This window comes from Microbaculum mangrovi, from assembly GCF_051390635.1.
Lineage (GTDB): Bacteria > Pseudomonadota > Alphaproteobacteria > Rhizobiales > Tepidamorphaceae > Microbaculum.
This window is the reverse complement of sequence record NZ_JBPODT010000003.1, coordinates 462,147-572,523: the sequence shown is the minus strand read 5'-3', so window position 1 is coordinate 572,523 and position 110,377 is coordinate 462,147. Positions and strand designations below refer to the sequence as shown.

Below are 110,377 nucleotides of genomic sequence, written 5' to 3'. Positions count from 1 at the left end.
GGCCGCGGTTCTCCTCGCCGACCAGCCAGCCGACCGCCCCGTCGTTGTCGCCGAAGGCCATGACGCAGGTGGGGCTGGCGTGGATGCCGAGCTTGTGCTCGACGCTCTGGCACCGGACGTCGTTGCGCGCGCCGAGCGAGCCGTCGTCGTTGACCAGGAACTTCGGCACCAGGAACAACGAGATGCCGCGCGTGCCGGTCGGGGCGTCGGGCAGGCGGGCGAGGACCAGATGGACGATATTGTCGGTCAGGTCGTGCTCGCCGTAGGTGATGAAGATCTTGGTGCCCTTGATCGAATAGGTGCCGTCGCCGCGCGGTTCGGCGCGGGCGCGCAGGAGGGCGAGATCCGAGCCGGCCTGCGGCTCGGTCAGGTTCATGGTGCCCATCCATTCGCCAGAGACGAGCTTGGGCAGATAGGTTTGCTTCAGCTCATCCGACGCGTGGGTATGGAGCGCCTCGATAGCGCCGAAGGTCAGCGTCGGCCCGATGCCATAGGCCATCGAGCCGGAGTTCCACATCTCCTGGGTGGCGATCGACAGGGCCATCGGCAGCGCCTGGCCGCCGAACGCCTCCGGGCCCGTCAGACTCGCCCAGCCGCCCTCGATCCACTTGGCATAGGCCTCTTTCCAGCCGGGCGGCATGGTGACCGCGCCATCCTGCAGCGGCGTGCCGAACTTGTCGCCGGGCGCATTCAGCGGGGCGATTTCCTCGCTTGCGAACCGGCCGGCCTCCTCGAGCACGGCGTCGACCAGGTCGGCGCTGAGATCGCCGAAGGTGCCGCGCTCCAGTTCGCGGTCGAGACCGGCGATATGGCGCAAGGTGAAGGCGATATCGGACACCGGGGCGCGATAGCTCAAGCGAACCTCCCTGACATTCTACAATCGAATTCCACGGTTCCGCGCGCTTGACGGCGCGCTCCCGGCCGGGCCTATAGCGAGCCCAGCGATCGAAGCGCACTTTAGGCTTGGTGGACGCATCGTCAACGGCACGACATGGAACTCTGGCACGTCAACGAGACTTCTCCTGCAGAATACGACGAGCGGACGAGCGCCGCCGCGCGTCATCTCGCCGCCGGCCAGCTCGTCGTGGTGCCGACCGAGACGGTCTACGGGCTGGCGGCGGACGCCACCAACGGCGAGGCGGTCGCGCGGCTCTACGCCGCCAAGGGCCGGCCGCGCTTCAACCCGCTGATTTCGCACGTTTGCGGCCGCGACATGGCCGAAATCCACGGCGTTTTCGACGAAACCGCATCGAAACTGGCCGACCGGTTCTGGCCGGGGCCGCTGACCCTGGTGGTGCCGAAACGCCCGGATTCCGGCATTTCCGATCTCGCCACCGCCGGGCTCGACACGGTCGCGCTCCGATGGCCGGACAGCCCGGTGACCCGCGCGATCATCGAGAAACTCGGCCGGCCGGTCGCCGCGCCGAGCGCCAACCGGTCGGGCCGGGTGAGCCCGACGACGGCGGAGGCGGCGATCGCGGAAGTCGGCGACTCCGTAGCCCTGATCGTCGACGCGGGGTCGTGTCGCGTCGGCCTTGAGTCGACCATCGTCGCCTGTACGGGCGACAAACCGACCCTGCTGCGACCGGGTGGCATCCCGACCGGAGACATCGAGGCCGTCCTCGGCGCCCCCCTCACCCGCCATGCCAGCGATACAGGGTCCGATCCGGAGGCGCCGGCCGCGCCGGGGATGCTCGCGTCCCACTACGCCCCGCACGCCAGGGTCCGTCTCGCCGCCGACCGCGTCGGCGCGGACGAGGCGCTGCTGGCCTTCGGCCCTGCCCTGCCCCAAGGCGCGGACGCGGCCAGGGCGGTGCTCAACCTGTCGGAGCGCGGCGACCTCGTCGACGCGGCGGCGAACCTGTTCACCTATCTGCGCGAACTGGACGCCTCCGGCGCCGGAACCATCGCGGTCATGCCGATCCCCGAAACGGGCCTGGGCGAAGCAATCAACGACCGGCTGCGGCGCGCCGCGGCGCCGCGGTGACCCCCGAGCGATAGCCATCACTCCGGCAGACCGGCGGCACGCATCAGATCGTGCATGCGGCGGCGATCGTCCGGCGAGCGGATGAGTTCGAAGAAATTCCAGTGTTCAAGCCGGAAGGCGGGAAACCGCTCGGCCAGCCGCGCCGCCACGCGCGCGGCCTCCTCGCGCCGGCCGAGCGCCCAGTACGCCGTCGCCGCCCAGCACAGCACGGGCGGGCCGACCGGGCCATGACGCGCGATGTTCTGCTCGAAGGACGCGACGGCGCCTTCGTAGTCCTGCCCGATCGCCTTGATCACGCAGCGCAGGTTCAGATACGGCCCGTTGACGAACTGCGGATTGAGCCGAAGCGCCTGATCGATCGGCTCCACGCCGAGCTCGGGATGGCCGGACAGGGCCAGGAAGAAGGCCCGGTAGGCGTGGGTGTCGGCATCGTTCGGCTGCAGGGCGTGGGCCTTGTCGATCGCCACCATCGCGTCGTCGTGGCGCCCCCGCAGCAACAGCGCCTGGGCAAGCGCCACATAGGACCAGCCGAAGCTGTCGTCGCAGTCGACCGCCTTGCGGGCCAGCGCCTCGGCGCGGGCCGCGGTTTCGGTCATGTCGACATGGCCGAAAATGGCGGAGAATCCGAGCATCCAGGAGACCCCGGCGTATCCTCCGGCATAGTCCGGGGCCATCTCCATGACCTGCTCGAACATTTCCCGGGCGGCGCTGATGCGCTCGGGAATCGGGGGAAACGGCGTCGCCTTGGCCCGGACATAGAGCTCGTAGGCTTCCAGATTGTGGGTGTGGACGCGTTGCAGGCGTTCGGTCTCGTCGCCCCGCAGCCGCACCGACAGGGCCGAGACCACCTTGGCGCCGACGTCGTCCTGCAGCTCGAAGACGTTGTCGACGCTGCCGTCGTACCGCTCGGCCCAGAGATGGCCGCCGCTGAGCGCGTCGATCAGCTGCACGTTGATGCGGACATGCGCGCCGGCCTTGCGCACGCTGCCTTCCACCACGTAGCGCACCCCCAGCCGCTGCGCCGCCTCGCGGATATCCACCGACCTGCCCTTGAACACGAACGAGGAATTGCGGGCCACCACGAACAGTCCCGAGACCTTGGACAGGTCGGTGATCAGGTCCTCGGTCATGCCGTCGGCGAAATACTCCTGTTCCGGATCGCCCGACATGTTGTCGAAGGGCAGCACCGCGACCGACGGTTTCGACGGCAGTTCGAGCGGCTCGGCGCCATTCGACGCAGGGGCCAATACGGGGGTCGGCGCGGGGACTGGCGGGGCGCTCTGTCCAAGGGCCGCAGGTTGTCCGCGATCGTTCCGCCAGCGCCAGATCCGGATCGGCCTGGCGATGTTCTTGGCCTCGTGCTCGCCGCCGTCTTCCCACGCGACCTCGAGACGGTCGCGGACCTGCCGGTAGGCATCGTCCGACAGGCTGATGCCGCCGGGCTCAGACAGGGGCTCGATGCGCGCGGCGATGTTGACGCCGTTGCCGAAGATATCATCGCCCTCGATGATGATGTCGCCGACATGGACGCCGACCCGAAGGCGGATGGCCCGGTCGTCGGCGACGCCCTGGTTGCGCGCGGCGAGCCCCTGCTGGACGGCGATGGCGCACTCCACGGCGGCGACGACCGAGGGAAACTCCAAGAGCAAACCGTCGCCCGTCGTCTTGACGATGCGGCCGCCGTGCCTGCCGATCAGGGGATCGACGAGTTCGGACCGACAGGCGCGCAGCGCGGCGAGCGTGCCGATCTCGTCCGCCCCCATCAGACGCGAATAGCCGACCACATCGGCCGCTACGATCGCTGCCAGCCTGCGTTGCGTTTCCTCCGTCATGGCGGAAGTTTACCGGCGCAATATCCAGGAATCCACGCGTAAGGTGACGGCGCGAGCGCTGCCGCAGACACGGCGCCCCTCGCGCCGCCGACAGGTCGGACCGGGGCGCGGCGCCCTAGTCCGTCAGACCCGCCTTTCGCAGGCCGTCGAGCAGAAGGTCCATATCCGCCTCGCGCCGGTACGCGGCGATGGCGCGCGCCTGCGACAGCGAAAAATCCGGACTGATCCGGCGGACCTCGGCCAGCGCCTCGCGTGCGCGCCCGGTCTCGCCGAGCTGGCCGCAGGCGGCGGCGAGAAAGAACTGAGAGGGCAGCGACTCCGGATTGTGCGCCACGGCCCGCGCGATCATCTCCACGGCTTCGCCGAAGCGGCGCATGGTGAACAGGGCCTGGCCGACATAGAGCGTGTAGTAGAAGGGATAATAGGGGTTGAGCCGCTTGGCCTTCTCGATCAGCCCGGCGACCCGTTCGGGCTGGCCGCCGAAGTGCAACACGCCGGCAAGCCCGGCGTAAGCTTCGGCATTGCCCGGCTCGACCTCGACCCAGCGCACGGCATCGGCGATCGCCGCGTCGTGCCGCCTCTTGAAGAGATGGACGGAACTGAGCGCCTCGTAGACCAGCGGCAGCGTCGGATCGAGGTCCCTGGCTTTCCGCGCCAGCTCCTCGGCCCGGTCGAGCGCGCCGGGAACGCCCATGAACCACTCGTGCAGATAGGTCTCGGCCAGGGCCGCGTGCGCCGCGGCATAGCCCGGGTCGAGCGCGATCGCCCTGTCGTAGAGCGCGCGGGCGGCGAGATTTCCGTCCCTCGAGAAGCGCCGATACTGCTCGCGCCCGCGAAGCAGGCAGTCATATGCCTCGGCGATGGCCGTTTCGACGCGGGACGGCATCGCGCCGGCGAGCTTGACCTCGAGGCTGCGCACGATCCTGTCCGTGACATCGTCCTGGACGGCGAAGATGTCGTCGAGGCCGCGATCGTAGCGTTCGGCCCACAGATGCCCGCCCGACGCGCCGTCGATGAGCTGCGCGGTGATCCGGACGCGGTCGCCGGCCTTGCGGACGCTGCCCTCCAGCACGTAGCGGACACCGAGATCGCGGCACACGTCCTGGATCTTCACCGCCTTGCCCTTGTAGGTGAAGGTCGAGTTGCGCGCGATGACCGTCAGCCCGGCGACCTTCGATATCTCGGTGATGATGTCCTCGGTGATACCGTCGGCGAAATACGCCTGCTCGCTGTCACCGCTCATGTTGTCGAACGGCAGGACCGCGATCGACGGCCTGGTGTCGGCCGGCGGCGCCGATATCTCGGCGGCAACGGCGGCGGCGATGCCGGCGGCATCACCGGCCGGGCCGACGCGGCCGGGATGCCACTGCCAGACCCGCAGGGGACGATCGATGTTCTTCAGGTCGCGGGGGCCCAGGTCCTCGAAGGCCAGGTCCGTGCGGTCGCGCACCTGGTCGTGGACGGCATCGGAAATGCACAGCCCGCCCGGCGGCGCGAGGCTTTCCAGACGCGCGGCGACGTTGACCCCGTCGCCATGGATGTCGTCGCCGTCGACCACCACGTCGCCGAGATTGACCCCGCAACGCAGCTCTATACGCCGGTCGGCCGGCAGCGCGGCGTTGTTCTCGGCCAGGCGGGCCTGAATCGCAGCGGCGGCGCGCACGGCGCCGACGGCGCTGGCGAACTCGGCCAGGATGCCGTCGCCCATCAGCTTGACGACGCGGCCGCCGAATTCACCGAAGGCGGGATCGACGACCTCCGTCCGCAAGGCCTTGAACGCGGCGAGGACGGCCTCCTCGTCGGCCCGGACCAGCCGCGCGTAGCCGACGACATCGGCGGCGAAGATGGCGGCGAGACGGCGTTGCATCGGCTCCCTCCCCGGCGTAGCGCGAAGCGTAGAGCCGAAGGGCGACAAAAGCCATCGATTGCAGAGGCCGGAACCCGCCCGCGATTTGACCTGAAACAAACCGCACCGCCCGTTTTTCTGGTTTTGTCGTTACGCGGGCGGCTTTACAGATGGCCGGATCATGCCGAGTGGTCCGGCGGTCGCATTCGAGACAGGTCGACGACAGTGAAAGCCATATCCCGCGTATTCTGGGGCGCCCTGGCGCTCCTCATCGTCCTTTGGACGGCGTTCAACCTCCAGATATTCCAGGCACGGGGCTTCTTCGCCCTGCGCGGCGACATGGTGCAGCTCACCGGCGTTCTCGCCGTTGCCGCCATGAGCTTCGCCATGGTGCTGGCGCTGAGGCCGCGCTGGCCGGAAGCCTGGTTCGGCGGCCTCGACAAGATGTACCGCCTGCACAAGTGGTTCGGCATCGCCGCGCTCGTCCTCGCGGTCATCCACTGGCTCTGGGCCAAGGGGCCGAAATGGGCGGTGGGATACGGCCTGCTGTCGCGGCCGGAACGCGGGCCGCGCCCGGAAATCACCAATCCGCTGGAACAGCTCTTGTCGAGCCAGCGCGGCACGGCGGAGGGCCTCGGCGAATGGGCCTTCTACGCGGCGGTGCTGCTGATCGTCCTGGCGCTCGTTCCGCGATTCCCCTACCGCCAGTTCCACAAGACCCACAAGCTCATCGCGATCGCCTACCTGGTGCTGGTATTCCACTCGGTCGTGCTGGTGCAGTTTTCCCACTGGACCACGCCGATCGGGATCGTGGTGGCGCTGCTTCTGATCCCGGGAACCTATGCGGCGCTGGTCGCGCTGACGGGCCGGATCGGCGCCGGCCGCCAGGTGCACGGCACGATCTGCCTGTTGCGCCGCTATCCCGGCGTGCGCGCGCTGGAATCGGAAATCGCCATGGAACCGGGATGGCCGGGCCACAAGACCGGCCAGTTCGCCTTCGCCACGTCGGACGCGCGCGAAGGCGCGCATCCCTACACCATCGCATCGGCCTGGGATCCGGCCGACCCGCGCATCACTTTCGTCACCAAGGCGCTCGGGGACCACACCAGCCTGCTCGCGGACACGCTCAGCATCGGCCAGCGGGTGAAGGTCGAAGGGCCCTACGGCTGCTTCACCTTCGACGACGACCGGCCGAGGCAGATCTGGGTCGGCGGCGGCATCGGCATCACGCCGTTCATCTCCCGGATGAAGTATCTCGCGCGGGCGGAAACGGACCGCCGTGGCCAGATCGTCGACCTGTTCCACACCACGGCGGACGTGGACGAGGACGCCCTGGCGCGGCTGGCGGAAGACGCCAAGGCCGCCGACGTTCGGCTGCACATCCTGGTGGACGCGCGGCACGGCCGGCTCAGCGGCGCGCGCATTCGCGAGGCCGTGCCGGACTGGCGCGAGGCGAGCATCTGGTTCTGCGGGCCGACGGGCTTCGGCAAGGCGCTGCGCACGGACCTGGCCGCCCACGGCTTCGACGTCGAGGCCCGGTTCCATCAGGAGCTGTTCTCGATGCGCTGACCGGGGACGCGGGTCGGACTGGACTTCGGCGCGGGATTGTCTCTAATCACGGGGTTCCCGAAGAAGAAGCGCCATGGCCGACCTTTCCCAAGACCTGCTCGCCCGTTTCGCGGCACTTGTCGGCGACCGATACGCCGTCACCGACACGCACGAGATCGAGCCCTATCAGCGCGAGCGGCGCGACCTGTATCGCGGGCGCGCGCCGCTGGTGCTGCGGCCCGGCTCGGTCGCGGAGGTCTCGGCGATCCTGACGCTCGCCAGCGAGACCGGCACGGCGATCGTGCCGCAGGGCGGCAATACCGGGCTGGTCGGCGGACAGATCGCGCATGACGGCGAGATCGTGCTGTCGCTGTCGCGGCTGAACGCCATCCGCTCGGTCGATCCGGACAACGACACGATGACGGTCGAGGCCGGCGTCGTGCTCGACGACATCCACAAGGCGGCCGACGCGGCCGACCGGCTGTTCCCCTTAAGCCTCGGCTCGGAGGGCTCCTGCCAGATCGGCGGCAACCTGTCGACGAATGCCGGCGGCACCGCCGTACTGGCCTATGGCAACACCCGCGACCTGGTGCTCGGGCTCGAGGTGGTGCTCGCAGACGGGCGCGTGTGGAACGGGCTCAGGAGCCTTCGCAAGGACAATACCGGCTACGACCTGAAGGACCTGTTCGTCGGCGCCGAAGGCACGCTCGGCGTCGTCACCGCGGCGGTGCTCAAGCTGTTCCCCAAGCCGCGCGAGGTGGCGACCGCGTTCGCCGCCGTCGCCAGCCCCGCCGCCGCGCTGGCGCTGTTCGCCACGGCGCGGGCCAAGGCCGGCACGCAACTGACCGCCTGCGAGATCCTGCCGCGCGTCGGGCTCGACTTCGTGCTGCGCCACGCCGAGGGCTCCCGCGACCCGATGGCCGAGCCCCATCCCTGGTACGTGCTCGTGGAACTGTCCTCGCCGCTGAAGGGCGCGGATGTCGACGCGACGATGCAGGCGATCCTCGAGGACGCCTTCGAGGCCGGCACGGTGCGCGACGCGGCGGTGGCAGCCTCCGTCGCGCAGGCCGAGGCCTTCTGGCAGATCCGGCTGATGCTGTCGGAGGTGCAGCGCAAGGAAGGCGGCTCGATCAAGAACGACGTCTCGGTGCCGGTCGGCAAGGTGCCGGAGATGCTGGAGCGCGGCATCTCCGCCGTGCGCGCGATGATCCCCGGGGTGCGGCCCGTGCCCTTCGGCCATATCGGCGACGGCAACCTGCACTTCAATTTCTCGCAGCCCGAGGACATGGCGCGCGAGGACTTCATGGCGCAATGGGGCGCGGTCACCGACGCGATCGACGACATCGTGCTGGCGCTGAACGGCTCGATCTCGGCGGAACACGGCATAGGCTTCATGAAGCGGGGCCTGATGGAGCACATCAAGGACCCGGTCGAACTGGATCTGATGCGCGCCATCAAGGCGACGCTCGATCCCAAGGGCATTCTCAATCCGGGCAAGGTCGTGTAGAAGCGCCGGCTTCCTTTCCGTCGGGAGGCGACCATGCCCAAGCTCTCCGTCACCGAAATCACCGACGCCGATGTCGACGCCGTGGCCGACCTGTGGGCGCGCTGCGGCCTGACGCGGCCGTGGAACGATCCGCGCGCGGACATCGCCTTCGCCCGCGCGGCGCCGAGTTCGACCATCCTCGTCGGCCGCGCCGACGGGGCCATCGCCGCCAGCGCCATGGTCGGCCACGACGGCCACCGCGGCACCGTCTACTACGTCTGCGTCGATCCGCGGCGCCAGGGCGAAGGGCTCGGCCGCGAGATCATGGCCGCGGCCGAGGACTGGCTGCGCGGCCAGGGCGTGTGGAAGCTCAACCTGATGGTGCGCACCGACAACGCCAGGGTGATCGAATTCTACAAATCGGTCGGCTACGACGTCGAGGAACGGGTCAACATGGCGAAGTGGCTCGATCCCTCGAAGAAACCGGCGTGATATCCGGCCGCCGCGTCAGGAGACCGTCATTTCAGGGCTAGTCCCGGGCATGGCGGCCTGGAAACCGGGCAAGGCGGCGGCGCCTCACAGCAGGTTCATCTGGCCGTCGTCCTTGTCGGCCTTCTTCGTCGGCTTCTTCGGCGCCTGGCGCGTTTCCGCCGGCGGTGTCGTCGCCTCTGCAAGCGGCGTCTGGATGGCCGGATCGTCGTTGGCCACCGAATTGACCCGCGTCGAGATCGGGAAGGCCTCGAAGTAATCCTCCGGCGCCGGCTCGAGGATATCGGCGACATCCTTCGGCGCATTGGCCTCGGCGTCGAGCCAGCGGTCGAAATCGCGCGGCTGCACCACCACCGGCATGCGGTCGTGCAGCGGCATCAGCGTCTTGTTGGCGTCGGTGGTGACGATCGTGGCGGTGTCGAGCTCGCTGCCGTCGGCGCCGAGCCAGGTTTCCCACAGCCCCGCGAAGGCGAAGGGGCCACGGTCGGGCCGGCGGATCAGGTGCGGCACCTTGCGGCCGAGATCGGTCTTCTGCCACTCGTAGAACCCGTCGGCGGGGATCAGGCAGCGGTGATGGCGCATGGCGCCGCGAAAGGCCGGCTTGGTCGCCACCGTGTCGCCGCGCGCGTTGATCAGGGTCGGGAACCCCTTGGGATCCTTCAGCCACGAGGGCAACAGCCCCCAGCGCATCAGCGCGAAGGACCGCTGGCCGTGGACGAGACGGACCACGGCGATCGGCTGGGTCGGCGCGATGTTGTAGCGCGGCGGATAGTTGGGCTGTTCGGGAAAACCGAAAAAGGCCCGTATCTCCTGCGGCGGCAGGGACAGGCTGTAGCGGCCGCACATGCGCTTGCCTCCATGTCGATGCCGCTTTGAAGCACAGTCGACGGGATGGCATCAACGCCCGTGTCGCCGTGCTAATCTTGCAGACGATGACGCATTCGACCGATTCCGACCCCCGCGCCTATCCGAAGACGCCGCTCGTCGCCGTATCGGCCTCGGTGTTTCGCGAGGACAAGGTGCTGCTTGCCCGCCGCAGCCGGGCGCCGCTCGACGGCATCTGGAGCCTGCCCGGCGGGCTGGTCGAGCCGGGCGAGGCCCTCAGCGCGGCCGCCGCGCGCGAGGTTTTCGAGGAAACGGGGGTAAGGGCAGAGATCCTCGGCGTCGCCGATGTGGTCGAGGTGATCCAGCATGACGCGGCCGGCGCGGTGGCGCGGCACTACGTCATCGTGTCGTTTGCCGCGCGCTGGCTCTCCGGCAACGGCGAAACCAGCCCGGAAGCCGCGGAAATCGCCTGGCGGCATCCCGACGACCTGTCCGGGCTGACCCTGACCGACGGCACGCCGGCGGTGGTCGCCAAGGCGGCGGACCTGCTGGCGCGTGGATAGCCGCACGGGGAGAGCCGATTGAGATCGGCGGCGCGGCGGACTAGATATGGTCCATGGAGAAACGGAAGCCCGCCTTCGGCAATGCCGCGCGCGCCGGTGTGATCGCCCTGGCGGCGGCACTGGTGCTGGCGTTCGCGCCCGTATCGGGCCCGGCGACCGCCCAGACTCTGCCGACGGCACCGCCCTACGAAAAGGAAATGCACCGGCTCGCCGAGATCCTCGGCGCCGTGCACTACCTGCGCCAGCTCTGCGACGCCGACGAGGGCCAGACCTGGCGCACGATGATGCAGCAGCTGATCGACGCGGAAAATCCGTCCACGGAGCGGCGCGCCAAGCTGGTCGACAGCTTCAACCGCGGCTATCGCGGCTTCGAGCAGACCTATCACACCTGCACCGAGACCGCCGTCTGGGTGATCAACAACTACATGGCCGAGGGCGCGGAAATCGCCCAGCGCATCGCCACCCGCTACGGGCAGTAGTGGGCTACGGAATGATGTGAGTCAGCAGGACGTCGAGGATCAGCGCGCAGCCGAAGGCGGCGAGCAGGATGCCGGAGACGATGTTGATGCGCCGGAGCGTCTTTTCAGAGATCAGGTGGCGAATGCGGGTGACGAAGGCGGCGAGCCCGGCCCACCACAGCAGCGCGCCGCCGCTGACAGCCAGAACCATCAGTCCCGCCGCCGTATAGTCGCCCTCCGGCAGCAGATCGTTGCCGATCATCCCACCGAAGATGCCGACGAAGCCGAGCAGCGCGCCCGGGTTCGTCACGGTGATCAGGAAGGTCGCCGGCACGATGCGCACGGCGGAATCGCCCATATGCGCGGCGGCGCGCGGCGAGCCGTGTGGCGGCGTCGCGATGATGAACCCGCCGAACACGATCAGGATGAAGCCGCCGACAAGCTTGATGAACTCGCTGTGACTGGTGACCGCATCGGCCGCGGCGCTGATGCCGAAAGCCGCGATCAGCGCCAGAAGCCCGTCGCCCAGCGCCGCGCCGACGCCGGCCAGCACCGCCGGCCAGAAGCCGAAATGCAAGGCGCGGCCGATGCAGATGACGTTGACGGGTCCGACCGGCGCCGAGACGACGATGCCAATCAGGAGTCCGACCGGGATGACCAACAGACTGTTCATATCCCTCGAGACTACCGGCGCGGCCCTAAAAAATCTCTGGTCCTTCGTTCTTAGGGCGTCGGCACCGCCGTCACAACAGGCTCTTTGCCGGCAGGCGCTTTACCGCGATCGGGTGAACGAGATGACTTGCGAACAAGGCGACTTGACCGGGCCGCCCGCTGGGCGATCATGGCGGCATGCATCCCGATCAGACGACAAACCTGGCCACCATGCTGTTCGCTGCCGCGATTGCGGCCGCGCCGGCGGCCGCCACGACAGCGTTCGCGCAGAACAAGGTGAAGACGGAAACGATCCAGGTCGCGCCCGTCGAGGACGGCGCGGCCGAAGACGGCCCCGTGGACGGGGCTAGCGCGCCGGCCGGGGACCCGGGTGACGGAGGCGCGCTGCCCCAGGTCCTCTACGACTGGTCGCTGCTGCCGCCGCCGGTCAGGCGCATGCGCGAGCAGATCATCGAGGCGGCCCAGAGCGGCGACCTCGAGCGCATGCGCGTCGTGCTCGAATCCAACGAACTGCCGCCGATCGTCTCCTTCGGCGGCGAGACCGATCCGATCGAATACTGGAAAGGGGCGGGCGGCGACCCGGAGGGACGCGAGATCCTGGCGATCATGATCGAGATCCTGGAAGCGGGCTTCGTCCGTCTCGACGAGGGCACGCCGCACGAAATGTACGTGTGGCCCTATTTCCAGGCCCTGCCTCTCGACTCGCTGTCGCCGTCGCAGGAAGTGGAGCTCTACAAGCTGATCACTCCGCAGGACCGCCAGGGCATGGAGGAATTCGGCGCCTACATGTTCTACCGGCTCGGCATAGGCCCGGACGGCACCTGGCACTTCTTCGTCGCCGGCGACTGAGCCCGCGCTCCTGCCCGGACGCTGTCCTCGCGGCTCCTGAGATCGGCATGCGATTGCCGGGTCGCGCCCGGCAATGACGTGGACGAACGCGAGGCAACGCACCAGCCGTCGGGCTCTAGACGCATCCCCGTCTCTGCGAATTTCGGTTTCGGACGGGATGTTGAGGCTCGGCTGCAGGCCGCCCCCCAGCGGCGGCGGACAGCGCTTCCCAGACAAGGCGAAAGCGGCACGACGGCGCCAAGCGGCATCGGAAGGCTCCTGTCAGATCCGGTTTATTTTGATGCGGAGCGGATGAATCGGTCGAGCAGGGTAAGGACCGATTGTTTGATCTCCTGCCACTCCGACAGGAATTTGGGAGGGAACAGCGTTTGAATTTGTGCATTGTGTTCTACAAGGAATATTTTGCATGTCCTGTATTCTCCACTCTCGCGGTGTCGGCGGCATGCGATGTAATCGGTGACTTCATCTCCGCTTTTCCGATAGAGCGCGACGTGCTCCGTGGACACCCAGTCTGGCTCGGATGTGTACCGACGCCTCTCGAGTCCGTAGATCGACCCGTCGTCCACCCCCGGATCGTCTTTCGCGTGGAAGAACAACATGAACCCGGACACGTGCCCCGTCTGCCGGCTCGCGCTGACCAGTATCTGCAGGGTGCGATCGTTCAGGCTGCCGCTGAACAGGTCGAGTGTCTCAGGGGTCGCGCCCTCCAGACCTGGATAGGTTGCCCGGATGAGGAAATCCTCCGCATCGGCGTCGCAGCCAACCGGGGGAAAGACGAAATAATTTTCCGGAATCGCATAGCGGACCCCGGCGATGCGGAGGAGAACCAAATCGGTTGAGAGCGCCCCCCTTGGCGGTCGTGGCAGGTACTTTTGCGCCGGAGTGATCTCATCGAGCTTCGAGCAATCGCGTTCGGCCGCGCTGCCGGAAGTTGCCAGTGGCGGGGCAAAGAAAACACCAACCGAGAGACAGATCAGCCACGCTGCGAGAGCAGATAACCGAATACTTCTTGACTGTTTTAGGTGAACTCTCAATTCCGATCGTTCCTCTTCAGTCGTGGTACGAAATATATACTGTGCGCTAATTCGTTCCGCCCGCCCGTAAGATTATCAATGGGACTGCCGCTCTGGCCCATCGTGCTTCCCCCAAATCCGAGCCGTGACAATCAAACGCCCTAACGGAAGCCTGCACTACGCGCGACGCGTGTGCAACCGATAGTTGAGGCGTGCGTGACCCGGTCGCGACGCCTTTACCACCAGGCGGCGAACCGCTTGCCAACCCGGAACGATTGGGCCACGCTTTAAAAAATAGGCGGCTTTATTTCCAAAAGCCCAGCGATATCAACGATTATATGCTTGTGCCTTGCCGCATGGAGATCACGGTATCGGCGCGCGGGGAAGACTTGGTGCCGGCAGGAGGAGCCTGATGAAGATGATCCATCGCCGTTCGCGATTTGCGGCCGCCGCTGCCTGTCTTGGCCTGATAGCCGCCTTTCCCGCATTCGCGCCGCGCGCCGACGCGCAGCGTCTGGAAAGCAGCATGCCGTGGATCATGCCGTTCGATGTCGGACAGCCGCTGCCGACCAGCCCCGCGAAGGCGATCACCAGCCAGCGGCAGGTCTACGATTTCATGTGGGAGAGCTTCGTCGCCATCAACTGGCCGCAGCTGAACGGCGGCAATCGCGCCCAGCCCGACCGGAACGCCACGCTGGCGCACTGGGGCGCCGGCCTGGAATCCGAAGGCCCGGTCGTATGGCAGAGCTATCGAAGGCCGAACGAGGTTTTCGTGAAGCCCAAGCAGTGGCCGATCAAGTGGAACGACATGCCGAGCCTACAGTCGCTCTGCGCGACGCCGGGCATCGGCCAGCCGATGACGGTCAACTCTTTCTCGACGAACTACTCCGACTTCTCCGACGGACTGAACCAGCCGTTCATCCAGGCCAACTACCCGACCGGCCCGGTCACCGACCAGAACGGCAACTACCTGCGCTACGAAGTCGGCATGAACCAGGCCTACTTCACGTATGTCGGCCGCTACCGCTACTACAACGCCAACAAGCAGGTGAAGGCGGTCGCGCGCTACATCAAGTTCGTGGAGAAGCGCGGGAAGGCCCCGGCGCCGTCAAACAAGCGCAAGGCCAAACGCTTCCAGCCGCTGCCGAACGGCACGGAGGCGTATCTGAGGAACCTGCCCGACTATGCCCGCCAGGGGATCGTCGAATGGAAGGCTGCCTGGAAGATCCTGGGCGCGGACGACGTTCCGGAGCGCTTCTACCGCCGCGCGGCGTACTTCCTGAATCCCGACGGCAGCTGCGCGGGGCCCTATGTCGCCGGCCTCGTCGGCCTGCACATCCACCGCGTCACCAAGAACGGCGGGCATATCGGCGCCACCTTCGAACAGGTCGACAACACCAGCCTGCAGCCCGAGTACAGTTCTCACAAGGTGCCCGGCGCGGCCGGGCTTCCCCCGCACGCCTCGCTCAACCCGGGCGGCGAGACCCCGCCGGCCTATCCGAACGGCTACGCTATCTGCGGCCCGCTGGGAATCGGATGCCAGTCGGGCATCGGCGGCAACCTGCCGGCGCCGATCAAGGACGGACAGGCCCTGCCGGGCGCCCCGCAGCTCACCAACGTTGTCCGGGCGGTGCCGATCCCGGCCGAGGTGCAGGACGTGAACGCGAAGTGGCGGTCGCAGCTCAAGGGAAGCGTCTGGTTCTACTACCAGATGATCGGCGCCCAGAACCGCAACATCGACGTGCCCAATCCCGATCTCGGGCCGGGCGTGCGCGGGGCGCAGGTCTCCAACACGACCAACCTAATCAACACCACGCTGGAGTCCTACACCCAGCGGGGCTGGAGCTGCGCGCAGTGCCACCAGAACGCGTTTCCGCTGGGGGTGAGCCAGCCGCTGCCGCCGTTCGGGCAGGCCTGGGACCCGCTCCACACGATCAGCTTCCTCTTGCAGAACGCCCAGACCAACAAGTGAGCGTCGGGAATTGACCGCCGCTCACTCGGGCCCGTCGGCCGGGGCGGACGAGGATCGATGCCATGAACGGCCCTAGCGTCCCTAGCTTCGGGGCAGGGTCTCGAGGAAGCGCACCGGCGCGCCCGTGGCGGGGGCGAGCAGGTCGCCCTCCCACATGACGACGCGGCCGCGCACGATCGTGCCGACCGGCCAGGCCGACACGGTGTGGCCGGCATAGGGGGTCCAGCCGCAGCGCGAGGCGATCCAGTCGTCGGTGATCTCCTGACGGCGACGCATGTCGACGATGGTGAAGTCGGCGTCGTAGCCCGCCGCGATGCGGCCCTTGCAGGCGATCTGGAACAGCCGCGCGGGACCCGCGCTGGTCATGTCAACGAAGCGCTCGATCGACAGGCGGCCGGCATTGACCTGATCGAGCATGATCGGCACCAGCGTCTGCACGCCGGCCATGCCGGAGGGCGAGTCGGGATAGGGTTTGGCCTTCTCTTCCAGCGTGTGCGGGGCGTGGTCGGAGCCGAGAATGTCGGCGGTGCCGTTGGCGAGACCCGCCCACAGCCCGATGCGATGGCGTGAATCGCGGACCGGCGGGTTCATCTGCAGCTTGGTGCCCAGGCTGGCGTAGCTGTCGGCGGTCAGGGTCAGATGGTGCGGCGTGACCTCGACGCTGGCGACGTCCTTGTGGTGGGCGAGGAAGGCCATCTCCTCGGCCGTCGAGATGTGCAGGATATGGATGCGCCGGCCGGCGGCGCGGGCAAGCCGCACCAGCCGCTGCGTGGCCAGCATCGCCGCGGTCTCGTCGCGCCAGACCGGGTGGCTCTCAGGCCTGCCGGGCTCGCGCAGGCCGGCGCGCTCGCGCAGGCGCGGCTCGTCCTCGGCATGGAAGGCGGCGCGTCGGCGGATATGGCGCAGGACGATGTCGATGTCCTCGTCGTCCTCGAGCAGCAGCGTGCCGGTGGAGGAGCCGACGAACACCTTCACGCCGGCGCAGCCGGGCAGCATCTCAAGTTCGCCGAGTTCGCGGGCGTTCTCGCGGGTGCCGCCCATGAAGAAGGCGTGGTCGCAATGCATTCGCCCGCGGGCGCGCTCCAGCTTGTCCTCGAGCGCGGCGGCGCTGACAGTCTGCGGATCGGTGTTGGGCATCTCGAACACGGCGGTGACGCCGCCGAGGACGGCGGCGCGGGAGCCCGATTCCAGGTCTTCCTTGTGCTCGGCGCCCGGCTCGCGGAAATGCACCTGGGTGTCGATGACGCCGGGCAGGATGGTGAGGCCGAAACAGTCGATGGTCTCGTCGGCCGAGGCCGATCCGAGATCGCCGATTTCCATGATGCGGCCGTCGCTGACGCCGATATCGCGCACGCCGACGCCATCATGGTTGACCACGATCCCGCCCTTGAGGATCACATCGAATGTCGCGCCCATGCCTTCCGCCCGGCCCTCCGCCTGCCTGCTTGCCTCGACCACCGTCGAGAAATACCTAATGTCCATGCCGGCCGATTGAAACCGGCGTACACGGTATCAACGCGAAACGGAAAACCAGCGCAAGGGGCAACGTTCACATGTCGGACCATCAGGCGACCGTTCTCGGCGGCCGCAGCGTGATCGCGGTTTCCGGTCCGGAAGCCCGCGATTTCCTGCAGGGCCTCGTCACCAGCGACGTGGAAACCCTGGCCGAGGGGACGGCGCGCAACGCCGCGCTTCTGACGCCGCAGGGCAAGATCCTGTTTGAATTCATGATCTTCCGCGCCGGCGCGGACCAGTTCCTGCTCGACTGCCCCGCCGACAGCGTGGCGGAGCTTGCCAAGCGCCTGACCTTCTACAAGCTGCGGGCGAAGGTCGAGATCGCCGCGCAGCCGGACATGGCGGTGGTGGCGCTGTGGGATAGCGACGCGCAGCCGCACCCCTCCGCCTTCGCCGATCCGCGGCTTGCCGCGCTCGGCTGGCGGGCCCTGCTTCCCGCGTCCGAGGCGCAGACCGTCGCCGGGCAAGGCGGGAGCGCGAGCGAAGCCGACTATCACGCGCGGCGCATCGCGCTCGGTGTCGCCGAACTGGGAGCGGACTACGCGAGCAGCGCCGCGTTCCCGCACGAGGCCAATCTGGATCAGCTCGGCGGCGTCGACTTCAAGAAGGGCTGTTATGTCGGCCAGGAGGTGGTGTCGCGCATGCAGCATCGCGGGACCGCCCGCAGCCGCTTCGTGCCGGTGGCGATTAGCGGCGCCGCGCCGGATGCGGGGCCGACGGTGGAAGCGGGGACGACGGTGGAAGCGGGCGGCAAGGCGGTCGGCACCATGGGCTCTTCGGCCGGCGACACGGGACTGGCGCTGCTGCGGCTCGACCGGATCGGCGATGCGGTCGCGGCCGGCAACGCGATCACGGCCGGCGACGCCACGCTGACGCCGCGCAAGCCCGACTGGGCCGGGTTCGACTGGCCGGCGGGGGACCAAGAGGCCGGTGAGCATCAGGCGGGCGCGCGTCCCGGCGCGACCTCATGACCGACGCAGCGCGCGCGTGGCAGCGCATGTTGTCGGGCCGGCGGCTCGACCTGCTCGACCCCTCCCCCCTCGACGTCGAGATCGCCGACATCGCGCTGGGCCTGGCCCGCGTCGCGCGCTGGAACGGCCAGACGGTCGGCAAGCATGCGTTCTCGGTCGCCGAGCACAGCCTGCTGGTCGAGGACCTGTTCGGGCGGCTCAATGCGACGACCGAGCGGCGCTGGCGGCTGGCGGCGCTGCTGCACGACGCGCCGGAATACGTGATCGGCGACATGATCAGCCCGTTCAAGGCGGTGCTCGGCGACGACTACAAGGCGGTGGAGCACCGCATCCAGGAAGCCGTGCATCTGCGCTTCGGCCTGCCGGCGGTGCTGCCGGCTCCGGTCAAGAAAGCGATCAAGCGCGCCGACATCGCCGCCGCCTTCCTTGAGGCGACACAGCTCGCCGGCTTCTCCCACGCCGAAGCGACGAAGTTCTTCGGCCGGCCGGGCCGGATCGGCGGGGAAAAGCTGGAGACCCTGTTCTCGCTGGAAGCGCGCCCGGTCGCCAAGGCCGAGGCACGGTTCCTGGAGCGGTTCAAGCAGCTTTCGGGCTAGCGTCCCCGGAAGACGGCGGGAATCCGCCACCGGGACCACGCATCGACCTCATACGCTGGATTCTCGGGTCGTCCGGGCCCATATAGGGGGCAAATCGCAACCAGAGTACCGTACCATGCCGGCCATCCACGTCTGTTCCCTCGCCAAGATCGCCAGCGTCGTCGACAAGACGGGCGCGAGCCATCTGGTGACGCTGATCACCGAGGGCACCGAGGTACCGCGGCCGGCCGTGATCGCGCCGGAGCGGCACCTGTTCCTGGCCATGCACGACATCACCGAGGCGATGGAGGGCATGGTGCTGCCGTCGCAGAGGCACGTCGAGGACTATCTGGACTTCGTCGAGGCCTGGGAGCGCGACAGTCCGATGGTGGTGCACTGCTTCGCCGGCATCTCGCGCTCGACGGCGGCCGCCTTCATCGGCGCCTGCGCGCTCAATCCGAAGATGGACGAGGAAGACCTGGCCCTGCAGATCCGCGAGGCCTCTCCGACCGCGACGCCGAACGCCAGGCTGGTGGAGATCGGCGACGCCCTGCTCGGCCGCCAGGGGCGCATGAGCCGGGCCGTGAAACGGATCGGGCGCGGCGACTTCGCCTACGAGGGCGTGCCCTTCGCGCTGCATATCGGCCCGCGCGAGGACTGACCCGCGCGCCCCGTCAGCGCCCGCCGTCAGCGACCCGCCGCCGGCACCTCATCCTCTTCCGGTTCGCGAATTCCCGAGACCGTCGTCAGCAGCGCGTGCAACTGGGCGATATCGCCGCCCAGCTCCTGAGCCACGCGTTTCTGCGCCGCGCGCCAGTGCGGCACGGCGCGCGCGACCGTCTCCTGGCCCTTGTCGGTCAGCGCCACCTGCTTCACCCGCTTGTCCTCTCCTGCCGACACGGAAACATCGCCGCGTTCGACGAGCGGCCTGATCGTGCGCGTGAGCGTGGAAGCGTCCATGCCCAGCGCCTCGGCCATGCCCGACATCGGCAGCGGGCCGGTCGTGGCGATCATCGCGAGCACCGAGAACTGGGTCGCGGTCAGGCCGGCCTTTCCGAGGGCGTCGTCATAGAGCGCGGTGATGCGCCGCGTCGCCTTGCGCAGCCGGAAGAAGGTGCAGTTGAGGTCTGTCATGTGAGGTATGCCATGGCCAGTGCCACTCGATCATAGCCTTGTCGACGAGGATTTTATTGTATATGCATCTATCATCGATGTCCACACTTGGAATTCAGTCCCGAAGGAGCGCGCCAACATGTCGGAAGTCTACAGCCGGATCGCAGCGGTCCCCCGGTTCGACGTGCTGCCGATCGCCGAGGTCAAGGACATGGACGGGCTCACGATGCTGCGCGCGATGCTGGACGGCGACCTGCCGCCACCGCCGATCGGCAAGACGCTCGGCTTCATCCTGACCGAGGTCGACGAAGGGCGCGCGGTGTTCAAGGGCATGCCGTCGTTCGACTACATGAACCCGCTCGGCACGGTGCACGGCGGCTGGGCCGGCACCCTGCTCGATTCCGCCCTCGGCTGCGCGGTGCACACGACGATGAAGCCGGGCGAGGCCTACACGACGGTGGAATTCAAGGTGAACCTGGTCCGGCCGATCATGCCGAATACGGGCGAGGTAACCTGCGAGGGCGTCATCGTCCATCGCGGCGGGCGCATCGCCACGTCCGAGGCGACGCTGAAGGACGCCGGCGGCAAGCTGCTCGCGCACGGCTCGGAGACCTGCATCATCTTCCCGATGAAGACGGGTAAGACGCGTTTAGCCGGAAGCGTCGAGCGTTCCGCCTCAGATTCCCGCTTTCGCGGGAATGAGCGGATCTAGTAAAGCCCCGTCTCTCCCCTTCTCACGTCATTGCCGGGCTTGGCCCGGCATTCTCAGGGCATCGGCCTCGGGAAGACGGCCTCAGGAAGCCGGCACGAGATGCCCGGGTCACGCCCGGGCATGACGGGCGGTTGGCTGGTTTCGCTGCTGGCCGGCTTAGCCGGCGACCGGCTGGGCTGGAGCCGGCTAGCCGGCGGCCGGCTGCGTCGGTGGCTGGCGTCCTCAGCCGATCTTCACCACCACGCGGCCTCGGATCTTGCCGGCGAGGATGTCGGCGGCGGCGGCCTGCACGCCGTCGAGACCGATCGTCGTGGTCATGGCGGCGATCTTGGCGTGGTCGAGGTCGCGGACGAGGCGGTCGTAGGCCTCGACCCGGCGGGCCTTCGGCGCCATCACCGAGTCGACGCCGATCAGGCTGACGCCGCGCAGGATGAAGGGGGCGACGGAGGTCGGCAGGTCCATGCCGCCGGCAAGGCCGCAGGCGGCGACCGAGCCGCCGTACCTGGTCATCGACAGCACGTTGGCGAGCGTCTTGGAGCCGACTGCGTCGACGCCGCCGGCGAAGCGCTCCTTGCTCAGCGGGCGCGGATCGCCGGAGAGCTCGTCGCGCGGAATGATCTCGGAGGCGCCGAGACCCTTCAGATACTCGGCTTCCTGGGGGCGGCCGGTCGAGGCGACGACCTCGTAGCCGAGCTTCGACAGGATCGAAACCGCCACCGAGCCGACGCCGCCGGCCGCGCCTGTCACCACGATCGGGCCCTTGTCGGGCGTCACGCCCTGGCGTTCCAACGCCAGGACGCAGAGCATGGCGGTGTAGCCGGCCGTGCCGATCGCCATCGCCTCGGCGCCGCTCATGCCGTCGGGCCGATGGATCAGCCAGTCGCCCTTCACCCGGGCCTTGCCGGCAAAGCCGCCATAATGGGTCTCGCCGACGCCCCAGCCGTTGAGAACGACCTTGTCGCCGGGCTTGAAGTCGGGATTTTCCGAGGAGTCCACCGTGCCGGCGAAGTCGATGCCGGGGATCATCGGCCAGCGGCGCACCACCGGCGCCTTGCCGGTGACGGCGAGGCCGTCCTTGTAGTTGACGGTCGAGTGATCGACCGCGACGACGACGTCGCCGTCCATCAGGTCGTCGAGCCCGAGCTCGACCTGATCAACCTTCTGCCCCTTCTCGCCTTCCTTGGAAACGAGGATCGCCGGAAACCGGTCTGACATATCGGAAATTCCCTACTGACCTGCCGTTGATGCAGCCCTAGTAGCGCGTCGGGGCGCGGCGGGGCAAGGGCGAGCCGTCATTCGGCCGGCTGTAGGCGGGCCACCGGGACCTCGCGAATCGGGTAGTGCACCAGCGCGGCGGCGAGTCCGGCGACAATGGCGAGCCACCAGAAGACGTCGTAGCTGCCGTAGACCTCGTAGAAGACGCCGCCGAGCCAGATCCCCAGGAACGAGCCGACCTGATGGGACAGGAAGACGATGCCGAACAGCGTGCCCATGTATTTGGGCCCGAACATCGTGGCGACGAGGCCCGAGGTGGGCGGCACGGTGGAGAGCCACAGCACGCCGATGACGGCGGAGAAGACCAGCACGCTCGCCGGGCTGACGGGTATCAGGATGAAGGCGGCGATGGCCAGCGCGCGCAGCACGTAGATCCAGCACAGGATCGAGCGCTTGTTGATGCGGCCGCCCATGACGCCGGCCGAATAGGCGCCGATGACGTTGAAGAGGCCGACCACCGCAAGCGACCAGCCGCCCCAGCTCGGGTCGAGCCCCATGTCGTTCAGGTAGGCGGGCAGATGCACGGTGATGAAGGCCACCTGGAAGCCGCAGACCAGGAAGCCGATGGTCAGCAGGACGTAGCTGCGGTGGCCGAAGGCTTCCGACAGCGCGGCCTTGAAGGTCTGCTCGGACACCTCCGCCTTGTGGCCGCCGGCAGGCGCGCGCAGGCCGATCGCCAGGAACGGCACGACCAGCATGATGACGGAGAAGGCGTAGAGCGCCTGCTGCCAGCCGTAGAAGGCGATGAAGGCCTGGCCGAGCGGCGCGAAGACGAACTGGCCGGCCGACCCCGCCGCCATGCCGATGCCGAAGGCCCAGGACCGGCTTTCGGCCGGAACCAGCTTGCCGAAGGCGGAGATGACCAGCGCGAAGGCCGAGCCGGAAATGCCCAGGCCGATCAGGACACCGGCGGCCAGATTGAGCATCAGCGGCGTCTCGGCATGCGCGGTCAAGGCCAGACCGGCCGCATAGAGCAGCGCCCCGGCCACCATGACGCGCGCCTCGCCCCAACGGTCGGCAATGGCGCCGAACAGCGGCTGACCGAGGCCCCAGACCATGTTCTGCACGGCAAGCGCCAGGGCGAAGACCTCGCGGCTCCAGCCGCGCGTCTCGGACAAGGGCGCCAGGAACAGGCCCATCGCGGAGCGCGGCCCGAAGGCGAGCATCGAGATCAGGCCGCCACAGACGATGACGACCGCGAGACCGACCCAGCCGGACTTCGCTTCGGATTGCGCGGAAAATCGACTCACGATGCAGCCTCGCCCCTACCGCGGCCGCATGGCGGTCACGGACTTGTCCCCGGATTTCGGTTTTTCGAAAATAGCCAGCTTCCAATGACGCGCCCAATGCATTTTTATCATGGCACCCATCGAATCCGCTGATGACTAGTTGTATCTGCAATATAGTCGGCGGACTGCATACGAAAGGACTGGCCGATGACAGCGGAAAGCGAAACCGCGCTGGGTCTGGCGCTGGCGGACGCGCGCCTGGAGGGGCAGCCGATCGATCCGGGCGCCGTGGCGGCGGCCGGCAACTGGCCGCCGGCGGACGCCGAGACCGCAGAGCGCATCGGCGAGATCGCGACGCAGGCGATGGGCGAGCCGGTCGCCGGCTGGAAGATCGGCGCGACCAGCCCGGAGGCGCAGACGATCATGGGCTGCGACGGGCCGTTCCTCGGGCCGCTGTTCGCCCCGCGCATCCACGCCGACGGCGCGACGATCCCCTACGCGCCCGGCACGCTCGGCGTCGAATGCGAGTTCGCCTTCCGGATCGGCACGAAACAGCCCGCGGGCAAGGCCGACTACGACGCGACCTCCGTTGCCGCCCTCGTCATGTCGTGCCATCCCGCGCTGGAGATCGTCGGCCGGCGCACGCGCGGCGACGCGTTTCCGGGGGTTACCGAGGCGATCGCCGATTTCGCCCTCAATGTCGCCTTCGTGCACGGACCGGCGATCATGGACTGGCAGGACGCCGATCTCGCCGCGGCCGAGGTCCGCGGGCACGTCGACGGCCAGCAGACCAACGCCGGGCACGGGCGCAACGTCCTCGGCCATCCGCTGAAAGCGCTCGCCTGGTTGGCCAACGCGCTGGCGCTGCGCGGGAATGGCTTGAGGCCCGGCGACTGGGTGTCCACGGGCACCTGCCTGGGCGTCGTGCCGGCGGCGGCCGGGACCACGGTTTCGGGCGACTACGGACCGCTCGGGCGGGTCGCGGTCACGTTCGAGCCGTAAGCGCGGGGCGAACGCCGGCGCGCCATCGTATGGTCTGTGCGCCGCCGGCGGGCGACGACAACCGGGGCATGGATATCGCCTTTTTTCGCCCTTGGGTCGTGCCGCGAAACACGTTTATAGTCAAACCCATGCAAGAAAATCTCTCGAAATCAATGCCTTCACAATCCATGCCGTCCCTCGCCTACACGCCTGAGATCGCCCGCGAGACCGCCGCGCTCTACGAGCGTGTCGCCACCGTGATCCCGCCGATCGAGTGGCCCTTCCACGCGCCCTATATCAAGGCGATCAACGACCTGAAGCGCGAGCGCGGGGCGGTGATCCTGGCGCACAACTACATGACGCCGGAAATCTTCCATTGCGTCGCCGATGTCGCCGGCGACTCGCTGCAGCTCGCCATCGAGGCGACGAAGGCCGACGCCGACATCATCGTCCAGTGCGGCGTGCACTTCATGGCCGAGACGTCGAAGCTGCTCAATCCCGAGAAGACGGTGCTGATCCCCGACCTGCGCGCCGGCTGCTCGCTCGCCTCCTCGATCACCGGCGCGGACGTGCGCGCTCTGCGCGAGACCTATCCGGGCGTACCGGTCGTCGCCTATGTCAACACGTCGGCGGACGTGAAGGCGGAGATCGACATCTGCTGCACCTCCTCGAACGCGGTCGCGGTGGTGGAGTCGCTGGGCGCGGACCGCGTGATCTTCCTGCCCGACGAATATCTGGCGGCCTATGTGCGCTCGCAGACGGACGTCGAGATCATCACCTGGAAGGGCCATTGCGAGGTGCACGAGCGCTTCACCGGCGCGGAGCTGAAGGCCTATCGCGACGCCGATCCGGCGATCCGCATCATCGCCCATCCCGAATGCCCGCCGGACGTGCTGGCGGAGGCCGATTTCACCGGCTCGACGGCGAAGCTCATCGACTGGGTGAAGTCCGAGCGCCCGGACAAGGTGATGATGGTCACCGAATGCTCGATGGCCGACAACGTCGCCGCGGAGACGCCGGGCGTCACCTTCGTGCGGCCCTGCAACCTCTGTCCACACATGAAGCGGATCACGTTGCCGAAGATTCTCGACTCGCTCGTCAACATGCGCGAGGAAGTGACGATCGATCCGGAGATCGCGACGCGCGCGCGGGCGTCGGTGCAGCGGATGATCGATCTGAAGACATGACGGCCGGACGTTGAAGGACGGCCTGACGTTGAAGACGGCGGATGGTCGTTCCTCCGGAATAGAAGGTCGCGCGGTGTGGGGCGGATCACGATGCCAGCCGACATGAGCGACAGCGGCATTGCCGTCACTGACGATGTCGTCATCGTCGGCGGGGGGCTCGCCGGGCTGTTCTGCGCGCTGAAGATGGCGCCACGGCCGGTGACGCTGATCACCGGCGCGCGGCTCGGCGAAGGCGCGGCGTCGGCCTGGGCGCAGGGCGGTATCGCCGCCGCCGTCGGCCCCGGAGACACGCCCGACAAACACGCCGAAGACACCATCGCCGCCGGCGACGGCATCGTCGACGCCCGCATCGCCCGGCTGATGACCGGTGCCGGGCCGGAGCGGATCCACGACCTCATCGACTACGGCGTGCCCTTCGACCGCGGCAACGCGGGCAATCCGATCCTGTCGCGGGAGGCCGCCCACGGCGAGCGGCGCATCGTGCGCGTGCGCGGCGACCTCGCCGGCCAGGAAATGATGGCCGCCCTCATCCGGGCCGTGCGCGAGACGCCGTCGATCCGGGTGATCGAGAACTATTCGGTGGAAGACCTGACCAGGGACGGTGGCCGCGTTGCCGGCCTGATCGCGATCGCCACGGACGCGGACGCGGGACCGCCGGAAATACGCCTCGCCGCCCGCGCCGTGGTGCTGGCGACCGGCGGCGTCGGGGCGCTTTACGCGGTGACGACCAACCCGCTGCAGGCGCGCGGCCAGGGCGTTGCGATCGCCGCGCGCGCGGGCGCGCTGATCGCCGATACCGAGTTCGTGCAGTTCCATCCAACCGCGATGGATGTCGGCCAGGATCCGGCACCGCTGGCGACCGAGGCGCTGCGCGGAGAAGGCGCGAGCTTGATCAACGCGGCCGGCGCGCGGTTCCTGGCCGACCTCCACCCCGATGCCGAACTCGCCCCGCGCGACATCGTCGCCCGCGCCGTGTTCGCGGAGATACAGGCGGGGCGCGGCGCCTTCCTCGATTGCCGCCGCGCAATCGGCGAGCGGTTCGAAGACGCGTTCCCGAACGTCTACAAGGCCTGCGCGGCGGCGGGCATCGATCCGGCGAGCGCGCCGATCCCGATCGCCCCGGCGGCGCACTACCACATGGGCGGGGTCCTGACCGACGCCAACGGGCGCACCAGCATCGACGGGCTGTGGGCCTGCGGCGAGGCCGCCTCGACCGGGGCACACGGAGCCAACCGGCTCGCCTCCAACTCGCTGCTGGAGGCCGTCGTCTTCGCGGCACGGGTGGCCGAGGACATCCGCGCCATCTATCCCGCGCCGCAGCCGATGCCGCCGCCCGAGGTCGTCTCCGACGCGGAGGGACCGGGGCTGTTCCTGGAGAGCGCCGCGATCGCGCGGCTGCGCCGGAGGATGAGCGACGATGTCGGCGTCGTGCGCGATCACGATGGCCTGGTGGCGGCGCTCGGCGACATCGCCGACCTGGAGCGGCAGGGCGGCCCGTCCTACGGCTTCCGCAACATGATCACCACGGCGCGGCTGATCGCCGGGGCCGCCTTGTTGCGCACCGAAAGCCGCGGCGCGCATTTCCGCTCCGATTTCCCCGAGGCCGATCCGGCCCAGGCGAAACGCAGCATCTTCACCCTGCGTTCCGTCGAGACGGTCGCGCGCACCGCGGTTCCAGCCAGCGAGAGCACCTATGCCTGAAGACATTTCCCCGCGAAGCGAGGCTGGCCCCGACGCGCCGCCGCGCGGCCTCGTCGTCGAGGCGGTTTCCCGCGCGCTCGCCGAGGATTTCGGCCTTGCCGGCGACATCACCTCAGCGGCGACGATTGCCGCCGACGCCACTGCCCGGGGCACGATCGGCGCGCGCAAGCCGGGCACCATCGCCGGCCTCGACATCGCCCGCGAAGCCTTCGCCCAGGCGAACCCGCTGATCGCCTTCACCGCGCTCGTCGCCGACGGCGACCGGGTGGAGGCCGGGACGCCGGTCGCGGCGATAGACGGGCCGGCGCGCGCCGTCCTGTCGGGCGAGCGGGTGGCACTCAACTTCCTGTGCCACCTCAGCGGCATCGCGACCCTGACCCGCCGCTTCGTCGATGCGGTCGACGGCACCAACGCGCAGATCGTCTGCACCCGCAAGACCATGCCGGGCCTGCGCGCGCTGCAGAAATACGCGGTCAGATGCGGCGGCGGACGCAATCACCGGTTCGGCCTGTTCGACGCGGTGCTGATCAAGGACAACCATGTCGTCGCCGCCGGCGGCATTGGCAAGGCGGTGGCGGCGGCGCGCGCCCATGCCGGCCACATGGTGCGCATCGAGGTGGAGGTGACGAGCCTGGCCGAACTGGACGAAGCCCTGTCGGCCGGCGCCGACATCATCATGCTCGACAACATGGACGCCGCGACCATGCGCGAGGCCGTCGCCCGTTCGGCGGGCAAGGCGATCACCGAGGCGTCCGGCCGGGTCGACCTCGACAGCGTGCGCGCCATCGCCGAGACCGGCGTCGACCTCATATCCGTCGGCGCCCTGACCCACTCCGCTCCCGTCCTCGACCTGGGCCTCGATTTCGAATAGACTAGATTATAGACCAGTTAGAAATTCCGATCATGCGAGGCTGCCATGGCGGAAGTCAGCGCGTTCGATGCCAAGACGCATTTCTCCCAGCTTCTCGCGCGGGCGCGCGGCGGGGAGGAAATCACCATTACCCATCGGGGGAAACCGGTCGCGCGGCTGGTTCCGATCCGTGACGAGGCCGCCGTCGCGATGGCGCACGTCGCGGCCGATAGACTTCGAGAAATCGCCGCGCGTATCCCCGGACCGCGGATCACACCCGAGGAAATCAAGTCCTGGATCGACGAGGGCCGCCGGTGAGTGCCGGCCCGTTCGTCCTCGATGCCTCGGTGACGCTTGCCTGGGTTCTGGACGAAAACCTCGATCCGGCCTCCGCCCGTGCCCTGACCGACGTCGCGACCCGTGGCGCGGTGGTGCCGGTGCTGTGGCGCCACGAAGTCGCCAACGGGCTGCTGATGGTGGAGCGCCGGAACCGCATCGATTCCGCTACCCGCGCAGCCGCGCTTACGGCTCTCGCCGACTTGCCGATCGAGATTGATGGAGAAAGCGCGTATTGCGCCTGGCGCAATACCATTGCGCTTGCCGCCGAGTGCGGCCTCACCGTCTATGACGCTGCCTATCTCGACCTGGCGCTGCGTCGGAAGTGTGCCCTAGCGAGCCTCGACAAGGCCCTCCGCCAGGCCGCCGGTAAGGCTGGGGTAAATCTGATCTGACCCCTGAGACGCGAAGAAGGACGCTCCCATGACCGCTCCCACGACCCTGCTCGCCCTCGCCGGCGCCAATCTCACCCCCGCCCCGCTGTCGCAGGCGGCCCTCGTCATCGTCGACGCCCAGAACGAGTATCTCGACGGCACGCTGGCCCTGCCCGGCATCCAGCCGGCGCTCGACGAGATCGGCACGCTCCTGGAACGGACGCGCGCGGCGGGTCGGCCGGTCATCCACGTGCGCCATCTCGGACGGCCCGGCGGCCTGTTCGACGCGGAGGGCCGCGCCGGCCAGATCGTCGACCTGCTGACGCCGCTTTCGGGCGAGACAATCATCGGCAAGAGCCTGCCGAATTCCTTCGCCGGGACGGACCTCAAGGAGACGATCGACGCGCTTGGCGTCAAGCAGCTCGTGGTGGCCGGGTTCATGACGCATATGTGCGTCAGCGCCACGGTGCGCGCGGCGGTCGATCACGGCCTGTTCTCGACGGTGGTCGCCTCGGCCTGCGCCACCCGCGACCTGCCCTCGGCGACGGGCGCGGCGCCGGTGTCGGCGAAGACGGTGCATGATGCGACGCTGGCCGCGCTTGCCGACCGGTTCGCTGTGGTGGCGGCGAAGGCGAGCGACGTTCCCGACTAGGGGCGGCGATGCCGCCTGCCCCGACGGTCTGGTGCGATACCACGTGCCCGGTCTGCTACGGCGGCATAGAACTGTAGAACGATCTGCCCGCCCGGCTCGCAGGATACCGGCCCTGGCCGTCCTTCGAGACGCGCCCCTGGCGCTCCTCAGGATAAGGCTTCCAATCCCGGCTGGCTCTCCCGATCCCCGGTCCTCATGGTGAGGTGGGCGCGACAGCGCCCGTCCCGAACCGTGGCCGCAGTACGGGCCTCAGCGCTGGCCGGGGCGGAGCTGATAGAAGATGTGGGTGCCGACCCGCTCGACCTTCTTGAGATAGCGGCTCCAGCGCGGGCGCACATAGGTGGCGTGATAGTGCGTCGCCTCGCCGATGCCCTCGTCGAAATAGTCGCCGACGAGCGCATCCTCGGCGACCTTGACGGCTTTCGACCAGGAGCCCTTGTCGTCTATGCGCTCGGGCCGGCCGTCGCAGGCGAAGGAGAACTGGCAGCGATTGCGCCAGGACTGGTTCTGGAACACCACGCCGCAGACGGTGCTGGGATAGCGGCTGTCGAGCACGCGGTTGAGAACCACCTGGGCGACGGCGCGCTGGCCGTCCTCGGATTCACCGCGGGCCTCGAAATAGACGGCGGTCGCCAGGCAATGGCGGTCGCGCTCGAAATCGTCGATCTCGATGCGGCCGCGCCAGACCTCCTCGAGCGGAGAGGCGAGCAGCGGCTGGAAGGCGATGACGTGGTTCAGGCCGATCTGCGGATCGAGCGAGGCGACCATGACCGGCTTGCCGTTCTTCGGCGGATCGACCTTCAGGAACGACTGGATCATCGGCTTGTCGGCCGGTTCCGGCGGTTCGATGACGTAGCGGGGGATGCGGACCATGCCGCCGGCATCGGGATCGACCTTGAAACGCTCGCCGAAGCCGGCGCGGCTCATCATCAGGTCGCCCTTGGTCTCGCGCACCACTTCCGGATAGCTCGGGGTTTCCTGCCCGGAATCGCCGATGGAACCGGTTACGACCGGATCGCCATCCTTGGACTGACGCGCCACGACGATCGTCTCGGAGGGAACGCCGAGGCTCGACAGGCTGATACCGATGGGCTTGTCGAAATCCGCGTCCTGGTCGCGCAAAGGCAGGGCGACCTTGGCGGCATGGACGGAACCGTAGGGCTGCGCGACGAGCGTCGCCATCCAGCGCGGCGACGAGGCGGCCTCGATATCGACGACGGCGGCCGCGTCCTGATAGGCCGCCTGCACCGTCGACGCCAGAAATCCACCCAATGCCAGGAGGTAAGGAGCGAAGCTCCGAACGCGGTGTCCCCCCGAAAGCGCTGCGATACGCCGCACTACGCCTGCTCCGTCGTTAGTCGAACGCGTCCCGTATCCGAGAACGCGGGATAGCCGCGATCTTCAGATCCTGCTGACCAATACGGAGACCCCTCCGTCCCCGACGAAGGAGGAATTTGAACCGAAAGTCTTTATGTTCGCTTAACCTTGAAATCGAGCGGGACCGGGGCTTTCGCCCCTCCCGCGCGACAGCCGGTCTGGGCGTGGACTACTTGTCCCGCTCGATCTCCGCGCCGAGCGCGGCCTGCGCGGCGGCGAGGCGGGCGATCGGCACCCGATAGGGAGAACACGACACGTAGTCGAGCCCGACCTGCTCGCAGAAGCCGATCGAGGCGGGATCGCCGCCATGCTCGCCGCAGATGCCGAGCTTGATGCCGGCCCGGGTGGAGCGGCCACGCTCGGCGGCGATCTGGACCAATTCGCCGACACCGTCCTGATCGAGCGTCACGAAGGGATCGGCGGGCAGCAAGCCCTTCTCCACGTATTCGGCCAGGAAACGGGCCGAATCGTCGCGGCTGATGCCGAACGTCGTCTGGGTCAGGTCGTTGGTGCCGAACGAGAAGAATTCCGCGGTCTCGGCGATCTCGGCGGCACGCAGCGCGGCGCGCGGCAGCTCGATCATGGTGCCGATCTGATATTCGACCGCCACGCCCTTCTCGCGATTCACCGCCTCGGCGACGGCGACGATCCGATCCTTCAGCATGTCGAGTTCGGCGCTGGTGGCGATCAGCGGGATCATCACCTCGGGCGTCACCGGGCTGCCGGTCTTCGTGGCCGCTTCGGCGGCGGCCTCGAAAATGGCGCGTGCCTGCATCTCGTAGATCTCGGGATAGGTGATGCCGAGCCGGCAGCCGCGATGACCGAGCATCGGGTTGAACTCGTGCAGCTCCTGCACCCGGCGGCGCAGCTTCTCGATATCGGCGCCGATGGTCCCAGCGACCTCGGCGAGCTCGTCGTCCTCGTGCGGCAGGAACTCGTGCAGCGGCGGATCGAGCAGACGGATCGTGACCGGCAGGCCGGCCATGATCTCGAACAGGTCGGCGAAGTCCTGCCGCTGCATCGGCAGGATCTTGGCGAGCGCGGCCCGGCGGCCGGCTTCATCGTCGGCGAGGATCATCTCGCGCACCGCGATGATGCGGCCTTCCTCGAAGAACATGTGCTCGGTGCGGCACAACCCGATGCCCTCGGCACCGAACTCGCGCGCGGTGCGGGCGTCGGCCGGCGTCTCGGCATTGGTGCGCACCTTCATGCGCCGTGCCGCGTCCGCCCAGGTCATCAGGCTCGCGAACTCGCCGGACAGCTCGGGCTGCAGCATCGCCACCTTGCCGAGCAGAACCTCGCCCTTGGTGCCGTCAATGGTGATGACGTCGCCGCGCTTCAGCGTCGTGCCGCCGGCCGTCATGGTGCCGGCGGCGTAATCGACGCGCAGCGTGCCGGCGCCGGAGACGCAGGGCTTGCCCATGCCGCGGGCGACCACTGCCGCGTGGCTGGTCATGCCGCCGCGCGTCGTCAGGATGCCCTCGGCGGCGTGCATGCCGTGAATGTCCTCGGGGCTGGTCTCGACGCGCACCAGGATGACGGCCCGGCCCTCGTTCTTGAGCGTCTCGGCCTCGTCGGCATCGAACACGATCTCACCCTGTGCGGCGCCCGGCGAGGCCGGCAGGCCGCGGGCGATCGCCTGGCGCTCGGCCTTCGGATCGATGGTGGGATGCAGGAGCTGGTCGAGAGAGACGGGATCGACGCGCTGGACCGCCTCTTCCTTCGTCAGCAGGCCTTCCTCGGCCAATTCAACGGCGATGCGCAATGCGGCCTTGGCGGTCCGCTTGCCGGAGCGCGTCTGCAGCATCCACAGCTTGTCCTGCTCGACCGTGAACTCGACGTCCTGCATGTCGCGGTAGTGCTTCTCCAGGACGTCGCAGATGCGCACGAACTCGGAGAAGGCCCTGGGCATCACGCTTTCGAGCGAGGGCTTGTCGGAGCCGGAGGCGAGCCGCGCCTTCTCGGTCAGATCCTGCGGCGTGCGGATGCCGGCGACCACGTCCTCGCCCTGGGCGTTGACCAGGAACTCGCCGTAGAGCTCGTTCTCGCCGGTCGAGGGATTGCGGGTGAAGGCGACGCCGGTGGCGGAGCTCTCGCCCATGTTGCCGAACACCATCGCCTGGATGTTGACGGCGGTGCCCCAGCTCTCCGGGATCGAATGCAGGCGACGGTAGGTGATGGCGCGCTGGTTCATCCAGGAGGAAAACACCGCGCCGATAGCGCCCCAAAGCTGCATTTCCGGGCTCTGCGGGAACGGAATTCCGGTGTGTTCCTCGACCAGGGCCTTGAAGCGCGCGACGATCTCCTGCCAGTCCTCGGCGGACAGGTCGGTGTCGAGGTCGTGGCCGTTGCTTTCCTTGAAGACCTCGAGGATATCCTCGAAATTGTGGTGATCGATGCCGAGCACGACGTTGGAATACATCTGGATGAAACGGCGGTACGAATCGTAGGCGAAGCGCCGGTCGCCGGCGCGCGTCGCAACCGCCTCGACGGTGTCGTCGTTGAGGCCGAGATTGAGGACGGTGTCCATCATGCCGGGCATCGAGGCGCGCGCACCGGAGCGCACCGAAACCAGCAGCGGATCTCCGGCATCGCCGAACTGGCGTCCGACGATGCAACCGATATGCTGCAGCGCGGCGGCGACCTGATCGGCCAGATCATCGGGAAAGGCCTGCCCGTTGGCGTAGTACCAGGTGCAGACTTCGGTGGTGATCGTGAAGCCAGGTGGGACGGGCAGTCCGAGACTCGACATCTCGGCCAGGTTCGCGCCCTTGCCGCCGAGCAGCTCCCGCATTTCCGCCGCCCCTTCGGCCTTGCCGTCGCCGAAGGTGTAGACCCATTTCGTCATTCTACAGCATCCCCGCATTCCGACCGGTCGCTTCCGGCGCCCTTCCCATCGCGCAATTCCGCTCATGTTTCAATGTTGCGACGGAAGTTTGATTGTCGCGCGTGCGAAATTCCCAGGGATTCCGGTGCGATTTCGCGTAAACCGCTTGTTAACCATAGGAGCGCAGAGTGTCATTTGGCGCACAGAATGCGCTTCCAGAATCGGCCCGTTGCGATCGGCAAGCCGGGAATCCCGACCGGACGGGCGGGAGATGACCCATGAAAACGCTCTTGGCGACGCTGGCGCTCTCCGCAGGGCTTGCGGCCGGCGCGCAGGCATCTGACGTCTTCGACGCTTCGCCGGCCCTGCGCTTCTGCGCGGCGGGGATGATCGGCGGGTTCGGCAACGGGCTCGACGAGCGCGCCTGCGCGAAATATTTCGACCTGCCGTCCAACTACCACTTCGCCTGCGCCCGCGGCGTCGTGCGCGGGTTCAAGACGGCGGTCGACCGGGCGGCCTGCGTGTCGTTCTTCGAAGGCCAGGTCGCCGCCGCCAGGACAGCCTACGTCAAGCCGGCAGGCCGATAGACCGCCGGCACTCCGGCCCCTCGCCTCAGGACACGAGCCCGAGGATGCCGATCGCGATCAGGTAGATCGCCACGACGTAGTTCAGGAGGCGCGGCATGACGAGAACCAGGACGCCCGCGATCAGGGCGATGAGCGGTTCCGGATTGGCGATACTGATTTCCATGGGACTGGTCTCCGGCGGGTAGGCGACGAATCACGTCTGACACCGCGATCGTATACGCCGCCCGGCGACGCCCGGTCATCCGTGGCGGGCGGGCCTGTGGATAGAAAACGGCCTCCCCACAGCCCGGCAGACCGGCGTTCCATCCCCCGGAGAATCGGCTGTAATGCGCCGCCCGCCAGACACCGTAGAAGGCGGAGACAATCAAAACAAAATTCGCGAGGGGGGAAATCTCATGTCCATCACACCGGCCTGGTTCTTCCGGGCATCCGTGATCTATGCGCTGATCGCTATGGCGCTCGGCATCCACATGGCCGCGTCGGGCAACCACGAACAGTTGCCGACGCACGCGCACATCAATCTCGTCGGCTGGGTGACGATCTTCCTTTACGGCGCGTTCCTGAAGATGCATCCCGCCAGCAACGGGCGACTGTCTACGCTCCTGTGGCTCCTCGCCAACGCCGGCGTCATCCTCATGGCGATCGGCATCTACATCGTCTACGCCGGCAATCCGGAAAGCGGCGAGCCCTTCGCCATCGCCGGCTCGATCCTCACCATCCTGGCGATGGCGGTCTTCGCGGTGATCGTCTACCGGGCGCGGGACTGAGCGCGTCGATAAACGAGGGTCTCCCGATCTCCCGCTCGCTCCGGTTATCGAGGGGACGGGCGGAGAGAGGGGTGTCTCAGCCGGCGATCCTGGAGAAGTCCGCCACGCGGTCCATCGCGGCGCGGATCTGCGACAGCAGGCGCAGACGGTTTGCGCGCAGGGCCGGATCGTCGGCGTTGACCGTCACCTCGTCGAAGAAGACGTCGACGGGGCCGCGCAGCTTCGCCAAGGCACGCATCGCGCCGGCGAAATCCTCGCGACGCAGCGCCTTCTCCGCCTCGCTGGCGACCTCGTCTATGCGCTGGAACAGCGTCCGCTCCTCGTCCTGGGTAAAGGCCTTGGCATCGGCGTAGCCGGCGTGCGAGCGGCCGTCCTTCTTTTCCTCGATGCGCAGGATGTTGGAGGCGCGACGATAGGCCGTGAGCAGGCTCGCGCCGTCCTCGGTGTCGAGGAAGGAGCCGAGCGCCTCGACGCGGCGCACGATCATCAGCAGGTCGTCCTGGACGAGATGGCCGCCCGCCGCATCGGAGCCTGTCTCCGACGAGCCCCCTGAAGCGCCCCTGGCCTGCTCTCCCAACGCGAAAACGGCATCGACCAGATCGTGCCGGGCGCCGTCCTCGCGCAACTGCACCTTCAGGCGGTCGGCGAAGAAGGCGAGGAGATCGTCGGCGATGCCGGGCAGCTTTTCCAGATCCGGCTGATGGACGCGATAGATTTCCGCGGCGATCCCGTCGTGCACGTCCGGGCTCAGATTGAGCCCGCGCGTCGCGATCACCTCGTCAATGGCCTGGGCCAGCGCGTTGTCGGACGAGCGCTCGGATTCGATGCGGAAGGCCAGCATCGCGGCGATGGAGCGCAGATGCAGGCGCAGCTCGTTGGTCAGGACGATACGGATCACGCCGAGCGCGGCGCGGCGCAGCGCATAGGGGTCCTTGGAGCCGGTCGGCTTCTCGTCGATCGCCCAGAAGCCGGTCAGGATGTCGAGCCGGTCGGCCAGCGCCACCGCGACCGAGACGGGCGCGGTCGGCACCGCGTCGCCGGCGCCGGCGGGCTTGTAGTGGTCGCGGATCGCGTCGGCGACGGCCTCGTCCTCGCGCTGGTCGAGGGCGTAGTAGCGGCCCATGACGCCCTGCAGTTCGGGGAACTCCCCGACCATTTCGGTGACCAGATCGGCCTTGGCGAGGCGGGCGGCCCGCTCAGCCTCGTCCTGGTTGGCGCCGATCAGCGGCGCGAGCTCCCTGGCCAGCCGGGCGATCCGGTCGACGCGCTCGGCCTGGGTGCCGAGCTTCTCGTGGAAGACGATGTCGCGCAGCTTCTCGGCGTGGACGTCGAGCTTGGTTTTGCGGTCGGTGTCGAAGAAGAAACGGGCGTCGGACAGGCGCGCGGCGATGACGCGGCCGTTGCCGGCGACGATCTTCTCGCCGCCATCCTCGGCCGCCAGGTTGGAGACCAGCAGGTAGTTCGGAGCCAGCGCCCCGGTCTTCGGGTCGCGCACGACGAAGCACTTCTGATTGGCGCGGATCGTCAGGCGCACCACTTCCGGCGGGATCTTCAGGAAGTCCGGATCGAAGGCGCCCATCAGCACGACCGGCCACTCGACGAGGCCGGCGACCTCCTCGACCAGCCCTTCGTCCTCGACCACCTCCAGCCCCTGCGCGAAGGCAAGGGTGCGGGCGTCGGTGCGGATGATCTCGCGGCGGCGCTCGGGGTCGAGGACGACGAAGGCCTTCTCCAGCTTCTCGACATAATCGTCGAAGCGGCGCACCTCGAAGGTATCCGGCGCCATGAAGCGATGCCCGCGCGTCACGCGGCCGGAACGCAGACCGTCGACCTCGAAATCGACGACCTCGGTATCCTCGGTCTCCGGCCCGAACACGCAGAGGATCGACTGCAACGGCCGCACCCAACGCAACGAGCCCGATCCCCAGCGCATCGACTTCGGCCAGGGAAAACGCCGGATGACGTCGGGCACGATATCGGCGATCACCGCGGTCGCCTCGCGGCCGGGCTTCTCGATCACGGCGACGTAGAACTCGCCCTTCTTCGGATCGCTTTCGACCTTTGCCTCGTCGATGGAGGCGAGGCCGGCGGCCTTCAGGAAGCCTTCGAGGGCCTTGTCGGGCGCGCCGACGCGGGGCCCCTTTCGCTCTTCCCGCGTGTCGGGGCTGCGCGCGGGAACACCGGTGACGTTCAGGGTGAGCCGGCGCGGCGTCGCGAAGGCGGACGCCGATTCATAGGTCAGCCCGGCATCGACCAGCGCGTCGGTCACGAGCTTGCGCAGATCCTCGGCGGCGCGGCCCTGCATGCGCGCGGGGATTTCCTCGGAGAACAGTTCCAGCAAAAGGTCGGGCATGATCGTCGCCTATCCCTGCCCGCCGCCGGCGGTCGCCAGCCAGGCCTCGCCGCAGCCCTTGGCGAGCTCGCGTACGCGCAGGATGTAGCTCTGGCGCTCGGTCACCGAAATGACGCCGCGCGCGTCCAGCAGATTGAACACGTGGCTCGCCTTGATGCACTGATCGTAGGCGGGAAGCGCCATACCATGATGCTTGCGGTCGTCTCCGTCCCACCCCTCGTCCAGGTAGGTCTGGCAGGCCATCTCGGCGTCGCGGAAATGGCGGAACAGCATCTCGGTGTCGGCGTGCTCGAAGTTGTGCTTCGAGTATTCCTTCTCGGCCTGCAGGAAGACGTCGCCATAGGTCACCTTGTCGGCGCCCTCGCGGCCGTTGAAATTCAGGTCGTAGACGTTATCGACGCCCTGCACGTACATGGCCAGGCGCTCCAGCCCGTAGGTCAGCTCGCCGGAGACCGGCGCGCAGTCGTATCCGGCGACCTGCTGGAAATAGGTGAACTGCGAGACCTCCATGCCGTCGCACCACACCTCCCAGCCCAGGCCCCAGGCGCCCAGCGTCGGGCTTTCCCAGTCGTCCTCGACGAAGCGGATATCGTGGTTCTTCGGATCGATACCGATCTCGTAGAGCGAGCCCAGATAGAGCTCCTGCAGGTCCGGCGGCGACGGCTTGAGGATCACCTGGAACTGGTAATAGTGCTGCAGCCGGTTCGGGTTCTCGCCGTAGCGGCCGTCCTTGGGCCGGCGCGAGGGCTGGACGTAGGCGGCGTTCCAGTGGCCGGGCCCAAGCGAGCGCAGCGTGGTGGCTGGATGGAACGTGCCGGCGCCGACCTCCATGTCGTAGGGCTGCAGGATCACGCTGCCATAGGCGGCCCAATAGCGCTGCAGCGCCAGCAGGAGGCCCTGGAAGGAATGGGTCGGATCGAGATAGTCGGCTTTGTCTGTCATAACGGCACTGGGGGTTGGGCGCGCGGACCGTATCGGCGCGCCCGGTAACGGTCAATACGACCGTGCCGCCATGTCAGCGCTTCTTTTGCGGTCTGTAGACGCCGGTTGCGGGATCACGTTCGAGATGGACTATCTCGCCGGGTTCCCGTTCGGCCGGTTCGCGCAGGAGCTTGGCGAACATGGACCGTCCCCGGCCGTGCTCCCGCATCAGCCGCCAGGCGGCAACGGCGCCGCCCATGACCAGGCCACCGATGAGCAGGGGGTTTGCCATTCGCGCCGATCCTCTAGAGGCCGAAACGGGACCACAGGGCGCGCGCCTCTATCGCCGACACGATATCGTCGGCGAAGGGCACCGCCCCGGCTTCGGGCGATGCAGACAGCCGCAGCCGGCCGAGCAGGCCGCCGCGTTGCGTCGAGATCGGCACGAGGCGCACCTTGTCGCCGTAACGCTCCTTCATAACGCCCTTCAGGTCACCCAGGCGGTCGGCGAGACCGAGCTCGACGGCCTTCGTGCCGGACCAGAACTCGCCGGAGAACAGCAGCTTGTCGGAGCCCTTCAACGCCGCACCGCGCCGCGACTTCACCAGGTCGATGAACATCGCGTGGACGTCCTTCTGCAGCGTCTTCAGCCGCTTGACGTCCTCGGGCTTCTCCGGCTGGAACGGGTCGAGCGCCACCTTGCGATCGCCGGCGGTGTAGACACGCCGCTCCACGCCGATCTTCTCGATCGCCTTGTCGAAGCCGAAGGTGGCGGCGACGACGCCGATCGAGCCGACGATGGAACTGGGATCGACGACGATCTCGTCGCCGGCGGCCGCGATCATGTACCCGCCCGACGCGCCGACGTCCTCGATGAAGACGAAGACCGGCTTGCCGTGCTCCTCGGCGAGCGCACGGATGCGCTGGAAGATCAGGTGGCTCTGCACCGGCGAGCCGCCCGGCGAGTTGACGACCACGGCAACGGCGACGGCGCGCGAGATCTTGAAGGCGGCCTCGAGCGGGCCTGCGAGCGCCGACAGCGACAGGCCCGGCCGCAACGGCGTCGCCATGCCGATCGGCCCGGTCAGGCGCAGCACCGGCACCAGCGGATGGCTTTCGTGCCATTTTGCCGGCAACAGCCCGCGAAGTCGTTCAAAAAGCATCATACGGCGTTCTCCGAGACCCAACACATGTATCGCGCAGGCGTCGGGCGCAAGATCAAGACGACAATTCGAACGCCGCGCCCTGGCGCAACACCGCCTCGACATCGGCGCGGAAGCCGTGGCCCCGCGCCCCGTGCAGGACGAGACCCGGCAGGATCGCAAGCGGCGCGCGGCTGCCCTTGCGGCCCTGCACGACGATGCGGGTGGCCGCTTCGCCGGGCCGCGGATGAACGGGCAGCACGACGGCCCCGCCGAAGCGCTTGCCGAAAACATCGAGTACCGTCGCCAGCGCCGCGGCGCGATGAACCAGCGTCAGGCTGCCGCCCGGCTTCACCGCGGCGGCGGCAAACCGCAGCCAGGCGTCGAGGTCGGCGTCGGGCGCGGCGTGGGCGGTGGCCTTGGCCGGCGACGTGCGGCTCGACGCCGGATCGTAGAAGGGCGGGTTGGCCACGGCATGGTCGGCCGCCGCCGTCAGCCCGGCGCGGCGGACGGCACCGCGCACGGTAACGTCGGCGACGACGACGCCGGCGCGGCCGCCGAAACCGTTGCGTTTCAAATTGTCGCGGGCGAGACCGGCGGTCGCCGGGTCGGCCTCCACCAGCACTGCGCGCGTTTCGGGCACGCGGCACAGCGCACACAATCCGGCGACCCCGACCCCGGACCCGATGTCGATCAGCGTCTCGCCCGGCTTCAGCGGCGCCATGGCCGCGATCAGCACCGCCTCGATGCCCGAGCGATGCCCCTTGCGCGGCTGGACGACCGAAAGCCGACCGCCAAGGAAATCGTCGGCGGTAAATCCGGTAGATTCGGCTGTTTCGCCGGTCATTTCAGGTCTTTTTCGAGTCCGGCGTCGATCAGCAGCCGGCGCGCCTCGTCGACCGCCTCGCTGTCGACGAGCAAGCGTCGCGGCAACACGCCGAGGGAGCCTTCGACCACGCTCATGTTCTGGTCGAAGACGGCGCAGACGATGCCGGCATCCTTCAGCAGCGCCTCGACGAAGGACAAAAGCACCATATCGTTGGTTCTGAGCAACTCTGTCATGGCGAATTAGTCGCATGGCCGGCCCGGACTAGCAATTCGTCGCGTCCTGTGGCTATTGCCCCGCGGGATGGGGGAACCTAATGTCCTTCAGGATCGTTGCGGGAACGAGGTAACGCGTGGGGAACGTCGTATCACTCCAGAAACCGCCGGAATCCGAAGCCGGCATTGAACGACTCGTTGGACTTGTGTCCGGCGATATGGCCCGGGTCAACGAAATGATCCTGTCCCGGACGGGATCGGACGTGCAGCTGATCCCGGAGGTCGCCGCGCATCTGATCGAGTCCGGGGGCAAGCGGCTTCGGCCGATGCTGACGCTGGCCGGCGCCCAGATGTTCGGCTACGACGGCGAAGGGCACATCAAGCTGGCGGCCAGTGTCGAGTTCATGCACACCGCCACGCTGCTGCACGACGACGTCGTGGACGAAAGCGACATGCGGCGCGGCAAGGCCGCGGCCCGCATGGTGTGGGGCAACGAGGCGAGCGTCCTCGTCGGCGACTTCCTGCTCGGCCAGGCCTTCAAGATGATGGTCGAGGTCGGATCTCTTCCCGCGCTGGACGTTCTGTCGGACGCGGCGGCGGTGATCGCCGAGGGCGAGGTGATGCAGCTCGTCACCGCCCAGAACACGACGACCAACGAGGACGAATATCTCGCCGTCATCCGGGCGAAGACCGCCGCCCTGTTCGCGGCGGCCTGCGAGGTCGGTGCGATCGTGGCCGGCCGCGGCTCCGGCGAGCGCGGGGCCCTGCGCTCCTACGGCACCAATCTCGGCCTCGCCTTCCAGCTCGTCGACGACGCGCTCGACTATTCGGGCGCGCAGGCGAACCTGGGCAAACGGGTCGGCGACGACTTCCGCGACGGCAAGATCACCCTGCCCGTGCTGCTCGCCTACCGGCGCGGCGACGACGACGAGCGGTCGTTCTGGAAGCGCTGCCTCAACGACCGGCAGGCCAGCGAGTCCGATCTCGAACGGGCCATCGCGCTGATGGCGACCCACCGGGCGCTCGACGACACCATTTCCCGGGCCCGGCACTACGGCGCCATGGCGCGCGATGCGTTGGAGATCTTCCCGAAGAGCGACTATCGGCAGGCGCTGACCGACGTCGTCGATTTCTGCGTCAGCCGGACGTACTAGCCGGCCCGGCAGGCCCGCCAGCGCCCGTTATCGCCGTGACGGCCCACCAGTCCGGCCGGGCGGCGCGAATTGCCGCCGCGGCGGCACGCGCGGCGGCGTCGTCGCGATAAATGCCGAAACAGGTGGCACCCGAGCCCGACATCCGCGCGAGCAAGCAGCTCTGGCTGGCACGCAGCGCGTTCAGCACCGCATCGATGACCGGAGCGATCCGGATAGCCGGGCCTTCGAGATCGTTGGCCGTATCCCCGAGCCACGTGAGCGCGGAGTCCAGATCGGATACGCAGGACGGATCGGGCAGATCGCCCGAAAATCGATCGTTACAGCCGGCGAACACCTCGGCCGTCGAGACGGCGAAACCCGGGTTGACCAGAACGAGATGGAGCGCCGGGAAGCCGCGCAACGGCGCGATATCCTCGCCGATGCCGGTTGCCCGAAGCGGCCGGCTCGTCAGACACATGGGGATGTCGGCGCCAAGCCGGACGCCGAGACCGGCGAGGTCCTCCCTGGCCCAGTCGAGGCGCCACAGGCGGTTCAGCCCGCGCAGCGCGGCCGCGGCGTCGGCCGATCCCCCACCAATACCGGAGGCGACCGGCAGATGCTTTTCGAGGCGCAATCGCGCGCCCGGCACCGGCGTCGTTTCGGACGCGGCGTCGCGCAGCATCGTCGCCGCGCGCACAACGAGATTGTCCGCAGGGTCAGACAGATCGCCGGCAAAAGGGCCGGACACGTCGAGTGACACCTCGGCCGCGGGCTCGAGCGACAGCCGGTCGCCGATATCGGCGAACACCGCAAGCGTGTCAATGACGTGATAGCCGTCGCGCCTTCGGCCGGTCACCGCGAGCGCGAGGTTGACCTTGGCGGGAGCGTGCTCGGTAATCGCGTTCGCCACCGGAACGGAACGCTCGGCCTCAGCCGTCGTTGCGGCGAAGCTCGATCGCTGCCCGGTCCGGTTTATCGACAAGGCCGCTTTCCAGCTTCTCGAGGATCTTGGCCAGATCGTCCGGCTCGGGATCGAGATCCCTGGCATGACTCCACTGGAACGTCGCCTCGCGCTTGCGGCCGACCTTCCAGTAGGCGTCACCGAGATGATCGTTGATGATCGGGTCCTCGGGCTTCAGCTCGACGGCCCGCTCCAGCTCGCGCACGGCGTCCTCGTACTGGCCGAGCCGGTAGTAGGCCCAGCCGAGGCTGTCGACGATGTAGCCGTCGTTGGGACGCAGCTCGACGGCGCGTGAAATCATGTCGAGCGCGTCGTCGAGATACAGGCCCTGGTCGACCCAGGAATAGCCGAGATAGTTCAGGACATGCGGCTGCTCGGGATTGAGCTCCAGCGCCTTCTGCAGGTCCAGCTCGGCCAGCGGCCAGCGCTTGGCGCGCTCGTAGCACATGCCGCGGAAGTAGAAGAGCGCCCAGTCGCGCGGTTCGGCCGCGCCGATGCGGTCGATGGCCCGCGTGTAGACATCGGCGGCCTCGGAAAACCGCTCGCGCCCGCGCAGGATATTGCCGAGCGCGATGATCGCCTCGACGTCCTCGGGATACGCGACGATGACCTCGTCGAGGACGGCGATCGCCTCGTCGGTGCGATCCAGGTCGTCGAGATTGAGGGCACGATGGATGTTGGCGTTGGCGCGCAGCGGCGACCCCTCGGGGATCGACGCATAGACGTCGATCGCCTTCGGCGAATCGCCGACCTTCTCGTAGTAGTCGGCCAGCGACAGGGTCGCCAGCGGCTTCAGCGGCGCCAGATAGAGGCCGAGCCGCAGATAGACGGCGGCGTATTCCTCGCCATTCTCGCTGCCAAGCGCCGAGCCGATACCGTACAGCACCTCGGCGGCGCCTTCCTGCGCGGTCTTGACGATGGGCGCCGGCACACGGCCCGCCTCGATGTCCGCGCGGGCGGCCTCGATCAGCGGATGATTGGGAACCACGCTCTCGAACTTCGCCAGAACCTCGAGCGCCTCCTCTGTCCGGCCTACCTTGGCAAGATGGCGGGACCAGGCCTGGGTGATGCGGATCGCATCGGTATCGGCGGAATAGGCCTCCTCGAAATAGGCGCCGGAGGCATTCTCGTCACCGCCGACCGAGGCCACCAGACCGGAGTGGTAGGGCTTGAAAACCTCGTACCATTCGGGCCCCGACAGCGAGGCGATGGTGTCGAGCGCCTGCTCGATATCGCCCAGTCCCGCCTCGCTCCAGGCGCGCAGGAGCGCCACGGTCAGTTCGGCGAGCGGACCGTTGCCGGCCTGATCGAGATGGCGCTGGGCCACCGCGTACTGGCGGCCGCGCAGCGCCTCGACGGCCAGCGCCAGCTGCGCCACCCGGTGGGTCGGGTCGAGCTTGACGATATGGGCCGCGGTCGCCATCGCGTGCTCGAAGTCGCCGTCCACAAGCGACAGAGCGAAACTGCGGTCGAGCAGCGCCAGGTTGTCGGGATCGGCCTCCAGGGCGAGGCTGAAGAAACGGGCGGCGGAGGCGGAATCGCGCATGCCGCCGGCTATCCGGCCGGCCAGATAGCTGCCGGCCAGCGAATGCACCTCGATGTCGTCGACCTTCGACTCGGCGCGTGAAGGCGTCGACGCGAGTGCCGGCACGAGGAAGGCGAGCGCGGCGAAAACCGCGCCAACCCGCGAACGCCGGACATTCCTCGTCCGGCGCGGTACGTGGAAGCCGTTGACAATCAAATCGGTCAGCCCCTTAGGCGTTAGCGGCCGTGCGCTTGTCGGTCGCCTTTTCGTCTTTCATAAAATGATGGACGAATTGGGGCGTCCCGGCAACCATACTTAACGACGAGAATACTTAACAACGAGGTCGCGCCGCCTGATTGCCGGGCAGACCCGCTACATGTTCGGATAGTTCGGCCCGCCGCCGCCCTCGGGCACGGTCCAGTTGATATTGGCGTTCGGGTCCTTGATATCGCAGGTCTTGCAGTGGACGCAGTTCTGCGCGTTGATCTGGAAGCGCGGCGCGTCCTCGCCCTCCTCCACCCATTCGTACACACCCGCAGGGCAGTAGCGATAGGAGGGCCCGGCATAGACGTCGTGCTCGCTCGACTTCTGCAGCGCCATGTCGCCCACCCTGAGGTGGATCGGCTGGTCCTCTTCGTGATTGGTGTTCGACAGGAACACCGAGGACAGGCGGTCGAACGAGATTTTTCCGTCCGGCTTGGGATAGTCGATCTTCGGGCACTCGGCGGCGGGCTTGAGCGTCGCCGAATCCGGCTTGCCGTGGCCCAGCGTGCCGAACAGCGAGAAGCCGAAGGTGTTGGTCCACATGTCGAGGCCGCCGAGCGCGATGCCGCCGTAGAGGCCGAGTTTCGACCACAACGGCTTGACGTTGCGCACCTTTTTCAGGTCCGCGCCGATCTCGGACGCGCGCAGCGCCGCGTCGAATTTCGTCAGCTCGTCGTTGGCCCGGCCGGCGGCAAGTGCCGTCTGGACGTGCTCGGCCGCCATCATGCCCGACAGGATGGCGTTGTGAGAGCCCTTGATGCGCGGCACGTTGACGAGACCGGCCGCGCATCCCAACAGCAGACCGCCCGGGAAGGCGAGCTTGGGAAGCGACTGGAAACCGCCCTCGGTGATGGCACGGGCACCGTACGAGAGCCGCTTGCCGCCCTCGAAGGTGTCGACCACGGCGGGATGCCGCTTGAAGCGCTGGAACTCCTCGAACGGCGACAGCCAGGGATTCTCGTAGTTGAGGTGGACGACGAAGCCGACCGCGACCTGATTGTCCTCGAGGTGATAGAGGAACGAGCCGCCCCCGGTTTTCGAATCCAGCGGCCAGCCGAAGGAATGCTGGACGAGGCCCGGCTTGTGCTTTTCAGGCGCAACTTCCCAGAGTTCCTTGAGGCCGATGCCGAATTTCGGCGGCTGGGCGTCGCGGTCGAGGTCGAACTTGGAAATCAGCATCTTGGCGAGCGAGCCCCGCGCGCCCTCGCCGATCAGCACGTACTTGCCCATAAGCGCCATGCCGCGCATGAAGCCGTCCTTGGGCTTGCCGTCGCGGCCCACGCCCATGTCGCCGGTGGCGACGCCGATGACCCTGCCATCGTCGTCGTAGAGCACCTCGGCAGCGGCGAAGCCCGGATAGATCTCGACGCCGAGCTCCTCGGCCTTGGTCGACAGCCAGCGGCAGACGTTGCCAAGCGAGACGATGTAGTTGCCGTGATTGTTCATCAGCGGCGGCATCATGAAGTTGGGCAGGCGAATCGAACCGGAATGGCCGAGGAACAGGAAGCGGTCCTCGGTGACCTTGGTCTTGATCGGGGTATCCTCGTCGCGCCAGCCGGGAAGCAGCCGGTCGATACCCACGGGATCGATCACCGCGCCGGAGAGGATATGAGCGCCGACCTCCGAGCCCTTCTCGAGCACGACCACGGAAATGTCGCCGCCGGCCTCGGCGGCGAGCTGTTTCAGCCGGATCGCCGCGGCCAGGCCAGCAGGGCCGGCGCCGACGATAACGACATCGAATTCCATGGACTCCCGTTCGGGTAGGGTCTCGTTCTCTTCAGCCATATTTCTCCTCCGCAAACGCGGGACTATGTGCAAACCGGCGGCACTATGGCCTAAAATGCCCCTGCGCACTACCGGAGTGGAAAAACACCGTGAGCGAACGGGAAAAACTGAACGACGAGGCTTCGCGGGCGGCCGCGCGGTCCCTGCTTGCCTGGCAGGCGGAGGCCGGCGCAGACGAGGCGATCGGCAACCATCCGGTCAACCGGATGGCGGCGAAGGAGCCGGGCCCCGGGGAGTCTGTGGCGAAGCAGTCGGGAGCGGGCGAACCCGGTCCCGACGCGGGTGCGCGCGGCCAGTCCCCCCGTGCCGGCGCGACGGCGGCCCGGACCGAGGTCGCCGCCCCCGATCCGGTGATGGCGGCGCGGACGAAGGCGCGCGAGGCGCGCACGCTGGTTGACCTGCTTCACATCCTCGAGGGCTTCGAGGGCTGCCCGCTGCGCTTCACCGCCAAGAACCTGTGCTTCGCCGACGGCAATCCGGAGGCGCGCGTCATGTTCATCGGCGAGGCTCCGGGCGCCGACGAGGACATCCAGGGCAAGCCCTTCGTCGGCCGGGCCGGAAAGCTGCTCGACAAGATGCTGACCGCGATCGGGCTCGACCGCTCGTCGGCCTACATCACCAATGTGGTCTACTGGCGCCCGCCGGGAAACCGCACGCCAACGCCCCAGGAAACGCAGATCTGCCGGCCGTTCATCGACCGGCAGATCGAACTCGCCGATCCGGACATCGTCGTGTTCCTGGGCGGCGCGGCGGCAAAGGAGATGCTGAACCGGTCGGAAGGCATCCTGAAGCTGCGCGGCAAGTGGTTCGACTTCGATACGGGCAAGCGCACGATCAAGGCGATCGCGACGCTTCATCCGGCCTATCTGCTACGCCAGCCGGCGCAGAAGCGGCTCGCCTGGCGCGACTTCCTGGCGATCAGGAAGGCCCTCGACACGTAGGCCCTCGACACGCAGGCCGGCGCCCTTTCCTCCAGGCGGAGCCGGCCTATCTTCCCTTGCCGGAAGGGACGCGTCGGGAGATGACCATGAACCGAAGAACCTTTCTGGCCACGATGACCGGTCTGGCCGCCGTGACGGGCGCCGGTCCGGCGCTCTATCCAGCTTCGGCCCTGGCCCACCACGGCTGGGGCTGGGCGACCGGCGAGGAATTCGAGCTGACCGGCACGATCACGTCGGTGAAGCTCGGCAATCCGCACGGCGAGATGACGGTCGACGCCAAAGGCGCGTTCGAGGGCGAGGAATGGGTCGTCGAGATCGGCCAGCCATGGCGCAACGATCGCGCGGGCCTGACCGAGGCGATGCTTGCGCCCGGCACCGAGGTCACCGCCCACGGGCACCGGTCCGCCGATCCCGACGCCAGGCTGATGAAGGCGGAATGGCTGACGATCGCCGGGGTCAGGCACGACCTGTATCCGGATCGGGATTCGTAGCGCCGGACAGGCGGCAATTGGCATGTTCGAGGCGCTGGCGGGACTGGAACGACTGCCGCTGGCAGTAACGCTGAAGAATTCGGTCTGGCTCTATCCGCTGGTCAATACCGCGCATATCGCCGGCATCGCCCTCCTGTTCGGGGCGATCGTCCCCTACGACCTCAGACTGCTGGGACTTTGGCACCGCATCGATCGGAAGACGCTGGCCGGCGTGTTGCTGCCGATGGCGGCCGTCGGGCTGATCTTCGCGGTCACGGCGGGGGCGCTGCTGTTCATCACCCGCGCGGGCGACTATCTCGCGTCCCCCTTCTTCGGCGCCAAGATGGCGGTTCTGGCGCTGGCCCTGGCCGTGGCGGGGATCGCTCTGGGTCTCGACCGCGGGGCGCCCGACGGCACCATACCCGGCGCCGTCAGGCTGTGCGCCGCCGCGTCCATTCCGCTGTGGCTGAGCGTCATCACGCTGGGGCGGCTGATCGGCTATTTCTGAGGGCCCCAGACGGCTATAGTCCCGACCATGATCGACACGCCCGCCCGCCAGTTCATCCCGCTGTCCATCGCTGTCCTGACGGTTTCAGACACGCGGACGCTCGACGACGACAAGTCCGGCCAGACGCTTGCCGACCGGCTGACGAAGGCCGGCCACAGGCTCGCCGACCGGGCGATCGTCACCGACGACATCGAGACAATCCGCGCCAAGGTGAGATGCTGGATCGACGACGACACCATCGACGTGGTGCTGACGACCGGCGGCACCGGGTTCACCGGGCGCGACGTGACGCCTGAGGCGGTGGAGCCATTGTTCGAGAAGCGCATGGACGGCTTCGGCCAGGTCTTCCAGATGATCTCGTTCCAGAAGATCGGCACCTCGACGATCCAGAGCCGCGCGACCGGCGGCGTCGCCAACGCCACCTATGTCTTCTGCCTGCCGGGCTCTCCCGGCGCCTGCAAGGACGCCTGGGACGGCATCCTGGAGCAACAGCTCGACTACCGGCACATGCCGTGCAACTTCGTCGAGATCCTGCCGCGCCTAGACGAGCACCTGCGGCGTACGAAGGGCTGACGCCGCCTACTCGCTCTCGTCGCCGATGGTGGCGAGCGAGCTGCGGGTCCAGGGCTGCTTGCGCCTGAGGAAATCGTGCAGCGTCTTGCCGGGCTCGTTGCCGAAGCGATCGGCGCTGACGGAAAAGTCCTCGATACGATCGAGCCGGAAGGTGCGGAAATCGGTGCGCAGCTCGCACCAGGCCGCCAGCAGCCAGATCGGTCCGAAATAGGCGAGCGACAAAGGCCGAACGGTGCGTTCCGACGCCTTGCCGACCACATCCGTATAGCGGAAATGCACCTTCAGGCGATGACGCACGGCGTGCCGCATCTCGGCGAGGTCGAAAGTGACCGGCTCCATGAAATGCTGGGACGGTGCGAGCAGCGCCGTGTTGGCCATGTGGTCGCGCAGCCGGTCCGGGATCACCGCCTCGACCTTGGCGATGACGTCGGTGGCGGCCTTGGCGAGCTCGCGGTCGCCCCATGATTCGACGATGCGGGCGCCCAGAACCAGCGCCTCGATCTCCTGCTCCTTGAACATGAGCGGCGGCAGGTCGAACCCGGCGCGCAGGACGTAGCCGACACCGGCCTCGCCCTCGATCGGCACGCCGCTGGCCATCAGATCGCGGATATCGCGATAGATCGTGCGCTCCGACACCTCCAGCGCCTCGCTCAGATCGCGGGCACGCGTCGTGCCCGACGCGTTGCGGCGCATGAACTGGATGATTTCGAACAGGCGATCGGCCCGGCGCATCAGCGCCCTCCCCTTCCGCGACACCCCACCAGACAGGGACACCCCACCAGACAGGGACACCCCACCCGAAGGGGACACCCCATCAGGCAGGCGCGGCGGACCCTACGCTAGCACTCCTGACAGCACGGTGTCAGGAGCCTGTCAGTGCTCCTGACAGAATGCTGTCAGGGGGCCTCACGCATTGTGCTTTCCAACGCGAACACGCGCTGCCCGGCAGACCGGATTTCCGATCGGACCACCGGGTCGCCGCTCACGGAAAACATAAGGAGAGCCACTATGTTGAACTATCCCGTCATCCCCCTGTCGCAGCGTCAGGCCGCCATGCCCGTCTCGACCAGTATCGTATCGGCCTTCGCACGGGGCCTGCGGATGCTGGCACGCGGATACTGGCGGTGGCGGACCAGCCGCGAGCTGCACGCCCTGGACGACCGGACCCTGAAGGACATCGGTCTCAGCCGCAGCGAAATCGGGTATGTCGCGACCACGCATGCCGGCGAACGGATGCGGCTCCTGAACGGCGATCGATTCCATTTCGAGCGGTAGGATGCCGCACCGCCAAAAACGAGAGGGGCCCGTTTCGCAACGGGCCCCTTCTCCGCGTTACTGCTGCTTTCTGCCGTCAGCCGGCAGCGCGCCTACGAAAGGGCGAGACGTTGTTGTGCACCAGCTTCACCGGCGGCGTCTCGGCCTCGCGCTCGCCGGCCAGATCAGCAAGTGTCGCCCGATTGCGCCCGTTGTTCTTGGATTGATAGAGCGCCCTGTCGGCGGAAAGCAGCAGGGACTCAAGGTCCGCCGCGTGGTGGGGATAAACGGAGATGCCCGCCGAGATCGTGACCGGCTCGAGCTGAAGCCCGCGGTAGGTGATTCCGCGCGTTTCCACCTCGTGCAGGATCGACTGTACGCGGGTGACCGCGACCTCGGTCGGCATCCCCGGGTAGACGAGCGCGAATTCCTCGCCACCGAGCCGACAGGCGATGTCCTCGCCGCGGGTGCGGTTCTTGAGTATCTCGGCGACGGTCTTGAGCACCGCGTCGCCGGCATCGTGGCCGTGCGTGTCGTTGTATTTCTTGAAGTGGTCGATATCGATCGCCACGTAGGTCAGCGGCTCCTCGGAGCGGATCACCCGCTTGAGTTCGCGGCTCAGGGTTTCCTGCAGGTAGCGCCGGTTGAAAAGGCCGGTCAGCGGATCGCGGATCGCCTGGTGCTGCAGTGATTCGCGGAGCCGGATATTGGCCAACGCCATCGCCAGCGTTTCCGAGAAGTTCATGTAGAACAGCATCCTGGCGTGCGAGGACAGGTTCTTGTTGATCCTCGCCATATCGCCGCCCGGCTGGGCCCGGAAGTAGAGGATGCCGAGGGCTTCGCCCTGGGCCATCAGCGGCAGGCACAGATGCCACGCGCCGTCCTCGACGTGGGTGTGGGAGCAGGCGACCAGATTGTCCTTGTGATCGACCAGGTGGGGACGGCCGCACCGCAGCGCCCAGCAATCGTCGGGGGCGAACATCTGATCGCTCGACTCCATCGCGCCCCACGTCATGACGTTTTCCAGGTAATCGCCCGCGGCGTTGGCCAAGTAGAGGCCGCCTGAGAGGTTCGGCGAGATCGCCTGCAACCGGCTGCGGGCAACCCTGCAAACCTCATCGAGAGACTTGCAGGCCTGAAAAAGCTTCGTCACCTCGCCCAGTACAACGTCGTCGCTGCGGCTCTTTCCGAGCTGCGACAGCCACGACTGCGGCAGAGCCGATCGGGACCTGCGGGACCCGTTCGCGCCAAAGGCGCCCAGCAGCTTCGTGTACGAACCCTTCATGGCAGTATGACCCGTAACGCCCTTGCCAAAGTAACCTGCGCTCGAGGTCGGCGAAGACGCCACCAATCCCTGCGCGGTTCCCAAATTGACCCACGATTCGTCTAGGAAACACCAATGGAGACACATAAAATTTACTCCATTTTTCGCGGCATTTATCCCGGATTTAGGAGAAATCCGGCGCTTGTGCCGGGGTTTCCTTGCATAGCCTCGATTCTGAACCGCACGGGGCTCGCCCAACCGCGCCACGGGACGATCGTTTGCCGCCTATAAATTTCACGATGCCGTGAAATCACCGCCTATCGGGAAGAAGCCGGCGCCTCGCGCGTTATGTAGACCGAGGGCCTCGTGACGCGGGGCGCCAGCAGGGGAGGACTTCTTTTCATGACACGTCGTTTCAGCATGACCCGACGCAACGCCTTGCTCGCCACGGCGGGCGCGGCGATCGCACCCGCATTCGCCGGCGGCCTCGCGGCCCCGGCACGCGCGGACGCGCCGATGATGGGATCGTCGTTGCCCGAGGTGTACCGCTTCAAGCTCGGGGATTTCGAGATCACCACCATCGCCGACGGCGCGATCCAGCTGGACGGGCCGCACCCGATGTTCGGCAACGACCAGGCGCCGGAGGCCGTGCAGGCCATTGCCGAGGACAATTTCCTGCCGCCGAACCGGATGGAAATGTCGTTCACGCCGGTCGTCGTCAACACCGGCAACGATCTGGTGATGTTCGATTCCGGCAACGGCGCGCGCCGGCGGCCGAACGCGGGCAAGCTCGCCTCGATGCTGTCGGCGGCCGGCTATTCGCCCGACCAGATCGACATCGTGGTCCTGACCCATTTCCATCCCGACCACATCGGCGGGCTGATGGAAGACGGAAAGCCGCTGTTCGCCAACGCGCGCTACGTGATACCGGAGACCGAATACGCCTTCTGGACATCGCCGGACCGGATGGGAACGCCAGTCGAGGGCGTGGCGAAGCTGACGGCGGCGAACGTGGTGCCGCACGCGGAGAAGGCCACCTTCGTCAAGGACGGCGCGGACGTCATCACCGGCATCCGCGCGGTTGGCGCGCCAGGCCATACGCCGGGCCACACCGCCTACATGATCGAGAGCGCCGGCAAGCCGTTCCTGTTGTGGGGCGACGTCACCAACCATTACATCGTGTCGCTGCAGCGGCCGGACTGGCACGTCTCCTTCGACATCGACAAGGACCAGGCGGTGAAGACGCGCAAGGCGGTCCTCGACATGGCGGCGACCGACAGGATTCCGGTTACCGGCTATCACATGCCGTTTCCCGCCGTCGGCTATGTCGAAAAGGTCGGCGACGGCTACCGCTGGGTGCCGGTGAGCTACCAGCTGCGCCTGTAGGCGCGACTATCGCGACTATACAGAGCGGGGCGGCCTAGAGCGGGTCGCCCCGTCGCCATTTCCGCCAGTCCCCGACATCGTCGACATCCGACAGCGTCGCGGCGAAGCCGACCGACAGGCCGCCACAGTTTCGAAGCGTGTCCTTCAGCGCGTGCCTCGTCGACCAGCGCACGGCGTCGAAAAGGCGCGGCACGCGCGGCCGGCGCCTCATGCCCGCGAGCCAGTAGCCCCCGTCCGTCGCCGGCCCGAACACCACGTCGTGTCGCCCCAAACTGTGGAATGCATCGGCGACATGCGCCGGTTCGATGCCGGGAATGTCGCTGCCGACGATGATCGCCGGTCCCGGCGGCAGGCGGTCCATGACGCCCTGCATGCGGACTCCGAGGTCTCCTCCGCCCTGGCCGATTACCGGCACGCCGCGCGGCCAGACGGGATCGCCTGCCGCGCTGTCGGGGGAAACGGCGAGCACGGTCGTCCAGCGCCGGTCGCGACCGAGCCGGCGGATCAGGCGTTGCAGCGTGACGCGATAGAATCGGGTCGCCTCGACCGCGCCGACATCGCGCGCCAGGCGCGACTTCACGCGGCCGGCGCGCGGCTGTTTCGCCATCACCACGAGCCAGCGGTTCACGGGGATCAGCCGTAGACGCGCGCGATGAGGCGCGGCGGCACGCGCAGGAAGAACAAGGTGAGGCAGCCGGCATTGCGGGCCATGCGGCGCAGATAACCCTCGCGGCGGTAGCGCGCGGCGCTGGTGACGGCGCGGGCGCGCAGATAGACGAGGCCCCGCCTGCCGATGCGGCGCACCAGATCGACGTCCTCCATCAGCGGAATCGACTTGAAGCCGCCGAGCCGTTCGTAGTGGCGGCGCGAGATCAGCAGGCCCTGGTCGCCATAGGGCAACGCGAACAGGGCGCAGCGGACCCGCACGATCGCCTCCAGCAGGCGCGCCGAAAAGCCGTAATCGTCCAGCACGAACCCGAACACGGCGGCGCGACGGTCGGCCTCGTTCCTGGATTCGAGCCGCTCGATGAAGCTCGCCGCCTCCCGGTGCCAACCCTCGTCGAGCCTGGTGTCGGAATGCAGGAACAGAATCCAGGGCTGGCGGGCGGCCCTCGCCCCCTCGGCGAGCTGGCTGCCGCGGCCGCGCGGCGCGGAGACGATGTCGCAGCCCAGCTCGTCGGCGATCGCGAGCGTATCGTCGCGCGATCCGCCGTCCGAAACCACCACCTGCGAGACGACGCCGGCCACGGCCGCGGGAATCAGCGTCGCCAGCGTGCCGACGAGGGTGCGCTCGGACTCCAGGGTGGGGATCACGACCGTGAGCATTACGGCGGTTTATATCGCGGCGCGCGGCCGCGCCATCCGGGATCACGGAAATTTGGGCTAAAGCCGCCCTATGTTCTTGTTATGTTCCTGCTCCTGATCTATTGTTCGGGTCATGGCAGAGCGATTCCCCATTGCTGAACGGGTCGAGGCCGGACCGGCGGAACCCGGTCTGGCAGGAACCGGGCCGGCCGACCACAGGCCTGGCGGTCTCGGCGACGGCATCGCCGAGACGCGGCGGCGGGGGCGCGGCGCCGGCTCGAACCTGTCCGGCCGCTACGAGTCGCTGGCGCGGTCGATCTTCGACGACGGCTGGGGCTCGCTCGACGAGTTGCCGCCCTTCGCGACGACGGTGACGATCGAGAAGCCAAAGCGCATCATCACCCGCAACGACTCGCCGGATGTGAATTTCGACCGCTCGATCAATCCCTATCGCGGCTGCGAACACGGCTGCGCCTACTGCTACGCGCGGCCGACGCACGCCTATATGGGGCTGTCGCCGGGGCTCGACTTCGAATCGAAGCTGTTCGCCAAGCCGAACGCGGCCGAGCTGCTGGAAAAGGAGCTCGCCAACCCGAACTATGCGCCGGCCATGATCGCGCTGGGGACGAACACCGACCCGTATCAGCCGATCGAGCGGCAGCAGCGCATCACCCGGCGGGTCCTCGAAGTGCTCGACCGCTACAATCATCCGGTCGGCATCGTCACCAAGTCCGCGCTGGTAACCCGCGACATCGACATCCTGTCGCGCTTGGCCGAGCGCGGCCTCGTCAAGGTGGCGCTGTCGGTGACAAGCCTCGACCGCAAGCTGTCGCGGGCGCTGGAGCCGCGCGCTTCGACGCCGTCGCGCCGGCTGGAGGCGCTGATGCGGCTTGCCGAGGCGGGCATCCCGACCGCCGTCCTGGTCGCCCCGGTCATTCCCGCCCTCAACGATTCGGAGATCGAGTCGATCCTGGCGGCCGCGGCGGCGGCCGGCGTCACGGAAGCGGGCTACATCCTGCTGCGGCTGCCGCTGGAAGTGCGCGACCTGTTCGTCGAATGGCTTCAAAACAACGCGCCGGACCGGGCCGCCCGCGTCATGTCGCTCGTTTCCCAGACGCGCGACGGCAAGCACAACCAGTCGGAGTTCGGCAAGCGGATGACCGGCTCGGGCCCGCTCGCCTGGACCATCGGGCGACGCTTCGAACTTGCCGCGGACCGCAACAAGCTCAACCGCGCCAAATTCAAGCTGCGCACCGATCTGTTCGAGCGCCCGCTCGCGGCGGGCGACCAGATGAGCCTGTTCTAGAAAACCAGACATTGAGGAGAAGCCCCTTGGACCAGCGCATCAGCGTGATCACTCTCGGCGTCGCGGACGTACAGGCGGCCGCGGAATTCTATGAACGGCTCGGCTGGACGCGGTCCTCGCAGAGCCTGGACGCGGTCGCCTTTTTCGATGCCGGCGGCATGGTGTTCGCCCTCTACGGCACCGCGGCGCTTGCCGAGGATGCCGGGCTGTCGGCGGAAGGACACGGGTTTCGCCGCGTCACCCTGGCGCAGAACCTCGCCTCCACGGACGCCGTCGATGCCCTGCTGAAAGAGGCGGAAGCCGCCGGGGCGCGGCTGATCAAGCCGGCCGCCGAGACCTTCTGGGGCGGCTATTCCGGCTATTTCGCCGATCCCGACGGCCATCTCTGGGAGATCTCCTACAACCCGTTCTGGCCGCTCGACCAGGACGGACGGGTACAGCTTCCGGGCTGAGACCCGCCTTTACCGGTTTCCTTGCAGGTCGTGGCCGCCCTTTCACTCAAGCGACCTGTGTCCGCCGGCCGGCGAAGCCCCCTCGCCGGCCGGCCCCCCTCGCCCCTCTCTGCTGTCCCCCTCTGGCGCCCCCACTGGCAGCATTGCTTTTTTCGCGCGAGTCGCGGAACGATCGCGGCCATGGGAACAGCAGCGGATTTCAGCCGTGAGCAACGGGCGCTCGAAACGGGCGCGGGCTTTGTGGCGGGCATCGACGAGGCCGGCCGCGGACCGCTGGCGGGGCCCGTTGTCGCCGCCGCCGTGATCCTCGATCCGAAGCGCATCCCCGACGGCCTTGCCGATTCAAAGGCGCTGAGCGCGGCGCGGCGCGAGGCCCTGTTCGACGAAATCCTGAAGACGGCGACCGTCTGCGCCGCCGGAACCTCGGCGTCGGTCATCGACAAGATCAACATCCGCCAGGCGACGCTTCTGGCCATGCGCCGGGCAATCGCCGGGCTTGCCAGACCGGCCGACTACATCCTCGTCGACGGGCGCGACCTGCCCGGTTCCCCCTGCCCCGGCGAAGCGGTGGTCGACGGCGACGCGCTTTGCCTGTCGATCGCGGCGGCCTCGATCGTGGCGAAAGTTACCCGCGACCGCATGATGGACCGGCTCGCCAGCGCCCATCCCGACTACGGATTCGAGAGAAACCGGGGCTACGGAACGGCCCAGCACCTCGACGCGCTGAGGCGGATCGGCCCCTGCCCGATCCACCGGATGACCTTCCGGCCGCTGTCGCAATCAGATTTATTTACCAGTTAAGTCAACCTTTACCCTGTTGGGACATCCTCCCTTCATCAGTTGCGTAAGGGTTGAGTGAGTAATGCCTTCATGCGTACGGAGCCGGGCGTCCCAGACGCCCGGCCCGGCTTCCGCCGGATATATCGACGAGATCCTGATCGGTGATTGCATCGCAACGCTGGAAGCGTTGCCGGCCAAGTCGGTCGATGCGATCTTCGCGGATCCGCCCTATAACCTGCAGCTCGAGGGCGCGCTGCATCGGCCCGACAATTCCAGGGTCGACGCCGTCGACGACGACTGGGACAAATTCGACAGTTTCCAGGCCTACGACGCCTTTACCCGTGCCTGGCTGCTCGCCTGCCGGCGGGTGCTGAAGAAGGACGGGACGATCTGGGTGATCGGCTCGTACCACAACATCTTCCGCGTCGGCACGATCCTGCAGGATCTGGGCTACTGGATGCTGAACGACGTCGTCTGGCGGAAGACCAACCCGATGCCGAATTTCCGCGGCCGCCGCTTCACCAACGCCCACGAGACGATGATCTGGGCGGCGCGCGACGCCAACTCGAAGGGCTATACCTTCAACTACGAAGCCATGAAGGCGTTCAACGACGACGTTCAGATGCGCTCCGACTGGCTCCTGCCGATCTGCACCGGCGGGGAACGGCTGAAGGACGTGACCGGGCGCAAGATGCATCCGACCCAGAAACCGGAAAGCCTGCTCGCGCGCGTCATCCTGTCCTCGACCAAGCCCGGCGACCTCATCCTCGACCCGTTCTTCGGATCCGGCACCACCGGCGCGGTCGCCAAGCGGCTCGGCCGCCATTTCGTCGGCATCGAGCGCGACAGGACCTATGCCAGGGCGGCCCGCGACCGCATCGACGCGGTCGAGCCGCTCGGTGACGAGGCGCTCGTCGTCACCAAGGCGAAGCGCGACGAGCCGCGCATTCCGTTCGGCACCTTGCTGGAACGCGGCCTGATCCAGCCGGGCGACACGCTGACGGATTCGCGCCGCCGCCATGCCGCGACGGTGCGCGTCGATGGAACGCTTTCCGCGGGCGAAAAGGCCGGGTCGATCCACAAGGTCGGCGCGCTCGTCCAGGGGCTGGAGGCCTGCAACGGCTGGACCTTCTGGCATTTCGAGCGGGACGGCGGCCTGGAGCCGATCGACGCGCTGCGCCAGATCGTCAGGTCCGAGATCAGTTCGGGGCTCTCGACCGCCGCCTGAGCGCCACCAGCTTTTCCGCCTTCGGCCCGTGCAGGGCGCGCAGCGCGTGCGCCGCGGCCTTGCGCATCACCGTCGGCAGGCCGACATCGGGCAAATCCGGCTTGGTGACCCAGCGGGTATCCGGCAACGCGAAACTGGTGACGTCGGTCGCGGCGAAGACGGTCAGTTGCAGCCGGAAATGCGTAAAAACGTGCTCGACCTCGCCGGCGATGCGGTTCCATCGCGCCTTGAACGGGGCGTGCTCGCGCGCATCCGAAGGGTCGATATCCTGCTTCAGCGGCGTCAGCCAGACGCCATCCATGCCGCCGAGCAGGCCCTTCGGCGGCCGTTTCACGATCAGCACCGATCCATTGCCCCGCTCGGCCCAGAACGCCGCGCCGCGTCTTAAGGGGCGATCCTTCTTCGGCGCCTTGACCGGCAGGGACTCCGCGATGCCGCCGGCATGGGCGAGGCACGCATCGTTCCACGGGCAAAGCGCGCAGACCGGACGTTTCGGCGTGCAGATCGTCGCGCCAAGGTCCATCACGGCCTGGGCGAAGTCGCCCGGACGGTCGGCCGGGACGAGATCGGCGGTACGGGCGCGGATCTCTGTCTTGGCCGCCGGCATCGGCGTGTCGATGGCGAAAAGCCGGGCGACGACCCGCTCGACATTGCCGTCGACGGCGGCGGCAGGCCGGTCGAAGGCTATGGCGGCGATAGCGCCGGCGGTATAGGCGCCGATCCCCGGCAACGCCCGCAGCCCCTCCTCGGTGTCTGGAAAGCAGCCGCCAAGGTCGTCGGCAACCGTCCTGGCGCAGGCGTGCAGGTTGCGGGCACGGGCATAGTAGCCCAGCCCCGCCCAATCGCGCAGAACGTCGTCCTGAGGCGCCGCCGCCAGAGCCTCGACCGTCGGCCACTGCTCGACGAAGCGCAGAAAATACGGCCCGACGGCCGCGACGGTCGTCTGCTGCAGCATGATCTCGCTGAGCCAGACCTGATAGGGATCGGGCCTTTGCCCAGGCCCGGCGCGCCAGGGCAGCCGCCGGCGATGTCGGTCATACCAGGCCAGCAATGCGCCGGCGTCGGGAGAGCGGACTTTCGAACGGGTTGCGGACATGATCGGATACGTAGAAGATTCGCGCGTCATGATCGCGCTTGACGCGATCCGCACACAAGCACCGGCCCGCACACAAGCACCGGCGCACCATGACGCCACAGGCTGTTTATAGGATGTCGACGGGCAAAAAAATCAAGGCCAAAGGACCGGTCCGCATCGACCGCATCGCCGAAACGCTGCTCGATCCGGTGGTTTCCAGGGCTGGCTTCTCCTCGACCCAGATCCTGGCTGCCTGGTCGGAAATCGCCGGGCCCGACCTCGCCGCGCGATCGCGCCCGGAAAAGCTGCGCTGGCCGCCGCGGAGAGACGGAGAGGTCGGAACGGGCGCTTCCGCCAGCGGCGCGACGCTGGTGGTGCGCGCCGAGGGTGGCGATGCGATGGAACTGCAATACGCCTCCGCCGCCATCGTCGCGCGCGTCAACGCCATTTTCGGCTGGCGGGCCGTCGAACGGCTGTCGATCCGGCAGGCGCCGGTGGACCCCGGTTCGCGCGCGCTGCAATCCGACCCGGCCGCGTCGGCCGAGCCCGGGGCAGACCCCGAGGACGCGGGCCTGGCGAAAATCGAAGACCCGGACCTGCGCGCCGCCCTCAGCCGGCTGGGAACGCGGATCGCCCTAGATCGAGACACAAAGCCGTGACCGTTTTCGGCGCAGTCTTGCCATATTTGCCGGAAAAAGCATGATCCGCAGGCCATCACCCCGATAGCACCGGCTTTGCCATCACCGTTCAGCAGGGGTTCATACGCGGTTTCCCAGGATCGGGGCCGTGACAGAAGGAAACGACCATGATCGTGAACCGCAGACATGTTCTTTTCACAGGCGTCGCCGCCGCAGCCACGCTCGGCGCGGGCGCTGCGACCGCTCGCCTCCTGGGGCGCCCGTCTGTCCCTGTGGATATGGGGGACAGGCCGGCGCCGACGCTCGTCTCGGTCGATATGGCCGAACTGATGCAGGCCGGCCCGCTCGGCGAGAAGGCGCTGGGCGATCCCAACGCGCCGGTCACCATCGTCGAGTACGCCTCGATGACCTGCAGCCATTGCGCCAGCTTCCATGAGGACACCTATCCGGCGCTCAAGGAAAAATACTTCGATACCGGAAAGGTTTACTTCGTTTTCCGGGAGTTCCCGCTCGACCCCGTCGCCACCGCCGCCTTCATGCTGGCGCGCTGCGTTCCGGAGAGCCAGTACTTCACCTTCGTCGAGGCGCTGTTCAAGAATCAGAACCTGTGGGCTTTCACCAACGACCGGATCGGCGGCCTGACCAAGATGGCCAAGCAGGCCGGACTCTCGCAGGAAAAATTCGAGCAGTGCTTGACGAATCAGGAGCTGCTTGACGGGGTGAACTGGGTTAAAACGCGCGGCGTAGAGAGTTTCGACGTGAATTCGACGCCGACGTTTTTCATCAATGGCGAGATCGTACGTGGGGCGCTTCCGCTCGACCAGTTCGAGGAAAAGATCGACCAGCTCCTGCCGAGCTGACCACCCGGCGGGCGCCGTCATGCGTCCTGACGACCGAATCACAAGAGCCGACCGCTCGCCGCCGCGGAGTGCGGGCGCATGAAACTCACGCGCCTGCGCATCGTCGGGTTCAAGTCGTTCGTCGATCCCTCCGAAATCCACATCGAGCCGGGGCTGACGGGCATCGTCGGCCCTAACGGCTGCGGCAAGTCCAACCTGGTCGAGGCCGTGCGCTGGGTGATGGGCGAAAGCTCGCACAAGAGCCTGCGGGCGTCCGGCATGGACGACGTCATCTTTTCGGGCAGCGGTAGCCGGCCGAGCCGGAATTCGGCGGAAGTCGCGCTCGTCATCGACAATTCCGCCCGGCGCGCGCCGGCACAGTTCAACGACGCCGACGTTCTGGAGGTCTCGCGCCGCATCGAGCGCGAGGCCGGCTCGGTCTACAAGATCAACGGCAAGGATACGCGCGCCCGCGACGTGCAGCTCCTGTTCGCCGACGCGTCCACCGGCGCCCATTCACCGGCGATGGTGCGGCAGGGCCAGATCGGCGAGCTGATCTCGGCGAAGCCGCGCGACCGTCGCAAGATCCTCGAGGAAGCCGCCGGCATCGCCGGATTGCACAGTCGCCGCCACGAGGCCGAACTCCGGCTGCGCGCCGCCGAGCAGAACATGGCGCGCCTCGACGACGTCATCGCCCAGCTCGGCCAGCAGCTCGACGGCCTGAAGCGGCAGGCCCGGCAGGCTTCCCGCTACAAGGCCCTGTCGGCGGAGATCCGCAAGACCGAGGCGATCCTCTGGCACCTGCGCCGTCAGGCGGCGCTGCAGGCGATCACCGATCGGGAAGCAGCCGTCGGCGAGGCCGCCGCGATCGTCGCGGGGCTGACCCAGGCCGCCGCCGCGGCCGCCACCGCGCGGACAGAGGCGACCTCCATCCTGCCCGCCCTGCGCGAGAAGGAAGCCGAGGTCGCCGCGCGGCTGCGCCATCTGACCGTGACCCGCGACGGCATCGACCGGGAGAAACGGCAGGTCCTGGAGCGCCGCGAAGAGCTCGGCGGGCGGCTCTCCCAGATCAGCGCCGACCTCGATCGCGAGCGCGCGACCATCGCCTCGACCAACGAGACGATCCAGCGACTGGACGAGGAAGAGGCCGAGATCAAGGCCGAGGCCGAGCGCGCCGAGGCGAATGGCGAGGAGTTGAGGCGCCGGCTGTCGGCGACCGAGACGACCTTGCAGGAGGCCGAGGCACGACTGGCCGAAGCCACGGCCAACGCGGCCGAGCTGACGGCGCGCCGGCGCCAGTTCGAGCGCATCGTTCGCGACGAGACCGACCGCTTCGCCAAGCTCGAGAGACAGCTCGCCGATATCGAGCGGGAAGCCGCCGCGCTCGCCTCCTCCGACACCACCCGCGAGATAGAGGCGCTGGGTACCGCAGTCGACGCGGCCCAGGCGGAGGCGGAGTCCCGCGAGGCGGCGACGGTCGAAGCGGACCAGGCGCTGACCGCGGCGCGTGACGCCGTGGAGGCGGCACGTGCGCCGGCGGCGGACGCGGAACGCGATCTCAAGGGCCTCGAAACCGAGCACCGGACGCTGGAGCGCGTGCTCGCGGTCGACGAAGGCGCGCTATGGCCGCCGCTGATCGACGCGGTGACGGTGCGGCGGGGCTTCGAAGCCGCGCTCGGCGCGGCCTTCGGCGAGGATCTCGATCATCCGGCCGAGGACGGCGCCGCCATCCACTGGCGCATGGTCGCTCCCGACGCCGCCGATCCGGCGCTGCCGGCGGGCGCCCGCCCGATGTCCGAGGTGGTCAAGGCGCCGGACGTGCTGGCGCGGGCCCTGTCCCAGGTCGGTCTGGTCGAGCACGACGACGGCGTGCGCCTGCAGCCCCACCTCAAGCCCGGCCAGCGGCTCGTGACCAAATCCGGCGACCTGTGGCGCTGGGACGGCTTTACCGCCGCCGCGGACGCGCCGACGGCCGCCGCCAAGCGCCTCGAACAACGCAACCGCGTCGCCGAGCTCGCCCGCGAGATCGACGCCGCGCAGGGCCGGCTCGAGACGGCGCGGACGGCCCTCTCCGACAGCGAGGCGGCCGCCCGGACGGCCGCCGAGCAGGCGACCTCGGCACGCGAAGCCTCGCGGGCTGCCCAGGCACGGCTGAAGGACGTCTCGGAACGACGGACCGCCGCCGAACGCAAAGCAACTCAGGACACCGCCCGCACCAGCGCGCTCGAAGAAGCCAAGGTGCGGATCACCCAATCGATCGACGAATCGCACGCCGCCCAGCGCGAGGCGACCGCCGGCCTCGAAGCGCTCGCCGGCGAGGGCGACCCGGACGCGCAGATCGAGCTTTTGAAGGCCGAGACGGCGACGGCGCGCGGCCAATATGCCGAAGCCCGCTCGGCCGTCGATTCGCTGGCCAAGGAGGCGGACCTGCGCCGGACCCGCGCCGAGCGCAACAAGGCCGAGCGGCGACGCTGGTCGGAGCGGATCGCCGACGGTGACAAGCATCTCAACACCCTGTCGACCCGCGAAGACCAGATCCGCAGAGAATGGGCCTCCCTGGAAGAGGTTCCGACCCGGCTCGACGCCAGGCGTGCCGCGCTCGCCAACGAGATCGATGCGGCGGAGGCCGCGCGCAAGGCCGCCGCGGACGCGCTGGCGACCGGCGAAACCCGGCTGGCCGAGGCCGACAAGGTCGCCAAGGAAGCCGACGAGACCCTCGCCGGCGCCCGCGAGGCCAAGGCGCGCGAGGAGGCGACCCTCGAAGGCCTGCGCCAAAGGCTGGTCGATCTGGAGGAAACGATCGAGGAGGCGCTGGAACGCCCCGCCGATCAGGCCCTTTCCGTTGCTGGTCTCGACGCCGAATCGGAGCTGCCGCCGGTCGACCGGCTCGAAGCCGACCACGAGCGTTACAAGCGCGACCGCGACCGGCTCGGCAGCGTCAACCTGCGCGCCGAGGAGGAAATGCGCGAGGTCGAGGCCCGGCATGACGCGCTGGCGAACGAACGCAGCGACCTGGAAGGGGCGATCCATCGCCTGCGCGGCGCCATCGGCGGCCTCAACAGGGAAGGCCGGGAACGCCTGCTCGCTGCCTTCGACACGGTCAACGGGCACTTCCAGAGCCTCTTCACCCGCCTGTTCGGCGGCGGCGCGGCCGAACTGAAGCTGACCGAATCGGACGATCCGCTGGAAGCCGGCCTCGAGATCATCGCCCGCCCGCCCGGCAAGCGCCCCTCCTCGCTCACGCTCCTGTCGGGCGGCGAGCAGGCACTGACGGCGACGGCGCTGATCTTCGCGGTTTTCCTGACCAATCCGGCGCCGATCTGCGTACTCGACGAGGTGGACGCCCCGCTGGACGACGCCAATGTCGAGCGCTTCTGCGATCTCGTCGAGGAAATCGCGCGATCGACCGAAACGCGCTTCCTGGTGATCACCCACAATCCGATCTCCATGGCGCGGATGGACCGGCTGTTCGGGGTGACGATGGCCGAGCGTGGCGTGAGCCAACTCGTCTCCGTCGACTTCGGCGGCGCGATGGACCTGCGCGAAGCCGGTTGATCACCGGGCGGACACCTGCCCCGGACCCGATGATGCGCCGCAACAATACAGATTTTTCCTCTTTTATATCAACAGCTTAATGAAATCTTACCCGTCCTTGACAGCCTACTGCGGCCAAACTATGGTGCGCCCGGCTTTGGGGGGCGGGCCGCCCCGGCCGTCCTTTGGAGCCGAGACGCGCCAATCCTGGTCAGGACACGGCGATGAACGAAGCACCGGAGAGCGGACCGGGTACCGTTAAACCAGCAGCCAGTCCGGCTGATCTAGACGGCCGCCGCAAGGCACTTGGAGCTTCGCTCGAAGGTGCACGGCGACGTCATGAACCGCCGCCCGAGACGTCCGCGCGCGGATCCGCGCTCGGCACGGCCTTCAAGATCGCGACGGAATTCGTCGCGGGCCTTCTGGTCGGCGGCGGAATCGGCTGGTATCTGGACTACTGGTTGGGAACGCGGCCGTTCCTCTTCCTGCTGTTTCTGGCGCTGGGCGCCGCGGCAGGATTTATGAATGTGTTCCGGCAGGCATACCGGATGAACCGGGATATGCAGGCGGGAGCCGACGGGAAAGACTGAGGCCGGCGACGCCGGCCAGGTTTGGCGGAACGGAATTACTGGGAGCGCACGCGTGGCGGCAGAAAATGGACATGGCGGCGGGGCCGGGCTCGACCCGATGCACCAGTTCGAGATCCAGCGCATCCTGCCGCTGAACATCGGCGGCCTCGACGTATCCTTCACGAATTCGGCGCTGTTCATGGTCATCGTCGTGGCCCTGGTGAGCCTGTTCACCATCGCCTCGATGGGCGGCCGCGCGCTGGTGCCCGGACGCATGCAGTCGCTGGCCGAACTCTCCTACGAGTTCGTCGCCAACATGGTGCGCGAGAACACCGGCACCGAGGGGATGCGCTACTTCCCCTTCATCTTCACCCTGTTCATGTTCATCCTGTTCGCGAACATGCTGGGTATGGTCCCCTACACGTTCACCGTCACCAGCCACATCATCGTCACCTTCGCGCTGGCGGCCGTGGTGTTCATCGGCGTGACGATCATCGGCTTCATCAAGCACGGCGCCGGCTACCTCAAGCTGTTCGTGCCGTCGGGCGTGCCGGCGGCGCTGCTGCCGCTGCTGGTGGTGATCGAGGTGATCTCCTACCTGACGCGACCGATCAGCCTTTCCGTGCGACTGTTCGCCAACATGATGGCCGGCCACACGATGCTGAAGGTGTTCGCCAGCTTCGTCGTCGGCCTCGGCGTCATCGGTGGCTGGGCCCCGCTCGCCTTCATGGTCGCCTTCACGGGCCTCGAGATCCTCGTCGCCTTCCTGCAGGCGTACGTGTTCGCCATCCTTTCCTGCATCTACCTCAACGATGCCCTTCATATGCATCACTGAGGCAGGTCACGGTTTTCCCTAACTCAATCGAACTCATCCAACTCAAAGGAGCACTCTCATGGAACCAGAAGCCGCAAAGCTGATTGGCGCCGGTCTCGCCGCCATCGCGCTCGCCGGTGCCGGTGTCGGCATTGGCCACATCTTCGGCAACTACCTCGCCGGCGCGCTGCGCAACCCGTCCGCTGCCCCGGCGCAGTTCCCGAACCTGCTGCTCGGCTTCGCCCTCGCCGAAGCGACGGGCCTGTTCGGTCTCGTCATTTCGCTGATCCTGCTGTTCGTCGTCTGACGTACCGGATCATTCACCCTGCACTCAAACGGGGCTCGCCTCCATGCGCACCTCGATAGACGGTATCGTACTGGCACAGGCCACGCAGGACGCGACTCACGGCGCGGCGGAGGGGATGACCGAGGAGGTCATCGCCGACACCGGGCTTGAGCCGAGCGGGACGCCAGGCATGCCGCAGCTCGACTTTACGGGGTACGCGCCCCAGATCGTCTGGCTGGTGATTACCTTCGTGGCGCTTTACATGCTCATGTCCAAGGTGGCGCTGCCGCGCATCGCCACCGTGATCGAGCATCGCCGCGACCGGATCGCCAGCGACCTCGATGCCGCCGCGCGGCTCAAGGAAGAGACCGACGAGGTGATCGCGGCTTACGAGGCCGAACTCGCCGAAGCGCGTGGCCGGGCCCACCAGATCGCCGCGGAGACCCGCGACAAGCTCAATAGCGAGCTTGCCGGGGAACGCGCGGAGGTCGAGGCCGGCCTTGCCAAGAAGACGGCAGAAGCCGAGATGCGGATCGCCGACACCAAGGCGAAGGCGATGGCGGAAGTCGATACGGCGGCAGCCGACGCGGCGACCGAGATCGTCACCGCGCTGACCGGCCTGAAGCCCACGAAGGCGGAGATCGACAAAGCCGTCGTTTCCGCCCGGCCGGCCTGAGGGGGCGAGAGATGGAACTTCTAACCGCGCCTGAAACCTGGGTCGCCGTTTCCTTCATCGGCTTTGTCGCCCTGCTCGTCTACTATAAGGTGCCGGGCATGGTGACGAAGGCCCTCGACGGCCGCGCCGATCGCATCCGCGCCGAGCTCGAGGAAGCGCAGAAACTGCGTGAGGAGGCCCAGGGCCTGCTCGCCGAGTATCAGCGCAAGCGGCGCGAAGCCGAGAAGGAAGCCGAGGAAATCGTGGCTCTGGCCAAGGAAGAGGCAGGTCGCCTCAAGGTCGAGGCCCGTCAGCAGATGGACGAGCTGGTCGAGCGGCGCTCCAGGCTCGCCGAGCTGAAGATCGCCCAAGCCGAGGAACAGGCGGTCGCCGACGTGCGCGCCGCCGCCGCAGAGGCCGCCATCGCGGCGGCCGAGACGGTCATCGGCGCCAAGGTGAAGGGCGACACGGCCAAGGATCTGGTCAGCGCCAGCATCGCGCAGGTGAAGGCCCGGCTGCAGTAAGCCAGTCCCGTACCGACAAGACAAAAGCCCCGGGTAGTGCCCGGGGCTTTTTCGTTATGGCGGCCGTCGTGTCAGAAGCGGTCGGCGAATTCGTCCGTCGCGGTGATCAGTTCATGCAGGATGCCCGGCTCGGAAAAGGCGTGGCCGGCGGCGGGCACCACGGTGAACCGCGCTTCGGGCCAGGCCTTGTGGAGATCCCAGGCGGTGCGCATCGGCGTGCACATGTCGTACCGGCCCTGAACGATCACGCCGGACATATCCTTGAGTTTATGGGCGTCGCGAATCAGCTGACCCTCCTCGAAGAACCCTTCGTTGACGAAGTAGTGGTTCTCGATACGGGCGAAGGCCAGCGCGAATTCCTCGTCGCCATGCTGAGCCTCGATCTTCTCGTCCGGCAGCAGCGTCAGCGTGCGGCCTTCCCACAGGCTCCAGGTCCGCGCCGCGGCGACCTGCACCGCCCGGTCGGGATCGGTCAGGCGCTTGCGGTAGGCGGCCATCAGGTCGCCGCGCTCCTGCGCCGGGATCGGGGCGAGATAGCCCTCCCAGATCTCCGGGAAGACCCAGGAGGCGCCCTCCTGGTAGAACCACTGGAGCTCGTCGCGGCGCAGCGTGAAGATACCGCGCAGGACGAGCTGCGACACGCGCTGCGGATGGGTCTGGGCATAGGCGAGCGCCAGACAGCTGCCCCACGAGCCGCCAAAGACCAGCCACCGGTCGACGCCCAGCATCTCGCGGAACCGCTCCATATCGGCGACGAGATGCCAGGTCGTGTTGGCCTCCAGCCCCGCGTGCGGCTTCGAACGGCCACAGCCGCGCTGGTCGAACAACAAGACGCGGTACCGTTCGGGATCGAAGAGCCGCCGATGGTCGGCCGAACAGCCGGCGCCGGGCCCGCCGTGGAGGAAGACCGCCGGTATCCCGTCCGGATTGCCGACGAGCTCCCAATAGACCGAATGCCCGTCGCCGACGTCCAGGTGCCCGCTGTCGTAGGGCTCGATCGGCGGATAGAGGGTACGTGCCGCCGCGCCATTGCCGGTCATCGCCTACTCCGCCGCGTCGCGTTTGGGTTCCGGCTCGCTCGGCGCCTGGGGCGTCCAGCGCAGCACCGGCTGGCGCGCGGCCCGGGTCTCGTCGAGGCGGCGGCGCGGCGCGTACCACGGCGCGCCGGCGAAGCGCTCGGTATCGCCGCGCTTTGCGGCCATGGCGAGGTCGCGCAGCGTGGCAATGAACAGGTCGAGGCTGGCCTTGGATTCCGATTCGGTCGGCTCGATCAGCAGCGCACCGTGCACGACCAGCGGGAAGTACATGGTCATCGGGTGATAGCCCTCGTCGATCATCGCCTTGGCGAAGTCGAGGGTCGTCACGCCTGAGCCGTTGAGGAACTGGTCGTCGAACAGCACCTCGTGCATGCACGGACGGTCGCCGAAGGGCAGGCTCATCACGTCCTTCAGGCAGGCGCGGATGTAGTTCGCCGAGAGCACCGCATCCTCGGCGGCCTGACGCATGCCGTCGGCGCCGTGGCTCAGCATCCAGGCGGCGGCGCGCACGAACATGCCCATCTGGCCATGGAAGGCGGTCATGCGGCCGAAGGGTTTGGCGGGGCCGGCCTGGCCGGCATGCTCGACCAGTTCGAACCCGTCCTTGCCGGACACCACCCAGGGGAGCGGCGCGAAGGGAGCGAGCGCCTCCGACAGCACCACCGGCCCGGCACCCGGCCCGCCGCCGCCATGCGGCGTTGAGAACGTCTTGTGCAGGTTGATGTGCATGGCGTCGATGCCGAGATCGCCCGGTCGCACGCGGCCGAGGATAGCGTTGAGGTTCGCGCCGTCGCAGTAGAAATAGGCACCGGCGGCATGCACCGCGTCGGCGATCTCGATGATGTCGCGCTCGAACAGGCCGCAGGTGTTCGGGTTGGTCAGCATGATGCCGGCGACTTCGGGCGACAGCCTTTCCTTCACCGCGGCGACATCGACTGTGCCGTCCTCGCGGGCGGGGATCGATTCGACCCTGTAGCCGAGCAACGCGGCGGTGGCCGGATTGGTGCCGTGGGCCGATTCCGGCACCAGCACCAACGAGCGCGCATCGCCGCGGGCTTCCAGCGCCGCTTTGATCGCCATCATGCCGCAGAGCTCGCCATGGGCGCCGGCCTTGGGCGACATGGCGACCGCGGGCATTCCGGTCAGTTCCTTCAGAGCGTTGGCGACGAGATCGATCAGCTCGAGCGCGCCCTGCACGGTGGAGACCGGCTGCAGCGGATGCACGTCGCCGAATCCCGGCAGCCGCGCCATCTTCTCGTTGAGACGCGGATTGTGCTTCATCGTGCACGAGCCGAGCGGATAGAGCCCGGTGTCGATCGCGTAGTTCTTCTGAGACAGCCGGACATAGTGGCGGACGGCCTCGGGCTCGCTCATGCCCGGCAGGTTCGGCGTATCGGACCGCTCAAGCCCGCCGAGATGGAACTCCGTATCGTCCCCGTCGGCGAGGTCGACGCCGGTCACGTCGAGCCGGCCCGTCTCGTAGATCAGCGCCTCCTCGATCATCAGCGCGCGGTTTCCGGTGAAGGTCGTGTGTCCGCCCTCTCCCGCTTCGCCGGGGCTTGTCGGGCGGCCTTGCGTGTTCATGCTCATGCCAGCACCTCCTGCAGGGCGGCGGCATAGGCCGCGCGGTCGTCGTCGGTATTGATCTCGGTGGCTGCGGCGATCATCAGGTCGTCGTGGCCGTTCTGACGGAACAGGCGGGCCACCGGCACACCGCCCAGCACCCCCTTCTGCGCCAGCGCCTCGACGACGGCGGCGGCGTTCTTCGGAACCCGTATGGTGAACTCGTTGAAGTAGGCGTGATTCAGAATCTCGACGCCGGGCACCGCCGCCAGAGCCTTGGCGAGCTTCACCGCACTGGCGTGGTTGATCCGCGCGAGCTTCTTCAGGCCTGCGGCGCCGAGCAGCGTCATGTGGATCGAGAACGCCAGGGCGCAGAGGCCGGAATTGGTGCAGATGTTGGAGGTCGCCTTCTCGCGGCGGATGTGCTGCTCGCGGGTCGACAGCGTCAGCACGAAGCCCCGACGCCCTTCCGCGTCGACCGTCTGGCCGGCGAGGCGTCCGGGCATCTGGCGCACGAACTTGGAGCGCGTGGCGAACAGGCCGACATAGGGCCCGCCGAAATTGAGGCCGTTGCCGATCGACTGGCCCTCGCCGACGACGATGTCGGCGCCCATGGCGCCTGGCGATTCGACCAGACCGAGCGAGACGGCCTCGGTGAACACCGCGATCAGCAGCGCGCCGTGCGCATGCGCCTTCTCGGCAATGGGCCGCAGGTCGACCAGATGACCGAACACGTCCGGTGTCTGCACGACGACGCAGGAGGTATCGTCGTCGATCAGCGCCAAGACGTCGTCCTCGCCGACGGGAACCGGCGGCAGGGTCACGACCTCGTGGCCGCCCATATGGGCCAGGTTCTCGACGACGGCGCGATATTGCGGATGCAGGTTGCCGGCGAGGACCGCCTTTTCGCGCCGCGTCAGCCGGTGCGCCATCAGAACCGCCTCGCCGGTACCGGTCGAGCCGTCGTACATTGAGGCGTTGGCCACCTCCATGCCGGTGAGTTCGGCGACCTGGGTCTGGAACTCGAACAACATCTGCAGCGTGCCCTGGGTGATCTCCGGCTGGTAGGGCGTGTAGGAGGTCAGGAACTCGGACCGCTGGATCAGATGATCAACGCTTGCCGGGACGTGATGGCGATAGGCGCCGGCGCCGACGAAAAAAGGCGCCGAGCCGGCGGAGACGTTCCTGCCGGCCATGCGCGACAACAGGCGTTCGACCTCGAGCTCGCTCCTGGCCCGCGGCAGATCAACCAACTCGTCGCGCCACGCGGCGCGCGGCACGTCAGCGAACAGATCGTCGATGCCATCGACGCCGATGCGGGCGAACATCGCCTCGCGGTCGGCATCGCTCAGCGGCAGATAACGCATGATACCCCTCCTCAGGTGTCCGCCGTCACCGGCTCGACGGTGACCTCGGAGCGGACGGAATTGGCGATAAAGCACAGGTGATGGGCGTCGTCGTGCAGCGCGGTCTCGGCGGCCGCATCGGGCGCGCGCCCCTCGGCGTACCGGATCCGGGGACGCAGCGTCACCTTGTCGATCCAATAGCGGCTCGCCTCGATGCGGACCATCGATCCCACGGCATCGTCCTCGTAGGATTCGATGACGAAGCCGCGCTGGCGGGCGAGATCGAGGAACCACAGCATGTGGCACGACGACAGCGAGGCGACGAAGGCTTCCTCGGGATCGACCGCGTCCTCCTTCGAAAAGGGCAGCTTGACGACCGTCGGCGAAGACGACGCCGGCACGGTAATCCCGTCGAAGCGCCATTCGTGGCCCCGACTGTAGGTGTTGGCGGCGAAGTCGCCCTCGCAGGTCCAGGCAACGGTGACGCGATAGAGGTGCACCATTGGTACGTCCTTCCGCGGGGCCTCAGCTCACCGAGGCGACGTAGGTCTTGTAGGCGTCGGCATCCATCAGCGCGTCGAGCTGGGACTTGTCCGACAGCTTGATCCTGACGAACCAGCCCTCGCCCTCGGGCGCCTCGTTGACCTTTGCGGGCTCGTCGGCAAGCGCCTGGTTGACCTCGACCACCTCGCCGGACACCGGCGCATAGATCTCGCTGGCCGCCTTGACGGATTCGACGACACCCGCCTCGTCACCGACGGCGACGGTCTTGCCGACCTCGGGAAGCTCGACGAAGACGACATCGCCAAGCTGCTCCTGCGCGTAGTCGGTGATCCCGATGGTGCCGACGTCGCCTTCCACGCTGATCCACTCGTGTTCCTTGGTGAAATGCATGCTCATCTGGTCTGTTCCCTCTTTCAGATCATGGTGCCGGCCGCGTTGCCTGCGGCCGAAACGGCTATCTCTTGTAACGGTGGGGCACGAAGGGCATCGCGGCGACCCGGGCGGCTTCCGCCCGGCCGCGCACGGTCAGGACCACCTCCGTATCGACGGCCGAATGGGCTGTCTCGACGTATCCCATCGCCACGGGGCCACCGACCGAGGGGCCAAAGCCGCCACTGGTGATCTTTCCGACCGCCGATCCGCCGACGGATATCTCGGTTCCCTCGCGCGCGGGCGCGCGTCCGTCCGGACGGATGCCGACACGCCGCCGCAACGGACCGTCGGCGAGTTCGCGGCGGATGCGTTCGTAGCCCGGGAAACCGCCCTCCGCGCGCCGGCGCTTGCCGATCGACCAGGTGAGCGCGGCCTCGACCGGCGAGGTGGTCTCGTCGATATCATGGCCGTAGAGACACAGGCCCGCCTCGAGCCGCAGCGTGTCGCGCGCACCGAGACCGATCGGCTCGACCTCGGAAGCCGCCAGGAACGTATCCCACATGGTGCCTGCGCTGCCGGCGGGAACGGAAATCTCGAAACCGTCCTCACCGGTATAGCCGGAGCGTGAGATATGGCAGGGAATGCCGTCGAAGGTGGCGTCGCAGGCGGTCATGAAGGCAAGGTCGACCGCCTCGCCGCAGTGGCGCGCCATGACGTACTCCGCCTTCGGCCCCTGCAGCGCCATCAGCGCCCGGTCCTCGATCGGCTCGAGCGTCACCGAACCGGGAAGACCGGCACGCATGTGCTCGTAGTCGACATCCTTGCGCGACGCGTTGACGATCAGGAACAGGCGACCGTCGAGGGCGGGGTCGGCGGGACGCGTGACCATGAGATCGTCGATGATGCCGCCTTCGTCGGTCAGGAACTGGGTGTAGCGGATCGCGCCGGGCTTCAGTCCGGCGATATCGCCGGGGACCAAGGTCTCCAGCGCCGCCGCCGTGGCGGCAAAATCTGGGCCGACGAGCCAGGCCTGGCCCATGTGCGAGACGTCGAACAGGCCCGCGTTCTCGCGCGTCCACTTGTGCTCAGCAATGATGCCGCGGGCATACTGGACGGGCATGGCGTAGCCGGCGAACGGCACCATGCGCCCGTCAAGCGCCACATGGCGATCGTTGAGCGGGGTCATAAGAAGATCGGAACTGGATGTATCGTCTGTCATAACCGGTCCTGCATAGGCGTAGAGTCGGAGACCCGGCCGGGTCCGCTCGCGCCCCTCTCTGTCGCAGGACCTGAGAGATTTCACCGCGGAACGCCCGCGGCTTACCCCCTTCGGTGAGCCGCCGGCATTTGCGCGCCGACGACTACTTTCCAGAGTCTCATCCTCCCGCGGTCCCTTGTGCCTGAGAGTTTCCGGGGCCGGTTGCTCCTTCGGCGCCGGCCGCAGTGCGACCGGTCTCTCCCGCGGGATTCGACGAATGTGAGGGCGATCTTACGGGGCGCCCCGGTACTGTCAACCTCGGTCGACGTCAGCCGCGCTTCGGCTTGCCTCCCATCTCGTCGAAGCCGATGTAAATCACGTAGTTGTTGATGTGATCGCCTTCCGGAACCTCGAAATAGAGGGAATCGTCCACCTGGGTGAACTGCTGGACGGTTTCGCCGGGCAGGATGTTCGGCTGGACGGGGTAAAGCTGGGACCATACGCCCTCGCCGCCCGTGCGCACGAACGCGGCACGAAGCGGAAGCTGGACGGAGGTGTCGTTCCAGGCCGGGCCGGTAACCACCTTGCCGGCGATGCCTAGCTTGATGCGTATCGCGTTGGTGCCGACGAACTCGCATTCGCGCGCGGTTTTGGTAATGCCGCCCTGATAGACGACGTAGTCGGGATCGCCCTCGTGCCCCCGCGCGTAGACACGAAAGGTTTCCGTACCTTCGCGAATGACGACGGGCGGGCACTTGGCCTCGGTGGGCGGCGGCGGCGCGCCGGCATCGACCGGCAGCTCGTCGGGCTCCTCGCCCGCGCCGACCAGCATCCGGAATGCGCCGATCGTGGAATCGCTGGCGTCGCGCCCGGCCTGCGTATCGCAGCCCGCGGCAGCGCCAGCCAACGCCAGAACAAAAGCCAGTTTGATCGCCCGGCGGCGATCGGTAGCATCGCGAAGAAGCCGCATACGCTCATATACCTTCGTCAGAACCCCCCACGGGCGGCCCTTATAGCAGGCCAACCGCGGAAATCCCAAGGGGCCGCACGACACAGGCCTGCGCCTTGACAGAACGGGCCCGAAACCCTGTATAGCCTCATGGCAACCGGTTGCCGCCCAAGCTGGCTATCCATAGCGCTTCTCAAGACGGCCCCTAAGATATGAAGCCACCTCTCAAGATCCTACTTTGCTCGCCGCGCGGCTTCTGCGCCGGGGTCGACCGCGCGATCCAGATCGTCGAGCTGGCGCTGAAACGCTACGGGCCGCCCGTCTATGTGCGCCACGAAATCGTCCACAATCGCTACGTCGTCGACAGCCTGAAGGCGAAAGGCGCCGTTTTCGTCGATGAACTCGACCAGATCCCCGATACGGAGGCACCCGTGGTGTTCTCGGCGCACGGGGTGGCCAAATCGGTGCCGCAGGAGGCCGCCGCGCGCAACCTGTTTCACGTCGACGCCACCTGCCCGCTGGTGACCAAGGTGCACCGGGAGGCGGAAATCCATTTCCGCAAGGGGCGCGAGATCGTGCTGATCGGCCATGCCGGCCATCCGGAGGTCATCGGCACCATGGGCCAGCTCCCGTCAGGCACCGTCTCCCTGATCGAAACCGTCGAGGACGCCCGCGCCTTCGCGCCCGGCAGCCCCGACGCGCTCGCCTTCATCACCCAGACAACGCTTTCCGTCGACGATACCGCCGAGATCGTCTCGGTGCTGCGCGCGCGATTCCCGGAGATCATCGGGCCGCACAAGGAAGATATCTGCTACGCCACCACCAACCGGCAGGACGCCGTCAAGGCGGTCGCGCCGCGCGCCGACGCGACAATCGTGGTCGGCGCCCCCAACTCCTCCAACTCGCAGCGCCTGGTCGAGGTCGCCCGCCGCGCCGGCTGTCCTAAGGCAGTCCTTCTGCAGCGCGCTTCCGACATCGACTGGGCGACGTTCGGCGACGTCGCGACGCTGGCGATCACCGCGGGCGCATCGGCGCCGGAAGTACTGGTCGAGGAGATGATCGGCGCCTTCGCGAAACGCTACGACATCGAGGTCGAGACGGTATCGACCGCCGACGAGACCATCGGCTTCAACCTGCCGCGGGCCCTCCGCGAAACCGCGGCCGGGTAAACCCATGGCGGTCTACACTGAAGTTCCCGACGAGGAGCTCACCAACTTCATCGCCGGCTACGACGTCGGCGCACTGCTCTCCTTCAAGGGGATCGCCGAAGGTGTCGAGAACACCAACTATCTCCTCCATGCCGAGCGCGGCAGCTACATCCTGACGCTGTACGAAAAACGCGTCGATCCCACCGACCTTCCGTTCTTCCTCGGACTGATGGAACACCTGTCGGAGAAGGGCGTCACCTGCCCCCTGCCGCTGCATGACCGCGAAGGCAACAGCCTGCGGACGCTTTGCGGCCGACCGGCCGCGCTGATGACTTTTCTCGAGGGGCTTTGGGTCCGCAAACCGCGCGTGGAGCATTGCCGCGCGCTGGGCGATACGCTGGCGGCCATGCACAAGGCCGCGCTCGATTTCGACGGCCAGCGCCGCAACGCGCTCTCGGTCGCGGACTGGCGCCCCATCTTCGCCGCCGTCGCCGACCGGGCCGACACGTTGCAGTGGGGCCTGGCCGACGAGATGGAGGCCGAGCTCACCTACCTGGAGGCGAACTGGCCGGCGGACCTGCCCGAGGGCGTGATCCATGCCGACCTGTTCCCCGACAACGTGTTCTTCCTGAAGGATCATGTCTCCGGGCTGATCGATTTCTATTTCGCCTGCCGCGACTCGCTTGCCTACGATATCGCGGTCTGCCTCAACGCCTGGTGCTTCGAGCCCGACCTGTCGTTCAACGTCACCAAGGCGCGCGCCATGCTGAACGCCTATGCCGGACGGCGGCGGCTAACCGAGGCAGAATACGCCTCGCTGCCGCTGCTTGCCCGCGGCGCCGCGATGCGTTTCTTCGTGACCCGGCTCTACGACTGGCTGAACCACCCGCCCGGCGCGTTCGTGCGCCCCAAGGATCCGCTTGAATACGCCAAGCGCATTCGCTTCCACCGCTCGGTTTCGAGCACCAGCGAGTACGGCCTCGACTGATGACGGAAAACCGTATCCAGATCTGGACCGACGGCGCCTGTTCGGGCAATCCCGGCCCCGGCGGCTGGGGTGCGCTGCTCGTCTGGAACGGGCACGAAAAAGAACTGTGCGGCGGCGAGGCGGAGACCACCAACAACCGGATGGAAATGCTCGCCGCCATTCGCGCTCTCGAAGCGCTGAAGCGGCCGTCCGCCATCGACCTGCATACCGACTCCTCTTACCTACGCAACGGCATCACCACCTGGCTGAAGCAGTGGAAGGCGCGCGGCTGGAAGACGGCCGACAGGAAGCCGGTCAAGAATGTGGAACTCTGGCAGGCGCTGGAAGAGGCCATGGCCCGCCACGAGGTGCACTGGCACTGGGTGAAGGGCCACGCCGGCAACGACGGCAACGAACGCGCCGACGCCCTGGCGAACCAGGGCATGGCTCCGTTCAAGCAGAACAGGCGCAAAAGGCGCGTCGCGGGGACCTGACTCCCCGCACGCGGCCATTCACATCGCCGCGAGCCCGGTCACATCGCGGCGAGCAACGCCTCGGCGCCGGTGATGTCGGTCTTCCCCGGCTCATCCCCGATATTGAGGATCGTCACGACTCCGTCGTCGACAAGCATGGCATAGCGCTGCGAGCGGATGCCCATGCCGCGCTCTGTAATGTCGAGCTCCAGCCCGACCGCTTTGCTGAACAACGCACTGCCGTCGGCCAGGAACTCGATCGTATCCCCGGCCCCCGTCGCCTTGGCCCAGGCATCCATGACGAAGACATCGTTCACCGCGAGACAGGCGATGGCATCGACGCCCTTTTCCCGGAATTTGTCGGCATTGGCCAGGAACCCGGGCAGATGGTTGTTGTGGCATGTCGGCGTGAACGCGCCGGGAACCGCGAACAGCGCCACCTTGCGTCCGGAAAATACGTCGCTCGTCGTTTTGGTCGACGGCCCCGATGCCGTCACCACACCGAACGTCGCCTCGGGCAGCTTGTCTCCGACCTTAATCATTCCCGCTTCTCTCCTCATCGGACATGGAAGACCGGAGCGATCCGCCCCGGCCGTTCCCTAAATAACGTGCGCGGCGATCTAGTCGAGAGTCAGCGGCTGCTCAAAGGAAAAATCGGGCGAAACGCCGGTGACCCGGATCTTGGTGCCGGGGATCCCGGACTGATCGGCAATCCCCTCGAGCGACACCTCGAAGATCGCGTTGCCCGCCGCATCGGTGCCGGTACGCTCCGGTACCGGCAGATACCATTCCTCCGGCCCCTCGACGAGGGCGAAGCCCTCCTCCCCGTCCGACGGAAACCGGACGAGCAGCTGGAGCACCGGCTTGTCGTCCTTGCGCACGACGGCACCCGAGACTACCCCGCCGGTCTGCATCGGCGTATCGATCGGCGCGGGCACACGGCGCCGATAGAACTCGATCTCGGCGGTATGCGGCTTCGCGCCATCGAGGACGACGGCGACCTCGGCCTGGGCGGGAATGCAGATATCGTTGCAGACGGCGTAGTCGAGTTTGAGATTCAGATTCGACGACTCGCCCGGTTCGTCCGGCCTGACCAGCAAGGGAAAGATCACCGCTTCGGTATAACCGATAACCCAGCCGTAGCCGTCGAAGGACAGTTCCGGCGCCGGCCACTCGGCCGTTACCTCCGCGACGTTGTCGGATCCGGAGAAATCCATCTTGGGCGGAATGCCGGAATCGCCGGGATTGCGCCAATAGGTCTTCCATTCCGGATCGAGCAGGATTTCGAGGCCGGCGAGGCGCGTCACGCCGTCGGCCATCGTCCCGCCGTCGATCAGGCGCACCCTGGCCTTGTCCTTCCATTCCCCGGCAGCGCCGGGGCCGGAAAGCAGCATCGCGGCCATCGCCACTGCGCAAAGATAGGATAAACGCGACACGGACCGTCCTTCTCTTCACAAGAGCTTGCCACAAAAGCCCCGGCTCGACGCCCGACACTATGCCGCAGCTGCCTTGCGCCCGCCATATCAAGACGGTTCAAGCCTGCGTGACGCCGTCCGATCAGGACCATTTCCAAACACGAAACGGGAAGTTACCATTCACATATGGCATTCAAGGAGTTCCAAGGATTTGGCGGTGGCGGCGGTCGCGGTTTCCTCGACGGCCAGATGCTGATCGCCATGCCGACGATGAACGACCCGCGTTTCGAGCGCAGCGTCGTCTACATGTGCGCCCATTCCGACGACGGCGCCATGGGCATCATCGTCAACCAGCTGGCCCGCAACATCAATTTCACCGAACTCCTGCGCCAGCTCGACATCATCGGCGCCGGCGAGGAGATCCGTCTTCCGCCGGAGGTCGGGCAGATGCGGGTCCATATCGGCGGACCGGTGGAGACAGGCCGCGGCTTCGTGCTGCATTCGCCCGACTGGTTCGTGGACACGTCCACCCTGCCCATCGACGACGGCATCTGCCTGACGGCGACCCTCGACATCCTCAAGGCGATCGCACGCGGCGACGGGCCGGAAAACTCGATGCTGGCGCTTGGCTATGCCGGCTGGGCGCCCGGGCAGCTCGAAAGCGAGATCCAGGCGAACGGCTGGCTGCACTGCAACGCCGATCCCGATCTGGTGTTCGGTACGGACCAGGCTTCGAAATACGACCTGGCGCTCAGGAAGCTGGGCATCGATCCCGGTCATCTCGCCCCGGATTCCGGGCGCGCCTGACGGCGGTGAGCCGGTAGCGGTCCCGCAGCCCGGGACGCGGGGCGGCCTAGTGCCGCATCATCGCCGACTGGCGGGCAAGCAGATGGCGGCATTCGTCCGCCGACATGGGCTCGCCGAACAGATATCCCTGGGCGTATTCGCAGCCGAGCGCATAGAGCTCGATGGCATCCTCGTCGGTCTCCGCACCCTCGGCGACCACTTCCATGCCGAGATCGTGGGCCAGCGAAACGATGGAGCGCAGGATCACCGGACGCGTGCCGCTGCCGTTCTGGCGGACGAAGGAGCGGTCGACCTTGATCGTGTCGAAGGGGAAGCGCTGCAGGTAGCTCAGAGACGAATAGCCGGTGCCGAAATCGTCGAGCGAGAGGCCGGCGCCGAGTTCGCGAACCCGCTCCAGAACCTGCGCGGCGTATTCCGGGTTCTCCATCACGAGCGACTCGGTAACCTCCAGCTTCAGAGTGCCGGGGACGACCTCGTTGCGGGCGAGCACCGCGCGAATATCGTTGATCAGGTCGTGGCGGAGGATCTGGCGGCTCGACACGTTGACGGAGGCGAAGATCGGCAGGTTCGCGCCCATGGCGCGCTGCCATGCGCCAAGTTGACGGGCGGTTCGCTCCATGACGAACAGACCGATCTCGACGATCAGGCCGCTCTCCTCGGCAATCTGAATGAATTCCTGCGGGTTGAGGCGGCCGTGACGGGGGTGATCCCAGCGCACCAGCGCCTCGAAACCGGCGATACGCTTGTCCTCGAGCCGCATGATCGGCTGGTACACCAGCTTGATCTCCTCGCGTTCGAGCGCCCTGCGCAGATCAGACTCGAGCGCGAGACGGTCGCCACCCATGGTACGCATCACCGGCTTGAAGGCCTCGACCCGGTCCGGGCCGAAGCGCTTGGCTTGGTACATGGCGATCTCGGCGTCCTCGAGCAGGTCCTCCTTGCGCTTGTCGGACCCATCGTAGACGGAGATGCCGACGCAGGCGGTGAGGAACACCTCGCGGTCGCCGAAGGTGATCGGGGTGCGGATGGTGCGGCGCACGGCCTCGGCGAAGGCGGCGATGCGCTTGGGATCGCGTTCGGAGACGAGAATGATCCCGAACTGGTCGCCCGCCAGCCTGGCGAGCGTATCCGACGGCTTCAGATGGCGCTGCAGCCGCCGCGCCATCGTCAGCAGAATCGAATCGCCGACGGCGATGCCGAAGCCGTCATTGACCTGCCGGAACCGGTCGACATCGACGACGAAGACGGTCGGGCGCGGGTCGTCGCCGACGCGCGAGCGCAGGATCGCGGCTTCCAGGCGGTCGAGGAACAGTTCGCGATTGGGCAGGCCGGTGAGATTGTCGTGGACGGCATCGTGCAGAAGCCGCTCCTCGGCATTCTTGATCTCGGTGACGTCGACCAGCGTGCCGACGAGGCGGACGGCCTCGCCGTCGTCGCCCAGAATCGGCCGGGCGCGCATGCGATACCAGTAGTAGTGGCCGTCGGAGGCGCGCAGGCGGAAGTCCTGGGCGATGCGGCCGCGGCGCTGCTCGACGACGGCGTCCAGGGAGGCGCGGAAGCGGTCGCGGTCGCCGGCGTGCAGGACGTCGAACCACTTGCGGGCGCTGCCTTCCAGCGTGCCGGGCTTGAGGCCGAGCTTCTCTTCCAGTTCCGGCGAGACGAAGACGCGGTCGCGCGGCACTTCCCAGTCCCAGACAAGGTCGCCTGCACCGATCAGCGCCAGCGCCTTGCGGTGGAAGTCGGAGAGCGTGCCCTGGCCGATGGCGCCGCCGGCGAAGGCATGCTGCATCACCGTGAAGCCGACGAGCAGCACCAGGACGACGAGACCGCCGGCCAGCGCCGGCGCCACGAGGTCGTTCGACAGTCGTCCCGTCGCCGTCATGCCGGCGGCAAGAAGCCAGGCGAGCAGCAGCGCCCAGGTGGGGATCAGCAGGATCGCCCGGTCGAACCCGCGGAAGGCGAGGAACAGAATGAGGCCGAGGCCGATGACACCGGTCAGGCCGAGGGACAGGCGGGCGATGCCGGCGGCCAGCGGCGCATCGAATACGGCGATGAAGGCGACACCGAACAGCGTCACCAGCCACAGGCCGGCGACATAGATCAGCCGGACATGCCAGCGCATCAGGCTCAAGTAGGAGGTCAGGAAGATCAGCAGCGTCGCCGACAGCATCGCCTCGGCGCCGGCGCGGAAGACCTGATCGCCGCGGACGGCGACGTCGAAGATCTTGTTCCAGAAGCCGAAGTCGATCGACAAATAGGCGAGCACGGCCCAGGCGAAGGCGGCCGCGGCGGGGAAGATGATCGTGCCCTTGACGACGAACAGGACGGTGAGGAACAGCGCCAGCAGGCCGGCGATGCCGATGACCATGCCCTGATACAGCGTGAAGCTGTTGACGTTCTCCTTGTAGGTCTCGGGCTGCCACAGCCTGAGCTGGGGCAAGGTATTGCCCTCGAGCTCGACGACATAGGTGACCACGGCACCGGGATCGAGGGTAATCAGGTAGGAGTCGGAATCGTGGCTGTCCGCCCGGTCGGGCCGGAAGCCCTGGCTCGGCGTGATGGCGGCGATCCGGGTATCGCCGAGGTCTGGGCGGATGATCCCGGAGCCGACCATGCGGAAATAGGGGGCGACCAGCAGCCGGTCGATCTGTTCGTCGGAATCGTTGCGCAGGGCGAAGACCGCCCACGACGCCGACCGACCCGGCTCGCGCGAGCGCACCTCGATGCGGCGGACGAATCCCTCGGCATCGGGCGCCGTCGAGATCTGGATGCGATCGCCGTAGCGCAGGTAGAGGTCGACGGAATCGGTGAGATCGACGGCACCGGCATCGAGCGGGACTGGAATCGCTTCGAGCGCCCGGGCCGGCAACCCGGACAGCACGACGAACGCGAGTCCCAACAGGGCCGCGATCAGCCGTCCGTATGTCCCCCTGTGCGTCTCGTTCATCCGGTTTTCCGTGTATCGTGGCCCCGGCAAGGCCGGCATGTCAGGACCTACCGCACCGCGGGGCGCGGATCTTCACTAAGCATCGCGTAAAGGAGATGGTCCTGCCAGACACCATTGATACGCAAATACCGACGCGCGAAGCCCTCGCGCGTAAAACCGACTTTTTCAAGGAGGCGTATAGACGCCGTGTTCGAAGGAAGGCAAGCCGCTTCGAGCCGGTGAAGCCGAAGCTGATCGAAGACGAAGGGCATTATCGCGCCGACCGCGGCCGACATATACCCCTGGCGGGCGAACGCTTCGCCGATCCAGTATCCGATCGACGTCGACTGGGTGACACCACGGCGGACGTTCGACAGGGTGATTCCGCCCAAAAAGGCGCTGTCGTCGCTGCGGAATATGAAGAACGGATAGGCGTTGTCCTCGCGAACATCCTGGATGTAGCGGCGGATGCGGCGGCGGAACGAGGCCCGCGTCAGGTCGTCGAGCGGCCAGGTCGGCTCCCACGGCGTCAAGAACGGGCGACTTTCCTCGCGCAAAGCCGTCCAGGCGGGAAAATCGCCCATCTGCGGCGTCCTGAGAAAGACACCGTCGCCATGGATCGCCGGCCCAGTATCCGCGGTGACCGAGCGCAGGAAGACCATTTTTTCGCTACCAACAGCTCTCACGCCGCGCTACGGGCGGCCGAACGCAATCTTTCCTGTAAATCGGCCGCGGTTTCAAGTTTCTCGACCGGACCGACGGCGGCAAGCGTCGGCGGCGTGTCGAACACCATCCGCGCGAGGATGTGTTTGACCTGCGCCATATCGACCGCGTCGATCCGCGAGATCAGCTCTTCCATCTCCACGACACGGCCGAGGAACAGCGACTGGCGGGCGATCTGTTCGGCGCGGGCCGCGCAGCTTTCCAGGCTCATCAACAGCCCCGCCTTGAGTTGGGCGCGGGCACGGGCGACCTCGGCCTCGTCGATGTCGTCGATCGCCAGGGCGAGCTCGCGCGTCGTCACGTCGATCAGTTCTTCCAGATCGTCCGGTCCGGTGGCTGCCGACACGCCGAACAGGCCGACATCGGAAAAGGCCCAGTTGAAGGCGTAGATCGAATAGCACAGGCCCCGCTCCTCGCGCACGCGCTGGAACAGGCGCGAGGACATGCCGCCGCCGACCACGGACGCGGCGATGCGCGCGGCATAGAAGTCGTCGTCGACAAAGGCCGGCGCGCGGAAGGCGAACAGCAGGTTCGCCTCGGACAGGTCGCGCTCGGCGCGCAGCTCGCCGCCGGTATAGCGGGCCTGGGGCGTCTGCTCGCCGTGATCGGCCTGGAAGTCGCCGAACATGCGAGCGGCCATCTCGACCATGGCGTCGTGGTCGACCGCGCCGGCGGCGCCGACAATCATCCCGGGTGCGCGGTAGTGTTCGCTAAGATAGGCGCGCAGGCTTTCGGGGCTCTGCGCGTTGACGGTCTCGGTGGTGCCGAGGATCGGCCGCCCGATCGGCTGGTCGCCGAACGCGGCTTCCTGCAGCAGGTCGTGGACCAGATCGTCCGGATCGTCGAGCGCGGCGCCGATCTCCTGGACGATGACGTGCTGCTCGCGCTTCAATTCGTCGGCATCGAACTGGCTGTCGCGCAGGATGTCGGACAGGATGTCCAGGGCCAGCGGCATATCGTCCTTGAGGATGCGCGCGTAGTAGGCCGTCGTCTCGTGCGAGGTGGCCGCATTGAGATCGCCGCCGACGGATTCGATCGTCTCGGCGATCTCCCGCGCGTTGCGCCGGTTCGTCCCCTTGAAGGCCATGTGCTCGAGCAGGTGCGACAGGCCGTGCTGGTCCGTGCGTTCATCGCGCGCGCCGGCCTTGACCCAGACGCCGAGCGCGGCCGTCTCGACATGGCTCATTTCGGCGGTGACGACCCGTACGCCGTTGTCGAGCAGGGTTGTGCGCACGCTCATTCGACGCCCTCCGCGACGACCCGCGTGGACCTCTGGATATGGTCGGCGACGGCAGCGGTATCGGCCGGCAGCCGCTCGAAGCGTTCCCGACGCTCGTGCAGGTCGGCCAGCCAGGCCGGCAGCGCCGGACGGATACCGGCCGCGGCCTCGACGGCATCGGGGAACTTCGCGGGATGGGCGGTCGACAGGGTGATCATCGGCACGGCGGCCGCGATCCGGACCTTTCGCGCGGCGGCGATGCCGACCGCGGTGTGCGGATCGGCCAGATAGCCGGCCTCGTCGAGGACCTGCTTGATCGTTGCCGCGGCTTCGGCCTCGTCGGTCCGGGCGGCGACGAAATGGCGCCTAATCCCGGCGAGCGTGCCGTCATCGAGGGTGAAGGAGCCGGACTGCGCGAGACCGTCCATCCAACGGCCGACGGCGCCGGCGTCGCGGCCGCTCGTCTCGAACAGCAGCCGCTCGAAATTGGACGAGACCTGGATATCCATGCTCGGGCTCGTCGTCGGCATCACCGAGCGCACCTCGTAGCGGCCGGTCTCGAGCGTGCGGGCGAGGATGTCGTTGACGTTAGTGGCGATCACCAGCCGGTCGACCGGCAGACCCATGCGCGCGGCGACATAGCCCGCGAAGATATCGCCGAAATTGCCGGTGGGCACGGTGAAGCTGACCGGGCGGTGCGGCGCGCCAAGCGCGACGGCCGAGGTGAAGTAGTAGACGACCTGGGCGACGATGCGCGCCCAGTTGATCGAATTGACGCCCGAGAGCGCCACCCGCCGGCGGAAGCCCGAATCGTTGAACAGCCCCTTCACGATCGCCTGGCAGTCATCGAAGTTGCCCGACAGGGCCAGGGCGTGGACGTTGTCCTCGCTGGCGGTCGTCATCTGGCGGCGCTGGACGTCGCTGACGCGCCCGTCCGGGAACAGGACGAAGACGTCGGTGCGGGCACGGCCGCGGAAGGCCTCGATCGCCGCGCCGCCGGTATCGCCGGACGTCGCGCCGACGATCGTCGCGCGGGCGCCGCGTTCCTCGAGCACATGGTCCATCAGCCGCGCCAGCAGCAGCATCGCCACGTCCTTGAAGGCGAGCGTCGGCCCGTGGAACAGTTCGAGGATCCACTCGTTCGCTCCCGTCTGCACGAGCGGAGCGACGGCCGGGTGACGGAACTGGGCGTAGGAGTCGGCGATCATCGCGCGCAGCGCCGCCGGCGCGATGGCATCGCCGACGAACGGCGAGATGATCCGCTCCGCAGCCTGTGGATAGCTCAGGCCGGCCAGTGCGGCGATGTCGGCTTTCGACAGTTCAGGCCAGGATTCGGGCACATAAAGCCCGCCATCGGCGGCAAGGCCCGTCAGCAGGACGTCGGCGAAGTCGAGGGCGGGCGCCTGCCCGCGGGTGCTCACGTATCTCAAATCGGCTCCAGACCGGTTCAGGAGGCGCGTGAAGCGCCGTTTTCGAGTGGACCCTATTGCCGGGGCGCATCCTCGGCAAGCTGCCGGCCGCGCAGCTGGCCGAAGGCCCACGCTGTGTAGACGCCGGCGAGCGCGGCCGCGAGGCCGAACCAGGTGATGGCGTAGCCCAGGTGACTGTTGCTGAAATGGACCCGTGTGGTGCCGCCGAGCGGCAGGCCGCCGGGGTTTGGGGTCGCGTCCGCGTCGACGAAGAACGGCGCGACGCGCTGCAGGCCGAAGGCTTCGGCGATCTGAGCCGGGTCGCGCGCATACCAGTCGCCGCGGGCCGGATCGGGATCGGGCGTGAACAGGTTGCCCGGTTCCGGCATGCGGATCGGGCCGCTCACGGTCACCTCGCCTTCGATCCGCCCCTCGGAACGGCTCTCCGGATCGCGCCTGTCGTGGGGCACGAATCCGCGATTGACGATCACCGTCGACCCGTCGGCCAGGTCGAGCGGAGTCAGGATCCAGTAGCCGGGCCCGGACACGGCGAACCGATCGTCCTCGAGGCTCGTAAAGACGGCCACTTCATGGGCGTGGTCGAAGGTGCCGGTCAGGGTCACATTGCGGTATTCGTCATCGTTGAAGCCGATCGAGGGCCAGTCGGCCTCCGCCGGCAGCGGCCCTGCCGGCGCCTCGATGCGCGTCGTCACCATCGCGATCAGGCCCTCTTTCCAGGCCAGCCGCTCGAGCTGCCAGGTGCCGAGGCCACACAGGATCGCGACGCCGAGCGCGCAGACGAGCCCGGCAAGGACGACTTTTCGGGTGACGGTCGTTGCCATTCAGCTAGTCGCCGCTTTGGTCCTGGTCGTCCCGGACGAGCCGTCCCTCCTGGGCCTGGTGGACATATTGCTGGGCGATCAACAGCCCCTTGAGCGGGCGCAGCATGCCGATGGACAGGATCAGGATCAGGGGGATCCACAGGACCAGATGGAGCCAGTAGGGCGGCTGGTAGGTGAACTCGACGAAGAAGGCCAGGCCGACGACGACGATCCCGACGACGAGAATGACGAAGACTGCCGGGCCATCGGCGGAATCGATGAAGGAATAGTCGAGCCCGCAGGTGTCGCATTTCGGCGCGGTGTCGAGCCAGCGGGTGAACAGCCTGCCCTGGCCGCAGCGCGGACAGCGGCCAGCCAGGCCCGCGGACAGAGGCGAAATCGGCGGATATCGGTGGTCGTCACTCATCACGAATGGACCTCAGAAAGCAGGAAGGCGGCCGTATGGCCGCCCCCCAACGGTGGTCGTGAGGCGGAACGGCCTCAGTAGATCTCGGCGGCGCTGGCGCCCCACACGTAGATGCAGGCGAACAGGAACAGCCACACCACGTCGACGAAATGCCAGTACCAGGCGGCGGCCTCGAAGCCGAAATGGTGGTCCGGCTTGAAGTGGCCGGCCAACGCGCGGAACAGGCAGACGAGCAGAAAGACCGTGCCGATGATGACGTGGGCGCCATGGAAGCCGGTCGCCATGTAGAAGGTCGCACCGTAGATGTTGCCCGCGAAGGAGAAATCGGCGTGGGCATACTCGAAGGCCTGCACGCACGTGAACAGCAGACCCAGAATCACGGTGGTGATCAGACCCCACTTCAGGCCGTTGCGGTCATTGTTCAGGAGGGCGTGATGGGCCCAGGTGACCGTCGTGCCGGACGTCAGCAGGATCAGCGTGTTGAGCAGCGGCAGGTGCCAGGGATCGAAGGTCTCGATGCCCTTGGGCGGCCAGACGCCGCCGGTCGCCTCGACGCGCGAGTACTGGATCGCCTCGCCGGTGAACAGGGATGCGTCGAAATAGGCCCAGAACCAGGCGACGAAGAACATCACCTCGGAGGCGATGAACAGGATCATCCCATAGCGCAGATGAAGCTGGACGACCGGGGTGTGGTGGCCCTCCACCTCGGCTTCGCGGATCACGTCGCGCCACCAGGAGAGCATCACAAAGGCGACCAGAAGCAGGCCGACAACCAGCACCCATGGGCCGGCGTCATGCATGAACATGACCATGCCGACGGCGCTCACCAGGCCGGCGAAGGCTCCCACGATCGGCCACGGGCTCGGATCGACGAGATGAAAGTCGTGATGTTTCGCGTGGGCGTCTGCCATTTCGAAGTGTCCCCTCGTCAGGTCGCGTACCGCTTAGCGCGGCCTGTTCCCTCTGTATAGCCTCACAATGGCTGTCCGTCCGCCCCGCTCGGGGCGGCGGCAACCGGTTTAACGTCGGCCTTCTTCGCGTCCTTGTCGGGGAAGAAGGCGTAGGAGAGCGTTATCTCGCCGATCCGCCGGGTGTCTTCGTCGTCGACGATCGCCGGGTCGACAAAGAAGACGACCGGCATGTCCGCGGTGGCGTCCGCGCCGAGTGGCTGCTCGGTGAAGCAGAAGCACTCGAGCTTGTTGAAATAAATGCCGGCCGACGCGGGCGAAACGTTGAACGCCGACGTGCCGACGGTGCCCTCGTGGCTCAGATTGCGGGCGACGTAGATCATCTGTCCCGTCTCGCCGATCTTCAGGGTGATCTTGGACTGCTGCGGCTTCACCTTCCAGGGCAGGTCGCCGGCCACGGTCGCATCGAAGCGCACTGTGATCGTCTGATCGAGCACCCGGTCCGAGCCCTGATCGGCACGCTGGGTCGTGCCGCCATAGCCGGTGACGCGGCAGAACAGGTCGTAGAGAGGCACGGCGGCGAACGACAGGCCGACCATGACGAAGACCAGCACGAACAACGAGATCGCAGTCGCCTTGTGCCGTCCCGGCACCGGCTGCTTCCCGTTCCTGTTGTTCCCGTCCGTGCTCATGCCATCCCCTCTACAACGGCCGGTCCATGACGCTTGGACCGAAATTGACGATGGTAATGAGATAGATCAGCACCACGAATGCAGCGAGCGACACCGCGATAGCGATCGAGCGTCCGCGCCGACGCCGCTTCTGTTCTTCCGTCAAGACAATGCCTTCTTCCTTCATGGGTCACGCAGAGATCCCCAGGAATGAGACGGCCGAGATGCCGGTCCCCGGAAGGCCGATGACGCGTTCGGCGAGCAGCGCCGCAAACAGGGCGAAGAGATAGAGAATCGAGAAGCCGAACAGGCGCTTGGCGACCGGGCCGATTTCCCCTTCCCTGCCCCGCCAAAGCTGCCAGGCGAGCGCCAGGAAGACAACGCCGAGGCCAAGCGAAACGGCAAGATAGAGCCAGCCGCCGAAGCCAAGCACCGCAGGCGCGATGCCGAGCGGAACCAGGAGAAGCGAATAGAGGAAGATCTGGCGGCGCGTCTCGCCGATCCCGGAGACAACGGGCAGCATCGGCACGCCGGCGCGCGCATAGTCGCCGGATCGCACCAGCGCCAGCGCCCAGAAGTGCGGCGGCGTCCAGAAGAAGATGATCAGGAACAGAACGATCGGCTCGAGCGTCACGGTGCCGGTCGCGGCCGCCCACGCGATCACCGGCGGGAAGGAGCCGGCCGCGCCGCCGATGACGATGTTCAGGGGCGTCGCCCGCTTCAGCCACATCGTATAGATGACCGAATAGAAGAAGATCGTGAAGGCGAGCAGTCCGGCGGCCAGCCAGTTGGTGGCAAGGCCGAGCACGACCACCGAGAACCCCGACAGGATCACGCCGAAGGCGAGCGCCTCTTGCGCATTGACCGCGCCCGAGGGGATCGGACGGTTGCGCGTGCGCGCCATCACCCGGTCGATGTCGGCGTCGTACCACATGTTCAGCGCGCCGGCCGCGCCGGCGCCGATCGCGATCGAGAGGATCGCCGCGAAGGAGATGACCGGATGAAGCTGGACGGGCGCGAGGGCCAGCGCAACGATCGCGGTGAAGACGACGAGCGACATCACGCGCGGCTTCAGAAGCGCGATGAAGTCGCCGACGCTGCCGTTGCCGGCGAGGGTCGTGTCGACCGTCGTTTCCAATTCGATGCGTGCGTCGCTCATACGAAACCGGAGCCCATCCGTAACGCTGATCTGTCGTTAAGCGTGGTCCGGCGGCGTCTCGTCGACGCCGCCGGAGCGGTTTTCCACTGCTGTCAGTTGATCTTCGGCAGCGTGTTGAACTGGTGGAACGGCGGCGGCGAGGACAGCGTCCACTCCAGCGTCGTCGCACCTTCGCCCCACGGATTGTCGGCGGCCTTGCGCTTGGCCATGAAGGCCTGGATCACGCCAAACAGGAAGATGAACACGCCGAACGCCGAGACGTAGGAGCCGATCGAGGAAACGAAGTTCCAGCCGGCGAAGGCATCCGGGTAGTCCACGTAGCGGCGCGGCATTCCGGCAAGGCCGAGGAAGTGCTGCGGGAAGAAGATCAGGTTCACGCCGATGAACGAGACCCAGAAGTGCAGCTTGCCGATCGTCTCGTTGTAGAGATAGCCGGACATCTTCGGGAACCAGTAGTACCAGGCGGCGAAGATGCCGAAGGTGGCGCCCAGCGACATGGTGTAGTGGAAGTGCGCGACGACGTAATAGGTGTCGTGCAGCGACCGGTCGACGCCCGCATTCGACAGCACCACGCCGGTGACGCCACCCACCGTGAACAGGAAGACGAAACCAATCGCCCAGAGCATCGGCGTGCGGAACTCGATGGACCCGCCCCACATTGTGGCGATCCAGGAGAAGATCTTCACGCCGGTCGGCACCGCGATGATCATGGTCGCGGCGACGAAGTAGGCCTGCGTGTCGACGTCCATGCCGACGGTGTACATGTGGTGGGCCCACACGATGAAGCCGACGGCGCCGATGGCGACCATGGCATAGGCCATGCCGAGATAGCCGAATACGGGCTTGCGGGAGAACGTCGCGATGACCTGGCTGACCACACCGAAGGCCGGCAGCACGATGATGTAGACCTCCGGGTGACCGAAGAACCAGAACAGGTGTTGGTACAGGATCGGGTCACCGCCGCCCTCCGGCGAGAAGAAGGTCGTGCCGAAGTTGCGGTCGGTCAGCAGCATGGTGATGGCGCCCGCCAGAACCGGCAGCGCCAGCAGCAGTAGGAAGGCCGTGATCAGCGCCGACCACACGAACAGCGGCATCTTGTGCAGGGTCATGCCCGGCGCGCGCATGTTGAAGATGGTGGTGATGAAGTTGATGGCGCCGAGGATCGACGAGGCACCAGCCAGATGCAGGGCGAAGATCGCAAGATCCATCGCCGGGCCCGTGTGGCCGGTCGTCGACAGCGGCGCATAGACCGTCCAGCCGGCACCGACGCCGTTGCCCGACGCCGTGCCCGGCACGAACAGGGACATCACCAGCAGGGACATCGCGGCGGCCAGCAGCCAAAACGAGATGTTGTTCATGCGCGGGAAGGCCATGTCCGGCGCGCCGATCATCAGCGGCACGAACCAGTTGCCGAAGCCGCCCATCAGCGCCGGCATCACCATGAAGAACACCATGATGAGGCCGTGGCCGGTGACGAACACGTTGAACATCTGGCCGGAGCCGAAGATCTGCAGCCCGGGCTCCATCAGCTCGGCGCGCATCATCACCGACAGGAAGCCGCCGATGAGGCCGCCGGTCAGGGCCAGGATCAGGTAGAGCGTCCCGATGTCCTTGTGGTTGGTCGAAAGAAGCCAACGCCGCCATCCGTGCGGATGGTCGTCATGGGCTTCGTGTGCCGCTGCATAAGCCATTTGCTGTCGTCCTCTCTAAATCGTGTTCCGCCGCGGCGGGCCGGGTCACTCGCCCGCGGCGCCGGCCGGCTGGGCGGTGACCTGCGCGAGCTTCTTGGTCTCTCCGCGCGGATCGAGATGCGCCGTCTGCTCGGCTACCCAGGCGTCGTATTCCTCCTGGGTCACGACACGCACCGAAATCGGCATGTAGGCATGGTCGCGGCCGCACAGCTCGGAGCATTGGCCGTAGTACATGCCGGTCTTGGTCGCCTTGAACCAGGTCTCGTTCATACGGCCGGGAACGGCGTCGACCTTCGATCCGAAGGACGGGATGGTCCAGGCATGAATGACGCCGAGCGGGTCGGAGGTGATCAGCATCTTCACCACCTTGTTGACCGGAACGACGACGTCGTTGTCGGTGGCAAGAAGGCGCGGCTGGCCGGGCTGCAACTCGTCTTCGGCCAACATGATCGCGTCGAAGCTCAGGCCGTCGTGATCGGGGTACTCGTAGCCCCAGTACCACTGATAGCCGGTCGCCTTGATGGTCACGTCGGGCTCGGGAACCTCGAGCTGGAAATAGAGGAGCCGGAAGGAGGGAATGGCGATCACGACGAGAATGATCACCGGGAGCACCGTCCAGGCAACCTCGAGCATGGTGTGGTGCGAGGTGCGCGAGGGATTGGGGTTCGCGCGGGCATTGAACCGCACGACACACATGCCCAGGAGCACGACCACGAACAGCGTGATCAGCGTGATCAGGATCAGCAGGAAATTATGAAAACTGGTGATCGATTCCATCACCGGCGTGGCGGCCGCCTGAAAATCCAGCTGCCATGGCTTCGGCTGCTGGGCCAGCGCCGGCATCGCGCCAGCCGTGAATACCGCTGCCACCGCGAGGGCTGCCGCGATTCGCAATCTCGATGCCATTTTGAGCGTGCTCCCTTACCTCTTGCCCCTGACCCGACGCGTTTTCCGTGGTGTTCCGTCTTCGCGCCTGCCGGCAGTCCAGCGCGCCGGCACTATTGGGCCTGCTTTAAAATCACACTTCCGCTGCTCTCGGCAATGACCTTTACCTATTTTGGGCGCGACAAATTTCCGCATCTGGCGATGTGCCGCAGCCGGGCGAACCAATGACGCGGCGGAATGCGCCTCGGTCCCGCGAAGGAAGGGCCACGACAACCACGGTTCTCGGGGCCGGAACGATCATTCGATCCCTTGACAGCCCCAAGGGGTCTGGTAGCACCGCCACTGACAATCAGACCGGGCGCCGCCCGGATATCGGGAAAGGCGTAACAACATGGCGAATCGCCCCGAATCGCTGGCCGGTCGGCTACGCAGCCGGTTTTCCGGGTCTTCACAGCGTGTTTTGACCGCCGGCATCCTCTTTGTCGGCACGGTCTTGGCCGGTTTCTCGCTTCCGGCGGCCGCCAACGCGCAGGGCGCGGTCAAATCGACTCACGGCGACTGGCAGATCCGCTGCGACACGCCGCCAGGCGCCCAGGGCGAACAGTGCGCCCTGGTCCAGAGCGTCACCGCCGAGGACCGGCAGAATGTCGGCCTGACCGTGATCGTCCTGAAAACGGCGGACGGCAAGGACCAGATCCTGCGCGTCCTCGCGCCGCTCGGCGTCCTGCTGCCGACCGGGCTCGGCCTCAAGGTCGACGATGCAGATATCGGCCGCGCCCAGTTCATCCGCTGCCTGCCCAACGGCTGCGTCGCGGAGGTCATCATAGACGAGGAGCTGGTGAAGAAGCTCGAGGGCGGCCAGCTCGCCACCTTCATCATCTTCCAGACCCCGGAGGAGGGGATCGGCATCCCGATGTCGCTGGCGGGCTTCACCGAAGGATACGCGGCGCTGCCCTGACGGGCCGGACAGGGAGTTCCCGCCATGACGGGGCCTTCGGAGGGGGAAGCGGCGACCGGGCCCAGCGATAATCCCTCTCCGGGCGGGTCCGCACCGATACCGAAGCACTTCGTCGCCGGCGCCACCATGCGCCACGTGGTGGTCATGACGGCGACCGCCTCCTTAGGCCTGATGTCGGTTTTCCTGGTCGACCTGGCCGATCTCTACTTCCTGTCGCTCATCGGCGAAGTGGCGGTGGCCGCGGCAATCGGCTACGCGGGCACGCTGCTGTTCTTCATGATTTCGGTTTCGGTCGGCGTAACGATCGCCGGCTCCGCTCTGGTCTCGCGGGCCATCGGCGCCGGCGACAACGAGCGGGCACGCCGCATTGCGACGTCCAGCCTCGTCTACGCCGCGCTCGTCACCGGCCTGGTGGCGCTGCCGTTCGTCGTTTTCGTCGAGGAAGCCCTGACCCTCCTGGGCGCGGACGGCGCCGCGCACACCCTTGCCACCGGCTACCTGCGGATCGTGCTTCCGGCGACGCCTCTGCTGGGAATGGGCATGTGCGCGGGCGGGCTGCTCAGGGCCCGCGGCGATCCGCGCCGGGCGATGTACGTCACGCTGGCCGGCGCGGTGGTCAACGCGGTGATGGATCCGATACTCATCTTCGGCGCCGGGCTCGGCGTCGACGGGGCCGCGATCGCCTCGGTGCTGGCGCGCGTCGCCTTCGTCGTCGTCGGCTTCTACGGCCTTGTGAGGGTCCATGACCTGCTGGCGGCGCCGAGGCTCAAGGGCTTCGCCGCCGACGTCCGGTCCATCTCCGCGATCGCCATTCCGGCCATGCTGACAAATGTCGCCACGCCGGTCGGCAATGCCTACATGACATGGGCGATCGCCAAGTACGGCGTGTCGGCGGTGGCCGGCTGGGCGATCGTCGGCCGCATCCTTCCGGTCGCCTTCGGCGGCATCTTCGCGCTGTCGGGCGCGGTGGGTCCGATCATAGGCCAGAACTACGGCGCCGGTCAGCAAGATCGGGTCCGCCAGACCTATATCGACGCGATGGTCTTCGTCCTCTTCTATGTCGGTATCGTCTGGGCGATCCTGTTCTCGATCCGGCACCTCCTCGTCGCGGTGTTCTCGGCCAGCGGCGATGGCGCCGAACTCGTCCTGCTGTTCTGCGGGGTCATCTCCGCCAGCTTCGTGTTCGTCGGCATCCTGTTCGTTTCCAACGCGGCCTTCAACACGCTCGGCTATCCCTTCATCTCGACCCTGTTCAACTGGGGGCGGGCGACACTCGGCACGATCCCGTTCGTATGGGTCGGCTCGCATTGGCTGGGCGCGCCGGGCGTCCTGTGGGGACAGGCCATCGGCAGCGTCCTGTTCGGCGCGATCGCCGGGATCGTCGGATACCGGCTCGTCACCCACCTGCACCGCCGGCCACCGGGCGAGCCGCCGGTTCCGTTGTGGCGCATCGCCCTGTCGCCGTTCTCGACGGGCAAGAGCCTCACCGGAATCTGACGGACGCGTCGGGGATTATCCTCAGGTTATGGAATTCCGCGCCCATAGGCGTTATCTATCGGACAGCGATAACCGGTCCCGACGGAATTCATCATGAACCGCTACGAACGCCCGGCCGCGCAAGGCGAAGCGGTCATCCAGTATCTCGACGGCGACTTCCGGATCCTCAAGCCCGGGAGCCACGTCCTCTGCGCGGTCACGGGCCGCGAGATTCCGCTGAGCGAACTTCGCTACTGGAGTGTCGAGCGTCAGGAAGCCTACGCCGACCACGAAGTCGCCATGCAGGTCTACGAAGAAAAATTCCGCAAGCGCGGCTGACGTAAAGCGCGGATGACGGATTGGGGCGCGAGACCGCCCTGCCCTGTTCCGTCCGGCTTTATTCCTTCGGCAGCGCGCCCACCAGCAGCGTCCGAAGGTCCAGGGCGCTCGCCTCGTCGAGCGCCAGCGTCACCGGCAGGGCCACAGACGCCTCCGCGAGTGCCTTCAAGGTGCCGCCCTTCGGCGCGCCGATGCGCACGATGTCCTTTTCCGTCGTCACAGGAATGGCGCCGCTGCGCTTCTGCAACGCCATCAGGCCGCGCGCGTCCGCTTCCGTATAGACGTGATGATCCGGAAAGCCGCGCGCCTCCATGACCTGCATGCCGATCGCGGCGACGGTCTGGAAGAACTTGTCGGGCCGGCCGATGCCGGCGAAGGCGATGGCGGGACGCCCGGCCAGTGCCGTGGTCATCGCCGGCGCGGGTGCCAGCCGGCCGCGCAAGACCAGCATTCCGTTGTCGCCGGCCAGGGTCGCGACCGCCTCGCCGGCCTCGCCCTCGCCGATCACCACGACGGCGGCGGCGCGGGCAAGCTGCGGGTCGAGCGGCAGGCGCAACGGGCCGGCGGGCAGACAATAGCCGTTGCCGATCCCATAGCCGCCGTCGATCACCAGCAAGGACAGATCCTTGGCCAGCGCCGCGTTCTGGAAGCCGTCATCCATGACGATGACGTCGCCCAGGGTCTGCGCAAGCCGGGCACCGGCGGCGCGGTCGGGCGAAACGACGGTCGGCGCGGTGCGGGCGAGCAGCAGCGGCTCGTCGCCGACGTCGGCGGCGGTATGGGCGGCCGGGTCGACCGCGACCGGTCCGGAGACGCGGGCGCCGTAGCCGCGGCTGAGGAACACCGGCTTGTGCCCGAGCGCGGCCAGCAACCGCGCGATCAGGATCGCCGTCGGCGTCTTGCCGGATCCGCCCACCGTCGGATTGCCGATGCAGATCACCGGCACGTCGGCGGTCGTCGCCGGCGCGCGGCGAAACCGCAGCCAGGCAATCAGCGCATAGATCAGGGAGAGCGGCCACAGGCACAGGGCCTGCCAACCCGGTCCGCGCCGACCGTCCCCGGGCCCTCGCCAGAAGCCGGGCGCGCGCACCTCACCGCCCTCCGGCCGTCTCGGACAGAAGCGGATCGAGCGCGGCCATCGACCGGTCGAGCGCGCCTGAGAAGGCGGAGACCGCCGCGTTCGCGGCTTCGGCATGGCGGCCGACGGCGGCGGGCGCGGTCATCAGCACCTCGACCTTGCCGGCGAGATCCGCGGCGTCGGCAATTTCCTCGGCACCGCCGGCGCCATGCAGCGCGGCGTAGACGTCGGCGAAATTATGGATGTGGGGACCGTACAGGATCGCCGTCGTCAGCTTGGCCGGCTCGATCGGATTCTGCCCGCCGTGCGGGATCAGCGAGCCGCCCATGAAGACGATCGGGGCGAGCCGGTAGACAAGCCCCATCTCGCCGATCGTGTCGAACAGATAGATGTCGGTGTCGGGCGCGGGCGTCTCGCCTCTCGAGCGGACGGCGACCGTCAGGCCCCGGGCCTCGGCGGCGGCGGCCATCTCGGCGCCGCGCTCGGGGTGGCGCGGGGCGATGATCGTCAGCGCCCCGGGCCGGCCGGCGGCGATCGATGCGTGCGCGTCGAGGACCGCCTCGACCTCGCCGGGATGCAGGCTCGCCGCCGCCCAGCGCGGCCGCTCGCCGATCGCCGCGCGGACATCCTTCAGAGCGGCTTCGTCTGCCTCGGGCGCCGGCACGTCGTATTTCAGGTTGCCGGAGCAGATTACCGGTTCCGCGCCCAGGGCCCGCAGGCGCTCGGCGTCGCCTTCGGATTGCGCCAGACACAGGTCGAAGCGCGACAGCAGCGCGCCGATCATCGCCGGCCCCTTCTGCCAGCGGCGGAACGAGCGGTCGGACATGCGCGCGTTGACGAGCGACAGCCGCGCCCCGCTGCGCGCGGTCTCCAGGATCAGGTTGGGCCAGAGCTCGGACTCGGCGAAGATCGCCAGCCCCGGACGCCAATGCCCGAGGAACCGGCGCACGAAGCGTGGCCCGTCGAGCGGCACATACTGATGGATCGCGCGACCATTCAGGCCGGCCGCGGCCAGCCGGGCCCTGGCGATCCGCGTCGACGTCATCGTCCCCGTCGTCAGCAGCACCGAGACGCGGCCGCCGGCGATGATGCGCTCGATCATCGGCAGCACGGACATGGTCTCGCCGACACTTGCGGCATGGACCCAGACGAGCGGGCCGTCCGGGCGCGGCAGGCTGGCCTCGCCGTAGCGCTCGCCCTGGTGCTCGGGGTCTTCCTTGCCGTGCTTGAGCCGCCAGCTCAGGATCAGCCCGGCCAGTGGATGGGCCACCGAGGTCAGCGTTCTGTATGTCGCCAGTATCAGCGAGCGCGGCGCCTCAGCCATTCGCGGGTCCGTCGACGATCTCGTAGGCCCGGCGGGTGCAGGCATTGATGGACTCCTCCACCTGCAGCCGGATTGCCTCCAGCGTATCGCGATCGGCATCGGGCGCCACCCTAATCTCGTCGGCGATGACGGCGGCGAGATGGCTGAAGGGCAGGTTCACCGCGGCCTTGTCCCAGCTGTTCATGGTGATGCGCCGGCTCGAGGCGATGGCGATGGGAAGGATCGGCCGGCCGGACTGCTGGGCGAGCTTGACGATGCCGAGGCCGGCGCGCCGCGAGATCTTCGGCACGTCGGCGGTCAGCGCCACGTTCACGCCTTCGCCGAGCGTCGCCACCATCTCGCGGAAGGCGACGGAGCCGCCCTTGACGTGAAACCGGCCCTTGGTGTCGCCGGAGCCGCGGATCGTGCCGACGCCGAGCCGCTCCGCCGCCTGGGCGTTGATCTCGCCGTCGCGGTGACGGGAAATCAGCACGGCGGCCCTGTGATAGGGCCGCTTGACGAACGGCATGAGGAAATGCTGCCCGTGCCAGAAGGTCAGGATCAAAGGCAGATTGCGATCGATGCGCTCGTAGATGTCCGGCGGATCGATGGTGACCCGGCTGGTCCTGTAGACGAGGCGCAGGTAAGCGGCGATGAGCGCGCCGAGAAAGACCTGCACCCAGCGGGCGGCGAACAGTCGTTTCAGCATCGCCTCAGGCGTTTGTCGCATTGGCCGCAGCACGCGCGCGCGGCTCGCGGTCGGTCGGATTGGAAGGCTCCGACTTCGCTATTTCGGCGCCGAACTGGGTGCGATGCAGCCGTGCGTAGACACCGTTCCTGGCGACGAGTTCGTCATGGGGGCCGCTTTCGACGATCCGGCCGGCTTCCATGACGTGAATGACGTCGGCCTTCTTCACCGTCGACAGGCGGTGGGCGATCATGATCACCGAGCGTCCCTTGAGAAGCACGTCGAGGGCTTCCTGGATCTGCGCCTCGGCCTCGGTATCGAGCGACGAGGTCGGCTCGTCGAGCAGCAGGATCGGCGCGTCGCGCAACATGGCGCGGGCAAAGGCGATGCGCTGGCGCTGGCCGCCGGAGAGCATGTTTCCGGCCTCGCCGACCGGCGTGTCGTAGCCCTTCGGGAAGGCCATGATGAAATCGTGCGCGACTGCGGCCTTGGCCGCGGCGACCACCTGTTCCTCGCTCGCCCCTTCCGAGCCGTACATGATGTTGGCGCGGATGGTGTCGTCGAACAGCACCGGCTCCTGGGTGACCAGCGCGCTGGCGAGGCGGACGGAGGAAATGGTGCAGTCGGTGATGACCTGCCCGTCGATGCTGACATGCCCGGACTGCGGGTCGTAGAAGCGCAGCAACAGGTTGAGAACGGTGCTCTTGCCCGACCCGCTCGGCCCCACCAGGGCGATCCGCTTGCCGGCGGGGACCGTCAGCGAGAAGTCGCGCAGCACCGGCTCGCCGTCGCGGTAGTGGAAGGAGACATCGTCGAAGGTGATCTCGCCGGCGGTGACCTTGAGCGGCAGCGCGCCCGGCTTCTCCGCCACCTTCGAGTCGAGGTCGATGATGCCGAACACGCGGTTCGCCGCGACCACGCCTTCCTGCAGCATGGTCTGCAGCGAGGCGACCGTCTTCATCGGTTGGTACATCAGCATGGCGGCGGTGACGAAGCCCATGAACTGGCCGGCCGTCAGCGAACCGTGGATGCCCTGATAGCCGCCATACAGGATGGCCAGCGCGAAGCCGACGCCGGTCAGCGCCTCGACGACCGGGCCCGACGAGGCCTTGGTGCGCACCGAACGCATGATGAATTCGAGCGTGCGGTCGATGATGCGCCGCGCCCGCTCGGTCTCGTGCGCCTCGCGGTCATAGGCCTTGACGACGCGAATGCCGGTCAGCGTCTGAGAGACGAGAATGCCGAGGTCACCGGTCTCCTGGAAGGTCTTCGTGGCCGAGACGTGAACCCGGCGGCGCTGGCGGCCGAGCACCCTGAGCGACAAGGGAATGGCGATCACGGCGAAAATCGACAGGCGCCAATCCATGTAGAACATCGAGCCGGTGAGCAGCAGGACCTTCAGGATGTTCTGGCCGAGCGCGACGATGGTCAGGCTCGCGGCCTCGCGGATCGCCAGCACGTCGTTCATGAAGCTGGAGACGAAACGACCGGAATGGGTCCGCTGCAACCAGCCGAGATCGGCCTGGGTCAGCCGCTCGAACATCTCGACCCGCAGGTCGGCGACGATCGAGTTGCCGACATAGGCCTGACCGACGGTGGCGAAATATTCCGACGTCGCCTTGATGGCGACCATGACGATGACGAGCACCGGCAGCACGTAGAGCATCGTCTCGTTCTTGCCGAGAAACACCTCGTCGGCGGCCTGCTGCATCAGGAACGGCAGCGAGCCGGTGGTGATCGCCGAGAACAGCATCGCCCCGAAGCAGCCGAGCAGCAGCTTCTTGCGCGGCAAAAGATGGTCGCGCGACAGCCGGCCAACCACCTGCCACGTCGACAGATTCGTCGTGTGCAGGCTGTCGTCCGCCCGGTCGATGGACGTGCTGTCGGTAAATACGTTCGAAACCACGCGTTCTTTCCTCGAGCGCGGGATGATCCGCGTGCGTTCTATCCCGTCTTCGGCCCGCCGTCACCTGTGACGAAGGCCGAAGACGCACCGGTCAATCCGTCGCGCCGTCCTTGCCCACCGCCTCAGGATCGAGCAATCGGTGCATGTGCACAATGAAATAGCGCATCTGGGCATTGTCCACGGTGCGCTGCGCGGCATCCTTCCACGCGTCATACGCCGTCGCGTAGTTAGGGTAGATGCCGACGATATCCAGTTTGTCGAGATCGCTGAACTCCAGCGTCTCGACGTCCCGCAGCTCGCCGCCGAAGACGAGATGGAGAAGCTGTTTCCCGGTCCGGGTCTCGGCCATATGCCTCACTCCTGCATTCGAAGTCATGTGTTTTCGTGGCCGATGGTCGCGAGAATCGCGTCATGCAGCCGCCGTCCCGCCGCAAAGAAGGCCGGATGCCGCGCCGATGCACCGTTCAGGCGGATCGGGGCACCTTCCAGGTCGGTGACGATACCGCCCGCTTCCTGCACGATCACGAGCGCGGCGGCAAGGTCCCAGTCCGCACTCCCCGGCGTCGCCAACGCCGCATCGACATCGCCGCTGCCAACCCGGGCCAGGCGATGGGCGAGCGACTTCAGAAAACGGCGATCCTCGACAAACCGCGTATTTTCGAGGCCGGCCCGGGCGATCGCCTTCTTCGAGGCGGCGATTTTCGCCGCTTCGAGCGACGAACAGCCGCTCACGGTCAGATTTTCTCCGTTCAGCGTGGCTCCGGCGCCGGCCCTTGCCGCCCAAAGCTCGTCGCGGACGGGGTTATAGAGCACGCCGGCGACCGACGCACCGTTCTCGACGACCCCGATGGACACCACCCATTCGTCGGTCCGTTCGACGAAGGCGCGGGTGCCGTCGATCGGATCGACAATGATGACGCGGGCGGCCTCGTGGCGCGAACCGTCGTCCGGGCGCTCTTCCGACAGCCAGCCGTAGTCGGGCCGATATCCGGTCAGCCGTTCGTGCAGAAGGTCGTCGAGGGCGATGTCTGCCTCGGTGACGACCGACTGGTCGTGCTTGTTCCATCGCCTCGGGTCGCCACGAAAATATTCGAGGGCGATCTCGCCGGCCTCGCGGGCGACGGCCGAGATCATGTCGAGGTCCTTGCGGTCGATGTCGGACAAAAGTGGCGATCCAATCGGTAGACGGCGGCCGGTGGGGTTGCGAACACTTCGGCCGGCGGCGACGGAAATCGTTGATGAGCCGGGCTTTGTGTAGTGCTCCCTTACAAACTGTTCAAGTCGACACGACCTGGTGACTCCCTTTTAACCGAACCTCTTAAGCCGTTCCCAAGGTTTGGCGGGCACACTCCTGGATAACGACGGGCACCAAACAAACAAACGGGCCCGGCAGGGAGACTTTCATGAGGCGTCAAATCGCGTGCACCGCCGAGGTGCACCGGGGTGCGAGCTGTCGTGTGCGGCTCGACCCCTTCGAATTGCCGGCGCGGGTCGTCTACAAAGGCGTGTCCCGCGCCGGCGGCCACGCTCCGGGACAGCACGTGGCTATCGTCGGTCGCGACAGCGTGATGATCCGCCGCGAGACCAACGCCGGCGTGCCACTCTACGTGACCGTTCCGCTCTCGGCCTATGCGGGCGTCCTGCTTTCGGTCCATGACGGGCCGGAAGGCCGGATCGTCGGATTGACCCTGCACCACAGGAACGGCGACCTCGAGGTGCCGCTGTTCGAGGCGGACAACACCGACGACGTGATCGCCGACTGGCAGGTCTGGTCGCGCACGCTTTCCCGGCCGCTGCTGATCCGCAACGCCGACGGCACGGTGTGCGAGCCCCAGGAGCGGCTCGGCGGCGTCATCGTCAAGCGTCCGGTGGCGCGGCGCGCCAACCGGTTCTTCGCCGAGCGTCGACCGAAGTTCCTGTGCCAGCGCGGCACCGGCGGGCGGCTGACCGGCATCGTCTATCGCGAGGACGAGATCATCGCCCGCGACATCGCCAGCTAGGACATCTCCGGACAGGGCGAACGCACTTCGGATAGGCCGGCCGCATCAGCGTCTATCGATCGGTCAGGCGAACGGATCGGGGCCTTTCAGCGCCGGCACCTCGCGGATCGCGACCAGATGCAGCGACAGGATCGCCGCGACGAAGCGGTCCACCGCTTCGAGCAGCGACCCGGTTACGGCGATACCGTCGCCGCGCTCCCCGCTGCGGACGACCATGGCCTGCTCTTCCGCGTCGCGCAGAACCGAGAGCACATGGCCGCGCGACGCCGACGCGCGTTTCGCCAGTCCGGTGATCGTCACGGCAAGCGACGCGAAGGGATCTCGCCCCTCACGGCGCGCCTCGACCGCCAGCATCATCAGGATCAACATGCCCGCGTCGCGCCGGAAAACGGTTTCCAGTTCGGGAACGTAGTCGACGAGCCGCATCCCGGACATGAACATCCGCGCGAAGGCGGCCATGTGCGCGGCGACGAAGTCGGGATCGCCCTCCCGCTGCAATGCCAGCTCCCCTTCCGGCATCACCTTCGCCAGCGCCTCGAAGAAACAGCGGCGGCGGTCGCGATGAAGCGCAAGAAACCTATCGGTGGGGCGCAGCCGGCGGACGCGGCGATCCGTGCCGTGGACCTCGGCCAGAAGACCCAGCATCTTCAATGCGCCGAGCATGGCGGTAACGCGCCCCGGACTGCAGATGCCGAGTTCCGTGCAGTGGTGCTTCAGCGCGGTCGCGGTCAGACCGCCCTCGTCGGCACGGTTGTAGTGCAGGTCCAGGATGGCAAGGCCCATGATCGTGCGGCCACGATCGCCGAGGAGGCGGTTGAGAACCCAGTTTCCCTCGTACTGCCGGGTGATGCCGGCGGCTGCATGGAGCGACGCCTCACCGAAACGGGGGTGGCGACGCAACCGCCCGACGTCCTCGGGTGTGGGGTATCCGGTGGTGCCGCCCGGCTTTGATCGCATGGTGGCGGAAACGGCCGACGAGACGTCCGATTCCGTTTCCAACATGACGCGACGCCCCCAATGCGATCAATCTTTGACATTGCCTGCAGGCCGTGTCGCACCACTGTACCCGTTCAGACCGCGTGAGCGAATCACACATTCGCGACACAGCGAGTCGTTGGCGATGCCCGGACAGGCAACCTGGACGCTCCGGACAAACTGGAATGATCCGGGGAAAGGGCAGCCTTTGCACCCTATCGGGCATCGCTGCGGCCGGCCATCGTCTCGCCGGTGCCCCCAACCCGGCGCGGCGATGGTCCGGGCCGTATCCGGCCCCCGCCCCGCCGGCTACTTCCCTGCACGAACATGACGGCTATAGTCGCCGCCAGACGCAGTTCAGCAGACGCGATTCACGCGGCCCGGCGGTGACGAGATGGACCGGATTGTCGTAACGCCCCATATCGCAATCGATGAGAGCGAGCTTGAGGAACGCTTCGTCCAGGCCTCCGGCCCGGGTGGGCAGAACGTCAACAAGGTCGCGACCGCCGTCCAGCTCCGGTTCGACGTCGCCAACTCGCAGTCGCTCACCGAATATGTCCGGACGCGGCTGAAGACGCTGGCGGGCAAGCGAATGACCCGCGACGGCGTGCTGGTCATCGACGCCCGCCGCTTCCGCACCCAGGACCGCAACCGCGAGGACGCGCGCGAACGGCTGATCGACCTGATTCGCGAGGCCGCCGAGCGGCCGACACCGCGCCGCCCCACGAAGCCGACGCTCGGTTCGAAGAAGCGGCGGCTCGAAACCAAGAGCAAGCGGGCGCAGGTCAAGAAGGCACGCGGCAAGCCGCAGATCGACTAGAGCCTTGCATCGCCAAGCGGAGCCATTCCGACGCGGGGGCTGGCCTTCCCGCCATGGCGTGCTAAGTGGCGCGGGATCCCCGTCAAAGAGACCCCTCCATGACCAGCCAGCTCTTTTCCCCCTTCGAACTCGGTTCCCTGCGGCTCGAGAACCGCATCGTCGTCAGCCCGATGTGCCAGTATTCGGCGGTCGACGGCAGCGCCACCGACTGGCACCTGATCCACCTCGGCAACATGGCGCTGTCGGGCGCCGCCCTGCTGATCGTCGAGGCCACGGCGGTGGAGGCGCAGGGACGCATCACGCCTGGCTGCCTCGGGCTCTATTCGGACGACAACGAGGCCGCCTTGCGCCGCGTCCTGGAGGCGGTGCGCGGCCAGTCCGACATGCCGATCGGTATCCAGATCGGCCATGCCGGCCGCAAGGCATCGAGCGAGCCGCCCTGGCGGGGCGGGCAATTGATACCGGCCGATCAGGGCGGCTGGCCGCCGGTCGCGCCCTCGGCGGTGCCGATGTATCCGCAGGAACCGGCCCCGCTTGCCCTCGACGTCGCCGGGATCGAGCGCATCCGCGACGCCTTCGTCGCCAGCGCGCGGCGGGCGGCGGCGCTCGGTCTCGACGCACTCGAACTGCACTGCGCCCATGGCTACCTGCTGCACGAATTCCTCTCGCCGCTTTCCAACCATCGCGACGATCGCTACGGCGGCGCGCTCGAAAACCGGATGCGGCTGCCGCTCGAGATCTTCGAGGCGGTCCGCGCCGCGTGGCCGGCCGACCGGCCGCTCGGCGTGCGCATCTCCGCCACCGACTGGGTCGAGGGCGGGTGGGACCTGGAGCAGTCGGTGGCCTTCGTCCACGCCCTGAAGGCGCGCGGCTGCGACTGGATCGACGCGTCGTCGGCGGGCGTCTCGCCGCAGCAGAAGATCACGCTCGGCCCCGGCTACCAGGTGCCGTTCGCCCGCCAGATCCGCGCGGAGACGGGAATCGCGACGCTTGCCGTCGGACTGATCACCGAGGCGCAGCAGGCCGAAGCGATCATCACGGACGGCGACGCCGATCTCATCGGTCTGGGACGCGGCCTTCTCTGGGAGCCCCGCTGGCCCTGGCACGCCGCCGCCGCGCTCGGTGGTCAGGTGCGCACGGCGAAGCAGTACTGGCGCTCGCTGGAACGCAGGGCCACGGGCGTGTTCAAGAACATGGAGTTCGGGATGCGGTAGGCCTCGGGCCTAAGGCGTCACGCCCACCCCATCGCCCGGAACGCCGCGTCGGCGACGAGTCCCAGGAACAGGATCCAGCCGTAGCCGCGGTTGGCGCGGAACAGCATCAGGCAGCGGGCGGGATCGTCGTAGCGGAAGGTGACGACCTGCCAGGCCATGTGGCCGGCGCCCGCCGCCAGCCCCAGCCAGGCCGGCCAGCCGGCGCCGGCGAGGAAGAACGCCACGCCGAAGAACGCCGTCGCGACCGCGTAGAACACCGCGATCATCTCCCGTGTCCTGTCGCCGAACAGGCGGGCGGTGGAATGGACGCCGATCAATTCGTCGTCGGCGATGTCCTGGTGGGCGTAGATGGTGTCGTAGCCGATGGTCCAGGCGATGCCGCCGACATAGAGGGCGAGCGGCGCCCAGGAGAGCGAGCCGAACGTCGCCGCCCAGCCCATCAGCGCGCCCCAGTTGAAGGCCAGGCCAAGGACGAATTGCGGCCACCAGGTCACCCGCTTCATCAGCGGATAGATCAGCACGATCGCCACGGACGCGAAGCCGACGGCGACCGCGAACCAGTTGAACTGCAGCAGCACCAGAAGCCCGATGAGGCACAGGCCGGCCATGAAGGCTCCCGCCTGCAGCACCGTCACCTGGCCCGACGGGATCGGCCGTTTGCGGGTGCGCTCGACCTTGGCGTCGATGTCGCGGTCGACGATGTCGTTCCAGACGCAGCCGGCCCCGCGCATGGAGATCGCGCCGATCAGGAACAGGACGATGTGCCACGGGTTCGGATAGGCGGCACCTGCCGCGACCGCAGCGAGCGCCGTCGACCACCAGCATGGCGCCAGGAGCAGCCGCCAGCCGATCGGCCGGTCCATGCGCGCCATGCGCAGGTAGGGCTTGGCCCAGTCGGGCGCGATGCGGGCGACCCAGTGGTCGCGGACCGCATCTATGGTGGCCGTCGGATCGCTCATTTCGCCTGGCGGCTCCCTGCCCGCATCAGCGCTTCAGCCATGATCCGGGACACCCCGGTCCGCGTCGGTAGAATTCGTCGGGGTCGCGTTGATCGTCGCCATGGTCCGCTCGTCGCGCGGGGTTCCGCCGGTGGGGTTCCGCCGGTGGGGTTCCGTTGAGTCGCGGCGGACGGTAGACGAGAGCGATCGAAAAATCGAGGCGGCCCGATGCCGGGCCGGGACCGTCATGAGCAAACCGCAACGGCTTTTCGTCGAGGCCCCCCTGTCGCAGGGCGCGCGCGTCGCGCTGCCGAACGACCAGGCGCACTATCTCCTCAACGTCATGCGGCGCGGCGACGGCGATCCGGTCGCCCTGTTCAACGGCCGCGACGGGGAATGGCTCGGCGCGATCCGGAAGACCGGAAAGCGCAGTGTCGAGGTGGAAATCGCCGAGAAGACGCGCGAACAGTCCGCGCCGCGCGACATCCACTACTGTTTCGCGCCGATCAAGCGGGCGCGGCTCGATTTCATCGCGCAGAAGGCGACGGAACTCGGCGTCGCCCGACTTCAACCAATCGTGACCCGGTTCACGGTGGCCGAGCGGGTGAAGACCGAGAGGCTCGCCGCCAACGCGGTCGAGGCGGCCGAGCAGTGCGGCATCCTGTGGGTGCCGGAAATCGCCGAGCCGGTGTCGTTCGAGCGCTATCTCGCCGACCGCGACCCGGCCCGAACCCTGGTCTTCTGTGACGAGGCCGCCCCGGTTTCCGACCCGATCGAGGCCCTGAAAACGGCACCGGAGGGGGCTTTCGCCGTCATGATCGGTCCGGAGGGCGGCTTTGCCGAGGAGGAACGGGAGTTGCTCCTGCGCGGCGAAAATGTCGTGCCGATCTCGCTGGGACCGCGTGTCATGCGGGCCGATACGGCGGGAATCGCGGCGCTGACGCTGCTGCAGGCGGTCAGGGGCGACTGGCGCTGAGCCCGTCTGCCATTCGCTGAGAGAATGGCAACCATTAGAAAGGTATGATTGCTTGTGAGCCCACCCTATGTATTGTGCCGATCCGATCCTATCCCTTGAGCTTCCAGCATGGCCCGAGACCTTGATGACTCCACGCCGCTCGAGACCCGCGACGAACTGATCGCCTATCTCGAAAGCGGCTGCAAACCGGCCTCGGCGTTCCGTATCGGTACCGAGCACGAGAAATTCGGCTTCTACGAGGCCGATTGCTCGCCGGTGCCCTACGAAGGCGAACGCGGTATCGGCGCCCTGCTGCACAACATGCAGGTGCTGCTCGGCTGGGAGCCGGTGATGGACGGCGAGGACATCATCGGCCTCGTCGATCCGACCCACGGCGGGGCGATATCGCTCGAGCCCGGCGGACAGTTCGAACTGTCCGGCGCGCCGCTGCACTCGATCCACCAGACCTGCCGCGAGGTGAACTCGCATCTGGCGCAGCTGCGCGAGGTCGCGGAGCCGCTCGGCATCGGCTTCCTCGGTCTCGGCTTCTCGCCGAAATGGACGCGCGCCGAAACGCCGCGCATGCCCAAGCAGCGCTACAATATCATGACGGCCTACATGCAGAAGGTCGGCACGATGGGCCTCGACATGATGTACCGGACCTGCACGGTACAGGTGAACCTCGACTTCGCCTCCGAAGCCGACATGATCAAGAAGATGCGGGTCGGCCTGGCGTTGCAGCCGATCGCGACCTCGCTCTTCGCCAATTCTCCGTTCAAGGAGGGCGAGCCGAACGGCTTCCTGTCGCTCAGAAGCGAGGTGTGGAAGCACACCGACGCCGACCGCACGGGCATGCTGCCCTTCGTTTTCGACGACGGCTTCGGCTTCGAGGCCTATGCCGACTACGCGCTGAACGTACCGCTCTATTTCGTCAAGCGCGGCGAAACCTACCACGACGTCGCCGGCGACTCCTTCCGCGACCTCATGGACGGCAAGCTCGCCAAGCTGCCCGGCGTGCGGGCGACGCAATCGGACTGGGTCAATCACCTGACCACGATATTCCCCGAGGTCCGGCTGAAGAAATTCATCGAGATGCGCGGCGCCGACGGCGGCCCGTGGGGCCGGCTGTGCGCCCTGCCCGCGCTCTGGGTCGGCCTGATGTACGACGGCACCGCGCTCGACGCGGCCTGGGATATCGTCAAGGACTGGAGCGCAGAGGAACGCGAGACGCTGCGCGACGCCGTACCGACGACGGCGCTGAAGACCCCCTTCCGCAACAGGACGGTCCAGGACATCGCCAAGGAGGTGATGGCGATCGCCCATGACGGGCTCAAGCGGCGGGCTGCCGGCTACGGCGGCGAGAACGACGAGACCCGCTTCCTCGAGGAGCTTTGCGAGATCGCCGAGAGCGGCGTCACGCCCGCCGAACGCATGCTCGAGGAATTCCAGGGCCCCTGGAAGGGCGACATCGACCACGCCTTCGAGGAATACGCGTATTGACGACGGAGGCCCGACGCGTCGCGGCCCTCGAAGGGTCGGGTACGTTCGGAACCACCGAATTCGTCCTCTACGCCCTCACCGTCGTCACCTGGTCGACGAGCTGGATCCTGATCAAGTTTCAGGTCGGCCCGGTGTCGATCTGGCAATCGGTGCTCTACCGTTTCTCGATCGCGGTGGTGGTGATGTTTGCCTGGGTGGTGCTGTCGGGCCGGCGCATCCGGTTCCCCGCCGCGCTGCACCCGCGCCTGATGCTGATGGGCGCGCTGATGTTCTCGATGAACTTCGCGCTGTTCTATCTCGCCGCCCAGTGGCTGACTTCCGGCCTGCTGGCCGTCGTCTTCTCGCTGGTGACAATCCTCAATCCGATCAACGCCGCGATCGTCCTGCGCGACCGCATCGAGCCGCGCGTGCTGGTCGGCGCGCTGATCGGGGTGACCGGCATCGCCCTGATCTTCTGGCCCGAGGTGACCCGTCCCGAATCCGGCAACACGGCGCTGTTCGGGCTGGCGGCCGCCGGGACGGGCGCGATGTGCTTCTCGCTCGGCAACATGGTCGCCTCCGGCGTGTACCGGCGCGGCTTTCCGGTGATCTCGGCCAACGCCTGGGCGAACCTCTATGGCGTCGTTCTGCTGGCGCTGATCGTGGCGGGGATCGGCGCGCCGCTGAAATTCGATCCCGATCCCACCTATGTGGTGCCGCTTCTGCTGCTGGCGACGGTCTCCACCGTCGTGCCGATGGCGAGCTACCTGACCCTGATGCGCCGCATCGGACCGGGGCGGGCCGGCTACGCGACCGTCATGTTCCCGATCGGCGCCCTTGTCATCTCATGGCTTTTCGAGGGATACGAGTGGACGATGGTCGCGCTCGCGGGGCTGGCGCTTGCGCTGCTGGGCAACCTGTTCGTCCTGAGAAAGCCCCGTTCGCGCTGAGACGCAGACGGGACGCGTTCCCGTCATTCGGGGGGCGAATTCCATGACAACACGAATGGCGGTGCTGGCGGTGGTTGCCGCTTTGGTGCTTGGCGGTCCGGCAAGCGCCGCCTGGCGCGTCGTCGGTCCCGGCATCGCCGTCGGCGAGGCGCGCTCGGGCACCGCGTCGCTTGCCGCCGAATGCCTCGGCGATGGGCTGGTGCTCGCCGTCTACGAGAAATCCTGGCCGTTCGACCGCGAAGCGACGCTGGACCTCGTCGTCGACGGCACGGCCTTTCCCGTCCGCCAGCACGGTTCGGGCGACAGGATCGTCTTATCGGATGCCACCAGCGCGGGCGGTAATCCCGACACCTCGCCAGCGCTTCGGGCGGCGCTGAAGTCCGGCACCGAGGCACGGCTCGAAGGCGCCGTCGTCAGCCATATCGCGCCGCAGGAGATCAGCTTCGGACTGCTCGGCTCGCAAGCGGCGGTCACGACCGTCGAACGGTTCTGCCGATAGCGGAACCAGCCCACCGGGCGATAGCGGAACCAGCCCACCGGGGCTTCCGCGCCTCGGGAGACCGAGCCTTGGGAGACCTAGGCCCCGATCACTCCGCCGCCTCGGCGACCGGCGTCTGCAGGTTGCCGATACGGGTGACGATATGCTGCGCCAGCGCATCGTGGATCGCCGAACGGGCATGCCTGGCACGCATGAAACCGATGTCGCAGGGCGGCAGCGCGGGAAAGCCGTCGCGTCCGGAGAGGATGCGCATCCCCGAGCGCATGGCGCTTTCAGGCAGGATCGTGACGGCGAGCCCCGCCAGAACCGCGCTGACGAGCGGTGCCGCGGCCGAGCTGGTGTAGGCGACGCGGTAGCGACGGCCGATCGAGTCGAGCGCGGCCTGCGCCGAATGGCGCCACGAGCAGGTCCGCGGCCCGACGGCCAGCGGCAGCGGATCGGCCAGGTGCGTGGCATGTTCCTCGGCGCCGACGAAGTTCAGCGCCTCGCGACGGATCAGCTCGGCGTCCATGGCATCGCCGTGGGTAATGATCGCCAGATCCAGATCACCCTTTTTTACATAGTTCGCGAGCGCCAAGGAGCCGTGGCAATTCACCACCAACTCGACCTGCGGGTGGCTGCGCGCGAAGGCCGACAACACCCTCGGCAGCAACCGGTCGGCGTAATCGTCCGGTACACCGAGGGTGACGACGCCTTGCAGATCCGGTTCGGCGAAGATGGACACCGCCTCTTCGCTCAGCGAGACGATGCGCTGGGCGTAGTCGAGAAGCCGCAGCCCGTCCGGCGTCAGGCGGACCGAGCGGGCGCCGCGCTCGAACAACGCCTTGCCAACCATATCCTCGAGCTTCTTCATCTGCATGGAGACCGCGGACTGGGTACGATGCACCTCGTCGGCGGCCCGGGTGAAACTGCCGGTCTCCGCGATCGCCAGAAGGGTACGCAGGAGCTCGACATCGATCAGATTCGCCATGGACATCCCCATCAACGTTTCTGATGGAAAAGATAAGAAACATTCGCTGGAATAATCAATCCCTATCCATCATTTTGCACTCATTCGAAATCGTCGCCGACCTGGTGGCGGCCGGGCCGGATCGGGCCGGGCCTCCGGACGGGGACCATGCGTTCCGCAAGAAAGGAGGCGGAGATGACAACGACATCCGTTTCGCTGGGCAGGAGAAGGCTTTTCGTCGAGGCCGGCAACCGGCTGGTCGCCAAGGCGTGGCAGCTGTGGCGCGCTCTGATCGCCCGCAGGCAAGTCATGACCCTGCTGGAGGCCGACGACCGTATGCTGGCCGACATCGGGCTGACGCGTTCCGACGTCATCGGCTCGCTTCAGGTGCCGGCGGATGCCGACCCCTCGCATCACTTGATCCAGGCGCGGGCGGAACGGATGAGCAGCCGGCCTCGCCGCCGCTCCTAGGCGCTGGTCGCAAACGTTATATTCGCAGTCGCAAAATCAACAGGTGCAATCCTGCTAAGCCACTGAGGCATAGCTGGTTTTAGAAATCCGCATAGCACAATTAAGCCTTAATCAATACCTACCTGTTGCAGTGCACAACGAACGTCGCGCCGGACCTCCGTCGCGGCGTTTGTGCCCTCAACGGTCGGTTATTCGAAAGGCAATGCCATGGATATGATCACCTATGCCGGCCATGCCGCCGGTGCCCTCCAGCCGCCGCGCACGTTCCGTGACCGGCTCACCCACCTGTTCGTCCGCCTCGCCCGTGCGCGCCGGGCACGCCGCGACTTCAAGTCCCTGAGCGGCGCCAGCGATCACCTGTTGGCCGATATCGGCTTGAGCCGGTCCCAGGTCGACAGCGCGCTGTCGTCCCCGTTCTGGGTCAATCCGTCCGATCGGATCGCGCTTTCCCGTCATCGGCGCGGCCGCTGAGCGGTGGATGCGCCGGACACCGGCCAAAACGCAACCGATTTGGCCGCCCGACGGCCGCGACTGAGAAAACAGTCGCGGCCGTTTGCTTTTCCAGGCCAGGGCGCGACTGAGGAAACAATCGCGGCCGTTTGCTTTTCCAGGCCAGGGCGCGACTGAGGAAACAATCGCGGCCGTTTGCTTTTCCAGGCCAGGGCG

111 protein-coding genes, 2 pseudogenes and 1 riboswitch (1 of these 114 running past the window's edge) are annotated in these 110,377 nt (G+C 67.3%); of the genes and pseudogenes, 56 read left to right on the top strand and 57 right to left on the bottom strand.

Annotated elements, in window-relative coordinates; genetic code table 11:
- Nucleotides 1-856 carry the start of an acyl-CoA dehydrogenase gene (locus ACSF9G_RS15510; protein ID WP_436642992.1) on the bottom strand. Its footprint begins 926 nt before the window's first position, so the window shows 856 of its 1,782 coding nt (coding positions 1-856); its start codon is at nt 854-856; its stop codon lies off the left edge, out of view.
- 135 nt (nt 857-991) lie between these two features.
- Between ACSF9G_RS15510 and ACSF9G_RS15505 the strand changes: the two genes are divergently transcribed.
- On the top strand, nt 992-1,987 hold the full coding sequence (locus ACSF9G_RS15505) for an L-threonylcarbamoyladenylate synthase (RefSeq protein ID WP_436642991.1): 996 nt from the start codon (nt 992-994) through the stop codon (nt 1,985-1,987).
- A gap of 17 nt (nt 1,988-2,004) precedes the next feature.
- Here ACSF9G_RS15505 and ACSF9G_RS15500 read toward each other — a convergent pair whose 3' ends face one another.
- Complete coding sequence (locus ACSF9G_RS15500; RefSeq protein WP_436642990.1) at nt 2,005-3,819, bottom strand: adenylate/guanylate cyclase domain-containing protein; 1,815 nt, start codon at nt 3,817-3,819, stop codon at nt 2,005-2,007.
- Between the two features lie 115 nt (nt 3,820-3,934).
- Complete coding sequence (locus tag ACSF9G_RS15495; RefSeq protein WP_436642989.1) at nt 3,935-5,686, bottom strand: adenylate/guanylate cyclase domain-containing protein; 1,752 nt, start codon at nt 5,684-5,686, stop codon at nt 3,935-3,937.
- A gap of 204 nt (nt 5,687-5,890) precedes the next feature.
- Between ACSF9G_RS15495 and ACSF9G_RS15490 the strand changes: the two genes are divergently transcribed.
- From ACSF9G_RS15490 to ACSF9G_RS15480, 3 genes are all read left to right on the top strand, one after another.
- Nucleotides 5,891-7,234: a ferredoxin reductase family protein gene (locus ACSF9G_RS15490; RefSeq protein ID WP_436642988.1), complete on the top strand. Its 1,344-nt coding sequence runs from the start codon at nt 5,891-5,893 to the stop codon at nt 7,232-7,234.
- Nucleotides 7,235-7,307: 73 nt separating this feature from the next.
- The gene (locus ACSF9G_RS15485) at nt 7,308-8,720 is read left to right on the top strand and encodes an FAD-binding oxidoreductase (RefSeq protein WP_436642987.1); all 1,413 of its coding nucleotides are present in this window, start codon (nt 7,308-7,310) and stop codon (nt 8,718-8,720) included.
- A 33-nt stretch (nt 8,721-8,753) separates the two neighbouring features.
- Nucleotides 8,754-9,191, top strand: a complete 438-nt coding sequence (locus ACSF9G_RS15480) for a GNAT family acetyltransferase (RefSeq protein WP_436642986.1) — start codon at nt 8,754-8,756, stop codon at nt 9,189-9,191.
- 84 nt (nt 9,192-9,275) lie between these two features.
- Here the strand turns inward: ACSF9G_RS15480 and ACSF9G_RS15475 are convergent, their stop codons facing one another.
- Nucleotides 9,276-10,034: an SOS response-associated peptidase gene (locus ACSF9G_RS15475; RefSeq protein WP_436642985.1), complete on the bottom strand. Its 759-nt coding sequence runs from the start codon at nt 10,032-10,034 to the stop codon at nt 9,276-9,278.
- Nucleotides 10,035-10,120: 86 nt separating this feature from the next.
- Between ACSF9G_RS15475 and ACSF9G_RS15470 the strand changes: the two genes are divergently transcribed.
- Both ACSF9G_RS15470 and ACSF9G_RS15465 read left to right on the top strand, forming a co-directional pair.
- Nucleotides 10,121-10,576: an NUDIX hydrolase gene (locus ACSF9G_RS15470; protein ID WP_436642984.1), complete on the top strand. Its 456-nt coding sequence runs from the start codon at nt 10,121-10,123 to the stop codon at nt 10,574-10,576.
- A 53-nt stretch (nt 10,577-10,629) separates the two neighbouring features.
- Nucleotides 10,630-11,055: a TIGR02301 family protein gene (locus tag ACSF9G_RS15465; protein ID WP_436642983.1), complete on the top strand. Its 426-nt coding sequence runs from the start codon at nt 10,630-10,632 to the stop codon at nt 11,053-11,055.
- 4 nt (nt 11,056-11,059) lie between these two features.
- On the opposite strand, the gene ACSF9G_RS15460 is transcribed toward ACSF9G_RS15465, so the two are convergent.
- Nucleotides 11,060-11,707: a LysE family translocator gene (locus ACSF9G_RS15460; protein ID WP_436642982.1), complete on the bottom strand. Its 648-nt coding sequence runs from the start codon at nt 11,705-11,707 to the stop codon at nt 11,060-11,062.
- Between the two features lie 176 nt (nt 11,708-11,883).
- Between ACSF9G_RS15460 and ACSF9G_RS15455 the strand changes: the two genes are divergently transcribed.
- Nucleotides 11,884-12,555 (top strand): hypothetical protein, encoded by a 672-nt coding sequence (locus ACSF9G_RS15455; RefSeq protein WP_436642981.1) that lies wholly within the window; start codon nt 11,884-11,886, stop codon nt 12,553-12,555.
- Nucleotides 12,556-12,827: 272 nt separating this feature from the next.
- Here the strand turns inward: ACSF9G_RS15455 and ACSF9G_RS15450 are convergent, their stop codons facing one another.
- A complete protein-coding gene (locus ACSF9G_RS15450) occupies nt 12,828-13,589 on the bottom strand; it encodes a hypothetical protein (protein ID WP_436642980.1) in 762 nt (253 codons plus the stop codon).
- 391 nt (nt 13,590-13,980) lie between these two features.
- Between ACSF9G_RS15450 and ACSF9G_RS15445 the strand changes: the two genes are divergently transcribed.
- A complete protein-coding gene (locus ACSF9G_RS15445; protein ID WP_436642979.1) occupies nt 13,981-15,540 on the top strand; it encodes a hypothetical protein in 1,560 nt (519 codons plus the stop codon).
- 81 nt (nt 15,541-15,621) lie between these two features.
- Here the strand turns inward: ACSF9G_RS15445 and ACSF9G_RS15440 are convergent, their stop codons facing one another.
- Complete coding sequence (locus ACSF9G_RS15440) at nt 15,622-16,956, bottom strand: dihydroorotase (protein ID WP_436643267.1); 1,335 nt, start codon at nt 16,954-16,956, stop codon at nt 15,622-15,624.
- Nucleotides 16,957-17,093: 137 nt separating this feature from the next.
- Here ACSF9G_RS15440 and ygfZ point away from each other — a divergent pair, with 137 nt between their 5' ends.
- From ygfZ to ACSF9G_RS15425, 3 genes are all read left to right on the top strand, one after another.
- On the top strand, nt 17,094-18,026 hold the full coding sequence (gene ygfZ / locus ACSF9G_RS15435; protein WP_436642978.1) for a CAF17-like 4Fe-4S cluster assembly/insertion protein YgfZ: 933 nt from the start codon (nt 17,094-17,096) through the stop codon (nt 18,024-18,026).
- Nucleotides 18,023-18,622, top strand: coding sequence for a YfbR-like 5'-deoxynucleotidase (locus ACSF9G_RS15430; RefSeq protein WP_436642977.1), 600 nt, complete (start codon nt 18,023-18,025; stop codon nt 18,620-18,622). Before ygfZ ends, ACSF9G_RS15430 begins: the two co-directional genes overlap by 4 nt.
- Before the next feature lie 115 nt (nt 18,623-18,737).
- Nucleotides 18,738-19,262, top strand: a complete 525-nt coding sequence (locus ACSF9G_RS15425) for a tyrosine phosphatase family protein (RefSeq protein ID WP_436642976.1) — start codon at nt 18,738-18,740, stop codon at nt 19,260-19,262.
- Nucleotides 19,263-19,288: 26 nt separating this feature from the next.
- Here ACSF9G_RS15425 and ACSF9G_RS15420 read toward each other — a convergent pair whose 3' ends face one another.
- Entirely contained in the window at nt 19,289-19,735 is a 447-nt protein-coding gene (locus ACSF9G_RS15420; RefSeq protein WP_436642975.1) for a MarR family winged helix-turn-helix transcriptional regulator, read from the bottom strand.
- A 118-nt stretch (nt 19,736-19,853) separates the two neighbouring features.
- On the opposite strand from ACSF9G_RS15420, the gene ACSF9G_RS15415 reads away from it, so the two are divergent.
- Entirely contained in the window at nt 19,854-20,426 is a 573-nt protein-coding gene (locus tag ACSF9G_RS15415) for a PaaI family thioesterase (protein ID WP_436642974.1), read from the top strand.
- Nucleotides 20,427-20,648: 222 nt separating this feature from the next.
- On the opposite strand, the gene acuI is transcribed toward ACSF9G_RS15415, so the two are convergent.
- Together acuI and ACSF9G_RS15405 are read right to left on the bottom strand one after the other, a co-directional pair.
- Entirely contained in the window at nt 20,649-21,641 is a 993-nt protein-coding gene (acuI, locus tag ACSF9G_RS15410) for an acrylyl-CoA reductase (NADPH) (RefSeq protein WP_436642973.1), read from the bottom strand.
- 77 nt (nt 21,642-21,718) lie between these two features.
- The gene (locus tag ACSF9G_RS15405) at nt 21,719-22,951 is read right to left on the bottom strand and encodes an MFS transporter (RefSeq protein WP_436642972.1); all 1,233 of its coding nucleotides are present in this window, start codon (nt 22,949-22,951) and stop codon (nt 21,719-21,721) included.
- A gap of 186 nt (nt 22,952-23,137) precedes the next feature.
- Between ACSF9G_RS15405 and ACSF9G_RS15400 the strand changes: the two genes are divergently transcribed.
- The 7 genes and pseudogenes from ACSF9G_RS15400 to ACSF9G_RS15370 all read left to right on the top strand — a co-directional run bounded on the left by ACSF9G_RS15400 (nt 23,138) and on the right by ACSF9G_RS15370 (nt 29,011).
- Nucleotides 23,138-23,932: a 2-keto-4-pentenoate hydratase gene (locus tag ACSF9G_RS15400; RefSeq protein ID WP_436642971.1), complete on the top strand. Its 795-nt coding sequence runs from the start codon at nt 23,138-23,140 to the stop codon at nt 23,930-23,932.
- Between the two features lie 167 nt (nt 23,933-24,099).
- A pseudogene (nadA, locus tag ACSF9G_RS15395) lies at nt 24,100-25,098 on the top strand (quinolinate synthase NadA); the annotation flags it as partial.
- 102 nt (nt 25,099-25,200) lie between these two features.
- Nucleotides 25,201-26,799 (top strand): L-aspartate oxidase, encoded by a 1,599-nt coding sequence (locus ACSF9G_RS15390; protein ID WP_436642970.1) that lies wholly within the window; start codon nt 25,201-25,203, stop codon nt 26,797-26,799.
- Nucleotides 26,792-27,670: a carboxylating nicotinate-nucleotide diphosphorylase gene (nadC, locus tag ACSF9G_RS15385; protein WP_436642969.1), complete on the top strand. Its 879-nt coding sequence runs from the start codon at nt 26,792-26,794 to the stop codon at nt 27,668-27,670. The genes ACSF9G_RS15390 and nadC overlap by 8 nt, the downstream gene beginning before the upstream one ends.
- Before the next feature lie 45 nt (nt 27,671-27,715).
- Nucleotides 27,716-27,967 carry a type II toxin-antitoxin system Phd/YefM family antitoxin gene (locus ACSF9G_RS15380; RefSeq protein WP_436642968.1) on the top strand — a complete coding sequence of 84 codons (252 nt, stop codon included), beginning with the start codon at nt 27,716-27,718 and terminating at the stop codon, nt 27,965-27,967.
- A complete protein-coding gene (locus ACSF9G_RS15375; protein ID WP_436642967.1) occupies nt 27,964-28,380 on the top strand; it encodes a type II toxin-antitoxin system VapC family toxin in 417 nt (138 codons plus the stop codon). The genes ACSF9G_RS15380 and ACSF9G_RS15375 overlap by 4 nt, the downstream gene beginning before the upstream one ends.
- 28 nt (nt 28,381-28,408) lie before the next feature.
- Nucleotides 28,409-29,011: a cysteine hydrolase family protein gene (locus ACSF9G_RS15370; RefSeq protein WP_436642966.1), complete on the top strand. Its 603-nt coding sequence runs from the start codon at nt 28,409-28,411 to the stop codon at nt 29,009-29,011.
- A 249-nt stretch (nt 29,012-29,260) separates the two neighbouring features.
- Here the strand turns inward: ACSF9G_RS15370 and ACSF9G_RS15365 are convergent, their stop codons facing one another.
- On the bottom strand, nt 29,261-30,349 hold the full coding sequence (locus tag ACSF9G_RS15365; RefSeq protein WP_436642965.1) for a cell wall hydrolase: 1,089 nt from the start codon (nt 30,347-30,349) through the stop codon (nt 29,261-29,263).
- 208 nt (nt 30,350-30,557) lie between these two features.
- Nucleotides 30,558-33,236: a pyruvate, phosphate dikinase gene (ppdK, locus tag ACSF9G_RS15360; protein ID WP_436642964.1), complete on the bottom strand. Its 2,679-nt coding sequence runs from the start codon at nt 33,234-33,236 to the stop codon at nt 30,558-30,560.
- 257 nt (nt 33,237-33,493) lie between these two features.
- On the opposite strand from ppdK, the gene ACSF9G_RS15355 reads away from it, so the two are divergent.
- A complete protein-coding gene (locus tag ACSF9G_RS15355) occupies nt 33,494-33,802 on the top strand; it encodes a hypothetical protein (RefSeq protein WP_436642963.1) in 309 nt (102 codons plus the stop codon).
- 25 nt (nt 33,803-33,827) lie between these two features.
- Here ACSF9G_RS15355 and ACSF9G_RS15350 read toward each other — a convergent pair whose 3' ends face one another.
- Entirely contained in the window at nt 33,828-33,965 is a 138-nt protein-coding gene (locus tag ACSF9G_RS15350; protein ID WP_436642962.1) for a DUF3096 domain-containing protein, read from the bottom strand.
- Between the two features lie 232 nt (nt 33,966-34,197).
- Between ACSF9G_RS15350 and ACSF9G_RS15345 the strand changes: the two genes are divergently transcribed.
- Nucleotides 34,198-34,569 (top strand): hypothetical protein, encoded by a 372-nt coding sequence (locus ACSF9G_RS15345; RefSeq protein ID WP_436642961.1) that lies wholly within the window; start codon nt 34,198-34,200, stop codon nt 34,567-34,569.
- 76 nt (nt 34,570-34,645) lie between these two features.
- Here the strand turns inward: ACSF9G_RS15345 and glyS are convergent, their stop codons facing one another.
- The 6 genes from glyS to ACSF9G_RS15315 form a co-directional block, all read right to left on the bottom strand.
- Nucleotides 34,646-36,922 (bottom strand): glycine--tRNA ligase subunit beta, encoded by a 2,277-nt coding sequence (gene glyS / locus ACSF9G_RS15340; protein WP_436642960.1) that lies wholly within the window; start codon nt 36,920-36,922, stop codon nt 34,646-34,648.
- Between the two features lie 9 nt (nt 36,923-36,931).
- A complete protein-coding gene (locus ACSF9G_RS15335) occupies nt 36,932-37,864 on the bottom strand; it encodes a glycine--tRNA ligase subunit alpha (RefSeq protein ID WP_436642959.1) in 933 nt (310 codons plus the stop codon).
- Between the two features lie 73 nt (nt 37,865-37,937).
- The gene (locus ACSF9G_RS15330; protein ID WP_436642958.1) at nt 37,938-38,135 is read right to left on the bottom strand and encodes a hypothetical protein; all 198 of its coding nucleotides are present in this window, start codon (nt 38,133-38,135) and stop codon (nt 37,938-37,940) included.
- 13 nt (nt 38,136-38,148) lie between these two features.
- Nucleotides 38,149-39,006, bottom strand: a complete 858-nt coding sequence (locus ACSF9G_RS15325; protein ID WP_436642957.1) for a S49 family peptidase — start codon at nt 39,004-39,006, stop codon at nt 38,149-38,151.
- 55 nt (nt 39,007-39,061) lie between these two features.
- Nucleotides 39,062-39,832 (bottom strand): tRNA1(Val) (adenine(37)-N6)-methyltransferase, encoded by a 771-nt coding sequence (locus ACSF9G_RS15320; RefSeq protein ID WP_436642956.1) that lies wholly within the window; start codon nt 39,830-39,832, stop codon nt 39,062-39,064.
- Nucleotides 39,829-40,047, bottom strand: a complete 219-nt coding sequence (locus ACSF9G_RS15315) for a putative signal transducing protein (protein ID WP_436642955.1) — start codon at nt 40,045-40,047, stop codon at nt 39,829-39,831. Before ACSF9G_RS15315 ends, ACSF9G_RS15320 begins: the two co-directional genes overlap by 4 nt.
- Nucleotides 40,048-40,163: 116 nt before the next feature.
- On the opposite strand from ACSF9G_RS15315, the gene ACSF9G_RS15310 reads away from it, so the two are divergent.
- Nucleotides 40,164-41,180 carry a polyprenyl synthetase family protein gene (locus ACSF9G_RS15310; protein WP_436642954.1) on the top strand — a complete coding sequence of 339 codons (1,017 nt, stop codon included), beginning with the start codon at nt 40,164-40,166 and terminating at the stop codon, nt 41,178-41,180.
- Here the strand turns inward: ACSF9G_RS15310 and ACSF9G_RS15305 are convergent.
- From ACSF9G_RS15305 to ACSF9G_RS15295, 3 genes are all read right to left on the bottom strand, one after another.
- Complete coding sequence (locus ACSF9G_RS15305; protein WP_436642953.1) at nt 41,164-42,141, bottom strand: 4-(cytidine 5'-diphospho)-2-C-methyl-D-erythritol kinase; 978 nt, start codon at nt 42,139-42,141, stop codon at nt 41,164-41,166. The genes ACSF9G_RS15310 and ACSF9G_RS15305 overlap by 17 nt on opposite strands.
- Entirely contained in the window at nt 42,089-43,861 is a 1,773-nt protein-coding gene (locus ACSF9G_RS15300) for a tetratricopeptide repeat protein (protein ID WP_436642952.1), read from the bottom strand. The genes ACSF9G_RS15305 and ACSF9G_RS15300 overlap by 53 nt, the downstream gene beginning before the upstream one ends.
- A 156-nt stretch (nt 43,862-44,017) precedes the next feature.
- The gene (locus ACSF9G_RS15295; RefSeq protein WP_436642951.1) at nt 44,018-45,694 is read right to left on the bottom strand and encodes an electron transfer flavoprotein-ubiquinone oxidoreductase; all 1,677 of its coding nucleotides are present in this window, start codon (nt 45,692-45,694) and stop codon (nt 44,018-44,020) included.
- A gap of 89 nt (nt 45,695-45,783) precedes the next feature.
- On the opposite strand from ACSF9G_RS15295, the gene ACSF9G_RS15290 reads away from it, so the two are divergent.
- From ACSF9G_RS15290 to moaB, 4 genes are all read left to right on the top strand, one after another.
- Nucleotides 45,784-46,635 (top strand): uracil-DNA glycosylase, encoded by an 852-nt coding sequence (locus ACSF9G_RS15290; RefSeq protein ID WP_436642950.1) that lies wholly within the window; start codon nt 45,784-45,786, stop codon nt 46,633-46,635.
- Nucleotides 46,636-46,721: 86 nt separating this feature from the next.
- The gene (locus ACSF9G_RS15285) at nt 46,722-47,126 is read left to right on the top strand and encodes a DUF6152 family protein (RefSeq protein ID WP_436642949.1); all 405 of its coding nucleotides are present in this window, start codon (nt 46,722-46,724) and stop codon (nt 47,124-47,126) included.
- Nucleotides 47,127-47,148: 22 nt separating this feature from the next.
- Nucleotides 47,149-47,613, top strand: a complete 465-nt coding sequence (locus tag ACSF9G_RS15280; protein WP_436642948.1) for a DUF2214 domain-containing protein — start codon at nt 47,149-47,151, stop codon at nt 47,611-47,613.
- 27 nt (nt 47,614-47,640) lie between these two features.
- The gene (gene moaB, locus ACSF9G_RS15275; RefSeq protein WP_436642947.1) at nt 47,641-48,186 is read left to right on the top strand and encodes a molybdenum cofactor biosynthesis protein B; all 546 of its coding nucleotides are present in this window, start codon (nt 47,641-47,643) and stop codon (nt 48,184-48,186) included.
- A gap of 6 nt (nt 48,187-48,192) precedes the next feature.
- Here the strand turns inward: moaB and ACSF9G_RS15270 are convergent, their stop codons facing one another.
- Nucleotides 48,193-48,918: a helix-turn-helix transcriptional regulator gene (locus ACSF9G_RS15270; protein WP_436642946.1), complete on the bottom strand. Its 726-nt coding sequence runs from the start codon at nt 48,916-48,918 to the stop codon at nt 48,193-48,195.
- Nucleotides 48,919-49,194: 276 nt separating this feature from the next.
- On the opposite strand from ACSF9G_RS15270, the gene ACSF9G_RS15265 reads away from it, so the two are divergent.
- Nucleotides 49,195-49,461, top strand: a complete 267-nt coding sequence (locus tag ACSF9G_RS15265) for a DUF1127 domain-containing protein (protein WP_436642945.1) — start codon at nt 49,195-49,197, stop codon at nt 49,459-49,461.
- 76 nt (nt 49,462-49,537) lie between these two features.
- On the opposite strand, the gene ACSF9G_RS15260 is transcribed toward ACSF9G_RS15265, so the two are convergent.
- The gene (locus ACSF9G_RS15260; RefSeq protein ID WP_436642944.1) at nt 49,538-50,725 is read right to left on the bottom strand and encodes a sensor domain-containing diguanylate cyclase; all 1,188 of its coding nucleotides are present in this window, start codon (nt 50,723-50,725) and stop codon (nt 49,538-49,540) included.
- A gap of 381 nt (nt 50,726-51,106) precedes the next feature.
- On the opposite strand from ACSF9G_RS15260, the gene ACSF9G_RS15255 reads away from it, so the two are divergent.
- Complete coding sequence (locus ACSF9G_RS15255) at nt 51,107-52,090, top strand: MBL fold metallo-hydrolase (protein ID WP_436642943.1); 984 nt, start codon at nt 51,107-51,109, stop codon at nt 52,088-52,090.
- Between the two features lie 34 nt (nt 52,091-52,124).
- Here the strand turns inward: ACSF9G_RS15255 and ACSF9G_RS15250 are convergent, their stop codons facing one another.
- The gene (locus ACSF9G_RS15250; RefSeq protein WP_436642942.1) at nt 52,125-52,718 is read right to left on the bottom strand and encodes a TIGR04282 family arsenosugar biosynthesis glycosyltransferase; all 594 of its coding nucleotides are present in this window, start codon (nt 52,716-52,718) and stop codon (nt 52,125-52,127) included.
- Nucleotides 52,719-52,723: 5 nt separating this feature from the next.
- Nucleotides 52,724-53,416 (bottom strand): TIGR04283 family arsenosugar biosynthesis glycosyltransferase, encoded by a 693-nt coding sequence (locus ACSF9G_RS15245; RefSeq protein ID WP_436642941.1) that lies wholly within the window; start codon nt 53,414-53,416, stop codon nt 52,724-52,726.
- A 112-nt stretch (nt 53,417-53,528) separates the two neighbouring features.
- Between ACSF9G_RS15245 and ACSF9G_RS15240 the strand changes: the two genes are divergently transcribed.
- From ACSF9G_RS15240 to ACSF9G_RS15225, 4 genes are all read left to right on the top strand, one after another.
- The gene (locus ACSF9G_RS15240) at nt 53,529-54,701 is read left to right on the top strand and encodes a PA0069 family radical SAM protein (protein WP_436642940.1); all 1,173 of its coding nucleotides are present in this window, start codon (nt 53,529-53,531) and stop codon (nt 54,699-54,701) included.
- 26 nt (nt 54,702-54,727) lie between these two features.
- The gene (locus ACSF9G_RS15235; RefSeq protein ID WP_436642939.1) at nt 54,728-55,153 is read left to right on the top strand and encodes a VOC family protein; all 426 of its coding nucleotides are present in this window, start codon (nt 54,728-54,730) and stop codon (nt 55,151-55,153) included.
- A gap of 180 nt (nt 55,154-55,333) precedes the next feature.
- The gene (rnhB, locus tag ACSF9G_RS15230; RefSeq protein ID WP_436642938.1) at nt 55,334-55,954 is read left to right on the top strand and encodes a ribonuclease HII; all 621 of its coding nucleotides are present in this window, start codon (nt 55,334-55,336) and stop codon (nt 55,952-55,954) included.
- A gap of 61 nt (nt 55,955-56,015) precedes the next feature.
- On the top strand, nt 56,016-57,161 hold the full coding sequence (locus ACSF9G_RS15225) for a site-specific DNA-methyltransferase (protein WP_436642937.1): 1,146 nt from the start codon (nt 56,016-56,018) through the stop codon (nt 57,159-57,161).
- Here ACSF9G_RS15225 and mutY read toward each other — a convergent pair.
- Complete coding sequence (gene mutY / locus ACSF9G_RS15220) at nt 57,133-58,257, bottom strand: A/G-specific adenine glycosylase (RefSeq protein ID WP_436642936.1); 1,125 nt, start codon at nt 58,255-58,257, stop codon at nt 57,133-57,135. The two genes, ACSF9G_RS15225 and mutY, sit on opposite strands and share 29 nt — an antisense overlap.
- Nucleotides 58,258-58,346: 89 nt before the next feature.
- Between mutY and ACSF9G_RS15215 the strand changes: the two genes are divergently transcribed.
- From ACSF9G_RS15215 to ACSF9G_RS15180, 8 genes are all read left to right on the top strand, one after another.
- Nucleotides 58,347-58,895, top strand: coding sequence for a DUF721 domain-containing protein (locus ACSF9G_RS15215; protein ID WP_436642935.1), 549 nt, complete (start codon nt 58,347-58,349; stop codon nt 58,893-58,895).
- 146 nt (nt 58,896-59,041) lie between these two features.
- Nucleotides 59,042-59,734 (top strand): DsbA family protein, encoded by a 693-nt coding sequence (locus tag ACSF9G_RS15210; RefSeq protein WP_436642934.1) that lies wholly within the window; start codon nt 59,042-59,044, stop codon nt 59,732-59,734.
- A 78-nt stretch (nt 59,735-59,812) separates the two neighbouring features.
- Nucleotides 59,813-63,268 carry a chromosome segregation protein SMC gene (smc, locus tag ACSF9G_RS15205; protein WP_436642933.1) on the top strand — a complete coding sequence of 1,152 codons (3,456 nt, stop codon included), beginning with the start codon at nt 59,813-59,815 and terminating at the stop codon, nt 63,266-63,268.
- Nucleotides 63,269-63,471: 203 nt separating this feature from the next.
- Complete coding sequence (locus tag ACSF9G_RS15200; RefSeq protein WP_436642931.1) at nt 63,472-63,837, top strand: AtpZ/AtpI family protein; 366 nt, start codon at nt 63,472-63,474, stop codon at nt 63,835-63,837.
- Nucleotides 63,838-63,934: 97 nt separating this feature from the next.
- On the top strand, nt 63,935-64,651 hold the full coding sequence (locus tag ACSF9G_RS15195) for a F0F1 ATP synthase subunit A (RefSeq protein ID WP_436643266.1): 717 nt from the start codon (nt 63,935-63,937) through the stop codon (nt 64,649-64,651).
- A gap of 58 nt (nt 64,652-64,709) precedes the next feature.
- Complete coding sequence (locus ACSF9G_RS15190; protein ID WP_436642929.1) at nt 64,710-64,937, top strand: F0F1 ATP synthase subunit C; 228 nt, start codon at nt 64,710-64,712, stop codon at nt 64,935-64,937.
- 43 nt (nt 64,938-64,980) lie between these two features.
- Complete coding sequence (locus ACSF9G_RS15185) at nt 64,981-65,592, top strand: F0F1 ATP synthase subunit B (protein WP_436642927.1); 612 nt, start codon at nt 64,981-64,983, stop codon at nt 65,590-65,592.
- Nucleotides 65,593-65,603: 11 nt separating this feature from the next.
- Nucleotides 65,604-66,095 carry a F0F1 ATP synthase subunit B family protein gene (locus tag ACSF9G_RS15180; protein WP_436642926.1) on the top strand — a complete coding sequence of 164 codons (492 nt, stop codon included), beginning with the start codon at nt 65,604-65,606 and terminating at the stop codon, nt 66,093-66,095.
- 71 nt (nt 66,096-66,166) lie between these two features.
- Here the strand turns inward: ACSF9G_RS15180 and pip are convergent, their stop codons facing one another.
- The 7 genes from pip to ACSF9G_RS15145 form a co-directional block, all read right to left on the bottom strand.
- Nucleotides 66,167-67,135, bottom strand: a complete 969-nt coding sequence (pip, locus tag ACSF9G_RS15175) for a prolyl aminopeptidase (protein ID WP_436642925.1) — start codon at nt 67,133-67,135, stop codon at nt 66,167-66,169.
- 3 nt (nt 67,136-67,138) lie between these two features.
- Nucleotides 67,139-68,722 carry an aminomethyl-transferring glycine dehydrogenase subunit GcvPB gene (gene gcvPB / locus ACSF9G_RS15170; protein WP_436642924.1) on the bottom strand — a complete coding sequence of 528 codons (1,584 nt, stop codon included), beginning with the start codon at nt 68,720-68,722 and terminating at the stop codon, nt 67,139-67,141.
- Nucleotides 68,719-70,062, bottom strand: coding sequence for an aminomethyl-transferring glycine dehydrogenase subunit GcvPA (gcvPA, locus tag ACSF9G_RS15165; RefSeq protein WP_436642923.1), 1,344 nt, complete (start codon nt 70,060-70,062; stop codon nt 68,719-68,721). Before gcvPA ends, gcvPB begins: the two co-directional genes overlap by 4 nt.
- Nucleotides 70,063-70,073: 11 nt before the next feature.
- Complete coding sequence (locus ACSF9G_RS15160) at nt 70,074-70,541, bottom strand: OsmC family protein (RefSeq protein ID WP_436643265.1); 468 nt, start codon at nt 70,539-70,541, stop codon at nt 70,074-70,076.
- Nucleotides 70,542-70,566: 25 nt separating this feature from the next.
- Nucleotides 70,567-70,941 carry a glycine cleavage system protein GcvH gene (gene gcvH / locus ACSF9G_RS15155; protein ID WP_436642922.1) on the bottom strand — a complete coding sequence of 125 codons (375 nt, stop codon included), beginning with the start codon at nt 70,939-70,941 and terminating at the stop codon, nt 70,567-70,569.
- A gap of 58 nt (nt 70,942-70,999) precedes the next feature.
- Nucleotides 71,000-72,136, bottom strand: a complete 1,137-nt coding sequence (gene gcvT, locus ACSF9G_RS15150) for a glycine cleavage system aminomethyltransferase GcvT (RefSeq protein ID WP_436642921.1) — start codon at nt 72,134-72,136, stop codon at nt 71,000-71,002.
- A 158-nt stretch (nt 72,137-72,294) separates the two neighbouring features.
- Nucleotides 72,295-72,389, bottom strand: a riboswitch (glycine riboswitch).
- Nucleotides 72,390-72,443: 54 nt separating this feature from the next.
- On the bottom strand, nt 72,444-73,085 hold the full coding sequence (locus ACSF9G_RS15145; protein ID WP_436642920.1) for a hypothetical protein: 642 nt from the start codon (nt 73,083-73,085) through the stop codon (nt 72,444-72,446).
- 191 nt (nt 73,086-73,276) lie between these two features.
- Between ACSF9G_RS15145 and ispH the strand changes: the two genes are divergently transcribed.
- Genes ispH through rnhA form a run of 3 tightly spaced genes read left to right on the top strand, consistent with a single transcriptional unit; the run spans nt 73,277 to nt 75,673 of the window.
- A complete protein-coding gene (ispH, locus tag ACSF9G_RS15140; RefSeq protein ID WP_436642919.1) occupies nt 73,277-74,233 on the top strand; it encodes a 4-hydroxy-3-methylbut-2-enyl diphosphate reductase in 957 nt (318 codons plus the stop codon).
- A 4-nt stretch (nt 74,234-74,237) separates the two neighbouring features.
- A complete protein-coding gene (locus tag ACSF9G_RS15135) occupies nt 74,238-75,200 on the top strand; it encodes a homoserine kinase (RefSeq protein ID WP_436642918.1) in 963 nt (320 codons plus the stop codon).
- The gene (gene rnhA, locus ACSF9G_RS15130; RefSeq protein WP_436642917.1) at nt 75,200-75,673 is read left to right on the top strand and encodes a ribonuclease HI; all 474 of its coding nucleotides are present in this window, start codon (nt 75,200-75,202) and stop codon (nt 75,671-75,673) included. The genes ACSF9G_RS15135 and rnhA overlap by 1 nt, the downstream gene beginning before the upstream one ends.
- Before the next feature lie 38 nt (nt 75,674-75,711).
- Here the strand turns inward: rnhA and ACSF9G_RS15125 are convergent, their stop codons facing one another.
- Complete coding sequence (locus ACSF9G_RS15125; RefSeq protein WP_436642916.1) at nt 75,712-76,194, bottom strand: peroxiredoxin; 483 nt, start codon at nt 76,192-76,194, stop codon at nt 75,712-75,714.
- 78 nt (nt 76,195-76,272) lie between these two features.
- Nucleotides 76,273-77,088 carry a protein-disulfide reductase DsbD domain-containing protein gene (locus ACSF9G_RS15120; protein ID WP_436642915.1) on the bottom strand — a complete coding sequence of 272 codons (816 nt, stop codon included), beginning with the start codon at nt 77,086-77,088 and terminating at the stop codon, nt 76,273-76,275.
- Nucleotides 77,089-77,253: 165 nt separating this feature from the next.
- Here ACSF9G_RS15120 and ACSF9G_RS15115 point away from each other — a divergent pair, with 165 nt between their 5' ends.
- On the top strand, nt 77,254-77,874 hold the full coding sequence (locus ACSF9G_RS15115; protein ID WP_436642914.1) for a YqgE/AlgH family protein: 621 nt from the start codon (nt 77,254-77,256) through the stop codon (nt 77,872-77,874).
- Nucleotides 77,875-77,920: 46 nt separating this feature from the next.
- Here ACSF9G_RS15115 and ACSF9G_RS15110 read toward each other — a convergent pair whose 3' ends face one another.
- From ACSF9G_RS15110 to coxB, 12 genes are all read right to left on the bottom strand, one after another.
- Nucleotides 77,921-80,821 (bottom strand): EAL domain-containing protein, encoded by a 2,901-nt coding sequence (locus tag ACSF9G_RS15110; protein WP_436642913.1) that lies wholly within the window; start codon nt 80,819-80,821, stop codon nt 77,921-77,923.
- Nucleotides 80,822-80,868: 47 nt separating this feature from the next.
- Nucleotides 80,869-81,462, bottom strand: a complete 594-nt coding sequence (locus ACSF9G_RS15105) for a GNAT family N-acetyltransferase (protein ID WP_436642912.1) — start codon at nt 81,460-81,462, stop codon at nt 80,869-80,871.
- A gap of 20 nt (nt 81,463-81,482) precedes the next feature.
- Nucleotides 81,483-82,763, bottom strand: a complete 1,281-nt coding sequence (locus ACSF9G_RS15100; protein WP_436642911.1) for a M16 family metallopeptidase — start codon at nt 82,761-82,763, stop codon at nt 81,483-81,485.
- Nucleotides 82,760-84,172: a threonine synthase gene (gene thrC / locus ACSF9G_RS15095; protein WP_436642910.1), complete on the bottom strand. Its 1,413-nt coding sequence runs from the start codon at nt 84,170-84,172 to the stop codon at nt 82,760-82,762. Before thrC ends, ACSF9G_RS15100 begins: the two co-directional genes overlap by 4 nt.
- 53 nt (nt 84,173-84,225) lie before the next feature.
- On the bottom strand, nt 84,226-84,993 hold the full coding sequence (locus ACSF9G_RS15090; RefSeq protein WP_436642909.1) for an SURF1 family protein: 768 nt from the start codon (nt 84,991-84,993) through the stop codon (nt 84,226-84,228).
- Nucleotides 84,994-84,997: 4 nt separating this feature from the next.
- Nucleotides 84,998-85,399 (bottom strand): DUF983 domain-containing protein, encoded by a 402-nt coding sequence (locus ACSF9G_RS15085; protein WP_436642908.1) that lies wholly within the window; start codon nt 85,397-85,399, stop codon nt 84,998-85,000.
- 74 nt (nt 85,400-85,473) lie between these two features.
- Nucleotides 85,474-86,310, bottom strand: coding sequence for a cytochrome c oxidase subunit 3 (locus tag ACSF9G_RS15080; protein ID WP_436642907.1), 837 nt, complete (start codon nt 86,308-86,310; stop codon nt 85,474-85,476).
- A 62-nt stretch (nt 86,311-86,372) separates the two neighbouring features.
- Nucleotides 86,373-86,999, bottom strand: a complete 627-nt coding sequence (locus ACSF9G_RS15075) for a cytochrome c oxidase assembly protein (RefSeq protein ID WP_436642906.1) — start codon at nt 86,997-86,999, stop codon at nt 86,373-86,375.
- A gap of 10 nt (nt 87,000-87,009) precedes the next feature.
- A complete protein-coding gene (locus tag ACSF9G_RS15070; RefSeq protein WP_436642904.1) occupies nt 87,010-87,165 on the bottom strand; it encodes a cytochrome c oxidase system small membrane protein in 156 nt (51 codons plus the stop codon).
- Between the two features lie 3 nt (nt 87,166-87,168).
- Nucleotides 87,169-88,137: a heme o synthase gene (locus tag ACSF9G_RS15065; RefSeq protein ID WP_436642903.1), complete on the bottom strand. Its 969-nt coding sequence runs from the start codon at nt 88,135-88,137 to the stop codon at nt 87,169-87,171.
- 92 nt (nt 88,138-88,229) lie between these two features.
- On the bottom strand, nt 88,230-89,828 hold the full coding sequence (gene ctaD / locus ACSF9G_RS15060; protein ID WP_436642902.1) for a cytochrome c oxidase subunit I: 1,599 nt from the start codon (nt 89,826-89,828) through the stop codon (nt 88,230-88,232).
- A 45-nt stretch (nt 89,829-89,873) separates the two neighbouring features.
- A complete protein-coding gene (gene coxB / locus ACSF9G_RS15055) occupies nt 89,874-90,734 on the bottom strand; it encodes a cytochrome c oxidase subunit II (protein WP_436642901.1) in 861 nt (286 codons plus the stop codon).
- A gap of 370 nt (nt 90,735-91,104) precedes the next feature.
- Here coxB and ACSF9G_RS15050 point away from each other — a divergent pair, with 370 nt between their 5' ends.
- The 3 genes from ACSF9G_RS15050 (at nt 91,105) to ACSF9G_RS15040 (ending at nt 93,486) form a co-directional block, all read left to right on the top strand.
- Nucleotides 91,105-91,671: an invasion associated locus B family protein gene (locus tag ACSF9G_RS15050; protein WP_436642899.1), complete on the top strand. Its 567-nt coding sequence runs from the start codon at nt 91,105-91,107 to the stop codon at nt 91,669-91,671.
- A gap of 24 nt (nt 91,672-91,695) precedes the next feature.
- Nucleotides 91,696-93,168, top strand: a complete 1,473-nt coding sequence (locus ACSF9G_RS15045) for an MATE family efflux transporter (protein ID WP_436642898.1) — start codon at nt 91,696-91,698, stop codon at nt 93,166-93,168.
- Nucleotides 93,169-93,261: 93 nt separating this feature from the next.
- Nucleotides 93,262-93,486, top strand: a complete 225-nt coding sequence (locus ACSF9G_RS15040) for a DUF2093 domain-containing protein (RefSeq protein ID WP_436642897.1) — start codon at nt 93,262-93,264, stop codon at nt 93,484-93,486.
- Between the two features lie 58 nt (nt 93,487-93,544).
- On the opposite strand, the gene lpxK is transcribed toward ACSF9G_RS15040, so the two are convergent.
- The 6 genes from lpxK to ACSF9G_RS15010 all read right to left on the bottom strand — a co-directional run bounded on the left by lpxK (nt 93,545) and on the right by ACSF9G_RS15010 (nt 99,625).
- Nucleotides 93,545-94,576: a tetraacyldisaccharide 4'-kinase gene (gene lpxK / locus ACSF9G_RS15035; protein WP_436642896.1), complete on the bottom strand. Its 1,032-nt coding sequence runs from the start codon at nt 94,574-94,576 to the stop codon at nt 93,545-93,547.
- Nucleotide 94,577: 1 nt separating this feature from the next.
- Nucleotides 94,578-95,888, bottom strand: coding sequence for a 3-deoxy-D-manno-octulosonic acid transferase (locus ACSF9G_RS15030; protein ID WP_436642895.1), 1,311 nt, complete (start codon nt 95,886-95,888; stop codon nt 94,578-94,580).
- On the bottom strand, nt 95,881-96,576 hold the full coding sequence (locus ACSF9G_RS15025) for a lysophospholipid acyltransferase family protein (RefSeq protein WP_436642894.1): 696 nt from the start codon (nt 96,574-96,576) through the stop codon (nt 95,881-95,883). Before ACSF9G_RS15025 ends, ACSF9G_RS15030 begins: the two co-directional genes overlap by 8 nt.
- A 4-nt stretch (nt 96,577-96,580) precedes the next feature.
- On the bottom strand, nt 96,581-98,461 hold the full coding sequence (locus ACSF9G_RS15020; protein ID WP_436642893.1) for an ABC transporter ATP-binding protein: 1,881 nt from the start codon (nt 98,459-98,461) through the stop codon (nt 96,581-96,583).
- A gap of 91 nt (nt 98,462-98,552) precedes the next feature.
- Nucleotides 98,553-98,810 (bottom strand): DUF4170 domain-containing protein, encoded by a 258-nt coding sequence (locus ACSF9G_RS15015; RefSeq protein WP_436642892.1) that lies wholly within the window; start codon nt 98,808-98,810, stop codon nt 98,553-98,555.
- Nucleotides 98,811-98,833: 23 nt separating this feature from the next.
- Nucleotides 98,834-99,625: an inositol monophosphatase family protein gene (locus ACSF9G_RS15010; protein ID WP_436642891.1), complete on the bottom strand. Its 792-nt coding sequence runs from the start codon at nt 99,623-99,625 to the stop codon at nt 98,834-98,836.
- A gap of 239 nt (nt 99,626-99,864) precedes the next feature.
- On the opposite strand from ACSF9G_RS15010, the gene ACSF9G_RS15005 reads away from it, so the two are divergent.
- Nucleotides 99,865-100,461: a DUF6101 family protein gene (locus ACSF9G_RS15005; protein ID WP_436642890.1), complete on the top strand. Its 597-nt coding sequence runs from the start codon at nt 99,865-99,867 to the stop codon at nt 100,459-100,461.
- Between the two features lie 63 nt (nt 100,462-100,524).
- Here the strand turns inward: ACSF9G_RS15005 and ACSF9G_RS15000 are convergent, their stop codons facing one another.
- Nucleotides 100,525-101,463, bottom strand: coding sequence for a winged helix DNA-binding protein (locus ACSF9G_RS15000; protein ID WP_436642889.1), 939 nt, complete (start codon nt 101,461-101,463; stop codon nt 100,525-100,527).
- 367 nt (nt 101,464-101,830) lie between these two features.
- Here ACSF9G_RS15000 and arfB point away from each other — a divergent pair, with 367 nt between their 5' ends.
- Together arfB and ACSF9G_RS14990 are read left to right on the top strand one after the other, a co-directional pair.
- A complete protein-coding gene (gene arfB, locus ACSF9G_RS14995) occupies nt 101,831-102,256 on the top strand; it encodes an alternative ribosome rescue aminoacyl-tRNA hydrolase ArfB (protein WP_436642888.1) in 426 nt (141 codons plus the stop codon).
- A 98-nt stretch (nt 102,257-102,354) separates the two neighbouring features.
- Entirely contained in the window at nt 102,355-103,470 is a 1,116-nt protein-coding gene (locus ACSF9G_RS14990; protein WP_436642887.1) for an NADH:flavin oxidoreductase/NADH oxidase, read from the top strand.
- Nucleotides 103,471-103,487: 17 nt separating this feature from the next.
- Here the strand turns inward: ACSF9G_RS14990 and ubiA are convergent, their stop codons facing one another.
- Entirely contained in the window at nt 103,488-104,429 is a 942-nt protein-coding gene (ubiA, locus tag ACSF9G_RS14985) for a 4-hydroxybenzoate octaprenyltransferase (RefSeq protein WP_436642886.1), read from the bottom strand.
- A gap of 226 nt (nt 104,430-104,655) precedes the next feature.
- Between ubiA and ACSF9G_RS14980 the strand changes: the two genes are divergently transcribed.
- The 4 genes from ACSF9G_RS14980 (at nt 104,656) to ACSF9G_RS14965 (ending at nt 108,291) form a co-directional block, all read left to right on the top strand.
- Nucleotides 104,656-105,384: a 16S rRNA (uracil(1498)-N(3))-methyltransferase gene (locus ACSF9G_RS14980; RefSeq protein WP_436642885.1), complete on the top strand. Its 729-nt coding sequence runs from the start codon at nt 104,656-104,658 to the stop codon at nt 105,382-105,384.
- A 108-nt stretch (nt 105,385-105,492) separates the two neighbouring features.
- Nucleotides 105,493-106,863 (top strand): glutamate--cysteine ligase, encoded by a 1,371-nt coding sequence (locus ACSF9G_RS14975; protein ID WP_436642884.1) that lies wholly within the window; start codon nt 105,493-105,495, stop codon nt 106,861-106,863.
- The gene (locus ACSF9G_RS14970; protein WP_436642883.1) at nt 106,860-107,792 is read left to right on the top strand and encodes a DMT family transporter; all 933 of its coding nucleotides are present in this window, start codon (nt 106,860-106,862) and stop codon (nt 107,790-107,792) included. Before ACSF9G_RS14975 ends, ACSF9G_RS14970 begins: the two co-directional genes overlap by 4 nt.
- A 43-nt stretch (nt 107,793-107,835) precedes the next feature.
- Nucleotides 107,836-108,291: a hypothetical protein gene (locus ACSF9G_RS14965; RefSeq protein ID WP_436642882.1), complete on the top strand. Its 456-nt coding sequence runs from the start codon at nt 107,836-107,838 to the stop codon at nt 108,289-108,291.
- 88 nt (nt 108,292-108,379) lie between these two features.
- On the opposite strand, the gene ACSF9G_RS14960 is transcribed toward ACSF9G_RS14965, so the two are convergent.
- A complete protein-coding gene (locus ACSF9G_RS14960) occupies nt 108,380-109,261 on the bottom strand; it encodes a LysR substrate-binding domain-containing protein (RefSeq protein ID WP_436642881.1) in 882 nt (293 codons plus the stop codon).
- 174 nt (nt 109,262-109,435) lie between these two features.
- Here ACSF9G_RS14960 and ACSF9G_RS14955 point away from each other — a divergent pair, with 174 nt between their 5' ends.
- Both ACSF9G_RS14955 and ACSF9G_RS14950 read left to right on the top strand, forming a co-directional pair.
- Nucleotides 109,436-109,711, top strand: coding sequence for a DUF1127 domain-containing protein (locus ACSF9G_RS14955; protein WP_436642880.1), 276 nt, complete (start codon nt 109,436-109,438; stop codon nt 109,709-109,711).
- Nucleotides 109,712-109,918: 207 nt separating this feature from the next.
- Nucleotides 109,919-110,116, top strand: a pseudogene (locus tag ACSF9G_RS14950) (YjiS-like domain-containing protein); the annotation flags it as partial.
- Between the last annotated feature and the right edge of the window lie 261 nt (nt 110,117-110,377).

What these genes read in the sequence shown, in the direction of transcription:
- ACSF9G_RS15505 (WP_436642991.1), top strand. Translation starts at nt 992, where the DNA reads ATGGAACTCTGGCACGTCAACGAGACTTCTCCTGCAGAATACGACGAG.
- ACSF9G_RS15500 (WP_436642990.1), bottom strand. Translation starts at nt 3,819, where the DNA reads ATGACGGAGGAAACGCAACGCAGGCTGGCAGCGATCGTAGCGGCCGAT.
- ACSF9G_RS15495 (WP_436642989.1), bottom strand. Translation starts at nt 5,686, where the DNA reads ATGCAACGCCGTCTCGCCGCCATCTTCGCCGCCGATGTCGTCGGCTAC.
- ACSF9G_RS15485 (WP_436642987.1), top strand. Translation starts at nt 7,308, where the DNA reads ATGGCCGACCTTTCCCAAGACCTGCTCGCCCGTTTCGCGGCACTTGTC.
- ACSF9G_RS15480 (WP_436642986.1), top strand. Translation starts at nt 8,754, where the DNA reads ATGCCCAAGCTCTCCGTCACCGAAATCACCGACGCCGATGTCGACGCC.
- ACSF9G_RS15475 (WP_436642985.1), bottom strand. Translation starts at nt 10,034, where the DNA reads ATGTGCGGCCGCTACAGCCTGTCCCTGCCGCCGCAGGAGATACGGGCC.
- ACSF9G_RS15470 (WP_436642984.1), top strand. Translation starts at nt 10,121, where the DNA reads ATGACGCATTCGACCGATTCCGACCCCCGCGCCTATCCGAAGACGCCG.
- ACSF9G_RS15465 (WP_436642983.1), top strand. Translation starts at nt 10,630, where the DNA reads ATGGAGAAACGGAAGCCCGCCTTCGGCAATGCCGCGCGCGCCGGTGTG.
- ACSF9G_RS15460 (WP_436642982.1), bottom strand. Translation starts at nt 11,707, where the DNA reads ATGAACAGTCTGTTGGTCATCCCGGTCGGACTCCTGATTGGCATCGTC.
- ACSF9G_RS15455 (WP_436642981.1), top strand. Translation starts at nt 11,884, where the DNA reads ATGCATCCCGATCAGACGACAAACCTGGCCACCATGCTGTTCGCTGCC.
- ACSF9G_RS15445 (WP_436642979.1), top strand. Translation starts at nt 13,981, where the DNA reads ATGAAGATGATCCATCGCCGTTCGCGATTTGCGGCCGCCGCTGCCTGT.
- ACSF9G_RS15440 (WP_436643267.1), bottom strand. Translation starts at nt 16,956, where the DNA reads ATGGGCGCGACATTCGATGTGATCCTCAAGGGCGGGATCGTGGTCAAC.
- ygfZ (WP_436642978.1), top strand. Translation starts at nt 17,094, where the DNA reads ATGTCGGACCATCAGGCGACCGTTCTCGGCGGCCGCAGCGTGATCGCG.
- ACSF9G_RS15430 (WP_436642977.1), top strand. Translation starts at nt 18,023, where the DNA reads ATGACCGACGCAGCGCGCGCGTGGCAGCGCATGTTGTCGGGCCGGCGG.
- ACSF9G_RS15425 (WP_436642976.1), top strand. Translation starts at nt 18,738, where the DNA reads ATGCCGGCCATCCACGTCTGTTCCCTCGCCAAGATCGCCAGCGTCGTC.
- ACSF9G_RS15420 (WP_436642975.1), bottom strand. Translation starts at nt 19,735, where the DNA reads ATGACAGACCTCAACTGCACCTTCTTCCGGCTGCGCAAGGCGACGCGG.
- ACSF9G_RS15415 (WP_436642974.1), top strand. Translation starts at nt 19,854, where the DNA reads ATGTCGGAAGTCTACAGCCGGATCGCAGCGGTCCCCCGGTTCGACGTG.
- acuI (WP_436642973.1), bottom strand. Translation starts at nt 21,641, where the DNA reads ATGTCAGACCGGTTTCCGGCGATCCTCGTTTCCAAGGAAGGCGAGAAG.
- ACSF9G_RS15400 (WP_436642971.1), top strand. Translation starts at nt 23,138, where the DNA reads ATGACAGCGGAAAGCGAAACCGCGCTGGGTCTGGCGCTGGCGGACGCG.
- ACSF9G_RS15390 (WP_436642970.1), top strand. Translation starts at nt 25,201, where the DNA reads ATGAGCGACAGCGGCATTGCCGTCACTGACGATGTCGTCATCGTCGGC.
- nadC (WP_436642969.1), top strand. Translation starts at nt 26,792, where the DNA reads ATGCCTGAAGACATTTCCCCGCGAAGCGAGGCTGGCCCCGACGCGCCG.
- ACSF9G_RS15380 (WP_436642968.1), top strand. Translation starts at nt 27,716, where the DNA reads ATGGCGGAAGTCAGCGCGTTCGATGCCAAGACGCATTTCTCCCAGCTT.
- ACSF9G_RS15370 (WP_436642966.1), top strand. Translation starts at nt 28,409, where the DNA reads ATGACCGCTCCCACGACCCTGCTCGCCCTCGCCGGCGCCAATCTCACC.
- ppdK (WP_436642964.1), bottom strand. Translation starts at nt 33,236, where the DNA reads ATGACGAAATGGGTCTACACCTTCGGCGACGGCAAGGCCGAAGGGGCG.
- ACSF9G_RS15355 (WP_436642963.1), top strand. Translation starts at nt 33,494, where the DNA reads ATGAAAACGCTCTTGGCGACGCTGGCGCTCTCCGCAGGGCTTGCGGCC.
- ACSF9G_RS15350 (WP_436642962.1), bottom strand. Translation starts at nt 33,965, where the DNA reads ATGGAAATCAGTATCGCCAATCCGGAACCGCTCATCGCCCTGATCGCG.
- ACSF9G_RS15345 (WP_436642961.1), top strand. Translation starts at nt 34,198, where the DNA reads ATGTCCATCACACCGGCCTGGTTCTTCCGGGCATCCGTGATCTATGCG.
- glyS (WP_436642960.1), bottom strand. Translation starts at nt 36,922, where the DNA reads ATGCCCGACCTTTTGCTGGAACTGTTCTCCGAGGAAATCCCCGCGCGC.
- ACSF9G_RS15335 (WP_436642959.1), bottom strand. Translation starts at nt 37,864, where the DNA reads ATGACAGACAAAGCCGACTATCTCGATCCGACCCATTCCTTCCAGGGC.
- ACSF9G_RS15330 (WP_436642958.1), bottom strand. Translation starts at nt 38,135, where the DNA reads ATGGCAAACCCCCTGCTCATCGGTGGCCTGGTCATGGGCGGCGCCGTT.
- ACSF9G_RS15325 (WP_436642957.1), bottom strand. Translation starts at nt 39,006, where the DNA reads ATGCTTTTTGAACGACTTCGCGGGCTGTTGCCGGCAAAATGGCACGAA.
- ACSF9G_RS15320 (WP_436642956.1), bottom strand. Translation starts at nt 39,832, where the DNA reads ATGACCGGCGAAACAGCCGAATCTACCGGATTTACCGCCGACGATTTC.
- ACSF9G_RS15315 (WP_436642955.1), bottom strand. Translation starts at nt 40,047, where the DNA reads ATGACAGAGTTGCTCAGAACCAACGATATGGTGCTTTTGTCCTTCGTC.
- ACSF9G_RS15295 (WP_436642951.1), bottom strand. Translation starts at nt 45,694, where the DNA reads ATGGCTGAAGAGAACGAGACCCTACCCGAACGGGAGTCCATGGAATTC.
- ACSF9G_RS15285 (WP_436642949.1), top strand. Translation starts at nt 46,722, where the DNA reads ATGAACCGAAGAACCTTTCTGGCCACGATGACCGGTCTGGCCGCCGTG.
- ACSF9G_RS15280 (WP_436642948.1), top strand. Translation starts at nt 47,149, where the DNA reads ATGTTCGAGGCGCTGGCGGGACTGGAACGACTGCCGCTGGCAGTAACG.
- moaB (WP_436642947.1), top strand. Translation starts at nt 47,641, where the DNA reads ATGATCGACACGCCCGCCCGCCAGTTCATCCCGCTGTCCATCGCTGTC.
- ACSF9G_RS15270 (WP_436642946.1), bottom strand. Translation starts at nt 48,918, where the DNA reads ATGCGCCGGGCCGATCGCCTGTTCGAAATCATCCAGTTCATGCGCCGC.
- ACSF9G_RS15265 (WP_436642945.1), top strand. Translation starts at nt 49,195, where the DNA reads ATGTTGAACTATCCCGTCATCCCCCTGTCGCAGCGTCAGGCCGCCATG.
- ACSF9G_RS15260 (WP_436642944.1), bottom strand. Translation starts at nt 50,725, where the DNA reads ATGAAGGGTTCGTACACGAAGCTGCTGGGCGCCTTTGGCGCGAACGGG.
- ACSF9G_RS15255 (WP_436642943.1), top strand. Translation starts at nt 51,107, where the DNA reads ATGACACGTCGTTTCAGCATGACCCGACGCAACGCCTTGCTCGCCACG.
- ACSF9G_RS15245 (WP_436642941.1), bottom strand. Translation starts at nt 53,416, where the DNA reads ATGCTCACGGTCGTGATCCCCACCCTGGAGTCCGAGCGCACCCTCGTC.
- ACSF9G_RS15240 (WP_436642940.1), top strand. Translation starts at nt 53,529, where the DNA reads ATGGCAGAGCGATTCCCCATTGCTGAACGGGTCGAGGCCGGACCGGCG.
- rnhB (WP_436642938.1), top strand. Translation starts at nt 55,334, where the DNA reads ATGGGAACAGCAGCGGATTTCAGCCGTGAGCAACGGGCGCTCGAAACG.
- ACSF9G_RS15225 (WP_436642937.1), top strand. Translation starts at nt 56,016, where the DNA reads ATGCCTTCATGCGTACGGAGCCGGGCGTCCCAGACGCCCGGCCCGGCT.
- mutY (WP_436642936.1), bottom strand. Translation starts at nt 58,257, where the DNA reads ATGTCCGCAACCCGTTCGAAAGTCCGCTCTCCCGACGCCGGCGCATTG.
- ACSF9G_RS15215 (WP_436642935.1), top strand. Translation starts at nt 58,347, where the DNA reads ATGACGCCACAGGCTGTTTATAGGATGTCGACGGGCAAAAAAATCAAG.
- ACSF9G_RS15210 (WP_436642934.1), top strand. Translation starts at nt 59,042, where the DNA reads ATGATCGTGAACCGCAGACATGTTCTTTTCACAGGCGTCGCCGCCGCA.
- smc (WP_436642933.1), top strand. Translation starts at nt 59,813, where the DNA reads ATGAAACTCACGCGCCTGCGCATCGTCGGGTTCAAGTCGTTCGTCGAT.
- ACSF9G_RS15200 (WP_436642931.1), top strand. Translation starts at nt 63,472, where the DNA reads ATGAACGAAGCACCGGAGAGCGGACCGGGTACCGTTAAACCAGCAGCC.
- ACSF9G_RS15195 (WP_436643266.1), top strand. Translation starts at nt 63,935, where the DNA reads ATGCACCAGTTCGAGATCCAGCGCATCCTGCCGCTGAACATCGGCGGC.
- ACSF9G_RS15190 (WP_436642929.1), top strand. Translation starts at nt 64,710, where the DNA reads ATGGAACCAGAAGCCGCAAAGCTGATTGGCGCCGGTCTCGCCGCCATC.
- ACSF9G_RS15185 (WP_436642927.1), top strand. Translation starts at nt 64,981, where the DNA reads ATGCGCACCTCGATAGACGGTATCGTACTGGCACAGGCCACGCAGGAC.
- ACSF9G_RS15180 (WP_436642926.1), top strand. Translation starts at nt 65,604, where the DNA reads ATGGAACTTCTAACCGCGCCTGAAACCTGGGTCGCCGTTTCCTTCATC.
- pip (WP_436642925.1), bottom strand. Translation starts at nt 67,135, where the DNA reads ATGACCGGCAATGGCGCGGCGGCACGTACCCTCTATCCGCCGATCGAG.
- gcvPB (WP_436642924.1), bottom strand. Translation starts at nt 68,722, where the DNA reads ATGAGCATGAACACGCAAGGCCGCCCGACAAGCCCCGGCGAAGCGGGA.
- gcvPA (WP_436642923.1), bottom strand. Translation starts at nt 70,062, where the DNA reads ATGCGTTATCTGCCGCTGAGCGATGCCGACCGCGAGGCGATGTTCGCC.
- gcvH (WP_436642922.1), bottom strand. Translation starts at nt 70,941, where the DNA reads ATGAGCATGCATTTCACCAAGGAACACGAGTGGATCAGCGTGGAAGGC.
- gcvT (WP_436642921.1), bottom strand. Translation starts at nt 72,136, where the DNA reads ATGACAGACGATACATCCAGTTCCGATCTTCTTATGACCCCGCTCAAC.
- ACSF9G_RS15145 (WP_436642920.1), bottom strand. Translation starts at nt 73,085, where the DNA reads ATGCGGCTTCTTCGCGATGCTACCGATCGCCGCCGGGCGATCAAACTG.
- ispH (WP_436642919.1), top strand. Translation starts at nt 73,277, where the DNA reads ATGAAGCCACCTCTCAAGATCCTACTTTGCTCGCCGCGCGGCTTCTGC.
- ACSF9G_RS15135 (WP_436642918.1), top strand. Translation starts at nt 74,238, where the DNA reads ATGGCGGTCTACACTGAAGTTCCCGACGAGGAGCTCACCAACTTCATC.
- rnhA (WP_436642917.1), top strand. Translation starts at nt 75,200, where the DNA reads ATGACGGAAAACCGTATCCAGATCTGGACCGACGGCGCCTGTTCGGGC.
- ACSF9G_RS15125 (WP_436642916.1), bottom strand. Translation starts at nt 76,194, where the DNA reads ATGATTAAGGTCGGAGACAAGCTGCCCGAGGCGACGTTCGGTGTGGTG.
- ACSF9G_RS15115 (WP_436642914.1), top strand. Translation starts at nt 77,254, where the DNA reads ATGGCATTCAAGGAGTTCCAAGGATTTGGCGGTGGCGGCGGTCGCGGT.
- ACSF9G_RS15110 (WP_436642913.1), bottom strand. Translation starts at nt 80,821, where the DNA reads ATGAACGAGACGCACAGGGGGACATACGGACGGCTGATCGCGGCCCTG.
- ACSF9G_RS15105 (WP_436642912.1), bottom strand. Translation starts at nt 81,462, where the DNA reads ATGGTCTTCCTGCGCTCGGTCACCGCGGATACTGGGCCGGCGATCCAT.
- ACSF9G_RS15100 (WP_436642911.1), bottom strand. Translation starts at nt 82,763, where the DNA reads ATGAGCGTGCGCACAACCCTGCTCGACAACGGCGTACGGGTCGTCACC.
- ACSF9G_RS15090 (WP_436642909.1), bottom strand. Translation starts at nt 84,993, where the DNA reads ATGGCAACGACCGTCACCCGAAAAGTCGTCCTTGCCGGGCTCGTCTGC.
- ACSF9G_RS15085 (WP_436642908.1), bottom strand. Translation starts at nt 85,399, where the DNA reads ATGAGTGACGACCACCGATATCCGCCGATTTCGCCTCTGTCCGCGGGC.
- ACSF9G_RS15080 (WP_436642907.1), bottom strand. Translation starts at nt 86,310, where the DNA reads ATGGCAGACGCCCACGCGAAACATCACGACTTTCATCTCGTCGATCCG.
- ACSF9G_RS15075 (WP_436642906.1), bottom strand. Translation starts at nt 86,999, where the DNA reads ATGAGCACGGACGGGAACAACAGGAACGGGAAGCAGCCGGTGCCGGGA.
- ACSF9G_RS15070 (WP_436642904.1), bottom strand. Translation starts at nt 87,165, where the DNA reads ATGAAGGAAGAAGGCATTGTCTTGACGGAAGAACAGAAGCGGCGTCGG.
- ACSF9G_RS15065 (WP_436642903.1), bottom strand. Translation starts at nt 88,137, where the DNA reads ATGAGCGACGCACGCATCGAATTGGAAACGACGGTCGACACGACCCTC.
- ctaD (WP_436642902.1), bottom strand. Translation starts at nt 89,828, where the DNA reads ATGGCTTATGCAGCGGCACACGAAGCCCATGACGACCATCCGCACGGA.
- coxB (WP_436642901.1), bottom strand. Translation starts at nt 90,734, where the DNA reads ATGGCATCGAGATTGCGAATCGCGGCAGCCCTCGCGGTGGCAGCGGTA.
- ACSF9G_RS15050 (WP_436642899.1), top strand. Translation starts at nt 91,105, where the DNA reads ATGGCGAATCGCCCCGAATCGCTGGCCGGTCGGCTACGCAGCCGGTTT.
- ACSF9G_RS15045 (WP_436642898.1), top strand. Translation starts at nt 91,696, where the DNA reads ATGACGGGGCCTTCGGAGGGGGAAGCGGCGACCGGGCCCAGCGATAAT.
- ACSF9G_RS15040 (WP_436642897.1), top strand. Translation starts at nt 93,262, where the DNA reads ATGAACCGCTACGAACGCCCGGCCGCGCAAGGCGAAGCGGTCATCCAG.
- ACSF9G_RS15030 (WP_436642895.1), bottom strand. Translation starts at nt 95,888, where the DNA reads ATGGCTGAGGCGCCGCGCTCGCTGATACTGGCGACATACAGAACGCTG.
- ACSF9G_RS15025 (WP_436642894.1), bottom strand. Translation starts at nt 96,576, where the DNA reads ATGCTGAAACGACTGTTCGCCGCCCGCTGGGTGCAGGTCTTTCTCGGC.
- ACSF9G_RS15015 (WP_436642892.1), bottom strand. Translation starts at nt 98,810, where the DNA reads ATGGCCGAGACCCGGACCGGGAAACAGCTTCTCCATCTCGTCTTCGGC.
- ACSF9G_RS15005 (WP_436642890.1), top strand. Translation starts at nt 99,865, where the DNA reads ATGAGGCGTCAAATCGCGTGCACCGCCGAGGTGCACCGGGGTGCGAGC.
- ACSF9G_RS15000 (WP_436642889.1), bottom strand. Translation starts at nt 101,463, where the DNA reads ATGTTGGAAACGGAATCGGACGTCTCGTCGGCCGTTTCCGCCACCATG.
- arfB (WP_436642888.1), top strand. Translation starts at nt 101,831, where the DNA reads ATGGACCGGATTGTCGTAACGCCCCATATCGCAATCGATGAGAGCGAG.
- ACSF9G_RS14990 (WP_436642887.1), top strand. Translation starts at nt 102,355, where the DNA reads ATGACCAGCCAGCTCTTTTCCCCCTTCGAACTCGGTTCCCTGCGGCTC.
- ubiA (WP_436642886.1), bottom strand. Translation starts at nt 104,429, where the DNA reads ATGAGCGATCCGACGGCCACCATAGATGCGGTCCGCGACCACTGGGTC.
- ACSF9G_RS14980 (WP_436642885.1), top strand. Translation starts at nt 104,656, where the DNA reads ATGAGCAAACCGCAACGGCTTTTCGTCGAGGCCCCCCTGTCGCAGGGC.
- ACSF9G_RS14975 (WP_436642884.1), top strand. Translation starts at nt 105,493, where the DNA reads ATGGCCCGAGACCTTGATGACTCCACGCCGCTCGAGACCCGCGACGAA.
- ACSF9G_RS14965 (WP_436642882.1), top strand. Translation starts at nt 107,836, where the DNA reads ATGACAACACGAATGGCGGTGCTGGCGGTGGTTGCCGCTTTGGTGCTT.
- ACSF9G_RS14960 (WP_436642881.1), bottom strand. Translation starts at nt 109,261, where the DNA reads ATGGCGAATCTGATCGATGTCGAGCTCCTGCGTACCCTTCTGGCGATC.
- ACSF9G_RS14955 (WP_436642880.1), top strand. Translation starts at nt 109,436, where the DNA reads ATGACAACGACATCCGTTTCGCTGGGCAGGAGAAGGCTTTTCGTCGAG.